Below are 115,343 nucleotides of genomic sequence, written 5' to 3' on the forward strand. Positions count from 1 at the left end.
GTCCTCCTTCACAAACGACGAGTGACGATTCTGTCGGTGCCGGCTGCGATGGTGGCGGCGTGGTCTACTTCGTCTACCGCAGCGTCTACGAGGGGCCGTCCGGCCGGCTCGTCCGGCACTTCCCCGACGCCACCGTGCTCGACTGGTTCCGCAGGGTGTGGGACGACGCCGCGTCGCAGGACGCGTACGAGTGGGTGGAGCGCGAACTCGGCGCGAACGTCTACGGTCTGCACACCATCTTCGAGACCGGGCTGCCGGCCCCCCGCACCCATGGCGAGTTGCGCCGGATGCTCAAGGAACATCTGTACGTCGAGAGAACGCTGCGGGTGGACCGGCACAGCGTGCGGGTGCTCACCGACGACGACGAGGTCGAGCTGGCGTACTTCTTCGTGGACGACCACGTGGTGGCGGACGAGCCCGACCGCTGGGACTACCTCGTGCACGAGAGCTGGGACCTGCCCGCGGACGCACCGCCGTCCGCGCGAACGTTGACGCCTCCGGTCCCGGTCGACGTCGTCAGCCCCGCACCGCCCGGCGGGGAGGGCGTGACGTGGGTCGTCATACTCACTCACCATGCGACCGTGAACAGCGTAGGAGGCAGATACCCGAAGGCGTTCCCGGGCGTACGGCTGCCGGGGCTCGCGGCGGCCCTGCGCGCGGCGGATACCCATGAGCTGTCCGGCGAGTTGCGTGCCCTGCGCGCACTGATCGCCCCCGGTGAGGAGGAGATCGCGTCCGCACTGGAGCGCTGCAACCGCTGGGGGCCTCTGGAGGAGTGGCTGCCCGAGATCAGTGCTCCGCACTTCCAGGCGCACGAACACGCGCTGCGGCTGCTGGAGGACTTCGTCCCGGCGGACGGACGTGACCCGGGTCGCACGCTCATCCGATGCGACGGTCACCTGGCCCAGATGGCGATCCACATGGACGATGGTTCCGGTTATCGGCAGTGGTTCCTCTTCGACGACGTCTGGGCCGCCGCACATCCCGAGATAGCCGCGTCACTGATGCGGTTCGGTGTGCACTGGGATCCGCGCTGCCGGCGCAGGCATGCCCGCCTGACCCACTGTGGCTGAACCGGCAGGTGTGGCAGACTGGCAACCGAATGTGGTTCTAGTCACTCGGAAGGGCCGGCCCCCACCATGACGACACAGCCGACGGAGCCCGCGGGGCGCACGCCCATCACCTCGGCGGCGGACATCGACCTGAACGACTGGGACTTCTGGGGCCGCCCGGACGAGGAGCGGGAGCACGCGTTCCGGCTGCTGCGCGACCTGGACAAGCCGGCCTTCTTCCCCGAGCCCGAGTTCAGCCTGGGCGGCGTCACCGGGCCGGGTTACCACGCGCTCGTCAGGCACGCCGACATCCTGGAGGCCAGCCGCAACCCCGAGGTCTTCTGCTCGGGCGACGGCGGGGCCACCAACATCCCCGACCTGCCGGCGGAGTTCGCCGAATACTTCGGCTCGATGATCAATATGGACGACCCGCGGCACGCGCGCCTGCGGCGGATCGTCTCGCGCGCCTTCACCCCGAGGATGATCAAGCAGTTCGAGTCCGACGTCGATGTCGCCGCCTCGCGCATCGTGGACGAGTTGCTGGAGACCGGCTCCGGTTGCGACTTCGTCACCGAGGTGGCCGCCAAGCTGCCCCTGAAGATCATCTGCGACATGATGGGCATCCCGGAGAAGGACTACCAGTTCGTCTTCGACCGCTCGAACATCGTCCTCGGCGCCACCGATCCCGAGTACGTCAGCGAGCGTGCGGACATCGCCCACGCACTGCTCACCGCGGGGATGGAGCTGCAGCAGCTCGTCCAGGACCTGGCCGCGCTGCGGATGCAGACGCCCACCGACGACCTCACCTCGTCCCTGGTCAACGCCAACATCGACGGGGAGCGGCTGACCGCACAGGAGCTCGGCTCGTTCTTCATCCTGCTCGTCGTGGCGGGCAACGAGACCACCCGCAACGCCATCTCTCACGGCATGCGGTTGCTCACGCTCAACCCGGAGCAGCGCCGGCTGTGGCTGGAGGACTTCGAGGGCCGGGCGCCGCGCGCGATCGAGGAGATCGTCCGGCTGGCCGCGCCGGTCAACTACATGCGCCGCAAGGTCACCCGCGACCACGAGATGAACGGCAATCTCTACCGCGAGGGCGAGAAGGTTCTGCTGTACTACTGGGCGGCCAACCGCGACGAGCGGGTGTTCGACGACCCGCTGCGCTTCGACATCCGGCGCGACCCGAACCCGCACGTCGGCTTCGGCGGCCCGGGTCCCCACTTCTGCCTCGGCGCCCACCTGGCCCGCCGCGAGATCACCGCGATGTTCCGCGAGCTGCTGCGGCGGGTCCCCCAGATCGAGGCGGGCGCGCCGGAGCGCCTGCTGTCCAGCTTCATCAACGGCATCAAGCACATGCCCTGCGAGTTCTGACCCGCCGGACCCGGGCCCGGCCGGTGGTCAGCCGAGGGGCTTGATCGACCGGAAGACCGTGTTGATGTCGGGGAGCAGCTCGTCCTTGAGCTCGGGCACGGCCATGTAGACGATCGTGGGAAGGTCGGCGCCGGTGTTCACGGCCGCGATCACGACCGTGGTGGTGGCGCCGTCGGCGGTCACCTTGTAGGCCGCCGCCAGCCCGGTGAGGTTGTTGCGCGTCAGGCGCTGCTGGGCGACCTTGGCGATCTTGTTGTCCTTGGGGAACTGCGTCTGCCGCGCCCGGTACATCACCGCGTTGATCACGGGTCCGAGGCTGCCGGGTGTGGTGTACTTCGCGGCCAGCGACTGCGACAGGGGGCCCGACATCACCGCGGCGAACTCGCGCTTGCCCTTGGTCGTCATGCCGGCCGGCACGTACTGCCTGCTGGTGAAGCCGTACGCCGCCTTGGTCTGAGCCGGGTCGGCGTCCGCCTGCCAGGGGCCGCCGAGCTTGGGCAGCGTGATGCGGCCGGCGGTGTCGGTGAGCACGCCGTTCACGGGGGAGGCCGTGCCCTTGTAGACGGGCAGCCGTGACGCGGTCTGTGTCTGCGGCTTGGTCGTGGCGCCGGTCTTGACGGGGGTCGGCTTCGCCGACGTCGCCGCCTCGGCCGCGTCGCCGGAGCTGAGCGGCCCGGCGGCGAACGCCCACACGAGCACCCCGACGAGCGCGGCGACGACCGATGCCACCAGCGCGTACAGCCAGACCGGCCGGCCGGGCTCGTCTTCGTACTCGTCGATGGCCTGGTAGTTCTCCCCGAACACCGTGTTCCACAGCTCCTGCTGCCGGTGCGCTGGAGGCGTCTTCGGCCCGCTGATCTGTCCCGCCGTCACGAACGGCCGGTACGGGTCCTCCGGCTGGGGCTGGGGCTGGGGCTGGGGCTGGGAGTGGTGGGGCTGGGGCGGCGCGGTGGCGGCGGAGGGCGGTGCGGTGGAGGCGAGCGGGGCGGACTCGGCGTACGAACGCACCGAAGGAGTGAACGGAGCCGAGGGCCGGGGGTGCTCCGGGCCGCCGGGGAACGGGCCCCCGTGCGGACCGGGCTGCCCCTGGCCGGGTCCCTGTCCGGGTCCGAATCCCTGCCCGGGTCCCTGCCCCTGCCCCTGGCCGGGCGCCTGCCCCTGGCCGGGGCCGAATCCCTGTCCCTGTCCGGGTCCGTATCCCTGCCCCTGACCCGGGTGCCGGTACTGCTCCTGACCGGGGCCCGCGGCGCCCGGCGCGCCGTACGCCGGCGCGGGGCCGCCGAAACTCTCCGCTCCGCCGAAGCCCTCGGAGCCGCTGTAGCCGTCCCGCGTGAAGGCGGGGAAGGACCGCTCCGGGGCCGTGCCGGGAGGCGGGCCCGCCATGGTCGCGGTCGCGTCCGCGGCCTGCTGTGGCTGCTGGTGGGGCGCCCCCTCGACGAAGGACCGGACGGTCGGGGTGAAGGACGAGGACGGAGGCGCCTCGGGCCATGCGGGCGGCATCTCCGGCCACGACGGCTCCCGCTGGTGTTCGCTGCGGTCCGTGGGCACGGTACCTCCCGAGATCATGCCCGAATTAGGGGTGCCTGGCATGATCTCATGCGAGCCGGGGGCTGCCGCAGCGAAACCGCGGAATGCCTCACGGAACTGCTCACCCGTGGGGTCGGTGGGCGGGTCCTGCATCGGCAAATCCGCGGGCGGAAAAGAGTTGGCCACGGCAGCACAGTAGGGGAATGGACATAAGAGCCCACAACGGAACTATCACCATCGTGTATCGCGCTCTGACACGCGAGGTCAGCCCGCAAGATCGATCGGCGACCCGGTTGCGGTCTGCGCTACGCTTGACACGCGTGCCGCCACCCTGCTGAGCGGGCAGCCACCTCGGAGCGCGAGAGCGCGGAGACGGGGCCGCCTCGACAGTGACGCGGGGACCTGCCCCCGGCGGGCGCCATCATCTGTGTGATTCCAGCCGCCTGGCGAGGAGTGGAAGTGGACGACCCGGTGTACGACCCGCAGGCGCTGCAGGCCAAGTGGCTGCCGCGGTGGGAGGAGCTGAACCCCTTCGCGGCGGTCGAGGACCTCGCGGACACCAGGCCGCGCAAGTACATGCTCGACATGTTCCCCTACCCCTCCGGCGACCTCCACATGGGGCACGGCGAGGTCTTCGCCATCGGCGACGTCGTCGCGCGCTACTGGTTCCAGAAGGGCTACAACGTCCTGCACCCGATCGGGTGGGACTCCTTCGGCCTGCCCGCCGAGAACGCGGCCATCAAGCGCAACGCCCACCCCGCCGAGTGGACGTACAAGAACATCGAGACCCAGGCGAACTCGTTCAAGCGGTACGCCATCTCCTTCGACTGGTCGCGGCGCCTGCACACCAGCGACCCGGAGTACTTCCACTGGAACCAGTGGCTGTTCACCCGCTTCTACGACCGGGGCCTGGCCTATCGCAAGGGCGGCCTGGTCAACTGGTGCCCGCAGGACCAGACCGTGCTCGCCAACGAGCAGGTCGTGGCGGGCAAGTGCGAGCGCTGCGGCGCCGACGTCATCCGCCGCGAGCTGACGCAGTGGTACTTCAAGATCACTGACTACGCCGACCGGCTGCTCGACGACATGGCGCAGATCGAGGGCGGCTGGCCCGATCGCATCCTCACCATGCAGCGCAACTGGATCGGCCGCTCCACCGGAGCCGACGTCCAGTTCCGCGTCGAGGGCCGCGACGAGCCGGTCACCGTCTACACCACCCGCCCCGACACGCTGTACGGCGCGACGTTCTTCGTCGTGGCCGCCGACGCCCCGCTGGCGGAGGAGATCGTCGCCCCCGAGCAGGCGGAGGCGCTGGCCGCCTACCGCGCCGAGGTCGCCAAGCTCTCCGACATCGAGCGGCTGTCCACGGAGAAGGAGAAGACCGGCGTCTTCCTGGGCACGTACGCGATCAACCCGGTCAACGGGGAGCGCATCCCGGTCTGGGCGGCCGACTACGTGCTGTCCGACTACGGCCATGGCGCGATCATGGCGGTGCCCGCGCACGACCAGCGCGACCTCGACTTCGCGCGCAAGTTCGGTCTGCCGGTGCAGGTCGTCGTGCACACCGGCCTGGCCGACCCGGGCGAGACCGGCGTCGCCACCCCCGGTGAGGGGAAGCTGGTCAACTCCGGCCCGCTGGACGGGCTGACGAAGGCCGAGGCGATCCAGAAGATCATCGAGGTCCTGGAGCAGCGTGGCACCGGCAAGGCCGCGGTGAACTACCGGCTGCGCGACTGGCTGCTGTCGCGGCAGCGGTTCTGGGGCACGCCCATCCCGATCATCCACTGCCTGGACTGCGGCGAAGTCCCGGTGCCGGACGACCAGCTCCCGGTCACGCTGCCCGACCTGCGCGGCGCGGCCCTGCAGCCCAAGGGCGTCTCGCCGCTGGCCGCGGCGACGGACTGGGTCAACGTCGCCTGCCCCAAGTGCGGCGGCCCCGCCCAGCGGGACACCGACACGATGGACACCTTCGTCGACTCGTCGTGGTACTACCTGCGTTACTGCGACCCGCACTTCGACGGTGGGCCGTTCGACGTCGAGAAGGTCCGCAAGTGGGGGCCGATCGACCAGTACGTGGGCGGCGTCGAGCACGCCGTGCTCCACCTGCTGTACGCGCGGTTCTTCACCAAGGTCCTCCACGACATGGGCCTGGTGCACTTCACTGAGCCGTTCCTGCGCCTGCTCAACCAGGGCCAGGTCATCAACCGGGGCAAGGCGATGTCGAAGTCGCTGGGCAACGGCGTCGACCTCGGTGAGCAGATCGACGCGTACGGCGTGGACGCCGTCCGGCTGACGATGATCTTCGCCGGGCCGCCGGAGGACGACATCGACTGGGCCGACGTCTCGCCGGCGGCGTCGCAGAAGTTCCTCGCCCGCGCGTTCCGCGTGATGGCCGAGGCCGGTGCGGCGTCCGCCCCGGGGGTCGACCTCTCCGGCGGCGACGTCGAGCTGCGCAAGGTCACCCATCGGACCATCGACGAGGTGACCAAGCTCGTCGAGAGCTACCGGTTCAACGTCGCGGTGGCCCGCATGATGGAGCTGACCACGGCCGCCCGCCGGGCGATCGACGGCGGGCCCGGCGCGGCCGACCCCGCCGTCCGCGAGGCCGCAGAGACCCTGGCGATCATGCTGTCGCTGGTCGCGCCGTACGTCGCGGAGGAGGGCTGGGAGCGACTCGGGCACGCGCCGTCGGTCGCGAAGGCCGGCTGGCCCGAGGCCGACCCGGCGCTGCTGGTCCAGGAGTCCGTCACGGCCGTGGTGCAGGTGGCGGGCAAGGTCCGCGACCGGCTGGAGGTCTCCCCGGGTATCTCCGAGGCGGACCTGCAGGCCCTGGCCCTGGCGTCGGACAAGGTCCGGCCCTACCTCGACGGCGAGCCGCGCAAGGTGATCGTGCGCGCGCCCAAGCTCGTCAACATCGTCCCCTAACGGGTGGCCCCGGCTCCGCCGTACCAGGAACGAACCTGTCCGGTACGGCGGAGCCGTCGCCGTTCGGCATAAGGTGCGGATGTGGCGAACGGTGCGTACCTGAGATTCCCCCATCTGAACGGCGACCTCCTCACCTTCGTGGCGGACGACGACGTCTGGCTGGCACCCACGGGCGGCGGCAGGGCCTGGCGGTTCACGGCCGACCGGGTCGAGGTCTCGCGCCCCCGGTTCTCCTCCGACGGCGCCCGCATCGCCTGGACGAGCACCCGCGAGGGCGAGCCCGAGGTGTTCGCCGCCGAGTTGGACGGCGGCGAGGGCGAGCGGCTCACACACTGGGGCAACGCCAAGACGGGCGTGTGCGGCTGGACCGAGGACGGGAACGTGCTGGCGGTCACTGCCGCCGGCCACGGCTCACGGTCCCGGCTGTGGGCCCACGCGGTTCCGCTGGACGGCGGCCCGGCGATGGCCCTGCCGTACGGCAGGGTCAGCGAGGCCGCGGTCAGCGGCGCCAGGGTGGCGACCGTGTCGGCCGTGTGGCGCGAGCCGTCGCAGTGGAAGCGATACCGGGGCGGCACCGCGGCCAAGATCTGGGTGGACGCCACGGGCGACGGCGAGTTCACCCGCCTGTTCGCCGGCAATCCCGCACAGCACTGGTCGGTCATGTGGGTGGGGGAGCGGCTGGCCTTCCTCGCCGACACCGACGGCGACGGCAACCTCTACTCCTGCCTGCCCGACGGCTCGGACCTGCGGCAGCACACCACGCACCGCGGCTTCTATGCGCGCCACGCCGCGACGGACGGCTCCCGCGTCGTCTACAGCCTCGCCGGCGACCTGTGGCTGCTGGAGAGCCTGGACGCGGAGCCGTACAAGCTGGACATCACCTTGAGCGGGCCGCGTCCGGCCAGGGCCAGGCGGCCCGCGCCGAACGACGTCGGCGGCTTCGCGCCGGACCGCACCGGGCGGGCGAGCGTGGTCGAGATCCGGGGCACCGCCCACTGGCTGACCCACCGTGACGGCCCCGCGGGCACGCTGCGCGCCGAGCCCGGCGTCCGGGTGCGGCTGCCGCGGCCTCTGAGCTCCTCTTCCCATCCGCAGGCCGGCCGGGCCGTCTGGGTGTCGGACGCCTCCGGCGAGGACGCGCTGGAGATCGGCACGCCCGGCGGTGAGATCCGCACGCTGGCCGCCGGGCAGCTCGGCCGGGTGCTCGACCTGGCCGCCGCGCCGAACGGCGAGCACGCCGCGGTCGCCACGCACGACGGGCGGCTGCTGGTGGTGGACCTCGACTCCGGGAACGTCCGCGAGGTGGACCGCACCACCCACGGCGACGTGCGGCACCTCACGTTCTCGCCGGACTCGGCCTGGCTCGCGTGGGCGCACGCCTACCAGCCCTGGCGCTGTCACCTGAAGCTCGCCCGGGTGGACGGCAGCACCGCGATCGAGGTCACCCCGCCACGCTTCAACGACTACTGTCCGTCCTTCACGATGGACGGCAACCACCTGGCCTTCCTGTCCGACCGCACGTTCAACCCGGTCTACGACAGTCACGTCTTCGACCTGTCGTTTCCCGCCAGTTGCCGGCCGTACCTGGTGCCGCTCAAGGCCACGACGCCCTCGCCGTTCGATCCCTCCCTGGCCGGCCGCGGCTTCGGCGGAGAGGACGACGCGGGCCCGGACCCCCAGAACGCGCAGCAGACAGAGAGCACCCAGAACGCCAAGAACGACGCCAAGTCCGACCCGCCGCCCGTGACCGAGGTGGACGCCGAGGGGCTGGCGGCCCGGATCGTGCCCGTGCCGGTGCCCGCCGGCATCTACTCCAACCTGCGCGCCGCCAAGGGCGGCCTGCTGTGGCTGCGTCACCCGCTCACCGGCGAGCTCGGCGACGGCACCGAGCCCGGCGATCCGGTCCTCGAACGCTACGACCTGGTCAAGCGCAAGGTCGTCGAGCTGAGCAGGGAGTTCGGGGCCTTCGGGGTCAGCGGTGACGGCACGCGGCTGGTGGCCACCGGGGAGCACGGCCTGCAGACCCGGGCCACCGGGGAGGACGACGAGGTCGTCACCGTCGACCTGGACCGCGTGGCCGTGACCGTCGACCCGGTCGCCGAGTGGCGGCAGGCCTACAACGAGGCCGGGCGGCTCATGCGCGACCACTTCTGGCGGGCGGACATGAACGGTGTGGACTGGCTGGGCACGCTCGGCCGCTACGCCCCCCTCGTCGAGCGGATCGGCGCCTACTCCGAGCTGATCGACCTGCTCTGGGAGGTCCAGGGCGAGCTGGGCACCTCCCACGCGTACGCGCGGCCCGTCGGCGCCGGCGGCGATCCCCGGCGCCGCCAGGGCCTGCTCGGCGCCGACCTCGCCCGGGACGAGAACGGGGTGTGGCGGATCGGCCGCATCCTGCCGGGGGAGTCCTCCGACCACGAGGCCCGCTCGCCGCTGCTCGCGCCCGGCGTCGCCGTCCGGGAGGGCGACGCGATCGTCGCCGTGGGCGGGCGCCCGGTGGATCCGGTCCGCGGGCCGCTGGCACTGTTGTCGGGGATGGCGGGGCGGCCCGTGGAGCTGACCGTCCGGCCCGGCTCCGGCGGCGAGACCCGCAGGGTCGTCGTCAGGCCCGTCGCCGACGAGACGGTGCTGCGCTACCACGACTGGGTGGCCGGACGGCGGGCGTTCGTGCGTGAGGCGTCGGGCGGGCGACTCGGCTACTTACACGTGCCGGACATGATGTCGACCGGGTGGGCGCAGTTCCACCGGGATCTGCGTGCCGAGATGGACTGCGACGCGCTCGTCGTGGACGTCCGCGACAACGGCGGCGGTCACGTGTCGGAGCTGGTGCTGGAGAAGCTGCAGCGGCGGGTGACCGGGTGGCAGCTCAGCCGGGGATATGAGCCGGCGCGCTACCCCGAGGACGCGCCACGCGGGCCCGTCGTGGCCGTCACCGACGAGTTCGCGGGGTCGGACGGGGACATCGTCAGCGCCGGGATCAAGAACCGCGGCATCGGGCCGCTCGTGGGCACGCGGACCTGGGGCGGCGTGATCGGCATCGACTCGCGCTACTGGCTCGTGGACGGGACCGTCGTCACGCAGCCGCGCTACTCGTTCTGGCTGGAGGGCGAGGGGTGGGGCGTCGAGAACCACGGCGTCGAGCCGGACGTCGAGGTCGTCGCGACGCCGCAGGATCTGGTCGCGGGGCGGGATCCGCAGCTGGCGCGGGCCGTGGAGCTGGCCCTGGCCGCGCTTGAGGAGCGGCCGCCGGCCGCCCCGCCGGAGTTGCCGCCGCTGCGGTGACCCGGGGGGCCGAAGCTCGTCGGCATCGTGCCGTGACGGGACGTTGACGATGGCCTGGCCTTCCGGACAAAATTACGCCCGAGCCACAAACTAGTCATATCGATGTAGGCGTGCGGTCAGGGCATGCCGCGACCACCACCGCTCCGGCGGTGGTCTGGGGTGCGCGCCTGACCGAATGGCTCGCCGTCGGCGTGCGCCCCGCGTGGGAGGCACGTCTTGTACAGACGAATTCTCGGCGGGCTGGCGACCGCCGCCGCCATGGCGGCGACCGTGCTCGTCGTCACCGGGTCGCCGGCGAACGCCGCCGGCACGGGCACCGGCTACCTGCACACCAGCGGGAACAAGATCGTCGACAGCACCGGCGCCACCGTCCGGCTGACCGGCATCAACTGGTTCGGCATGGAGACCGACAACAAGACCTTCCACGGGTTGTGGGCGAACAACCCGTGGAAGAGCCAGCTCGACCTCATGGCGAGCCTGGGCTACAACACCATCCGGGTGCCGTTCTCCGACGACGCGCTGAAGCCGGGTGCGCAGGCGACCAGCGTCAACACCTACTCCAACCCCGACCTGATCGGCCTGTCCCCGCTGCAGATCCTCGACAAGGTCGTGGACTACGCGGGCCAGAAGGGCATGCGGATCATCCTCGACCGGCACCGGCCGACCAGCGCGGGCCAGACGGCGCTGTGGTACACCTCGGGCGTTCCCGAGTCGACCTGGATCAACGACTGGAAGTCGCTGGCCCAGCACTACGCGGGCAACACCACCGTCATCGGGGCCGACCTGCACAACGAGCCGCACGCCGACGGCACCAACCCGAACGCGACCGGCTCCTGCTGGGGCTGCGGCGACGAGTCGCGCGACTGGCGCCTGGCGGCCGAGCGCGCCGGCAACGCCATCCTGTCCGTGCAGCCCAACTGGCTGATCTTCGTGGAGGGCGTGAGCTGCCCGAGCGGCGGCCTGTCCAACGTCTGGGACAACGACACCAGCAACGACGAGGACTGCGGCTGGTGGGGCGGCAACCTCACCAAGGCGGGGCAGTACCCGGTGCGGCTGAACGTGGCCAACCGGCTCGTCTACTCGCCGCACGAGTACGCCACGTCGGTCTACCACCAGGCGTGGTTCGACGACCCGTCGTACCCGGCGAACATGCCGGCCATCTGGGACAAGTACTTCGGCTACCTGTACAAGCAGAACATCGCGCCGATCATGGTGGGCGAGTTCGGCACCACGCTCGCCAGCAACATCGACAAGATCTGGCTCCAGGAGCTCATGAAGTACATGGGCAGCGGGGTGAACGGCATGTCGTTCACCTACTGGTCGTGGAACCCCAACTCGGGTGACACGGGCGGCATCCTGAAGGACGACTGGGCGACGGTCGACCAGGCCAAGCAGAGCATCATCTCGCCCTACCTGATCCCGCCGACGGGCGGCGGCAACCCCACGCCGCCGGTGTCGCCGTCGGCCTCGCCCTCGCCGAGGGTTTCCCCGTCGGTCTCACCGTCACCCTCTCCGTCGGCATCGCCGAGGGTGTCCCCGTCGCCCTCTCCCTCCGCGTCGCCGTCGGCGTCTCCTTCGGCGCCGGGCGGGAAGACCTGCACCGCCACCTACAAGGTCGCCAACCAGTACCCCGGCGGCTTCCAGGGTGAGGTCACGGTGAACGCGGGTTCCTCGGCCATCTCGGGCTGGACCGTGAAGTGGGCCTTCCCGAACGGCCAGAGCATCAGCCAGCTCTGGAACGGCACGCTCAGCGCGAGCGGGTCGAACGTCACGGTGACGAACATGTCCTACAACGGCACGCTGGCCGCCGGGGCCTCGACCATGTTCGGCTTCAACGGCAGCTGGTCCGGCAGCAACGGCGTTCCGTCCACGGTGACCTGCACGGCGAGCTGAGCGGGCGCCTCACATCAGTGCGGCGGCGATCCTGGACAGGATCTCCTCCAGGATCGCCGCCGAGGTCGCGAAGTTGAGGCGGGCGAAGGTGTCGCCGCCTCCGTAGTTCGGGCCCGGGTTGAGTTTGACCCGGGCCTCCCGCTCAAGGAAGTGCGCCGCGCCGGGCACGCCGAAGTCGAGCCACGCGAGATAGGTGGCTTCGGGCATGCGGTACCCCACCGAGGGGAGCCGCTCGGCGATGCGCCTGCGGTTGCGGTCCAGGATCGTCAGCACCTCCTCCAGCCACGCGTCGCCGTGCCGCCACGCCGCGACCGTGGCCTCCACACCGAGAACGCTGGGCGCCCCGTAGATGTGGGCGGGCTGGCGGCCGAGCGCGTCCCTGGCGTCCTTCGCGCCGATGTGGGCCACCGAGCAGTGCAGTCCGCCCATGTTGAAGGCCTTGCTGGCGGAGGTCAGCGTGACCGTGCGCTCCGGCAGGATCGTGGCGAACGGGATGTGCCGGGCAGGGGCGTACGTCAGGTCGGCGTGGATCTCGTCGGAGATCACCAGTGTGCCGTGCCGGTCGGCGTACGCCGCGACCGCCTCGAGCTCCTCACGGGTGAATGAGCGGCCCGACGGGTTCTGCGGGTTGACCAGCAGGAGCACCCGGACGGGCTCACCGGGCACCTCGAACCTGCCGTCGGCCGTCAGCGGCATGGGCACCAGGCGGCGGTTCATCGCGGTGATCGTGGTGAGGAAGGGGTCGTAGGCCGGAACGTGCAGCGCCACCGCGTCGCCGGGGTCGGTCATGACGTGCAGCAGCACCTGGAGGGCCTGGTTGAGGTCGGTGTAGGACCGCACGTGTGCCGGATCGGCTCGCCAGCCGTACCGCGCCTCCATGCGCTCGGCGAACGCCTCCGCCAGGGGCCCGGCGGTGGGCTCCTCCAGCCAGGCGGGATAGCCGAGGTCTGTGGCGGCACGTCTCGCGATCGCCTCCGTGACCGCCTCGGGCACGGGGAAGTCCATGTCGGCGACCCAGGCGGGGATGACGCCGGACGCGGCGCGGGCCCATTTGATTCCGTCACGACGGCGGGCCGCATCCAGAGACAGTGAGTCGAGTTTCACCCGACTCACCCTAATTGCCGGTAAGTGACCGCCTGGAAGGCGGCCGCCGCGCCCCGCGGTGCCTCGTGCCGCGGGGCGCCGGCGCGGCTACAGCTTGCGCAGGACCGCCGTGACCTTGCCGAGCACGGTGGCCTCGTCGCCCGGGATCGGCTCGTAGTTGGGGTTGTGCGGCACCAGCCACACGTGCCCGTCCTTGCGCTTGAACGTCTTCACGGTGGCCTCGCCGTCGATCATCGCGGCCACGATGTCGCCGTTGTCGGCGACCGGCTGCTGCCGCACCACGACCCAGTCGCCGTCGGCGATGGCGGCCTCGATCATCGAGTCGCCGGAGACCTGGAGCAGGAACAGCGTGCCCTCGCCCACGAGCTGCTTGGGCAGCGCGAACACGTCCTCGATGCTCTGCTCGGCGAGGATGGGGCCACCGGCGGCGATGCGGCCGACCAGCGGCACGTAGGCCGCGGTGGGCCGGTTGAATCCGGCCTCCTCCTCGGAGGTGGCGTCCGGGTCCACCCACAGCACCGGCTCGCCCGGCAGCCGGACCTCCAGGGCCCGGGGCCGATGGGGATCACGCCGGAGGTAGCCCTTACGCTGGAGCGCCGTGAGCTGGTGCGACACGCTGGAGGTGCTGGTCAGCTGGACCGCTTCCCCGATCTCCCGCATGGACGGCGGATAGCCGCGCTGCTGGACCGAGTCGCGGATGACCTCGAGGATCTTCCGCTGCCTGGGGGTGAGGCCAAGCGAGTCGCGCCTGCGAACCGCGAGGTCGCTGACGCCATCCGCTTGCTCACTTCGGTCACTCACGATGCCACCTCTCAATCCGTGTTCCTCATGTCGCACAGAGCGACCGTACCGCGATTCAAGATCACCGTCAAACAATTGTTCGATATCCAGCGAAATCGCCGATCTCGCCGTCCACCTCATCGTACGGGAGTTCGATCGATCCCGTGTTCGATTTACCCGATCTTCTCTGGCCGCCGTACGCCCAGGTCAGAAGCCGTACGGAAATCGGCCCGGGAAAGGCGCGCAAAGGGTCTATTCCGCCACGGCCGGGGCGGTTGATGCGGCCGTGACAGGAGGCGCGACACGCGCGCCGAGCAGGAACTTCCTCACCCGCGGCCGGTTCGACTTGCGTTCAAGGTCGGGCGCTCCTACGGTTGGACCACAACATCTAGTAGTCACATCGGTGTAAGTTCACCACACCTTGTGTTCCGGGATGTGCGTTCAGGGAGGCGATGAAGTGCACTGTCCGTTCTGTCGCCACCCGGACACCCGGGTCGTCGACAGCCGTGCGGCCGAGGACGGGGCGGCGATCCGCCGCCGGCGCACCTGTCCCGAGTGCGGGCGCAGATTCACCACGCAGGAGACCGTACTGCTGATGGTGAGCAAGCGCAGCGGGGTCACCGAGCCGTTCTCCCGGGAGAAGGTCATCGCCGGCGTACGGCGGGCCTGTCAGGGACGCCCGGTAAGCGAGGACTCCCTCGCCCAGCTCGGGCAGCGCGTCGAGGAGAGCATCCGGGGCACCGGCGCGGCCGAGATCGCCTCGCACGAGGTGGGCCTGGCCATCCTGGGCCCGCTCCGCGACCTCGACGAGGTGGCCTACCTGCGCTTCGCGTCGGTCTACCGCAGCTTCGAGACGCTGGCGGACTTCGAGGCGGAGATCGAGCGGCTCCGCGCGGCCCACAGCACGGTGGGCGAGGAGTAGGCGCCTTCCGGGGGACCGGGACGAGGCGGGCGGCGGCGCGCGACGGCGCGGCGCGACGATGTGGTTATAACGAGCGTGGTCGGAGAAGGGGCTCCATCGGGCCCTGGGAGGGGGAAGTCATGACGGAGACCGTGAGCGGCACCGTGTCGGGTGTGGGGGGCCGGCCGGGCAAGCGCCCGCGCAAGGGCCTGAAGATGAAGCGCATCTTCACCACCCCGGGTGTGCACCCGTACGACGAGGTCCGCTGGGAGCGGCGCGACGTCGTGATGACGAACTGGCGGGACGGCTCGGTCAATTTCGAGCAGCACGGCGTGGAGTTCCCCGACTTCTGGTCGGTCAACGCGGCCAACATCGTCACCACCAAGTACTTCCGCGGGGCGGTGGGCACCCCGCAGCGTGAGTCGAGCCTCAAGCAGCTCGTCGACCGGGTCGTGGGCGTCTACACCAGGACCGGCGTCGAGAACGGCTACTTCGCCTCCGAGGAGGACGCGGAGATCTTCGACCACGAGCTCAAGCACGCGCTGATCCACCAGACCTTCAGCTTCAACTCCCCGGTGTGGTTCAACGTCGGCACCCGCTCCCCCCAGCAGGTGAGCGCCTGCTTCATCCTGGCCGTGGACGACACGATGGAGTCGATCCTCGACTGGTACAAGGAAGAGGGTGTGATCTTCAAGGGCGGCTCCGGCTCCGGGGTCAACCTCTCCCGCATCCGCTCGTCCAAGGAGCTGCTGTCCAGCGGTGGCACGGCCAGCGGCCCGGTCTCCTTCATGCGCGGCGCCGACGCCTCCGCCGGCACCATCAAGTCGGGCGGCGCGACCCGCAGGGCGGCCAAGATGGTCGTCCTCGACGTGGACCACCCCGACATCGAGGAGTTCATCGAGACCAAGGCGCGCGAGGAGGACAAGATCCGCGCGCTGCGCGACGCCGGGTTCGACATGGACCTCGGCGGCAAGGACATCGTGTCCGTGCAGTACCAGAACGCCAACAACTCGGTGCGGGTCTCCGACGAGTTCATGCGGGCCGTCGAGGACGGCGGGCAGTTCGGCCTGCGGGGCCGGCTGACCGGCGAGGTCATCGAGGAGGTCGAGGCGCGGTCGCTGTTCCGCAAGATGGCCAAGGCCGCCTGGGAGTGCGCCGACCCCGGCCTGCAGTACGACGACACGATCAACGACTGGCACACCTGCCCCGAGACCGGGCGCATCACGGCCAGCAACCCCTGCTCGGAGTACGTCCACCTGGACAACTCCTCGTGCAACCTCGCGTCGATCAACCTGCTGAAGTTCCTGCGCGACGACGACTCCTTCGACGTCGCGACCTTCGTGAAGGTCACCGAGCTGATCATCACCGCGATGGACATCTCGATCACCTTCGCCGACTTCCCGACGCAGAAGATCGCCGAGACCACCCGGGCGTACCGCCAGCTCGGCATCGGCTACGCCAACCTGGGCGCGCTGCTCATGGCGACCGGGCACGCGTACGACTCCGACGGCGGCCGGGCCATCGCGGCCGGGATCACCTCGCTGATGACCGCCGTGTCCTACCGCCGCTCGGCCGAGATCGCCGGGATCGTCGGCCCGTACGACGGCTACCAGCGCAACGCCGAGCCGCACAAGCGGGTCATGCGCAAGCACGCCGCGGCCAACGACGACCTGCGCACGCTCGACGACATGGACAAGGCCCTGCACGGCGAGGCCACCCGGCAGTGGCAGGAGTGCCTCAGGCTCGGTGAGAAGAACGGCTACCGCAACGCCCAGGCGTCGCTGCTCGCCCCGACCGGCACCATCGGCCTGATGATGGACTGCGACACCACCGGCATCGAGCCCGACCTGGCGCTGGTGAAGTTCAAGAAGCTCGTCGGCGGCGGCTCGATGCAGATCGTCAACCAGACGATCCCGCGGGCGCTGCGCCGGCTCGGCTACCTGGAGGAGCAGGTCGAGGCCATCGTCGAGTACATCGCCGAGCACGGTCACGTCGTGGACGCCCCGGGCCTGCGGCCGGAGCACTACGAGGTGTTCGACTGCGCGATGGGCGAGCGGGCCATCGCCCCGATGGGCCACGTCCGGATGATGGCGGCCGTCCAGCCGTTCCTGTCCGGCGCGATCTCCAAGACCGTGAACCTGCCCGAGTCGGCCACGATCGACGACATCGAGCAGGTCTACCTGGAGGGCTGGAAGCTCGGCCTCAAGGCCCTGGCCGTCTACCGCGACAACTGCAAGGTCGGCCAGCCGCTGTCGGTCGCGAAGAAGACCCCCGAGGAGGTCCCCGCCGAGACGGCGGAGAAGGAGCCGATCGTCCAGGTCGTGGAGGTCGCGCGGCCGACCCGGCGGCGGATGCCGAACCAGCGGCCGAGCACCACCACCCGCTTCACCGTGGGCGGCGCCAAGGGCTACATGACCGCCTCGTCCTACCCCGACGACGGTCTGGGCGAGGTCTTCCTCAAGATGTCCAAGCAGGGCAGCACGCTCGCGGGCGTGATGGACGCCTTCTCCGTGGCGATCTCGATCGGCCTCCAGTACGGCGTGCCGCTCGACACGTACGTGCAGAAGTTCGTCAACATGCGCTTCGAGCCGGCGGGCATGACCGACGACCCCGACGTCCGGATGGCGCAGTCCGTGATGGACTACATCTTCCGGCGGCTCGCGCTCGACTACCTGCCGTACGAGGACCGGGCCGCCCTGGGGATCTTCTCCGCCTCGGAGCGGGCCGCGCAGCAGCGCGGCGAGGACCCGGCCGCGCTCCAGGACGTGGACACCGCGGCCCTGGCGCAGTCAGCGCCCATCGAGAGCGGCAAGGCCGTGCCCGTCGAGAAGGCGCAGCCGGCGCCGGTCGAGGCCAAGCCGGCCGAGGGGCCGTCCGCCGGGCAGGTCGCGCCGGTGGCGGTGCCGGAGCCGCGCCGGGTCGGCGCCTCGCTGGAGAGCCACCAGGGCCGCACGGCGGACGCGCCGCTGTGCATGACCTGCGGCACCAAGATGCGCCCGGCCGGTAGCTGCTACGTCTGCGAGGGCTGCGGCAGCACCAGCGGCTGCAGCTGACGCGTCAGCGAGAGCGCCCCGTGAGTGCAGGGGGCCGGCGAGTGCGCCGGCCCCCTGCGCATGTCTCAGACCATCGCGCCGCACCGCGCGGGCGGGTGGAGGGGCTCTGCTCGATGAGGCCGACCGGCCACCTGACCTCCCGAAACGGGCCGTGGTCGTCCTGGGCGACACGCCGGTGGGGGGAATGAGGCCAGATGTCGTCGTGTTGCCCCAACTATGGTCATTGGATTCATCGGCAGTGGGAAGATCGGCGGCACCCTTGCGAAGCTGGCGGTCGACGCCGGGCACTCGGTGGTGCTGAGCAACTCCCGCGGACCGGACACACTCTCCGAACTCGTGGCCGGGCTGGGTCCGAACGCGCGTGCCGCCACCGCGGCCGAGGCAGCGGCGGCGGGGGACATCGTGGTCGTCACGATCCCCTTCGGCAGATACCGGGAGGTGCCGGTCGAGCCGCTGGACGGCAAGGTCGTCATCGACACGAACAACTACTACTTCGAGCGGGACGGTCGCTTCCCCGAGATCGACGCGGGTGAGACCACCGACAGCGAGGTGCTCGCCGCGCATCTGCCGGGGTCGCGGGTCGTGAAGGCGTTCAACGCCATCAACTGGGTCCACCTCGCCGAGCAGGGGCAGCCCGCCGGCACGGAGAACCGGCGGGCGCTGCCGATCTCGGGCGACGACGACGAGGCCAAGAAGACGGTCACCGAGCTGATCGACTCCTTCGGCTTCGACGTGGTCGACGCGGGCCCGCTCGCGGAGGGACGGCGGTTCCAGCGGGACAAGCCCGCCTACGGCCCCCGCCTCACCGTCGCGGAGCTGCGCGACGCCCTCGCGCGAGGCTGACGGTCCGCAGGCCGGCGGCGAGCGCGGCGTAGAACTCAGCGTAGAGCTCGGCGACGAGCGCGCGTGCCGCCCGCCGCCCCTGGCCGGCAGGACGTGCCGTTCCTGCCGGCGGCCCCTGGCCAATCGATCCTGGCCAATCAATCCCGGCCAGCCGGTGTAGTCCAGTCGGTGCCGGCCAGCCGGTCCTGGTCAGTCGGCCTCAAAGGCGAGCCGGTCGGTGAGCCAGCGGTAGAACTTGATCGAGAACCTGACCCAGTGGGCCACCATCGTGGTCAGGTGCTCCCTGGTCACGCCGGCCCCGATGTAGACCTGGGAGTCGCCGACGACCCGGATCGTGCCGTTGTCCTGAGTGAACGCGTACACCTTCGGCCACATCGTGTCCGCGTTCCACTCGTTGAGCGCCGTGAGCAGCATCCGCTTGTCGTCCACCGAGTAGTTCCTTTCGTAAAAGGTCCGCACGGTGAACAGGTCTCCTTCCTTGCCGAACAGGAAGAAGATCGTGAGGTGGGCGGTGGAGATCGCCAGGTCGCCCTCTGTGTCTATCGTGTGCTCGATGTCCAGCTCGTCGAGGATCTCCTCAAGGAGGTCCCGGTCCGGCCGGACGACCGCTGGGGAAGGCGTCACCGCTCCATCCTGCCGCATGGCGCTGTCGCTGAAGTGGCAGACGTGACAGAGGATGCGGGGGACGAGTCCAGCTGCCATCGCGCCCGGCTTTTCAGGTTCGCCGCAACGCCCCGCCTCCGTACGGCGCCGACGTGAGCGCGCGGGTCCGCCTTCAGCGGTGAATCGCGCCGCGGTACCTCGCACTCCCCGAGGTCGTCGTCGGGCTCGCCGTCCTCCGAAGGCGCGTCAGCGCGGGAGCTCCCCATGGGGTCCCGGGCTTGCGGCGATCCTGGCCACGAGCGCCGTGACGTCTCCCGCCAGGGCGGCGTCGAGGGGGCCGTGCCGGTTGAGCAGCCGATACCACATGACACCGAAGATCATGTCGACCAGGAGGTCCAGGTCGGCGCCGGGGGGCGGCGGCATCCGCTCCAGCACCGCCCGCAGGGCGTCCCGCCGCGGGCCGATCAGCCGCTCCCGCAGGCGCTCGGCCAGGGCGGGGTCGCTCTGGGCCTCCGCCATGAGGCCTGCCACCACCCTGCCGACCACGCCCTCCGCCAGCGCGAAGGTCTCGCGCAGGAACGTCTCCAGGTCGGCCTGCGACGGCGCCCGGGAGCTTTCGACGAGGTCGGTCATGGCCTCAAGCAGCACGTCGGCCTTGGTGTCCCACCAGCGGTAGAGCGTCTGCCTGCCGGTTCCCGCCTCCTCGGCGATGCTCTTCAGCGTCACGTTCGGATAGCCGTCGCGCTCGCACAGCCGCAGCGCGGCCTCGAGTATCGCCCGGCGCGCCTGCTGGCTGCGTGGCCTCCCCACCATGCCGCCACTTTACAGGACATCGTGTCTCGTTTATAGTTTCGAGGCATCATGTCTCATATTGGGGGAAATCCATGAACGAGCGCGTAGTGATCGTCGGCGGCACGAGCGGAATCGGCCTGGCCGCCGCCGTACGGCTGGCCGCATCGGGGCGCGAGGTCGTCGTCACCGGCCGCACGCCCGAACGGCTGGAGCGGGCCGTCAAGGAGATCGGGGAGCGGGGCTCCGGCGTGGTGGCCGACGCCCGCGATCCTGAGGCGATGCGGACCCTGTTCGCCGAGGCGGCCCCGGTGGACCACGTGGTGATCAGCGTGTCGGGCCGCAAGGGGGCCGGTCCGTTCCTGTCGCTCTCGCCCGACGACCTGCGCCGGGCCCTGGACGACAAGCTGATCGCCCAGGTGGTCGCCGCCCAGGCGGCGCTCGCGGCGCTGCGCCGGGACGGGTCGCTGACGTTCGTCTCGGCGGCCAGCGCCAACAACGCGCTGGCCGGGGTGGCCGGGCTCGCGGCGGTGAACGGGGCGATCGAGTCGATGGTCCCGGGGCTCGCGGTGGAGCTCGCCCCGGTCCGGGTCAACGCGGTGTCGCCCGGCGTGATCGACACCGAGTGGTGGGACGAGCTGGGGGACGGCCGGCAGGGCGCGCTCGACGCGTTCGCCGCCGCCACCACGGTCGGCAGGATCGGCACTCCCGGCGAGGTGGCGAACGCGATCGCCTACCTGATCGAGACGGGCTACGCGACGGGCACCGTGCTGACCGTCGACGGCGGCGTCCGGCTCAAGCCGAGCGTCCAGTCGTAAGGGCCGCCCGCCGCGACCGGCCGTACGGCGCCGCGGTCAGTGGGGCGTGGTGCGGGCGAGGATATGCGGCGGGACGGGATGGGCGGCCGCCTGCGGGTCGGTCACGGGGGCCTGCCACGACCGGGTGAGCGGCAGGACCCCGGCCCAGACGTCGTGCGGGTCGTCGGCGTCGCCCGGATGGCCCTCGCGCACCTTCACCGACGCCTCGGCGAGCGGGACCGCGAGGATCGTCGTCGCGGCCAGCTCCTTGCGGTTCGGCTGCCGCGCGTAGTCCCACTGTCCGGGGGTGGCGTGCTCGGTCAGACACCGAAGGGCGGCGATCTTCTCGTCGCCTTCCAGCACGCGGGGCACGCCGTAGATCATCGCACTGCGGTAGTTCACGCCGTGCTCGAAGACCGATCGGGCCAGCACCAGGCCGTCGACGTGCGTGATCGTCACGCAGACCGTCGTGCCGCGGGTGAGGCTGCGGCTGGCCACCGAGCCGTGCACGTACAGATGGTCGTCGTCGAAGCCGTACACCGTCGGCACCACCATGGGGTCGCCGTCCACGACGACGCCGAGGTGGCAGACGAACCCGGCCCGGAGCACCTCGAACAGTGCCTCCCGGTCGGTGCGCCCCTGCTCCCGCAACCGGCGGTGCCGGGTCCGCGCGGTTGCGGACAGATCACTCATGAGGCGACATTCAACCAGTAAAGCCGTCGGCCCGCCCGGCGGGGACGCCGGGCGGGCCGTCTCGTGGATCGCTGCGGAAGAGCCGCTCAGGCGGCGGACGTCGGCCCGGACGTCCTCGGGAACCGGATGACGTTCCCGCCCGTGTAGGCCCTGAGATCGACGATCTTCCGGTCTCTCCTGTCCCGCGCGGGCCTGCGGCGCAGCGCGGTCCTGATGTCCCTGACCTTGGCGAGCGACGGCACCACCGTGACCATGTTCGTTTCCCCCCGACCGTGATGGTTCCGTGACCTTCCCGGGTATAGATATCGGACGCTTAGTAAAACGGGCGTAAAGCGTCCGGAGTCACACGACTTTCAGTACGGAAGCGGCCGGCCGGAGGGGGTGCGCAGGTCGAGGTCGGCGGCGGGACGACGGACGCGGCGAGGTCTGCGAATCGTGCTACGTCTCATGGCGTTCCTCCTTCCATGACGTTAGGCAGACTATTCGCCCCGCGTGCCGCCGTCCTCCCCTTTTCGCTCAGACAGAGCCGGGCGCCCTGCGGCTCACGACGCAGATCCGGTTCCAGGCGTTGATCTGCGCGATGGCGACGACCAGCGCGGCCAGCTGCTCCTCGGAGTAGTGCTTGGCCGCATCCGCCCAGATCTCGTCCGGCACGGGGTCGGGCCGGTCGGCGAGCCGGGTCGCGGCCTCGGTCAGCGCCAGCGCGGCCCGCTCGGCGTCGGTGTAGCAGGGCGCCTCCCGCCAGGCGGCGACCGACCACAGGCGCTCGTCGCTCTCCCCGGCCTTCTTGGCTTCCCGGAAGTGCAGGTCCAGGCAGAAGGCACAGCCGTTGATCTGGCTGGCCCGGATCTTGGCGAGCTCCAAAGTGGCGGGGGGCACGTCGCACTCGTGCAGGAAACGCTCCACCCCGCGCATGGCCCGGTACGCCTCGGGGGCCAGCTCGCGGACGTTGATCCTCTCGGTCACCGTCATCTCCTCGTCTCGTCGGCCCGTGTCACACGGGCGAGTTTCTCGGGGTTCAGGACCATGTCGACGGCGGTGACGCGGCCGTCGGCGACGGTCAGGCCGATCACCGCGACCAGCCGTCCGTCCCGGTAGCGCAGCAGGCCCGGCCAGCCGTTCACCACGGCGGGGACCAGCTCATACCGGCCGAACCTCTGGATGCCGGACAGCAGCCTGGCCACCTTGGCCGCTCCGGAGACGGGCCGCCTCCCGGCGCGCACCCGGCCGCCGCCGTCGCTGCGCAGCACGACGTCCGGGTCGAGCAGCGCGACCAGCGCGTCCATGTCTCCGCCGAGGCAGGCCCGGGCGAAGGCGTGGACCACCCGCCGGTGCTCGGCGGGGTCCACGTCGAACCGGGGCGCGCGCGACGCGACGTGCGCCCGGGCCCGGGCGGCGAGCTGTCGGCAGGCCGCGGGGCTGCGCCCGACGGCCTCGCCCACCTCGGCGAACGTCAGGCCGAACACGTCGTGCAGCACGAACGCGGTCCGCTCGGCCGGGCTGAGCGACTCCAGCACGACGAGCATCGCCATGCTCAGCGACTCGTCCAGGGTCACCCGCTCCGCCGGGTCGGGCCCGGTGAGAACGGAGCCGGTGAGAACGGGCCCAGAGAGAACCGGCCCGGTGGGAACAGGCCCGGTGGGAACCGGCCGGGTGAGAACCGGTTCCGGCAGCCACGGCCCCACGTACTCCTCTCTGCGGTGCCGCGCCGAGCGCAGCACGTCGAGAGCGAGCCGGGAGACCGTGACCACCAGCCAGCCGGTCACGTCCCTGATCTCCTCGCCGCCGCCCGCGGCCGTCGCGGACCGCAGCCGCAGCCAGGCGTCCTGCACGACGTCCTCGGCCTCGTCGAGGCTGCCGAGCAGGCCGTACGCGACGCCGAGCAGCCGGGGCCGCATCGCCTCGAACGTCGCCTCGAACGTCGCCTCGGACGTCACCTCGGACGTCGCCTGGAACTCGGTGTCGAGGACGGACGTGCCGTCGTCATGGTCGTTCACACAGTGAGGACGAGACACCACCTCAGTGTGTGACATCCCCCGACGGGGAAATCAGGCGGACTCCCTCACGATGAGGCGGGTGGGCAGGATCACGGGGTCCACCGGGCCTCCTCCGTCGATGAGCGCGAGCAGCAGCCGTACGGTCTCCTCCGCGACCTCGGCGAGCGGCTGGCGGATCGTGGTGAGGGGCGGGTGCGTGGTGGCGGCGACCGACGAGTCGTCGAAGCCGCCCACGGCCACGTCGTCGGGCACCCTGCGTCCGGCCGCGCGCAGCGTGGACAGCGCGCCGGCCGCCATGAGATCGGAGGCCACGAAGACCGCGTCGAGGTCGGGGGTGCGCTCCAGCAGCCGTGCCATGCCACTCTCGCCGCTGAGCTGGGTCCAGTCGCCGTGCTCGATCAGCCTTCTGGAGGCCTTCCTGCCGAGCACGTCGGCGAAGCCCTCCAGCCGCTGGATGCCGCCCGGCGTGTCCATCGGGCCGGTGATCGTGGCGATCTTCCTGCGGCCCTGCTCGACCAGATAGCGGGCCATCTGCCGGGCGCCCTCGCGGTCGTCGGCCGCCGCGTAGGGGATCACGTTCTCCTTCCCGATGACGGCGCCGCAGGCGACGGCGGGGATGCGCAGCGACTCCAGCTCGTCCACGAGCGGGTCGCCCGCGTGCGTGGACATCAGCAGCACCCCGTCGGCGTGGCCGCCGCGCACGTAGTGCACCACCCTGGCCCGGTCGCCGTCGTCCCCGGCCAGCATGATGACCAGGGAGACGTCCCGCTCGCCGAGCCGCCGGATCGCCGTGCGGATCGTGGTGCTGTAGTTGGGGTCCTCGAAGACCTTCTCGTGCGGCTCCGACAGCACCATGACCACCGACCCGGTCCGCTGGGTGACCAGGCTGCGGGCGTTGCGGTTGACGATGTAGCCGGTTTCGGCGATGGCGCGGCGGACGGCGGCATGGGCGGCGGGGCTCACATACCGGTCGTCGTTGAGCACCCGGGAGACGGTGCCCCGGGAGACGCCCGCCGCCGCGGCCACGTCGTGAATGGTCGGACGCTTCGCCATGGTCGTATTGTCCCCCCGCCGATCAGCGTGTTTCCCCGCGCCCATCAGCTTTTCACGGCCCCGCCGGACAGGTCCGTACGCCAATAACGCTGCATCGTGAGGAACAGCGCGATCAGCGGGATGAGCGACAGCATCGTCCCCGTGATGATCAGGTTGTAGAGCGACGGCTGGTTGGCGCCCGCGGCGAGCAGGGTGTAGAGGCCGACCGTCAGCGGGAACTTGTGGTCGTCGCCCAGCATGATGAACGGCAGCAGGAAGTTGTTCCAGATCGCGACGAACTGGAACAGGAAGATCGTCACCATGCCCGGCGTCAGCAGCGGCAGCGCCACCCGGCGGAACAGCCGCCACTCGCCCGCGCCGTCCAGCCGGCCCGCCTCGAGCAGCGAGCCGGGGACCGCCGCCTGAGAGTAGATCCTGGCCAGATAGATGCTGTAGGGGTGCAGGATCTGGGGCAGCAGCACCGACCAGTACGTGTCGGCCAGGCCGGCCTTGGAGAACAGCAGATACTGCGGAATCGCCAGCACGACCGACGGCACCAGGATGCCGCCGATGAGCAGGTTGAAGATCAGGCCGCGGCCGGGGAAGGAGTATTTCGCCAGCGCGTACCCCGAGATCGTGGACACCGCGGTCGACAGCACCGCGCCGCCGCCGGCGTACAGGGCCGTGTTGAGCAGCCAGAGCCAGAAGACGCCGTCGCGGTAGGCGAACAGGTCGGCCAGGTTGGACAGCAGACCGGCGCCGGGCGCGAAGGTCGAGGTGGAGAACAGCTCGGCCTTGGACTTGGTGGCCGCGACCACCACCCAGCTCACCGGGAACAGGGTGTAGATCGCGCCCAGCACGAGCACCCCGGTCGGCGCGATCCCCAGCGGGCGGTGCCGCGAGGGACGTGCCTGCCCGCGGCTCCCGCGCAGTGCGGTGGCGGCCATCAGCTCTCCCCGAACGCGCGGTTCTTCACGACCCGCAGGAAGCCGAACGACAACACGAGGGAGATCCCGGCGATCACCATGGACGTCGCGGCGGCCGAGTAGAGGTCGCCGGTGACGAACGCGTCGCGGTACACCTTCATCAAGGGGCTCCAGGTCGAGCTGATCGTGTTCGTCAGCGGCCGCAGGGTGGTCGGTTCCGTGAACACTTGGACGGTCGCGATGACGGAGAACACCGTCGTCAGGATGATCGACGGCACCAGGATCGGGATCTTGATGCGCAGCGCGATGCCCAGCTCGCTCGCACCGTCGATCCTGGCCGCCTCGTAGTACTCGCGCGGCACGGCCCGCAGGTTCGTGTAGAGCACCAGCATGTTGAAGCCGGTGCCGCCCCAGACCGCCACGTTCGCCATCGAGAACGTCACGAGGCCGGCGCTCAGGAACGGGTGCTCGCCGAACGGGCTGAGGCTGGGCAGGTAGAGGAAGCCCCACATCAGCGTCGCCGCCACGCCCGGCACGGCGTACGGCAGGAAGATCGAGATCCGGGTGAGGCGGGCGAGCCGCACGTGCGCCGCGTCGAGCATCAGCGCGAACACGAGGGCGAGCCCCAGCATCAGCACGAGCACGAGGGCTCCGTACGCGAGGACGCGCAGCCATCCGGCCCACAGCTCGCCGTCGCCCACGGCGGCGGCGTAGTTGGCGAGCCCGGCGAAGACCTCCCTGCGGGCCCCCTTGCCGAGGCCCAGGCCGGAGACCTTGGTGCGCCGCAGGCTCAGATAGATCGTGTAGCCGATGGGCAGGGCCATGAAGAGCGCGAACAGCGCCATCGCCGGGGCGAGGAACAGGTAGGGCGCGGCGCCCGCGCGGTGCACGCGGACGCCCTTCTTCCGCGACGTCATGATCACTGGGCCAGGGTGAAGCCGGACTTCTGCATGTCGGCGACGGTGGCGTCCTGCATCGTCTGCACGGCGCCGGCGAAGTCGGACTTGGCGGCGACGGCCTTGTCGAAGGCGTCCCTGTACGCGTTGTACGTCACGTTGACGTTCGGGCCGAAGGTGAAGCCGCGGGCCGTGGCGCCGATGGAGGCGGCCTGCTGCCAGAAGTCGGGCTGGCTGGAGAAGTAGTCCGGAGCCTCGGTCATGAGCGCGCCGCCCTTGACGGAGGCCGGGTAGATCGCGCCCTCCTTGATCAGCAGTCCGAGCGCCTGCGGGTCGGTGTTCAGCCAGGTGGCGAACTTCGCGGCGGCGGCCTTGTTGGGCGACTTGGCGGCGACGGCGGTGGAGGAGCCGCCCCAGAAGCCGCTGTGGTTCTCACCCGCGTTCCACTGCGGCAGCGGGGCGACGGCCCACTTGTCCTTGCCCTTCGGCGCGTTGGCGGACAGCACGCCCGGGCCCCACACGGCCGACGGCCAGGTGAGCAGCCTGCCGTCGTTGAGCGCCTTGTTCCACTCCGGGGTGAAGTAGGGCATGCCGTCGATGACGCCCTCCTTCACCAGGCCGCCCCAGTAGGAGGCGACCTTCTTGGTGGCCTCGTCGTTCACCGAGACCTTCCAGGCGTCGCCGCTGATGGACCACCACTGCGCCCCCGCCTGCTGGGAGAGCCCGGCGAACCAGCCCGGGTCCTTGCTGGAGAAGGTGCCGAGGAAGACCTTGGGGTCCTTCTTGTGCACCGTGCGGGCGGCCTCGGCGTACTCGTCCCACGTCTTCGGCACCTCGATGCCGTACTTCTCGAAGAGGTCCTTGCGGTAGTAGAGCATCATCGGCCCGCTGTCCTGGGGCACGGCGTAGACGGCGTCGGTGCCCAGCGTCACCAGGCCCCAGATGCCCTCGCCGAACTCGGCCTTCGCCTGTGCGGTCTCGGCCTTGAGGTCGGCCACGGCGTCGGCGGCGACGAAGGAGGGCAGCATCTGATACTCGGCCTGGACCAGGTCGGGCGGGTTGCCGGCCTTGGCGGCGGTGAGGAACTTGGCCGCCGCGTCGTCGCCCCCCGCCTGCTTGCTGACCGTGACCTGGATGTCGGGGTGGGCCTGGTTCCACGCTGTGGCGATCTTGTCCATGTTCGGGACCCAGGTCCAGTAGGTCAGTTTCACCGGGCCGGCCGGCGCCGCGCTCTGGCCGGCGGCGGGCGAGGACGGCTCGTCGGAGCCGCCCGAGCAGGCCGTCGAGAGCGTGGCGGTGAGGATCGCGACCGCCGCCACTGCTAACCGGTTCACGCGCATATGTTCCTCCAGGCGGGTGGGGAGGGGGACAGGAGGATGGAACGTCTGGGAGCGTTCACAGACTGAAAGGTGCCCCGTGTGCTGTCAATGGTCGTTACGCGGTTGTTAGCGCCCCTGGTTGATCAGGTCAGATCGATGGCACCTTCTCGGTGAGACGGTTCTGCGTTACTGTGCACGTTCACAGAAGCAGAATCGAGGGGGAGACGTGCCCGGATATCCCGTCCTGCCCGAGGGTCTCGCGTACGGCGGGGACTACAACCCGGAGCAGTGGCCGGAGGAGGTGTGGCGGGAGGATGTCCGCCTGATGCGCGAGGCCGGGGTCAACCTGGTGACCGTCGGCGTCTTCAACTGGGGGCTGATCGAGCCGCAGGAGGGCGAGTACGACTTCTCTCTGCTGGACCGGATCCTCGACCTGCTCCACTCGGCCGGGATATACGCCGACCTCGCCACCCCCACCTCCTCGCCGCCCACGTGGTTCCGCCGCCGCTATCCCGGCAGCCGCCTCGTGGACAGGGAGGGCCACGTGCTCGGCGGCGGCTCGCGGCACAGCTTCTGCCCGAGCTCGTCCGACTACGCCGCGGCGTCCGAGCGGGTCGTCGCCGCCCTGGCCGCGCGGTACGCCGGCCACCCCGCCCTGGCGATGTGGCACGTGCACAACGAGTACGGCTGGGCCAACGCCCACTGCTACTGCCCGACGTCGGCCGAGGCGTTCCGCGCCTGGCTGCGGGACAGGTACGGAGACGTGGGCGCGCTCAACGCCGCCTGGGGCACCACCTTCTGGGGGCTGACCTACGGCGCGTTCGAGGAGGTCGAGCCGCCTGTCGCCGCGCCGGTGGGCCTGCTCACCGGACTCCAGCTCGACTTCATGCGGTTCTCTGTCGACGCGCACCTCGCGTGCTTCCGCGCGGAACGCGAAACGATCCGGCGGTTCAGCGACCTGCCCGTCACGACCAACTTCATGATCCCCAACTGCAAGCCAATGGACTACTGGCGCTGGGCGGCGGAGGTCGACGTGGTGGCCAACGACCACTACCTCGACTCGGCCCGCGCCGACCCGCACATCGAGCTCGCCATGGCCGCCGACCTCACCCGGTCGGTGGCGGGGGGCCGCCCGTGGATGCTTATGGAACACTCGACGGGCGCGGTCAACTGGCAGCCGCGCAACCTGGCCAAACGGCCGGGGGAGATGCGCCGCAACACCCTCGCCCACGTGGCGCGCGGCTCGGACTCGGCGATGTTCTTCCAGTGGCGCGCCTCCCGATACGGCGCGGAGAAGTTCCACTCGGCGATGCTGCCGCACGCCGGCACCGACTCCCGGATCTGGCGCGACGTGGTCGCGCTCGGCGCGGACCTCGGGAGGCTCGCCGGGGTCAGGGGCGCGCGGGTGACGGCCGAGGTCGCCGTGGTGTGGGACTGGGAGTCCTACTGGGCGCTCGAATTCGAGTGGCGCCCCTCGGCCGACCTGCGCTTCCGAGAACGGATAGAGGCCTATTACGAGGCGCTGTGGCGCGAGCACGTCACCGTCGACTTCGTGCACCCGTCGGCCGACCTGTCGCCGTACCGGCTGGTCGTCGCGCCCAGCTCCTACCTGCTCGGCGAGGGGGCGGCGAAGAACCTGCACCGCCACGTGGAGGCGGGCGGCCACCTGCTCGTGTCGTACTTCTCCGGCATCGTGGACGAGAACGACACCATCCACCCGGGGGCCTATCCCGGGGCACTGCGCGAGGTGCTCGGTGTGGCCGTCGAGGAGTTCCACCCGCTCCGCGAGCACGAGACGGTCAGGCTGCGGCCGTCGAAGTCGTCCGGGCCCGAGTCGTCCGAACCCGAGTCATCTAAGCGGGGCGCGACCGGCCGGATCTGGTCCGAGCGCGTACGGCTCGCGGGGGCGCGGGCCGTGCACGAGTTCGCCGACGGGCCCGACGCCGGGCATCCCGCCGTCACCCGGCACGACCTGGGAGCGGGTAGTGCGTGGTACGTGTCCACCGCACTGGACGCCGGGTCCGGCCTGCGCGATCTCGTCGCGGGGGTGCTCGACCACGCGGGCGTGTCCCGGCCGCGCGGCCTGCCCGACACGCTGGAGCTGGTACAGAGAGGCGACCACCTGTTCCTCATCAACCACGCGGACGCGCCGGTGACGGTGGACGGAGTGACCGGCACCGGCGTGCTCGACGGCGCCGCGTACGACGGTGCGGCGACGGTGCCGGCCGGCGGCGTCGTGGTCGTCCGCACATGAACGCCCCGGCGTCGTGCCGCGGCACTGTTCGGCTCCGACGATCGGGCGCTGCCCGCACTGCGAAAACTCGCCCGCCGGTAGCGCGACGTGGTCTCCCTACCCGCGGCGGCGACCTGACCACGTCGCGGAGAGGGCCCGGGGGCGTCCTTCAGATCTTCTCCTGAGCGGAGAACCATGAGAAAGATCCTCGCGACGCTGGTCGTGACAGGCTGCACCGAGCGGGCCGTCTCGGGGGATGCGATCCCTCTCGGGCGGCCCGCTCGCCCACTCGCCCTTAATCGAACAGCTCGTCGACTGTGGTGATGACGGCGGCCTTACGGACCCACGCATCCAGCTGGTCCGGGTCATCGCACCGGCGGATGCGCTCACGGGCGTCGTCGGAGATCTTCAGGCCGCGGGCGTCCAGCACCGCGAAAATCGACTTGATCTCGCCCTTCCTCTCACCTTTCAGCTCGCCTTTGGCCAGCCAGTGGGAGAAGTACTTTTCGCCGAGATAGTCGAAGTCCTGAATGGTGGTCATCATCTCCTCCAGACGCTTGACCGTCACATCGCGTAGCGAGCTGATCACGTAGCTCAAATATACTCTGGCCCGGTCCTGATCCAGCGTCGCCAGTCCCGCCAGCATCGCCTGCAGCACCTGTTCGTCATCGGCCTCGACCGGGTGTGCCACGGCCGAGAGCACCGCGAGCTCCGGGCTGGCGCGGGCCTGGTCGGGGTCGGTGATCAGGGGTATGCGGCCGGGGTCGATCGCCAGCGGGGTGATGACGCCGCTCGGACCCAGGTTGATCGTCCTCTCGCACCATCGGGCCGTCGATCGATCCGGGCAGATGACCAGCAGTGCGGTGTCGCACTTGTGCTGAGATCGCAGCGTCGTGACGTAGACCGGCCAGCTGAACCGCTTGCCGGCGTCCCGGCCCTGCTGGACCTCTACGATCACGGCCATCACCGCGGTTCCGGTCTCGTCCCGTACGACCACCACCGAGTCGGCGCGGAACTCGATCGGCGAGGGCTGAGTGCTGTCGGCCGATTCCACACGTGCGGCAGCAAAGGGCGGCAGCTCGATCCTCTTCACATAGTGCAGCAGCTCCAGCGCGGTCTCCGGCCGGTTGCGGATGAGCTCGATCGGCATCTCGTGAGCAATACCAGGCATGGCCGGAAAGTTACCGAGAGTTGTTGACCAATTACGCCACGTTCATCGAAATGGCGGCTATTGACGGCTATTAAAAGCCCTCAGGACTCGGGGATCGCTTCCCACTCGTGGCAGGGGCTGAGCGGGTGGTGCTGGTAGATCACGCCGACGGCGGGGTGGGGCCAGCCGAGGATGACGGCGTCGCGCTCCGTGTGCGGAACCGGCTCGCCGAGGTCGGCGGCCGTGACGGGCTGTCCGCCCGGGCCGCAGACGCACTCCGGGCTGCCCTCGTGGTCGATCACGTCGTCGAGCGGCATTACGTGTACGAACCTGTCCATGTCACCTACCTAGCCGAGGATTGCGGTCACATTACCCCAACTAGACACAAACCGGAATAACTTGGACAAATCCGGAGCGGTACCAACCCATTGACCTTTGTTGGGATGGACGGCAAACTAACTCCACAATCGCCGGATGAGCCGATGGAGTGCCGCAATGCCGTACCGTCCCCCATTGATCGCGCGCGAGTTCTTCGTGGCGGATCCTCCAGAGCTTCCGGTGCGCGAGCCGGGCGAGGAGGGCCTGTCCGCGCTGACCAGCGCGGAGGTGGTGGCCTCCGACGGGCGGGGTGTGACGCTCAAGGGTTCCACCTCGGCGGAGGAGACGCTCGTCGTGCAGATCACGGTCGCGGGTGAGGGGGTGATCCGGGTGCGCCTGTCGGAGGACCCCGACGCGCGCACCCGGTCCTCCCGGGCGATCTCGATGGTCACCCCCGGCGAGTACGGCGCGGCCGTCGTGGAGGCGAGCCACAGCCGCGTGGTGATCGACGCCGGGTCGCTGCGGGCCGAGGTGCGGCTGAACCCCTGGAACCTGCGCTTCACCGACCGGGCCGGCCGGACGCTGGTGGAGCAGGACCCGGGCCACCCTGACATCAGCGGCCGGCTGCGCACGCTGCCGTTCGGCCGCTCCACGGTGGACGGCGCCCCCGTCGCCTACCACGACACGTTCGTGGCCCCGGCGGACGAGGCGTTCGGCGGCTTCGGCGAGTCGTTCACGCCGCTTGACAAGCGCGGCCAGCGCCCGCTCATGTGGAACTTCGACGCGTTCGGGGCCGAGTCGCAGCGCGCGTACAAGAACGTGCCCTTCTACCTGTCCAGCAGGGGGTACGGCATCTGCGTCGACAGCGGGACGCCGGTCGAGTTCGACGTGTGCCAGTCCACGCACAGCGCCGTGCAGATCATCGTGCCCGACGACCTCATCGACTACTACGTGATCGCGGGACCGACCCCCGCCGAGGTCCTGGACCGGTTCGACGGGCTGACCTGCCGGCCCGAGCTGCCGCCGAAGTGGGCGTTCGGCACCTGGATCTCCTCGGGCTTCTTCCGCGACAGCCAGGAGCGCGTGCTGGAGCGGGCCAGGAAGATCAGGGAGCGGGGCATCCCCTGCGACGTGCTCCACCTGGACTGCTACTGGCAGGCGGACGGGCACTGGTCGGATCTCCAGTGGGACCCCGAGACGTTCCCCGACCCGGCGGGCATGCTGGCCACGCTCAAGGAGCAGGGCTTCAAGGTCTGTCTCTGGATGAACTCCTACATCTCGCACCTCAGCCCGGCCTTCGCGGAGGCGGCGGAGAAGGGCTACTTCCTCAAGCGGCCCGACGGGGAGACGTACGTCGCCGACACCTGGCACGGCTCCTACCCCGCCTGCGGCATCGTGGACTTCACCAACCCGGAGGCGGTGGAGTGGTTCAAGGGGCTGCTGCGCGACCGCCTGCGCGAGGGCGTGGCGGCGTTCAAGACCGACTTCGCCGAGGGCGTCCCCGCCGACGCCGTGGCCTTCAACGGCATGACCGGCACCGAGCTGCACAACGTCTACGCGCTGCTGTTCAACGACATCGTCGCGGACGTCACCCGCGAGGTGAACGGGCACAGCCTGGTCTGGGCGCGCTCGTCCTACCTCGGCGGCCAGCGCCACTCGGCCCAGTGGAGCGGCGACGTCGACACCACCTACTCCGCGATGGGCAGCACGATCAGGGGCGGGCTGTCGCACGGCCTGTCCGGCATCCCCTTCTGGAGCCACGACGCGGGCGGATTCACCGGCACGCCCAGCCCGGACCTCTACATCCGCTGGTCGCAGTTCGCCGCGCTGTCCCCGCTCGTACGGTTCCACGGCACGACCACCCGGGAGCCCTGGGAGTTCCCGCCGCACGCCGAGCAGGCCGCCGTCGAGGCGCTGCGGCTGCGCTACCGGCTCATGCCGTACATCTATTCGGCGGCCGTCACCGCGGCCGAGACGGGCGCGCCGATCCTGCGCGCCCTGTGCGTCGACCACCCGGACGACCCGGTGGCCTGGCAGGCGGACCTGGAGTACCTTCTCGGCACCGACCTGCTCGTCGCTCCGATGACCTCCGCCGACGGCACCCGGAAGGTCTACCTGCCCTCGGGGGTGTGGGTGGACTACTGGACGGGTGAGGCCGTCGACGGCGGGCGTTACGTCACGGTGTCGCCGCCGCTCGACCAGATTCCCCTGTTCGTACGGCACGGCTCGCTGATCCCGGTCACCGAGCCGGGCGACACGGTGGCCGACGACCCCCGGGTCTCGCTGCTCGCCTTCGGCCTGCCGGAGCGCGAGAGCCGTACGACGATCAGGGACCTGGACGGCGACACGACGGTCACGGCGGTGCGGGACGGCGACAGGCTGGTCGTCACCGCCGAGGGCCCCAAGCAGATCGACGGCGTCGAGTTCGTCGGCCCCGGCGCCCCGGTCGTCATCAACTAGGCACACCCCCTGGAGAAAGACCATGTTCAGAGTAGGCAGGAGCGCGGCGGTGGCGGCACTGGCCGCGGCCGCACTGGCGCTCAGCGCGTGCGGTGGATCCTCTGGTGATTCCGATAGCGGCAGCGGCGGCTCCGCCGAGGGCAAGACCCTCACCCTCTGGCACTACGAGACCGGCAACAGCGCCATGGGCACCGCCTGGGCGCAGGCGATGAAGGACTTCGAGGCGAGCCACCCCGGCGTCAAGGTGAAGTTCGAGGAGAAGGGCTTCGAGCAGATCCAGAAGACCGCGGGCATGGTCCTCAACTCCGACGAGGCCCCGGACATCATGGAGTACAACAAGGGCAACGCCACCGCGGGCCTGCTGTCCAAGCAGGGCCTGCTCACCGACCTGACCGAGGAGGCCACCAAGCGCGGCTGGGACAAGCTGCTCAGCCCGTCGCTGCAGACCACCGCGAAGTACGACGAGCGGGGCATCATGGGCTCGGGCAAGTGGTTCGGCGTGCCGAACTACGGCGAGTACGTGATGGTCTACTACAACAAGGACATGTTCGATAAGGCGGGCGTCAAGGTGCCCACCACCTTCGACGAGTTCACCGCCGCGCTCGACGCGTTCGCGAAGAAGGGCACCACGCCGATCGCGATGGCGGGCGCCGAATACCCCGCCCAGCAGCTGTTCTACCTGCTCGCGCTGAACAAGGCCAACCGCGCCTGGATCGACTCCTTCGAGCTCTACAAGGGCAAGGTCGACTTCCACGGCCCCGAGTTCACCTACGCGGCCCAGACCTTCTCCGACTGGGTGAAGAAGGGCTACGTCAGCAAGGACTCGGCCGGCATGAAGGCCGAGGACATGGGCGTGGCGTTCATCGGCGGCAAGTTCCCGATCATGGTGTCGGGCAGCTGGTGGTTCGGCCGTCTCCAGGAGGAGATCAAGGACTTCACGTGGGGCTCGTTCCTGTGGCCGGGCCAGTTCGCCCCGGGATCCAGCGGCAACCTGTGGGTCGTGCCCGAGAAGTCCAAGAACAAGGACCTCGCCTACGACTTCATCGACATCACGATGAAGAAGGAGATCCAGAACCTGCTCGGCAACTCGGGCGGCGTCCCGGTCGCGGCCGACCCCACTGCGATCACCGACGCGCAGAACAAGGAGCTCATCGAGAACTTCAACAGGCTCTCGACGCAGGACGGCCTGGCCTTCTACCCTGACTGGCCGGCTCCCGGCTACTACGACGTGCTCGTCGCCGGCATCCAGGAACTGATCAACGGCAGCAAGAAGCCGGAGGAGGTCCTGGACGAGATCGCCCAGCCGTACAACGACAACCTGGCCGACATCGGCAACTAGAACGGGTCCCGCCGGCCTGAGCAGGGCGGGGCCCGATCTCCCTCCGACTCCGGCGGCGGGGCTGCCTGACCGGTCCCCGCCGCCGGGCCCCTTCTGGAAAGGTCTCCACACATGGCACCACCCGGCGCGGGCACGGCCCGCCCGCGCGGGAGGGGCGGCTACTGGCTCTACCTGGTTCCGAGCCTGGTGCTGTTCCTCGCGATCATCGTCGTCCCGCTCCTGATGAACGTGGCGACGAGCTTCACCCGCTGGTCCGGCGTCGGCACCCCCACCTGGATCGGGCTCGACAACTACACGAAGCTGTTCAAGGACGAGCGCTTCTGGGCGTCCTTCGAGCACAACGTCGCACTGATCATCGCGATGGCCGTGATGCCGACGATCATCGGCCTGGTGCTCGCCTCCGCGCTGTTCGACTACATCGCCAAGCGGTTCGGCGGGCGTACGGCCTCGGCCCTGCGCGCGGCCTTCTACCTGCCGCAGGTGCTGCCCGTCGCGGTGGCCGGCGTGGTGTGGGGCTGGATGCTCCACCCGTCGTACGGCGCGGTGAACCAGATCTTCGGGATCAAGGTCAACTGGCTGGGCGACCCCGACATCGCGCTGGCGACGGTCATGGCGATCATGGTGTGGTTCCAGCTCGGCTACCCGGTCGTCATCTTCATGGCCGGGCTCCAGCGGGTCGATCCCTCCCTGTACGAGGCGGCCGAGATCGACGGCGCCTCGTGGTGGCGCAGGTTCTGGCACATCACGATCCCGCAGATCCGGCCGGAGATCTTCGTGGTGCTGCTGACCTGCACGATCGCGGCGCTCAAGGTGTTCGGGCCGATCTTCGTGCTCACCAGGGGAGGACCCGGCTCCGCGACGATGGTGCCGTCGTACTTCTCCTATCTGAACTTCTTCGAGAAGGTCAACGTCGGATACGGCTCGGCCATCGCGACCGTGCTCGCCCTGATCATCGTCGTGGTGACCTTCCTCTTCCTGCGGGTCCAGGAGCGTGACCAGGAGAGTGAGTCGTGAACGCCGATCGCACCTTCCGCCAGCCGGGGCGGTGGGCCGTGCTCGCGGCGCTGGTCGTGCTCGCGGTCGTGATGCTCTTCCCCTTCGTCATCGTCACGCTCAACGCGTTCAAGTCCCCGGCCGAATACTCCTCCGGCGGCCCGCTGAGCCTGCCCCACGGGTTCTACCTCGACGGGATCGTCGCCTTCTGGGACCGCGTCGACTTCGGCCTGAAGCTCTGGAACAGCCTCCTGATCAGCGGCGTCGTCGCGGTCGCCGCGGTGGTGCTGTCGGTGCTCAACGCGTACGCGCTGGGCATCGGCAGGGTCCGCGGCCGGCTGTGGATCCTCGTGCTGTTCCTGGTCGCCAACACGCTGCCGCAGGAGGCGCTGGTCTACCCGCTCTACTACCTGTCGAAGGAGGTGGGGCTGTACGACTCGAAGCTCGCCGTCATCCTGATCTTCACGGTGATCCAGGCGGCCTTCGGGACCTACCTGCTCTCGTCGGTGCTCGGGCAGTTCCCCCGGGGGATCCTGGAGGCGGCCGAGATCGACGGCGCGAGCAGGCGGCGGATGCTGTGGGGCATCGTCGTGCCCATCAGCCGCCCGACCCTCTCGGTGCTGCTGATCTTCTTCTTCATCTGGACGTGGAACGAGTTCTTCCTGCCGATGGTGTTCCTCATCTCCAACGACAACCAGACCGTGCCGGTCGCCCTGGGCGTCCTGCAGGGCGAGAAGATGATGGACGCCACCATGTCCAGCGCGTCCGCACTGCTCGGCATCATCCCCGCCGTGGCCTTCTTCCTGATCTTCCAGCGCACGCTGACCCGTGGCGTCACGGTGGGCGCCATCAAGTAACACCCCCAAATAACACCCCCGAATAACGCGTCACTACCTGACCTGGAGGCGCAATGTCCCATCGCCGTTCGGCGATGCTGTCCGCGTCGGCCGCCCTGGCCCTGGCACTGAGCCTGGGCGCCGGCCCCGCGAGGGCGGCCGACGACTATCCGTTCCGCGACCCGTCGCTGCCGCTCGCCCAGCGCGTCGACGACCTGCTCAACCGGCTCACGCCGGACGAGAAGGTGGCGATGCTGCACCAGTACGCCCCCGCGATCGACCGCCTCGGCATCAAGCTGTTCAAGACGGGCACCGAGGCGCTGCACGGCGTCGCCTGGTCGACCGACTACACCGACAACGGCGCCGTGGTCACCGCCAAGGGCACCGTCTTCCCCCAGGCGGTCGGCCTGGCCAGCACCTGGGACACCGCCCTGATCAAGCGGGTCGGCTCGGCCGTCGGCGACGAGGCCCGCGGCCACCACGCCGAGAATCCCACCGTGTGGGGACTCAACCTCTGGGCCCCCGTGGTCAACCTGCTGCGCGACCCGCGCTGGGGGCGCAACGAGGAGGGCTACTCGGAGGACCCCACGCTGACCGGCGCCATCTCCACGGCGTACGGCTCCGGCCTGGAGGGCGACGATCCCGACCACCTGAAGACGGCGCCCACGCTGAAGCACTACCTGGCCAACAACAACGAGGTCACCCGCGACACCTCGTCGTCGGAGCTGCCCCCGCGGGTGAAGCACGAGTACGACGAGGCGGCCTTCAAGCCGGCCATCGAGGCCGACGCGGCGACCGGCGTGATGGCGTCGTACAACCTCGTGAACGGCCGGCCGAACACGGTCAACCCCGACCTCGACGACGTGGTCCGCTCCTGGACGAAGCGGACGCTGTTCAACGTGACCGACGCCGGGGCGCCGAACAACCTGGTCAACTCCGAGAAGTACTACGCCACCCAGGCCGAGGCCGACGCCGCGCTGATCAAGGCGGGGCTCGACAGCTTCACCGTGGACGACGCCAACGGCGCCCCGACCGTCGCGGCCGTCAAGGAGGCGCTGTCGAAGGGGCTGCTCACGCAGGCGGACGTCGACGACGCGGTCCGGCACCAGCTGAGCATCCGCTTCCGGCTCGGCGAGTTCGACCCCGACGGCGGGCCGTACGCGAAGATCACCAAGGACGTGATCGACAGCCCGGCACACCGGAAGCTGGCGCGCGAGACCGCGGCCAAGGCGATGGTGCTGCTGAAGAACTCCGGCGGCGCGCTGCCGCTGAAGCCCGGCAAGAAGGTCGCCGTGGTCGGCCCGCTGGCGAACGTGCTCTACACCGACTGGTATTCGGGCAGCCTGCCCTACAAGGTGACCCCGCTCGACGGTCTCAAGGAGCGGGCCGCGTCGGTGGCCTCCTCCGAGGGCGTCGACCGAATCGCGCTCAAGGACGTCGCCACCGGGAAGTACATCAGCGCCCCCGCGTCCGGCGGCGACCTCAAGGAGAGCGCGACGGCCCTCGGCGACACCGAGCAGTTCGACGCGTTCGACTGGGGTCAGGGCGTGCTGACGCTGCGCAGTGTGGCCAACGGCAAGTACGTCAGCCGGGCCAACTGGGCGACGCTGGCCAACACCGCCGACCAGCCGTCCGGCTGGTTCGTGCAGGAGCAGTTCACCCTGGAGCCGCAGTCCGACGGCACCTCTCTGCTGCGGTACGCCGGTTACGAAACGGCCTACGACTGGTTCGGGCAGGACAAGTACGTCAAGGCGGCGGCCGACGGCACGCTCAGCCTGACCACCGCCGACCAGGCCACGCACTACGCCAAGGAGGTCGTCTCCCGAGGCGTGGACGACGCCGTCGCCAAGGCCAAGGCCGCCGACGTGGCGGTCGTCGTGGTCGGCAGCATGCCGTTCATCAACGGGCGCGAGGACCACGACCGCACCGACATGAACCTCGCCGAGGGCCAGGAGGCGCTGGTCAAGGCCGTGAAGGCGGCCAACCCGAACACGGTGGTGGTGCTGGAGAACAGCTACCCGACCACGATCAACTGGGAGCAGGACAACGTCCCCGCCATCCTGTGGACCACCCACGCGGGCGCCGAGACCGGGCACGCCCTCGCCGACGTGCTGTACGGCGACGTCAACCCGGCGGGACGGCTCACCCAGACCTGGTACCGCTCGGCCGACGAGCTGCCGGGCATCCTCGACTACGACATCGTCAAGAAGGACCGGACGTACCTGTACTACCAGGGCAAGCCGCTCTACCCGTTCGGGTACGGCCTGTCGTACACGTCGTTCTCCTACCAGGGCCTCAAGGCGGTGCCGAAGGGCGACGCGTACGAGGTCTCGGTCAAGGTGACCAACACCGGCTCCCGGGCCGGCGACGAGGTCGTGCAGCTCTACACCCACCAGCACAAGTCGCGGGTGAAGCAGCCGGTCAAGCAGCTTCGCGCGTTCCAGCGGGTGACGCTGGCGCCGGGTCAGACGAAAACGATCGCCTTCACCGTCAAGAAGAGCGACCTGGCGCTCTGGGACGTCACGCGGAACAAGTGGACCGTCGAGAACGCGACCCACGACGTGCTCGTCGGGTCGTCCTCGGCGAACATCCGCCAGCGGGCGACGATCAACGTCAAGGGCGAGAACATCCCGCACCGCGACCTGTCGCAGACCACCCGCGCGGTCGACTTCGACGACTACTCGGGCATCCACCTGGTCGACGAGACCAAGGTGCGCGGCGACGCGGTGGCGGGCGCGGACGGCGGCTGGATCGCCTTCAAGGACGTCCAGCTCCGCAAGCCCCGCACGGTGACGGCCGGGGTGGCCTCCACGGGCGGCGGGACCATCGAGGTGCGCCTCGGCTCGCCGACCGGCGCCACGGTGGCCACGATCCCGGTTGCCGCGACCGGTGGGATCTACTCCTGGGCCCCCGCGACCGCCTCCGTGTCGGGTGCCAATGGCGTGAAGGACGTGTACCTGGTCTTCACCGGCGACGTCCGGATCAAGGACCTTGCCTTGCGCTGAGGCTCCTGCCGAGAACAACGGACGCCCCGCGCGCATACGTGCGCGGGGCGTTCCGCTCGTGCCGCGACCAGTGGGGCGTTCGGTCGTGCGGCGGCGAGCGGGGCGAGCGGACTGATCGCTTCTGGTTGTGCGTGGGGCATCGGGCGGGGGCGGTTGTGCGATTGAGCGTTTCTGGTTGTGTGTGACGCATCGGAGTGGGGTTAGGTGACGGGTCGTTTCTGGTTGTGCGTGTCGCCGCGGGGGCGGGCGGGTGCTCCGGCCGGCCGTGATAGTTGCGGTCCGGTGAGCCTCGGGAGCGGCCATCGCGGGCGCGGTGGTACAGGGCACGGTCTTACGCCGGCCTCCGCACCCGCCCACCCCCGAGTCCCGGACGGCGGCCCACCCCGAGTCCGGACGGCGTTGCAGACGTGGGGCAGCCCGTTCCGCCCCCTCTGATGACGTGGCCCCGATGGGCTGCACACCCTTGCCCGCCGCGTCTTTTCTGACGTACGGTGATCGTTCTGAGCCGATAACCGGCGCTTTGGCAGACAGGCCGGTTCTGTGCGCGGCGGGCGTATCGATCACGCTTTCGCTATTCTCCCCGATATGGCCGAATCGCTGAGGGGGACGCTGGCCTCGCGATACCACCTCCTGCGCCCGCTGGGCTCCGGCGGCATGGGCACGGTGTGGCTGGCCAGAGACTCCGTGCTCGACCGCGAGGTCGCGATCAAGGAACTCCGCCTCCCGGAGGGCCTCGGCGAGCGCGAGCGGGCCGAGCTGATCGCCAGGGTCATGCGCGAGGCGGAGGTCACCGCGCGCGTCCGGCATCCCGGGATCGTCGCACTCCACGACGTGCTCCTCCAGGACGGCAGGCCGTGGATCGTCATGGAGCTGCTGCACGGCCACGATCTCGCCCGGCAGATCACCGCGTACGGGCCGCTGGCGCACCGGCAGGTGGCGGACCTCGGCGCCCGCCTGCTCGACGCGTTGGGGGCCACGCACGCCGAGGGCGTGCAGCACCGGGACGTCAAGCCCGGCAATATCTTCCTCTCCGCCGACGGCCGGGTGCTCCTCACCGACTTCGGCATCGCCCGCCCGGCCGACCAGGCGTCGATCACCGAGGCCGGCCTGATGGTCGGCTCACCGGGGTTCATCGCCCCGGAACGGCTCGCGGGCGCGCCCGGCGGCCCGGCCGCCGACCTGTGGTCGCTCGCCGCCACCCTCTACACCGCCGTCGAGGGCGTCGCCCCCTACCAGGGCTCGCATTCCGAGGTGATCCGGGCGACCCTCACCCAGGATCCCCGTCCGCCGGTGCTCGCGGGCCCGCTCGGCCCGGTGCTGACGTGGATGATGGCGCGCGACCCGGCCGCCCGCCCCGACGCGGCGACCGCGCTCAGGCTGCTGCGGCAGGTGGCCGACGGCGGCGTTCCCGATCTCGGTCCCCGGCCCGGCCTGCGGATCGAGGCGCGGAAGCGGAGTCTCCGATGGTGGTACGCCGCCGTGGCAGGCGCCGTGGCAGGCGTCGCGGTCGCCGTGGCGGCGGTCGTGTTCTCCGTCAGGGCGGGCGATCCGCCCCGCGACCCCGTACGCCGGGTCTCGCCCACCTTCAACGGTGCCGTGGACCTGTGCCGCGCGCTGCCGGCCGAGGAGGCGCGGCGGATCCTGGGCGCCTCGGCGCAGCCCCGGCCGGGGAAGACGAGCTGCCAGTGGACCGTGAAGGGCAGCGGCGTCGAGCTGAGCGCCGAGACCGACTCCGACACCCCCGAGCCGTGGGGGCTCGACACGGCCTCCGCGCAGACGCTGATGGAAGGGCTGCGCAGGCAGTACGCGTCGGGGCCGCGCGACGTGAGCTGGCTCTGGTACGAGATCGGCCTCGACCGGAGGACCCAGGCCATCGAGACGGCAGGACGGGAGACGCCGGGCCTGGCCGACGAGGCGTTCGCCGTCGACCTCACCACCCCGGAGGGCAGGGCACAGGCCGTCTACGTGTACTTCAGGCTCGGCGACCTCGTCATCCGGCTCCAGTACGCCGACCTCGACGTGAGCTCCCCGGCCGACCTGCGAGACCGGGCCGTCGCGGCGTCGGCGTCGGCGGCCGAGGGACTGAGGGGGCTGGCCTAGCCGTGGACGTGCTCGCCGGGCGATACCGCCTCGCCGAACCGCTCGGCGAGGGCGGCGGCGGCACGGTCTGGCGCGCCCACGACCAGCTGCTGCGCCGGGAGGTGGCGATCAAGCAGCTGCACGTCCCGCCGGACCTGGACGACCGGCAGCGCGCCGACTTCCTCGGCAGAGCCGTCGAGGAGGCCCGGGCGGCCGGACGGCTCACCCACCCGTCCATCGTGACGGTCCACGATGTCGTCGGGCACGCCGGGCAGCCGTGGATCGTCATGGACCTGGTGCCAGGCCGCTCCCTCGACAAGATCATCCGAGAGGACGGGCCGCTGGCCTCCGAACGCGTCGCCGAGATCGGGCTGGCCGTGCTCGACGCGCTGGAGGCGGCCCACGCCCGGGGCATCCTGCACCGCGACGTCAAACCGGCCAACGTCCTCATCGGCCCGGACGGCCGCGCCCTGCTCACCGACTTCGGGATCGCGGCGCCGCTCGGCGGCGCCGGGCACTCCTGGCAGAGCTCGGCGGGCTCGCCCAACTACATGGCTCCGGAACGGTTCCGCGACGAGCCGGACGGGCCGCCCTCCGACCTGTGGTCCCTCGGGGCCACGCTCTACACCGCCGTCGAGGGGGAGCCGCCCTTCCACCGCAACATGGCGGCCGCGCTCGTCGCCGCCGTCCTGCTCCACGAGCCCCGGCCGATGACCCGGGCCTCGCGGGTGCTCGCGTGGATCGTGGTCGCCCTGCTCGACAAGGACCCGGCGCGCCGTCCGCCGCCCGAGGTCGTACGGCAGGCCCTGCACGCCGCCGCCGCGCAGCCCGCCCCCGCTCCCGCACCCGCCGGCCGGCCCGCCGGAACATTGCGTCTCGTCGTCGTGGCGGCCCTGGTGGTAGTGGTCGGCCTCGCGGCGGGCCTGGGCGCCTGGCTTCTCATGTCCGGGAAACAGGGCGGCTCGGGGCGCTTCGCCGGAGTCCCCGACGCCTGCCGGAGCCTGACAGACGCGCAGATCCGTGACCTCCTCGGCGTCACGCCGCGTGGGGAAGCCGCCGAGGGGCGATGCGAGTGGAAGGAGCACATCACCGGCCACGACGGAACGATCACGGTCGGATACCGGTTGCCGTCCGAGGGGGAGGGGGAGGCGGCGGCCTCCCGCGACCTCGCGGCGGAGCGGGCCTCGCGGGGCGCCGCCGCGCGCGACCGGCCCGGGATCGCCGACGAGGCCTTCACCTGTGACTCCTCCGACCCCGCCGCCGGGACCACCGGGGCAACGGTCTGGTTCCGCCGCAGCAATCTCATCGTCGAGGTCGCCTACCGGCGCGCCGGTGACCCCTCGGTCACCCCGGCCGACCGGCGCACGGCCGAGCGCGCAGCCGAACTCGTCGGCATCGGGCTCGGGTGACCTCCCGCTCAGCATCTGTAGGAGACCCCCATGACCAGCGGTGACGACGCCCCCGTCGAGCCCGGCGAGACGCCTCCCCGGGACGACCGCCCCCGGCAGGGCATGCCGCCGTACCCGCCTCAGGGCTACCCCCAACCGGGAGCGCCGGTCCAGCCGGGAGTGCCGCCCTACCCGCCCCCGTACGGTCCGCCGCCCGGGTCCCAGCCCGATCCGCAGCCCGGTCCGCCGTTCGGTTCGCAGCCCGGTGCACAGCCCGGGTCCCAGCCCGGCATGCCTGCGGCTCAACCGCCTCAACCGGGTGCGTATCCCGGTTCACCGCCGGGTTCCCAGCCGCAGCCGGGTGCCTACTCCGGTCCTCAGCCGCTGCCGGGTGCGTATCCCGGTCCACTGCCAATTTCCCAGCCGCAGCCGGGTGGGTACCCGGGTTCACCACCGGGTCCGCAGCCGCAGCAGGGCGCGTATCCCGGTTCACCGCCGGGTCCGCAATCGCAGCCGGGCGGGTACCCCGGTTCACCGCCGGGTTCCCAGCCGCAGCAGGGTGCCTACCCCGGTCCCCAGCCGCAGCAGGGTGCCTACCCCGGTCCGCAGCCGCAGCAGGGCGGGTATCCCGCCCCGGGGCCCTATCCCGGTCCTTCCGGGCCCCAGCCCGGTCCGCCGTTCGGTTCGCAGCCCAGTGCGCAGCCGTCCGGCGCACAGCCCGGCATGCCTGCGGCTCAATCGCCTCAGCCGGGCGGCTACCCCGGTCCACCGCCGGGTCCGCAATCGCAGCCGGGTGCGTACCCCGGTTCCCAGCCGCAGCAGGGCGGGTACTCGAGCCCATATCCAGGTCCGCCGCCAGGGCCGCAGCCCCAGCCCGGTGCCTACCCGGGTGCCGTGCCCGGGGGCGCCCCGCAGCCGTCTCAATCACCCCAGTCGAATCCCTATCCATCGCCGGGCGGGCAGGGTGGGCCGGGTGGTCCGCCGCTTGGGACGCCGGGGCAGGGGTGGCAGGCGGCGACGCCGCCTCCGCCCGAGTTGTGGCAGATGCCGACCCAGCCCTCCGTTCCGGCGCGGCGGGTGTGGGTGCTGCCGGTGGCGGCGGTCGTCGCCGTGCTGGTGGTGGCCGGGGGGACGTTCGCGTTCATGACGGTGCGCCAGACGGGGACGCCCGCCAAGGCGGGAGCGACGACGGCGGCGACGGCCGAGAAGTCGGCGTCGGCCGCGCCGGTGGCGGCGACCGCCGACGTGTGCTCGATGCTCGACCCGGACGAGGCCGAGCGACTCGTGCCGGGAGCCACGATCGACTCCTCGACGAACGACAACCGTGGCGACACCCTCGTCAGCTACGTCCGCTACACCTGCGGCTGGGTCAACCGGAACATCTCGTACAAGGACGTCACCCGCAGTCGTGAGATCACGGTGAACGTGTCGAAGTACGAGGCGATCGGGACGACCACGGCGGAGAAGGCGGCGCGGATCCAGTTCGACGGCGAGTTCAAGCAGTACAAGTACCAGTCGACCCATTCGGACGAGGAGCACTACTACTCGCCGGTCCGGGAGTACCAGGGCGTCGGAGACCAGGCGGCCGCGCAGTACCAATGGACGCGGGAGGGGGACAAGTACTGGTACTCCTTCGGCCAGGGAGTCGGCCGGGTGGGCGACGTGGTCTTCCAGGTGAAGTTCGAGGCGAGCCAGAAGAAGAAGGAAGCCGATTTCCTGTCGACGGAGAGCACGCAGTCGATCACCGAGGAGAACGCCCTGCGTGAGGTGAAGGGCCTGCTCGGGCAGCTCGCCAAGTCGGTGACCGCCTGGCGGGCCGGGCAGCCGCTGCCGTACCACGCGCGTCCCAAGCCGAGCCCGTCGCCGTCGCCCTCGCCCACCCGGATCCCCCTGCCCAAGGCCTGCGTGAGCCTCAAGACGCTGGCCGCGACCCTGGTGCCGGACACCGAGGGCGCGGCGGTGCGGAGCAAGGAGGGCCACTCGAACGTCTCCCAGTGCCAGTGGTGGAACGAGAAGCTGCCGCTCGGCGGAGGCAAGGTCCGGTGGCGCAACCTGCGTGTCGCCATCCACACCTTCTGGGACGCGGAATCCGCCCGTTACTACCTCATCGATCAGCGCTCGAAGACCAAGTTCACGGCGAGCAGCGAGATCGGCGGCATCAAGTGGGGCAAGGTCGAGAAGCTGACCGGCTTCGGGCAGGAGGCGTTCGGCCAGGCGATCCGGCAACGCACCGACACGGCCCAGGGCAACCGGTACGAGATCTACGCGCTGGACGGCAAGAACGTCATATGGGTGCTGCTGTCGGGCAGCGACCGTCCGGAGAACACACCGATCAACGCGCCCGACTCCGTCCTCATGGACCCGAAGGAGGCGGCCACCGGGGCGAAGTCCGTGGCCAAGGCCCTGCTCGGTGCCCTGTAAGCCGGTGTTCGTGCAGGTTCACGCGGGTATTTCCCCCCTCGACCGCGAGTCGACGGGGGGAAAACCATGGCTACCTGTGAGGTCTGCGGCAACGATTACGACATGGCCTTCGAAGTGCACACGCAGGGAGCGGTGCACGTCTTCGACAGTTTCGAATGCGCCATCAGCCGGATGGCGCCGGTATGCGAGCACTGCGGGTGCCGCATCGTGGGCCACGGCTCCGAGCTCGACGGCCGCTGGTTCTGCTGCGCGCACTGCGCCCGGGAGGCCGGCGCGACCAGGATTGTCGACAGAGAGGTCACCGGCGCCGTCGCACGCTAGTGCGCAGTCCGCCACCGTTCACCGGCTGGGGGAGCGGAGCGCGGCGCGGCTTGATTTGCCGGACACGCCCAAGGGCGGCGGGTCACCGTGACAGTCGTGAGGGCCTCCGAGCGGGATCGACTCCCGCGGGAGGCCCTCATGCCGTATGTCAGGGCTCGAACGCGACCAGCCGGATGATGAGGAATCCCTCGCCCTCGCGCTTCGGCGGCAGCGTGGTGCCCGGCACGGCCTCGAACACCTCCGGATGCTCGTCCCTGGTCACCACGCCGAACAGGTCGTCCGGCAGGGTCATGCCCAGCGCCATGGCACGCCTCGCCGCGGCGTAGAAACTGCCGCCCGCCTCCAGGTCGGCGGCGACCGTCTCGGCCGCGGGCCGGTCGGGCACTCGGATGCGGGCCACCCGGGCCCGCTCCGGCCGGGCCGATCGGGCACGGAGATAGTCCTCGATCTCCCACACGAGCAACTCGCCGAGGTAATGCGACATATCCCTCTTCACGGGGCTCAGACTCGCCTATGGCGGTTGATTCCCGTTTGCACTCCGTTTGCTCCGTGTTCGGCCTTCCGGCGCCCGTGTTTCCGGCGCCCGTGTTTCCGGCGCCCGTGTTTCCGGTGCCGGCCGAGGGCCCGCCGGGGCCCGCTCATCTCGCCCGGGTGCTTGCCCCTGGATTCACATGACGCTCCACGGTAGTCTTTTAGTTAGTTTCGTAGCCAAACAAATGACGGAGGAGCGAGTGCCACCAGGTTACCCGGGAGGCGCTGGGACCGGTGGCCGGTGCCAAGCCGGGCGCGGCGCTGCCCGTGCGTTCGCGAGTGCCACGACTCCGGCCGCTGCTGTCGTGTCAAATTGCTTGCAATTGCGGCATGATGAGCCCGAGCGGGAACGGGGCGGACATTGATCACATCGCACAACGGGCCACAGCCGGCCGACTTCACCGACGTGCGGGCGACCAACCTCGCGGTCGTGCTGCGGTTCGTCCGGGAGAACGCCCCCTGCTCGCGCGCCGACATCGCCGCCTCGACGGGCCTCAACAAGGCCACCGTGTCCAGCCTGGTCGCCGACCTCATCGACCGGCGACTGCTCCGGGAGACCGGCCTGACCGAGCACCGCGTGGGCCGGCCCGCCACCATGCTCGTCCTGGACGGCTCGCCGTACGCCGCGATCGGCATCGAGGTCAACGTCGACTACATCACGGCGGTCGCGGTGGACCTCAAGGGCGAGGAGCTCCTGAACTGGCGGCGGTCCTTTCCCGGCGGGACCTCCAGCGCGGCCCAGGCGGTCGTCGCCATGGCGGCGCTCGCCCGGCGGGTCGTCAGCCGGATGACCAAGGAGGCCCGGCAGGTGCTCGGCCTGACCGTGGCCGTGCCCGGGCTGGTCGACGTCAACGGGATCGTGCGGGTCGCCCCCAACCTGGGCTGGCGTGACGCGGACCTGGCGGGCGACCTCACCAAGGCGCTGCGCGACCCCGGCTTCCCCGTGCTCGTGGACAACGACGCCAACCTCGCCGCTCTGGCCGAGCACCGGTTCGGGCCCCACCGCAACGCCGCGAACCTCGTCTACGTGACCGGCGAGGTCGGCGTGGGCGCGGGCATCGTCATGGACGGCCGGCTCAGGCGGGGCGGGCAGGGCTTCAGCGGAGAGATCGGTCACATCGAGATCGCCCCCGCCGGGCCCACCTGCCGCTGCGGCCGGCGCGGCTGCCTGGAGGCCGTCGCCGGGATCGGCGCGATCCTCGCCCACACGGCGCCCGACGCCTCGCCGTCCGAGCTCGAACTCGAGATCGACGAGGTCGTACGGCGCGCCCGCGACGGCGAGCCGGACATCCTCGCGCTGCTGGAGGGCGTGGGACGCCACCTCGGCAGGGGAATGGCCGCCGTGGCCAACCTGCTCAACCCGGAGGTGGTGATCCTCGGGGGCTACTACGTGCCGCTGGCGCCCTGGCTCGTCGCGTGCGCGGAGGAGGAGATGTTCGGCAGGGTGCTCGCCCCCGGCGGGGGAGGCTGCCGCCTGGAGGTGTCCACGCTCGGGTACGGCGCGGCCGCGCTCGGGGCCGCCGCGCGGGTGCTCGACTCGGTCGACTCCGGGCGCCTGCCCGCGCAGCGCTGACCGTCGTCCCCTGGGGCCGGGCGGGCCGTTCCCCGCGGCAGCCGTACGAATATCGAGGGCGATGCGAACCCGGCCGGGGCGTGATGCGTCGAACAACGCACTGTCGACGAATTGGACCATCATGAACACTCGCCTGCTGCTCTGCACCGCGCTCACGGCCGCACTGGCCGCCCCCGCACTGGCCGCCCCCGCGTCCGCCGCTCCGGCCGGGGCCTCCGCCGCGCCCAAACCCCTCACCGGGGTCGCCGTCTACCTCTCGTACGGCAAGGGGTTCCCGGTCAGCCGTTACGAGCCAGGCAAGGGCTTCACGAAGCTGGGCGCCATGCCGATGACGGGCCAGTTCTCCGCCTCCCCGGACGGCAGGAAGCTCGCCTGGATCACCGCCGCCGGGTACGTGCGGGTCGGCGACGGCCGCAGGGTCACGACCGCGGCCAAGGGCGCCGCGGCCGGGTTCCCGTGCGCCACCCCGGTCTGGTCGCCCGACTCCAGGCAGGTCGCGTACGTGGGGAAGGGCAACTCCGACGCGGCCGCCGTCTCGGTCGTCGGCGCCGACGGCAGGGGCCGCAGGAAGGCGGGCACGACCCTCGGGGTGTGCCACCTGGCCTGGTCGGCGGGCGGCCGCTACCTCGCCGGGTACGCCGGGACGACCGAGGGCGTGTACCGCCTCGACGTGAAGACCGGCAAGGCGACCAAGGTCAGGGGCGTCGGCCTCGCCAACCACGTGCAGAGCCTGTCGCCCGACGGCTCGAAGGTCGTCGTGGCGCCGCTGTCGAGGAACGCGCCGGGGGGCGACGGCTCCTGGCCGGGAGGCTTCCGCCCGGCCGTGGTCGACGTGACCACGGGAAAGAAGATCGCCATCCCGGTGAAGGGCTCGCTCATCGGCGCCTTCTACCTGCGCGACGGCCGTCTGGTCGTCCGGGTCGCCGGGCGCACCGCCAATACCCTCGTCGTGCTCGACAAGAACGGCAGGCAGGTGCAGCGCCTGGCCGAGCCCGCCGCGGCCAGGCGGCAGGCGCTGCTGCAGATCGTCGGCTGACCTGAGGCTTCCGGCCGCGGCCGGAAGGGGGCGGGCGCGGACCGGCCGGGACTCCGGCCCGCGCCCGCCGACGCCGATGGGACATCGGGGTGAAAGCCGGTGCGACGGGGGTCTTGACCTGAGCCGAGGATGAGGGCACTCTTCCGGATAAGCCCGGATTTACACGACGGAAACTTCCGGTAACCCTTTCGAAGCGCTTCGACAGCGGCGCTTCTCCAACCGAACATGCGGATCCTCGCGACGCCCCCATGGGCGCGTTTTTCGGCAGGTCATCGAAGCGCTTCGACGCGAAGGGTGAGTCTCCAGATGAACGAACCGGCGAGACATGACCAGGACCCGGCATTCCGGAACCCCGCGCTGTCTCCCGCCGAACGGGTGGACGACCTGCTCGGCAGGCTCACACTCGACGAGAAGATCGGCCTGCTGCACCAATACCAGGCGCCGGTGGAACGGCTCGGCCTGCGGGGCTTCCGCACCGGCACCGAGGCCCTGCACGGCCTGGCCTGGCACGGCCCGGCCACCGTCTTCCCCCAGGCCGTCGGCCTGGCCAGCACCTGGAACCCGGACCTGGTCCGCCAGGTAGGCGAGGCGACCGGCGACGAGGTCATGGCCTTCCACCACAAGGACCCGCAGAGCGTGGGCCGCAACGTCTGGGCGCCGGTGGTCAACCCGCTGCGCGACCCGCGCTGGGGCCGCAACGAGGAAGGCTACTCCGAGGACCCCTGGCTGACCGGCGTCATGGGCACGGCCTACGCCCGCGGCCTGCGCGGCGGCCACGCCGTGCTGAAGACGGCGCCCACGCTGAAGCACTTCCTGGGCTACAACAACGAGACCGACCGGTGCGTGACCTCCAGCGGCCTGCCGCCGCGGGTGCTGCACGAATACGAGCTCAAGGCGTTCCGCCCGGCCGTCGAGTCGGGGGCCGCGGTGGCCGTCATGCCGTCGTACAACCTCGTCAACGGGCGGCCCGCGCACCTGTCGCCGCTGATCGGCAGTCACCTGCGGACGTGGGCGCCCGACGACGTCCTCGTGGTCAGCGACGCGTACGCGCCGGGGAACCTCGCCGGGCTGCAGGGCTACCACAAGGACCTGCCGGAGGCGTACGCGCACGCGATCAAGGCCGGGCTGGACAGCTTCACCCAGGACGACGCGGACGCCGCCGCCACCCTGGGCCACGTCAGGGCCGCGCTCGACCGCGGCCTGCTGACCGAGGCCGACGTCGACGCCGCCGCCCGGCACACGCTGTCGATCCGGGTGCGGCTCGGCGAGTTCGACCCCGCCACGCCGTACGACGACATCACCCACGACGTCGTCAACAGCCCCGAGCACCGGCGTCTCGCCCGGGAGGCGGCCCGCCAGTCGATCACCCTGCTGAAGAACGACGGTCTGCTCCCGCTGGCGAACCCGCGTACGGTCGCGGTGATCGGCCCGCTGGCCGACGCGTTGTTCGAGGACTGGTACAGCGGCACGCTGCCCTACCAGGTCACGGCCCTGGCGGGGCTCGCCGAGCGGTGCGAGACCGTCTACTGCGAGGGCGCCGACCGGGTGGCGCTGCGCACCGAGGGCGGGTACGTCGGCGCGTCCGCCGACCCCGACGGCGGGCCGCTGCACGTGGGGAGCGAGCGCTCCTGCTTCGACGTGTTCGACTGGGGCGGCGGCGCGTTCGCGTTCCGCTCCTGCGCCAACGGGCGGCACGTGTCGGCGGGCGAGGACGGCGTGCTGTCCAACGACCAGCCGGGACCGAACGGCTGGGAGGTGCGCCAGACCTTCCGGATCGAGGAGCGGCCGAGGGGCGTGGTGCTGCGCAACATCTCCTCGGGCCGGTACGTCACCGTGGCCGACGGCGTCGTGCGCACGACCGACGACCCCGACGCCGCGTCCGTGCTGTCCCTGGAGCCGGTGGAGAGCGGCGCGGCCCGCGCGGCGGAGGCGGCGGCCCGCGCCGACGTCGCGATCGTCGTGCTGGGCGACCACCCGCTGGTGAACGGCCGCGAGACCGAGGACCGCGCGACGCTGGCGCTGCCCGAGCGGCAGGAGGCCCTGTTGAAGGCCGTCCACGCGGCCAACCCGGCGACCGTGCTGGTGATCTCCAGCGGCTACCCCTTCGCCGTGACCTGGGCGCAGGAGCACCTGCCCGCGATCGTCTGGTCGGCCCACGGCGGCCAGGAGTACGGCCACGCGCTCGCGGGCGTGCTGCTCGGCGACGACGGACCGGGCGGCCGCCTCACCCAGACGTGGTACCGCTCGGCCGCCGACCTGCCCGACCTATTCGACTACGACATCATCGCCTCGGACGCCACCTACCTCTACTACCGTGGCCGGCCGCTCTACCCGTTCGGGCACGGCCTGAGCTACACCCGCTTCGCCTACTCCGATCTGGAGCTGTCGCCGGCCGACCTCGCCGCGGGCGGCACGCTGACCGCCCGGGTGACCGTGACGAACGCGGGCGAGCGCGAGGGGGAGGAGGTCGTGCAGTTCTACACCCACCAGCGGCGCTCCCGGGTGAAGCAGCCGCTGCGCCAGCTGCGCGGCTTCGTCAAGGTGCGGCTCGCGCCGGGCGAGAGCCGTACGGTGTCGGTGGACGTGCCGGTCGCCGAGCTGGCCTTCTGGGACGTGACGCGCGGCAGGTTCGTGGTCGAGGAGGCCACGCACAAGGTGCAGGTGGGTGCCTCGTCGGGGGACATCCGGCTGTGCGCGTCGTTCCGCGTGCGCGGCGAACGCATCCCGCCGCGTGATCTGACCTCGGGGCCACTGGACGCGGCCGATCACGACGAGTACGACGGTGTGGTGCTGTGCGACGCCGCTCTCGACTCCGGCGACGCGGTCCGCTCCACGGGACCGGGGGCGTGGATCGCCTTCAAGGACTGCGACCTCGGCGATCAGGGCTCGTCCGCCTGCGTGCTCGCGGTGTCGAGCGACGAGGGCGGCGTGGTCACGCTGCGGCTCGACGATCCTCTGATCGGCGAGGTCGCCGGCGCGGTCAGCGTCCCGCCCACGGCGACCAGGCATGATTTCGTGGAGGTGAGCACCCCTCTGGCGGGAGCCGCAGGAGTGCGCGATCTTTATGTGGTGTACGAGAGCGAGGGGGTCGCGGTGAGCGCGCTGGGGTTCTGCCCGTGAGGACCGTGACGATCGCCGACGTCGCCAAGCACGCGGGGGTGGCCGTCAGCACGGTCTCGTACGTGCTGAGCGGCAAGCGGGCGATCTCGGCGACCACCCGGCAGCGGGTCCTGGACAGCGTGCGGGTCCTCGGTTACCACCCCAACGCCGGCGCCCGCGCGCTGGCGAGCAAGCGAGCGAAGGTCATCGCCCTGGTGCTGCCGCTGCGGGCCGGCATGAACCTGCCGGTCCTGATGCAGTTCGCGACCTCGGTCGTCACCACGGCCCGCCAGTACGACCACGACGTGCTGCTCATGACGGCCGACGAGGGGGCGGACGGGCTGCATCGGGTGGCGGCCAGCGCGCTGGTCGACGGGCTGTTGCTGATGGACGTGGAGATCCACGACCCCCGCGTGCCGCTGCTACGCAAGCTCGCCGAGCCGAGCGTGCTGATCGGTTTCCCCGCCGACCCCGAGGGGCTGACCTGCGTCGACCTCGACTTCGCCCACGCCGGGGCGCTGTGCGCCGACCACCTGGCCGACCTCGGGCATCGCGAGATCGCGCTGCTCGGCGCGCCGCGCGTGGTCTACGAGCGCGGCACGGGTTTCGCGGAGCGGACGATGGCGGGTTTCGTCGAGGCGGCCCGGCGGCACGGCATCGAGGCCGACGCACGGCCCTGCGAGGAGTCGTTCGACGAGATCCACGCCGCCGTGAAGCTGCTCCTCGACGAGCGGCCGGGGCTGTCCGGGCTCGTCGTGCACAACGAGGCGGCCGCCGGCCATGTGCTGGGGGCGTTGCGGATCCTCGGGAGGCGGGTGCCCGAGGACGTCTCGGTGGTGGCGATCTGCCCGGACGACATCGCCGAGCGGGCCAGCCCCGCGCTGACCTCCGTGCTCATTCCCGCCGAGGACGTCGGCAGGCAGGCGGTCCGGCTGCTCATGGCGAAGCTGGAGGGCCAGGCCGTGCCGGAGTCGACGCTCCTCGAACCTCGGCTGACGATTCGCGAAAGTTCACGATGACCTCTTTTCCCGACGGCTTCCTTTGGGGGGCCGCGACCGCGTCGTACCAGATCGAAGGAGCGGTCCACGCCGACGGCCGCGTCCCCTCGATCTGGGACACCTTCTCCCACACCCCCGGGATGGTCGCCGACGGCCACACCGGCGACGTGGCCTGCGATCACTACCACCGCTATCTCGAGGACGTCGAGATCATGGCGTGGCTGGGGCTCAAGGCCTACCGGTTCTCGGTGGCCTGGCCGCGCCTGGCCGACCTGAGCTTCTACGACCGGCTCGTCGACGCCCTGCTCGCCAAGGGCATCACGCCCGTCGCGACGCTCTATCACTGGGACCTCCCGCAGACGCTGCAGGACACGGGCGGCTGGACCAACCGTGAGACGGCCTTCCGGTTCGCCGACTACGCCGCCGTCGTGCACCGGCGACTCGGCGACCGCGTCGGCCTCTGGACGACGCTCAACGAGCCCTGGGTGTCGGCGTTCGTCGGGCACGGTTCGGGCCGGCACGCGCCCGGGGTGACCGACCCGGCCGCCGCGTTCACCGCCGCCCACAACCTGATGCTCGGGCACGGCCTGGCCGTGCAGGCGCTGCGGGCGGGGGGCGTGGAGTCCGTCTCGCTGACGCTCAACCTGACGCCGGTCCTCGGCGACCCCGAGCCGGCCCGCCTGGTCGACGGGCTGGCGAACCGGCTGTTCCTCGACCCCGTACTGCGTGGCGAGTACCCCGCCGACGTCCTCGCCCACCTTGAGCGTTTCACCAAGGTCAACCTGGACGACCTGCCGACGATCGCGCAGCCGATCGACGTGCTCGGCGTCAACTACTACACGGTCAACCGGGTGGTCGCCGACCCCTCGTCCGAGGGGCATCTGGAGTATCCGGGCAGCGAGGGCATCGCCTGGGAGGACCCGCACGGTGAGGTCACCGAGATGGACTGGGAGATCAATCCCGCCGGTCTCGAGGACCTGCTCGTACGGCTGTCGCGCGACTACCCGGGCGTGCCCCTGATGATCACGGAGAACGGGGCCGCCGTTCCCGACGGGGTGTCCGACCCCGGCCGGATCTCCTATCTCGACGCCCACTTCCGCGCCGCCCGGTCGGCGATGGACCGGGGCGCCGACCTGCGCGGCTACTTCGTGTGGTCGCTGATGGACAACTTCGAGTGGGCCCGGGGCTACCAGAAGCGGTTCGGGCTCGTCCGCGTCGACTACGACACGCTGGAGCGCACGCCGCGCGACAGCGCCCGCTGGTATCGCGAGGTGATCGCCGGGAACGGCCTGGCGGACTGAGGCGGCCGGCCCCTAGAGGACGGTTTCCACGCAGGTCATCGCGACCAGCAGGACGACCAGCGCGCCGAGGTGGGCGGCCGACGACCACAGGCCGATCGGGACGGTCGCCGCGGCCAGCAGCGCCGCGGCGACCCGTACGGCGGTCCGCCCCATCCCGAGCACCCGGCGGAACCACAGGTCGCCGAGCAGGAACAGCGCGGTTCCCCCGGCCAGCGCGACGGCGGGGCCCAGGCCGAGGTGGTCGTGGCCGACGGCCTTCTTGATTCCGGCCGCCGTCGCGACGATCCCGAGCAGGATCGGGATGTGGGCGTAGAAGTACGCGCCCAGGATGAGCCGTGTCCGCTGGACGACGTCGGCCCGCATCAGCGCGTGCTCGGGCCCGCTCTCGCCGCGTCCGAAGTACACCCACCACAGCGACGCGGTGAGGGCGAGGCCCAGCAGGGCCGCGATGATCAGCGCCGCGCCCGGGTGGCCGTCGGTCGCCCCGATGCCGATCGCCACGATCGACTCGCCCAGCACGATGATGACGAGCAGGCCGTGCCGTTCGACGATGTGCGCGGGGTGCAGGGGGAAGCCCTTCTGCCCGATGAAGATCGGGCTCAGCCAGATCAGCACGAGGGCCGCCGTCCACAGCGCGTAGTTCCACGGCGAACCGGCGAAGGCGGCGACGAAGACGAGCGCGGTCGCGGCCAGGTTGAACGGCACGACCCGGGCGATGGCGGCCGTCGCCTGCAGATAGAGCCCGCCGTGAACGAGCACGATGACGAGGTAACCGACGGCGAACGCCACGCCGCTGCCCGAGAACGTGTGCGGGATGGCCAGGGCCATGATCAGGAATCCGGCCATGCCGCACAGGATCAGCACCCGCCGGGCCGCGCGCTCCGGCGGCACGGTGTTGGTGAGCCAGGCGTAGCCGGAGTACATCCACCAGAGCAGACCGAAGATCAGGACCGCCTGCACGGTGCCCTGGCCGGTGAACCCCGCTCCGTCCCGCCGGGTGAAGTCGTCCACCAGCAGCGACGTGAGCTGCGTGATCGTGAAGACGAAGACGAGGTCGAAGAAGAGCTCGATTGTGGAGACGCGCAGTTCTGCGTCCGGAGCGGTCGGCTCGACGCGCTCGGCGAACCAGCGGGGGAGAGGCATGGCGCTTATTGTGCCGGTTACACCGCTTTCTTGATTACATATTTTCACGTGCTCCGGAGGCCGGAGGCAGCACCCGGTCGCCGAGTCCCGGAAACACCCTGGCGACCTTCGCGGTCAGGTAGTCGCCGTACGTGCCGGTGAAGGCCCGCAGGTCCAGGCCGTCCCAGCGGGCGCGGCCCCCCTCGCGGGCGGGCAGGGAGGGCAACGGCGGCACCTCGCAGTCCCAGCCCGGGTCGAAGAAGAAGGGGAAGGAGAGCCTGCCGCGGCCCGTGGCGTTGCGCACGCGGTGCGGGGTCGACCGATACAGGCCGCCGGTCAGCTTGTCGAGCATGTCGCCGATGTTGCAGACCAGGGTGCCGGGGATGGGCGGCGCCTCGATCCAGCCACGGGAGGTGTGCACCTGGAGGCCGGGATTGTCGTCCTGGAGCAGCAGCGTCAGCAGACCGTAGTCGGTGTGCTCGCCGACCCCCCACTCCTCGGGGCCGGCGTACGTCGGCGGCGGATAGTGGAAGATCCGGAACAGGATCGTGGGCGTGGCCGTGTAACCGGCGGCGAAGTAGTCCTCGTCGAGTCCCAGGCTCAGCGCCACGCCCCGCATGACCGCCTGCCCCGCATGGGTGAGGGCGTCCATGTACGCGAGCACGGCCCGGCGCAGCTCGGGCACCTCCTCGGGGAAGAGGTTGCGTCCGTGCAGCGGCCGGGGGTCGTCGGGGTCGAGCTCGGCGCCGAAGTAGACGCCCTCCTTGAGGTCGGGCCGGCCGGAGGTGAGCTCGCCGCCGACGGGGAAGTATCCGCGCCAGGCGCGTCCGCCGCGTTCCATGGAGATGCGCGACTTGTGCTCCTCCGGCAGCCGGAAGAAGCGCGCCGCGGCGTCCCTGAGCTCCGCGATCAGGGCCTCGGGCACCCCGTGGCCGGTAATGTAGAAGAAACCGCTGTCCAAGCAGGCGGCCTCGATCCGGCGTGCGACCTCGGCGCGCTCGTGGCCCGCTGCGGGGCCGGTCCCGGGGCCCGTCCCGGGGCCGGTGAGGGCGGTGACGTCGATCACCGGCAGTGGTCCGGCGGCGTTCATACCCCATATCCCACCATCCGGGAGGGCAGTCCGGAAGGCTCCTTTACCCGCTTGCCGGTCGTGTGGCGCGTGTCAGCATTTCGACCCAACAGGACCATCTCGTCCGGTTTGTTCCGTTACCGATTAATAACGCCCTGAAGGGTAAATTTCTTACGCATGGGTAATTCGGCCACGTCGTGAGTGGGCGATCACGTGGGCTTCTGGGATCGTTGGTCGGTCAGGAATCGCATCGCGCTGTTCACCGGCACGGTGGTCGCCCTGCTGTGCACCGCGTTCTCGATCGTGCTGGTGTGGTCCCTGCACCTGGCGGCGCGGGACAGCCTTCTGCTGAGGGTGACGGCGGCGGGCGGGCGGGTCGCCTACCTCGTGGACCATGGGCTGGCGGGGAGCGTGCTGCCCCCCAGTGGGCCGGATCAATCCGTCCAGGTGGTGGACCCGCAGGGCAGGGTGCGTTCGGCCACGCCGGAGATCGCCGGAAAGCCGGCCATGGCGACCTTCCGTCCCACGGCGCCGAGCCGCAAGGCCACGCGCGAGGTCTGCGGTGGCGTCTTCGGCGCGGACCAGTGTCACGTCGTGGTCGCGCAGCAGGTCTACGCCAACGGCGGAGACTGGACCGTCTACAGCGCCGCGCCGGTCCAGGAACTCGATGTGCCGCCGGGCCTGGTGGCCGGTCTGGCCGCGGGATCCGTGCTCGTCACGGCCGCCGTCGCGTACGGCACCCGGCGCAGCGTGAAGCGGGCGCTGTCCCCGGTGCGGGCCATCAGAGCCGAGCTCGACGAGATCAACGCGTCGGACCTCGGGCGGCGGGTGCCGGTCCCCGAGGCGAAGGGGGAGATCCACGACCTCGCCCAGAGCGTCAACTACACGCTGGACCGGCTGGAGGAGACGCTCGAGCAGCAACGGCGCTTCACCTCCGACGCGTCCCACGAGCTGCGCAGCCCGATCACCGCCATCCGCGCGCAGGTGGAGGACGCGCTGCTCGCGCCGCAGGAGTCCGACCTGCGGGAGATCGGTCCGGCCGTGCTGAAGAGCCTCGAACGGCTCCAGGCGATCGCCTCCGACCTGCTGACGCTCGCCCGTCTCGACGCGGGCGCGCCCTGCGAGCGCGAGCCGCTGGACCTCGGCGGGCTCGTGGCCGCCGAACTGGACGTCCGCCGTCCGCTCAGGAGGATCGTCTCGCAGCTGACTCCCGGTGTGGTCGTCCGGGGAGACCGCATCCGGCTGGGCCGCCTGGTCACCAACCTCCTCGACAACGCCGAAAGGCACGCCGTCACCACCGTGCGGTTGGAGGTGCGCAGAGAGGAGCCGCCCGACGGCGACCCCCGGTTCCGTTCCGGCATGGCCGTGCTCGAAGTGCTCGACGACGGCGCGGGGATCTCACGTGACCAGCGGGAGTTCGTCTTCCAGCGGTTCACCCGGCTCGACACGGCTCGTAGCAGGAACGCCGGGGGAGCGGGTCTGGGCCTGCCGATCGCCCGGCAGATCGCCGAGAGTCACGGCGGCACGCTGACGATCATCGACAGCCCGGGCGGCGCGCGCTTCCTCCTGCGCCTGCCGCTCTCCCGGGAGCCCTGACCGGGGCGGCCGGCCCCTGCGCATTCCGCATACCTGAGTCCAGGGCCGCGCCCGTGGCCCGTACGCCTGACCCGGCGTCAGCGAGCCTCGGCCCGGCTCTCCGTGGTCGTCTCGTCCTCTCGCCGGGTGCGCCGCTGGCGAGGCGCGGCCTTGCGTACCGTCGTCGTGGCCTCCTCGCCGGGCCGCTCCGTCGCCCTCCCGGTTCCGGCCCCGGTTCCGGCCGCGGTGGAGCCCGCGCTCTCGCCGGAGCCGCCCGCCGGGGCCGGCTTCGGCGACGCGGGCGAGCCGGTGGAGGGGGCGGGCTTGGACTGCCGGTCCCCGGAAGCGGGCCCGGACGGGGCGGGGCGGGGCTGAGGTTCGCCCGCGCCCGGCTCGCCGGGCCGTGGCGGACGCAGCGCCGCGATGACGGCGTCGGCCTCCGCGTCGGCCGCGAACTCTCCGGCCGCCTCGGCCTCGCGCCGTTTGATGACCACCATGTGATCGACGGAGATCCGGCCCGCGCCGGTGACGGCCAGCAGCACGGAGGCGGCCCCGAGGGCCACGATCAGTTCGATGTCGCCTCCGGTGAGCGGCAGGCCGTTGTCTCCGGCCGTGACCACGAACACCGCGAGGGCCTCGGCGAACAGCAGCAGCCCGACGGCCGGCACGGCGAGGCCCGCGATCAGCAGCGTGCCGCCCACCAGCTCGGTCAGCATGGTCACCGGCGCCCACACGTGGGGCAGCGGGGCCTGGAGCGCGGTGAACTGGTCGGCGGTGGCGTTGAGGCCGGCTTCGAGCTTCTGCCAGCCGTTGGCGAAGAAGATCCCGCCGACGCCCATGCGGGCGGCCAGCGAGGCTAAGTCGTGCAAGGTTCTCTTCACGGCTTCTCACTCTGGGTGGGGGGTGACTTGCCCGGACACTTCCCCGACTGCGCCGCCGTCATGCGTCCGGCCCGCTCAGGTCCGTACGCCGTCGGACTCCTCGGCATCGGCGCTCGCGGGGGTGGGAACGTGGCGGGGGAGCAGCAGGGCCACGGCCAGCGCGGTGAGCGCGAGCAGCGCCAGGCTGACGACGATGGTGGAGTGCAGGGCGGTGACGAAGGCCGCGCGGGCGGCCTCGAGCAGCGCGGTTCCGGTCGTGCCGGTCTCGTCGGCCACGTGCGCGGCCGCGGCCAGCGACTCGCGCGCCTGCGCCATGAGCCCGGCCGGGATCCCCGGGACGCTGGTGAGGGAGGGGGCGTACACGATCGTGGTGATCGTCCCGAGCACGGCGATGCCGAGGCCCGCCCCGAGCTCGTAGGCCGTCTCCTCGATCGCGGCGGCGCCCCCGGCCCGCGACTCCGGCACGGTGGCCATGATCGTGTCCGACGCCGCCAGCAGGGCGACCTCGACGCCGAAGCCGATCCCCACGAAGCAGGCCGTCAGCATCACCGGATGCTGCTCGGTTCCCCAGGTCAGCACCGGGGTGAGGGACAGCGCGGTCAGGGCGAGGCCGCCGCCCACCGTCGCGCGCAGCCCGACGCGTCCCAGCACGTGCGCGGCGGCCAGGCCGCCCGCGATCGCCGCGACCATGAGCGGCAGCATCCGCACGGCGGCCTGCAGGGGCGACAGCCCCAGCACGAGCTGGAGATACTGCGCCAGCATCAGCTCCAGCCCGACCAGCGCGAAGATGGACAGCAACACGCAGCCGACGCCGGTCGCGAAGCCGCGCTGCGCGAACAGCCCGATGTCGAGCAGGGGGAACGGCAGCCGCCGCTGCCGCCGGACGAACCAGACGAGCAGCGCGACACCGGCCACGAGCACGGCGAGCGAGAGCCCGCGGCCCAGGGTGTGCCCCGACCCCGCCTCCTTCAGCCCGAACGCGACGGCCAGGATGCCCACGGTGGACAGCGCCGCGCTCAGCGCGTCCCACGGATGGTCGGCCCGCCGCGGCGACGCCGGCAGGATCCGTACGGCGAGCGGCAACGCGACCAGCAGCAGCGGCACGTTGATGAGGAAGACCGCGCCCCACCACAGGTGCTCGACGAGGACCCCGCCGATCAGCGGCCCCACGGCCGCTCCCGCGGCGGCGACGGCGCTCCAGACGCCGAGCGCGATCGCCCGCTCGCGCCGGTCGGTGAAGACCTGCCGGATGATCGAGAGCGTCGCCGGCATGATCATCGCGCCGCCGACGCCGAGGAAGGCCCGCGAGACGATGAGCGCGAGCGGCGTCGCGGCGAACGCGGCCGACAGCGAGGCCAGGCCGAACACCACGTAGCCGCCGAGCACGAAGGGCCGTCTGCCATATCTGTCGCCCAGCGTGCCGAACGTCACCAGCAGCGGCGCGACGACCAGCGAGTAGATGTCGATGATCCACAGGAGCTGCACGGACGACGGCTCCAGGGCCGCGGTGAGCGCCGGGACGGCGATGTGCAGCACGGTCGCGTCGACCGCGATCAGGAGCAGGCTGAAGCACAGGAGCACGAGCACCGACCACCGGCTCGCCCTGTGCTCCCGCAGGGCACCCGCGGCGCGGACGGTGGCGGACTCGACCGAAACCATGATCATAGTCCGCTCAGTGCTCCTGCTCCGAAATCCCGGCCGGCTGGAACATGCGTGGCAGCTTAGGCCATGGGAAGCGGATCTCTCAGCCCTTCGGGTGATGTCGGGAACAAATCGCCGGATCCGTATCACCCCAGGTGGTCACGCGGAGCAATCCGCCCGCATCCGGTAGTCGCGTACCACCCGGCTCGGGCGGGCGTCCCGCTCCGGCGACGTGCAGGGTTCACCGCGCCGCATGGGTCCACCCATTCCGTTCGCACGTGCGGTATAACCGGGGTCGAAGCGGGGAGGCGTCGATGCGGGACTCCGACAGGGCACGGGCGGCGAGCCTCTTAAGCCGGACTGCGGCACGTGATCTGTTCGAACAGGTGCGTTTCCGCTATTTCCAACTTCCGCCGTTCGCGCGACGCGCGTTGTTCGTCGTGCTGCTCGTCGCCACCATGGGACTGGCCGCGGCGCTCAACTGGTCGCTCGCGCCCACCTTCATCTACACGTTCCTGGCGCTGTGCTTCCTCGCGCTGGCGCTCAGCTACCCGCGCGCCGCCGCGACCGTGCTCGTGCTCGCCGGGTGGGGCCTGCTGCTGCCGCTGTTCATGGGCGTGTTCGGCGGGCAGTCGATCGTGCCCGGCGCGTTGATGCTGCTGGGCGCGCTGACCGGCGTCGCCGCCCACCTGATCCGCTGGGTCCCGCCGTGGCTGACGACGCTGATGGCCCTCGCGCCCGCCGGCGTCGTCGCGCTGTCGCTGTCGCCGCTGTCGTCGTCCGCCGCCCTGTGGGGCGCGTACGGCGTCGCCGCCGCCGTGCTCCTCTACCGCCTGGTGCTGGCCCGCAGGGTGCGCGCGGAGGCGGAGCGGGAGGCGGCGGGCGCGGAGACCCAGGTGCAGGTGCGCGGCAGGGCGGGCGGCCACCAGTCCGCCGCGGCCGAGACCGGCGCTCCGCCGCCCATCACGGTCGAGCAGGCGCTCGCGGAGCTGGAGTCCATGATCGGCCTCGAACCGGTCAAGGAGCAGGTGCGCGCCATCGCCGCGTCGATCGAGGCGGCCCGGCTGCGCAGGGAGGCCGGTTACGCCAACGAGCGGCCGATGCGCCACTTCGTGTTCGTCGGCCCTCCCGGGACCGGCAAGACCAGCGTCGCCAGGTCGCTCGCCAAGATTTTCTACGCGTTCGGGCTGCTGGAGACGCCGTTCGTGGTCGAGGCGCAGCGGGCCGACCTCGTGGGGGAGTACCTGGGGGCCACGGCGATCAAGACGAACGAGCTGATCGACCGCGCGCTCGGCGGCGTCCTGTTCGTGGACGAGGCGTACAGCCTCATCAACTCGGGCGACGGCCAGCCCGACCGGTTCGGCGCGGAGGCCGTGCAGACGCTGCTCAAGCGGGCCGAGGACGACCGTGACCGGCTCATCGTCATCCTGGCCGGCTACGAGCGGGAGATGAACGACTTCCTCGCGTCCAACCCGGGGCTGTCGAGCCGCTTCGCCACCCGGGTGCGCTTCCCCAGCTACAGCCCCGCGGAGCTGCTGGAGATCACCGAGGCGCTGCAGCAGCGCCGGGGCGACCGGCTCGCCCCCGAGGCCCGTCCCGTGCTGCGCCGGCTGTTCGAGGACGTGGAGCGCCGGGGGCTCGTCGACGACCTCGGCAACGCCCGTTTCGCCCGCAGCCTCGCCGAGGCCGCGGCGCAGGCCCGCGACGTCCGCGTGGTGAGCGCGGGCGGGGCGCCGCGCGGCGAGGACCTGGTCACCACCACCGCCGACGACGTGACCAAGGCGTTCAACGAGATCACCGCGCGATACCGCGGCTACCAGGTCACCCCGACCCTGGACGAGGCGCTCGCGGACCTCGACACGATGGCCGGCCTCGAACCGGTCAAGCGGCAGGTCCACGCGATCACCGCCCAGCTCAAGGTGGCCAGGATGCGCCAGGAGCAGGGCCTGCCGGTCCAGTCGCAGATGCGGCACTTCGTGTTCGTCGGCCCTCCCGGCACCGGCAAGACGACCGTCGCGCGCATCCTCGGCCGGATCTTCTCCGCGCTGGGCCTGCTGGCCCGGCCCGACGTGGTCGAGGCGTCGCGGGCCGACCTGGTCGGCCAGCATCTCGGCGCCACCGCGATCAAGACGAACGAGCTGGTCGACCGGGCGCTCGGCGGGGTGCTGTTCATCGACGAGGCCTACGGCCTGGTCAACACCGGCTACTCGGGGGGCGACGCCTTCGGGGCCGAGGCGGTGCAGACCCTGCTGAAGCGCGCCGAGGACGACCGCGACCGCGTGGTCATCATCCTGGCGGGCTACGAGCGCGAGATGGACGCTTTCCTGGCGACCAACCCCGGCCTGGCCTCCCGGTTCAACCAGCGCGTGTCGTTCCCCTCCTACAGGCCGTCGGAGCTGACCGAGATCGCGGAGCTGCTCGCCTCCGGGAGCGGGGACAGGTTCGACGCCTCGGCCGCCCGCGACCTCGCCGACGTCTTCGACTGGGTGTGCCGGGAGGGACTCATCGACGGGCTGGGCAACGGCCGCTTCGCACGGTCGCTGTACGAGCGGGCCGCGCTGCGGCGCGACGTCCGGCTCGCCGAGCAGGCGTCGGCGAACGCCGCCGAGCTGACGACGATCACCAGCGAGGACGTCCGCAGCGCGGTGGACGAGTTGTCCTGACGGCGTAGGGGACCCCCGGACGCGTGTCCCGATGGCCGCAGGCCGTCACTTCCTGCTACTAATCGACTGCGTATGGTAGCTGGAGGATCGGAGAAGCACGTGAGAGCACGATGGCCGGTTGTCCTGGCCACACTGGCCGCTCTGTGGGCCGCCGGTGCCTGCGGCGTGCAGCGGGGGCCGGGTGAACCGGACAGCGGGCTCGCTCCCTCCCCGGTCAAGGCGTACGACATCAATCCGCTGGCCCGTGACAAGGTGAAGGACGGCGGCACGCTCCGGTGGGGGCTCACCGACTTCCCGACCCAGTGGAACCGCAACCACATCGACGGCGACGGCACCGGCGTCAAGGCGGTGACGGACGCGCTGATGCCCCGCACGTTCCGGTCCGACGAGCGCGGGCGGCTGACCCTCGACACCGACTACGTGACCAACGCCAGGATCACCGCGACCTCCCCCCGGCAGGTCGTCACCTACTCCATCAACCCCAAGGCGAAGTGGTCGGACGGCAGGCCGATCACCTGGACGGACTTCGCCGCGCAGTGGAAGGCCATGAGCGGCCGCGACCGGGACTACCGGGTCGACTCGACCATCGCGTACGAGAACATCCAGAGCGTGGCCAGGGGGGCGAGCGACCGCGAGGTGGTGGTCACCCTCGCCCAGCCGTTCAACGAGTGGCAGTCCCTGTTCACGCCGCTGTATCCCAGCACCACCAACGCGACCGCGGCGGCGTTCAACGCGGACTGGATCAACCGCATCCCGGTGACCGCGGGGCCGTTCCGCGTGCAGCGCCTCGACGCCAAGGGCAGGACGGTCACGCTCACCCGCAACCCCGCCTGGTGGGGCAACCGCGCCAAGCTGGACGGCATCGAGTTCCGGACCGTGCGTCCCGACCAGATGGTCCACGCGTTCACCCGGGGAGATGTGGACCTCTTCGAGGTGGGCCCGTCCCCCGACGACTACGCGAGGGTCAGGGAGGCCTGGGACGCCGTGATCCGGCAGGCCGCGGGTACCCAGTATCGGCAGTTCACCTTCAACGGGGAGAGCCCGATCCTGGCCGACGCGCGGGTGCGCGAGGCCGTCGCGGCGGCGCTCGACCGCCGCGGTCTCATGCAGGTGGACCTCAAGGGCCTCGGCTGGCCGACCGTGACGCTGGACAACCACTTCCTCATGAACAGCCAGTACGGCTACCGCGCCAACGCCGGGGAGATCGGCGCGTACGACCCGAAGCGGGCCGGGCGGCTGCTCGACCAGGCGGGCTGGAAGCTGTCGGGCAAGACCCGCGTGAAGAACGGCAAACCGCTCACGCTGCGCTTCGTCGTCCCCGAGGGCATCGTCATGAGCGGCGTCGAGGCCGACGTCGCCCGGCAGATGCTCGATCGCGTGGGCATCCGGGTCGACGTGCGCAAGGTGTCGTTCGACGACTTCTTCGGCAAGCACCTCATCCCCGGCGACTTCGACATCACCGCCTTCGCCTATCCGAGCACGCCGTTCCCGGTGTCGAGCGCCTTCGACATCTACGCGAACGGTGAGACCGGCGGCCGGGGCGACGACGTCGAGTGGTACTCCAACCTCGGGCGCAGCGGGAGCAAGCAGATCGACGAGGCGATGTACCGCGCCGGCAGCACGCTCGACCCCGGCAAGGTGCCCGGCCTGCTGAACGAGGCCGACGGGCTGGTCTGGAAGAAGGTCAACGTGCTGCCGCTCTACCAGAGCCCGCAGGGCGTGGCCGTGCGGTCCGCGCTGGCCAACATCGGGGCCAACGGGTTCTTCGACCTCAGGTACGAGGACATCGGCTACGCCTCCTGAGCGGCCGCCCACGGGTCGCCTCCGGCGCGCCGGAGGCGACCCGTGGGGGCCCGTGGGGGCACGGACAGGCCCGGCGGTCACGTGAACGGCTCCACCGTCACGCCCGCCTCCACGAGCGCCTTGCGGACGGCGGTGGCGATCCGTACGGCGTCGGGCGTGTCCCCGTGCACGCAGACGGACCGGGCGCCGACGCGCACCTCGCCGCCCTCGATCGTCGTCACCACGCCCTCCGTGGCCATGCGCACGGCGCGGGCCGCGACCTCGTCCGGATCGTGCAGCACCGCCCCCGGCCGCCTCCGGGGGACCAGCGTCCCCTCGGGCGTGTACGCGCGGTCGGCGAAGCACTCGGCCACCGTCGGCACGCCGTGCCGGGCGGCCACCCGCGACAGGGCCGACCCGGGCAGCGTGAGGATCGGCAGCGCCGCGGCGGCGGTGAAGGCCGCGACGGCCGCCACCACGGCCTCCGCCTGCTCCTCGTCCCGGCAGGCGCGGTTGTACAGGGCGCCGTGCGGCTTCACGTACGACACCCGCCCGCCCATCGACCTGGCCATGCCGTCCAGGGCGCCGAGCTGATAGAGGACGTCGGAGCACAGCTCCTCGGGGTCGACCTCCATCTCCCGGCGGCCGAAGCCGGCCAGGTCCCGGTAGGAGACCTGGGCGCCGATCGCCACGCCGCGGTCCACCGCGGCCGCGCAGGTGCGGCGGATGATCAGCGGGTCGCCCGCGTGGAAGCCGCAGGCGACGTTGGCGCTCGTGACCAGGTCGAGCAGGGCCACGTCGTCCCCGAGCCGCCAGATCCCGTAACCCTCTCCGAGATCGGCGTTCAGGTCCATCACACCAGCGTTCATCGCCCTGCCTCCCGCAGCTCGGTGCGGTCTCCATCCTGCCGCAGGGAGAGGGGTCGCCACGGTTAGGTGGGAGGTTCGTCCGGGATGTCGGCGATGTCGTCCAGTGCGGCGGCCAGCTCGTCCGGATGGTCGCCGATGCGCTCGGCGATCTCGATGAGGACGTGCAGCACGTCGTGCCGGTCGTGCCCCAGGTCGATCAGGCGCTGGGCGGCCTCCCACAGCTGCGGCGGGTCGCCGACCCACAGCCGGCTCGCGATCTCCTCGTGCCAGGCGAGGTGCTCCTCCAGGTCCGTACGGCCGAGCTCGTCGGCGTGGTCGATCTCCAGCAGGATGCGCCGGTCGGCCTCGTCCGCCGGGTTCAGCAGGTCGAGGCTGGTCGAGCCGCGCATGCCCTGCAGCAGGGGGAACGCGAACGCCCGCCGGGCCAGGGCGGACAGGTCGCCGTCGGGCAGCAGCCGTTCCACGAGAGAGCGGTCCAGCCCGAAGGTGGTCGGGTCCCGGTAGGCCTCGGTGAAGCGGGCCGTCGCCTCCCAGACCGCGTCGAGCGTCGCCCGGACCCCCTCATCGGGCAGGCCGATCCGGGGGCCGGCGAAACGCACCCACGCCGACAGCACGTGCGGCATCGCGTCCTGCTCCGACGGGCTGAGCAGGACCTTGCGCGGCAGCCAGTCGAGCAGGAACGTCTCGCACTTGGTCGGGCTCACCCGCATCGGCCGGCCGAAGTCCTGGTCGCAGCCGTAGTCGATGATGTGGTCGGCGCACCGGGAGGCGGCCGACGGGTCCGACAGGTTCTCCGCCGCGTCCGAGGCGAGGAACTCGGCCGCCAGCATCGCGCGGCGGTCCCGGCTGTAGGGCGCCTCGGTGTGCGCGGGGGCGGGCCTCATCCGCCCGGGCGGCAGCGCCTTGATCCGGGCCCGGGCGAAGGCGTGGTAGGCGCTGTAGCTGTCGCTCACCAGCTTCCGCGCGGTGCGGCCGTGCGCGGCGGCCCTGGTGGCCTTCATGGCGAACTCCAGCAGCGCCCGCGCCTGCTGCGGCTCCAGCTCCTCGAACCGCAGCAGCGCGTTGCCCGCGGCCTCCAGCCTGGCCTGCTCAAGCAGCTTGTCGACCTGCGACGACACCCAGGCGTCGCGGGCCATGCCGCCCATGTTGTAGTCGACGACCACGACGAGCGCGTGCCTGTCCTCGCCGTTGTAGGCGAACGTGCACACCACGGTGTCCTGGTCGCCGTACACGTCCCGGGAGACGTAGCAGCCGGTCGGCTTGACCGCGCCGACGCGGTCCGCCCAGCGGGGCCTGGCGACGTCCGACTCCATCAGCGCGAGCGCCGCGCCCTCCGCCTTGGCCGCCTGGCGGGCGGTGCCGAGGTAGGCGACGGAGACGAGCAGGGTGAGCGCGGCAGGCGTGCCGGCCTTGGCCGCGTAGTCCACCAGCCCCTCGCCGAGGATCTGCTCGACGTCGCCGCCGCGCAGCCGCCTGCCCCACCACGCCCCGAGCATGTCGGAGACCATGAGCTCGGCGTCGAGCGGGCTGCGGACGGCGAGCAGCTCCCTGGCCGCCAGCAGCATCTCCGCGAACACGTCGTCCGGCGGCCGGGTCTCCCGGGGGTCACGTCGGCGCCGGCGACTCACGAGATCTCGCTCCGCTCGCTCACGGTGACCACCCTCTCGCATTCCCGCCGCGAAGGGCATCAGGAACACGGCCCGGTGACTTCCCCGTTATCTGCCGCCCCGGCCGTGCCCGCCGTACGGGCACGGGCCGGGACGCCCGCCGGGTGACTCCCGCGCGGCACCTCACCTCCGGGAAGGCGGCGCCGAGTTGACCATGCCCAGGAGGCGTTCCCGGGCGACCCGCTCGACGATCTCCGGTGTGACGTCGAGTCCCAGATGCTCGCCGCAGGCCCAGGTGTCGGCGACGCACCTGGCGACTGCGGACAGGGGGACGGTCAGGAATTCCGCGGCCAGCCGGTGGGTCACGAGCTCCGCCGGTTCACGAAGACCAGGCTCCGGTGATGGGCCGCCACTGATTCGTGCTGCGAGTACGGGCATGGACTGCATTCCTCGCTGAATGGGGACCTGCCGCCCCTTATTCCACCTCTTTCCCCGGCGGTGTCAAGCCTTGGCGGGCCGCCGCGTGGGAAGCTGATCCCATGCGCATCCGGCTCGCCCAGGATCCCGAGGCCGACGAGCTGCTCGGCCGCAGCCCCCTCGCACTGCTCATCGGCATGCTGCTCGACCAGCAGGTGCCGCTCGAGCGGGCCTTCGCGGGGCCCCGTACGATCGCCGACCGGCTCGGCCGCGACCTGGACGCGCGTGAGATCGCCTCTTATGATCCTGAGCAATTCGCGGCTCTGCTCGCGGCGACGCCTGCGGTCCACCGTTATCCGAAGGCCATGGCGGCCCGCGTCCAGGCGCTCGCGACCTATCTCGTCGAGCATTACGACGGCTCGGCCGAGAAGGTGTGGCAGGATGTCCGCGACGGTGCCGGGCTGCTGCGCCGGCTGCTGGCCCTCCCCGGATTCGGCCGGCAGAAGGCCCAGATCTTCCTGGCCCTGCTGGGCAAGCAGTGCGGCGTGCGCCCGGACGGCTGGCGTGAGGCGGCCGGGCCGTACGGCGAGGAGGGGGTGCACCGGTCGGTGGCCGACGTCGTCGACGCCGAGAGCCTGCAGTTGGTCCGCGCGACCAAGCAGGAAGCGAAGCGGGCGGCCAAGAAGTAGGCCGGATCCTCCTGCGCGAGACGCCGGTCTTTTGACAGGATGCGTTGACCGCATGGCGGGCGGGGCTTCCGTCCGCGCATGCCGATCGCCCATGATGTAGGGCAGATCTGCGCTACCAATCACAGTTATGGAGATGTGCCTCGTGGGAGACGCTGGCACGCGACGGAGGTGCCGACCATGAGCGCCGAAACCTCCGTGCCCCGGCCCCGGGAGCCCGGTTTGGACATATCAGACTCCGACCTCTTCAGAGGCCTGATGTCGGAGGCGCCGTTTGCCTTCGCATTTTTCAACCCGGATGGGCGTTTCGTCCGGGTCAACTCCACCTTTACCGAGCTGACCGGCCATCCTGTCGAGTTGCATCTTGACCGCCAACCGTCCGAGCTGCTGCCGGCCGACCTGACCACCATGATCGATGGGGCGCTGCGCCGGATCGCCGACGAGTCGCTGCCGGTCACCGACCAGCGGATCAGGACCCGCGCTGGGAACGGCGACACCCGTCACTGGACGGTGTCGTTCTACCCGATGCGCGGCGACGACGGCGTCGTCGGGACGGCGTTCTTCGGCGTGGACGTGACCGAGCGGCAGCTGAACGAGGAGGTGCTGGAGCGCAGCGAGGAGCGCTATCGCTCGCTGGTGGAGTCGCAGCAGCAGCTCGTGTGGATCACATCGCCCAGCGGCGCGGTCGCCGAGGACGCGCCCCAGTGGCGGGCCATCACCGGCCAGGGGCTGGAGGAGTACCTCGCGCACGGGTGGCTGGACGCGGTGCACCCGGACGACCGCCCCGGCACCGAGGAGGCGTGGCGCGAGGCGCTGCGCGGCCGGACGATGTTCGAGTGGAGCTACCGGGTGCGCACCCGGGCCAGCGGCTACCGGCACTTCGAGGTGCGGGCCGTGCCCATCATCAGGCACGGCCGCGTGGTGGAGTGGGTCGGGGCGAACACCGACGTCACGCCGCAGCGCGAGGCCGAGGAGATGCGCGGCCGCCTCACCGACCAGCTCGGCGCCGCCGCGCTGCGCACCGCCCGCCTCCAGGGCGCGACCGCCCAGCTCGCCGAGGCGCTCACCGTCGAGCAGGTGGTGCAGGTCATCATCGACGTCGGCCGTACGGCCCTCGCCGCCGACCACTCGTCCGTGGCCCTGCTCGACCTGGATCGGGCGACGCTGAAGCTGATCAGCAGCGGCGGCACCCCGGACAACCGGGGCGAGGAGATCGACCTCGCGAACCCCAACGTGATGACGATGGCGGTCAACAGCCGCCGCCCGGTCTTCGCCGAGTCGCCGGACAGCCTGCGCGCCCAGCTCGTGGACGCGGGCGCCGACGAGGCGCAGATCTCCGGCTTCCTCACCCAGACGGACGAGCGGGCCTGGGTGGGCCTGCCGCTGCTGGCGGCCGGGCGGGCGCTCGGCGCGCTGCGGTTCTCGTTCACGCGGACCCAGAAGATCTCGCAGGAAGACGGCGTCTTCCTGGAGGCTCTCGCCGGGCAGTGCGCCCTCGCGGTCGAGCGGGCCACGCTCTTCGAGCGCGAGCACAAGACGGCCGAGACGCTGCAGCGCAGCCTGCTGCCCGAGCGCCTGCCGGTGGTGCGGGGGATGACCCTCGCCTACCGCTTCCGCTCCGGCTCCCGTCACGTGCAGGTGGGCGGCGACTGGTACGACGCGTTCGTCCTGCAGGACGGCCGGGTGGCGGCCGTGGTGGGCGACGTCATGGGCAAGGGCGTCAAGGCCGCCGCCGGCATGGGCCGGATCCGCAACGCCATGCGCGCGCTCGCGCTGACCAACCCGCCCCCGGCCGCGGTGCTGACGGGGCTCGACCGCGTCTTCGAGGCGACCGAGGAGGAGGAGCAGGTCACCACCCTGGCGTACATGGTCGTCGAGCCCGGGACCGGGGAGGGCACGCTGGCCCTGGCCGGTCACCCGCCGCCGCTGCTGGTCTCGCCGCAGGGCGTCGGGCTGCTGCACGAGACCGAGCCGGGCACTCCGCTCGGCTGGGCCACGAGCCGCAAGCAGTTCCGGTTCTGCGTGCCGCCGGGTCACACCGCCGTTCTGTACTCGGACGGCCTGGTGGAGAACCGCAAGCGCGGGCTGGACGCCGGACTCAGGGAGCTTTCGTCCGTCGTGGCCGAAGCGCCCCCGGAGGTCCTGAGCAGCCCGAATATGCTGCTCGATTTCCTGGTGGACCACATGCTGTCCGGGTATGAACAGGACGATGATGTAACGGTACTCGCGGTCCACGTGCCACCGGCCACGAAGAGTGACTGAATGAATCAGGCATAACGGTTGCTTTCGGGTATCAGTGACCTCCTTCCGTACGCACTAGTGTCTCGGTCGGCCTAGGGTGGAGGAGCAACCGGCGGGACGCGGCCGTATCACGTACCGTGGCGTGCCACAATGGCATGTCGCGGTCTGCGCGACCTCACCACCGGAAAAGAAGAAGCACCTGGGTCCATTCTCGCCATGCGTTCGTTCGAGAGGTGTTCGTGTCGCCTGCAAGTTCGACTCGCTCGAAGCCGTCGGAGCTGAACGAGCCAGTGATTCAGCAGCTCCTCGAGCGTGGGCGCTCGCAGGGTTTCCTCGAGTCCGAGGATGTCCGCAAGGCCTTCGAGGAAGCGGACATCCCGATGTCGCAAGCCGCTGGATTCCTGCGCAGCCTCAGCAAGGAGGGTGTGACCGTCGTGGTGACGGCCGCCGACTCCGCGGCTCCCAAGCGTTCTCGAGGTCAAGCCAAGCGCCGCACCACCGCGCCCGTCAAGAAGACCACCAAATCCGCGGCGGCCAAGGAGTCGCAGCCGGAGACCGTGACCGCCGTGGTGACCGACTCCGCACCGGCCGCCAAGCCGGGGCCGAAGAAGCCCGCGCCGGCCAAGCCCGCGCCGCCCGCCGCCAAGGCCCCGGCCAAGCCCGCTCCGCCGAAGAAGGCCGCGCCCGCCAAGCCGGAGGCCCCCACCGCGGGTCCCGAGGGTAAGGCGCCCAAGGCCGACTCCAAGCCGAAGTCCGCCGACATCGCCGAGGACGACGAGGACATCGACCTCGAAGGTGACGTCGACATCGAGGACTTCGACATCGAGGTCGAGGACGTCGAGATCGACTCCGAGGCGGAGACCGAAGAGTCCGACACCGAGTCCGAGGGGGAGGCCGAGGGCGAAGAGCCCAAGGCCGAGGCGCTCGTCCAGTCCGAGGACGAGGTGCTGATCCTCACCGACGACGATGACGACGCGCCCGTCGCCCAGGTGGCGGCGGCCGGCGCCACCGCCGACCCGGTGAAGGACTACCTCAAGCAGATCGGCAAGGTGCCGCTGCTCAACGCCGAGCAGGAGGTCGAGCTCGCCAAGCGGATCGAGGCCGGCCTGTTCGCCGAGGAGCAGCTCGCCCAGGAGGTCGACAGCCTGCCCGTCGATGTCCGCGCCGAGCTGGAGTGGATTGCCGAGGACGGCCACCGCGCCAAGAACCACCTGCTGGAGGCCAACCTCCGGCTCGTGGTCTCGCTGGCCAAGCGGTACACCGGCCGCGGCATGCTGTTCCTGGACCTGATCCAGGAGGGCAACCTGGGCCTGATCCGCGCGGTCGAGAAGTTCGACTACACCAAGGGCTACAAGTTCTCCACGTACGCCACCTGGTGGATCCGGCAGGCGATCACTCGGGCCATGGCCGACCAGGCGCGGACCATCCGCATCCCGGTCCACATGGTCGAGGTGATCAACAAGCTGGCCCGCGTCCAGCGGCAGATGCTGCAGGACCTCGGCCGCGAGCCCACGCCGGAGGAGCTGGCCCGCGAGCTCGACATGACCCCTGAGAAGGTCATCGAGGTGCAGAAGTACGGCCGCGAGCCGATCTCCCTGCACACTCCGCTGGGTGAGGAGGGCGACAGCGAGTTCGGCGACCTCATCGAGGACTCCGAGGCCATCGTCCCGGCCGACGCCGTGAGCTTCACGCTGCTGCAGGAGCAGCTGCACTCCGTTCTCGACACGCTGTCGGAGCGGGAGGCGGGCGTGGTGTCGATGCGGTTCGGCCTCACCGACGGGCAGCCGAAGACCCTCGACGAGATCGGGAAGGTCTACGGCGTGACCCGCGAGCGGATCCGCCAGATCGAGTCCAAGACCATGTCGAAGCTGCGCCACCCGTCCCGTTCCCAGGTGCTGCGCGACTACCTGGACTGACGTCACCAGTCGATCGTCCCCCCGGCCACGCACCACCGGCCGGGGGGACGTTGACGTGTAGGAGCGTCCCGCAGTAGGCGGACGATCCAAGGGAGACGACTTAACACCGACGTAACCTCGCGGTAGCGCCACGAGCATGGCGACGCTCCTAGGCTCGCGCCTCATGGGAGTGATCGAAGTGGATCGGGCGCGTGCTCGGGGGCCACGAGTGATCCCGGACCGCCCTTGGGCGGACACCATGCTCGACGAGGCGGTCGAGGCCGCCTCCCGGGGCGACCTCAGACCGGCCGCGGCCGTCCTCGCGGACAGCAGGGGCGACCCGGAGACGCGGTCGCTGCGGGTGGAGGCGCTGTCGCGCACCGTCGCCGGAGCGAGCCGGTCGATAGAGGCGATGCTCGCCTACGACCAGGGCAATCCCGACCTCTGGCTGTGGCTCGGCCGGGCCCGCCTGGAGGAGGCCTGGGATCTGCGGCCCGACGTGCGGGCCAGGGCGGTGCAGGCGGACCGGCAGCACGCCTACCGGTCGGCGATGGAACAGGCCAGGCAGCCGCTGCTGACGGCGGCGGGGATCGCGCGGAGTGATCCGGTGCCGTGGGAGTGCCTGATGTGGCTGGCGATCGGGCTGGACCGGCCGCGCACCGACAAGGACGCGGTCTGGTACGAATGCTCCCGCCGGTGGCCGACGCTGTATTCGGGGGCCATGGCCCGCCTGATCACCCTGTCGCCCGGCTGGGGCGGAACCGCCGGGGAGATGCTCGGCTTCGCCCGCTCGGCCGCCGCGCACGCCCCGGAGGGCAGTCCGCTCCCGGCACTCGTGCCGCTGGCCCACTTCGAGATCGTCGCCGCCGCGCGCACCCCCATGTCGCGGGGCGGCTGGTTCTCCTTCGAGGCGCAGCGCGACATCGTCTCGGCCGCCGGCCACTGGGCGGAGCGGCGTCTCGGCGGGGCGCACCCGCGCTCGGTCGAGGCGCACAACATCTTCGGCGCCGCCTTCTACCTGTCCGACCTCCGGCGTCCGGCGCGCGGGCATCTCGCCAGGACGGGCGGCCGCTTCAGCCGGCTGCCCTGGTCGCATCTCGGCGATCCCGGGCAGCAGTATCGCCGGGCCTGCGCCCGGCTCAACCTCTGACTCACTCGTCCACGATCACGTCGAGGGTCCGCGGCCTTCCCCGGCCGGCCGGCGCGGCCAGTTCCACCCGATGCCCGAGGCCGGTCAGCAGGTCGGCCAGATCCCCGGCCGTGCGGGGCCGGTCGGGGGTCTCGACGAGCGCGCGGGCGACCACGCCCCGGGTGGCCTTCGCCATGTGGCTGACGACGGTCCGCTTTCCGGCCGCCTCCCGCAGCACCCGCACGGCCACGCCGCGTTCGCCGGGCTGCCAGGCGGCGGCGTACGTCGCGGAGCGCATGTCCACCACGAGCCCCTTCGTCGCGTCGAGCACCGCACTGATCGACGGCCGCCAGAACGCGGCCAGGCCGCCCATGGGCGGCAGCCGTACGCCCATGGACAACCGGTAGGGCGGCACGCGGTCGGACGGGCGCAGCAGGCCCCACAGCGCCGAGAACACGACGATTCTGCGGTCGGCCCGCCGCCGGGCCTCGGGGGAGAGGGTGGCCAGGCCCAGATTGTCGTACAGCACGCCCGTGTAGAGGGCGGCGACGGGCAGGGTGCGCGCCGTGGGAAGCGCCAGGTTGCGCTCGATCTCGCCGGCCTGCCCCTCCGACAGGCCGAGCACGTCGCGCGCCTCGGGCGTCCGGCAGAGCGAGACGAGGGCGTCGAGGACCTTCTCGCGCGGGGAGGCGAGTTCGGGGAAGCCGAGCCGGCGGACGGTGGAGGTGCCCCGCTCGGCCTTCCCCTCCGAGGGCGGAAGCAGGATGAGCACGGTTTCGCAGCCTACTGCGCCCCGACCGGGAAACTCTCCCGATCGGGGCGCAGCCCCTGAAGGGTGGCGTCGCTCACTCGCGGCCGGTGTCCACCGCCTTGAGCACGGCCTCCGCGATCGAGCGCGGGTCCACGCCGAAGTGCCTGCGGACCGCCTCGCGGGTGCCCGACAGCCCGAACCCGTCGGTGCCGAGCGAGGTCCAGGGCCGGTCGATCCACGGGCTGATCTGGTCCGGCACCGCGCGCATCCAGTCGCTGACCGCGATCACCGGTCCCTCGGTCCCGGCCAGGGCCTGCCGGATGTACGGCACGCCCGTGGTGGCCATGGCGTCGCGGCGCAGCTCGCTCCAGGAGGTGACCGACCACACGTCCACACCCAGGCCGTACTCCTCCCGGAGCAGCCGCTGCGCGTCCAGCGCCCAGTGGATCGCGGTGCCGCTGGCCAGCAGGTGGGCCTGGCCGCCACCGTCGGAGTACCGGTAGATCCCCCGGAGGATGCCCTCCTCCACGCCCTCGGGCATGGCGGGCTGCGGCATCGGCTCGTTGTAGACGGTCAGGTAGTAGAACACGTCCTCGCCGCCGGGGCCGTACATGCGCCGGAGCCCCTCACGCACGATCGTCCCCACCTCGTAGGCGAAGGCGGGATCGTAGGCCAGGCACGCCGGGTTGGCGGAGGCGAGCAGCTGCGAGTGGCCGTCGGCGTGCTGCAGGCCCTCCCCGGTCATCGTGGTCCGGCCGGCGGTGGCGCCGACGAGGAACCCGCGCCCGAGCTGGTCGGCCAGCGCCCACATCTGGTCGCCGGTGCGCTGCCAGCCGAACATCGAGTAGAAGATGTAGAAGGGGATCATGGCTTCGCCGTGGGTGGCGTAGCTGGAGGCCGCGGCCGTGAACGACGCCATCGATCCGGCCTCGGTGATGCCCTCAAGCAGGATCTGCCCCTCGGTCGCCTCCTTGTACGCCAGCAGCAGGTCCCGGTCGACGGACTCGTAGCGCTGGCCGAGGGGGGAGTAGATCTTGGCGGTGGGGAACAGCGACTCCATGCCGAACGTCCTGGCCTCGTCGGGCACGATCGGCACCCAGCGGCGTCCCGTCTCCGGCTCCTTCATCAGGTCCTTGACCAGGCGGACGAAGGCCATCGTCGTGGCGACCGGCTGCTTCGAGCCCTTCTCCAGGGCCTTGAACGGCGCCTCGCCCGGGGCGGGCAGCGGGGTGTGGGAGACCGTGCGGCGGGGGACGGGCCCGCCCAGGGCGCGGCGCCGCTCGGCGGCGTACCGTGCCTCCGGGGAGTCCGGGCCGGGATGGATGTACGGCGGGAGGCCGTCGTCGAACGCCTCGTCCGGCACCGGCAGGCCGAGCCGGTCGCGCAGCGCGCGGAACTCGTCCTGGGTGAGCTTCTTCATCTGGTGGTTGGCGTTGCGCGCCTCGATGCCCGCACCGAGGGTCCAGCCCTTCACGGTCTGCACGAGGATCACCGTGGGCGCGCCGCGGTTGTCGAGGGCCCTGCGGTAGGCCGCGTACACCTTCTGCGGCTCGTGGCCGGCCCGGGATCCGCCGACGATGCGCCGCAGGTCCTCGTCCGAGTGCGGCACGTCCAGGCCGTGGAACAGCCGCTCCCTGATGTAGTCGCCCGTCGACGCGGCGAACGTCTGGAACTGCCCGTCCGGCACCTCGCCCAGCCGGGCCACCAGTTCGTCCGAGCCGAGCAGCCCGTCCCACTCCCGGCCCCACAGCGCCTTGACGACGTGCCAGCCCGCGCCCCTGAAGACGCCCTCCAGCTCCTGCACGATGCGGGTGTTGCCGCGCACCGGTCCGTCGAGCCGCTGCAGGTTGCAGTTGATCACGAACGTGAGGTTGTCGAGCCCTTCGCGGGCGGCCAGGGTGATGGCGGCCGTGGACTCCGGCTCGTCCATCTCGCCGTCGCCGAGGAAGGCCCATACGTGGCTGCGCGAGGTGTCCTTGATGCCGCGATTGTGCAGATAGCGGTTGAACCTGGCCTGATAGATCGCGTTGAGCGGGCCGAGGCCCATGGAGACGGTGGGGAACTGCCAGAAGTCCGGCATGGACCGCGGATGCGGGTACGAGGGGAGCCCGCCCTCGGGCTCGCGCCTGAACAGGTCGAGCTGGGCTTCGCTCAGCCTGCCCTCGAGGAAGGCCCGCGCGTAGATGCCGGGGGAGGCATGGCCCTGGAAGTAGACCTGGTCGTGGCCGCCCTGGAAGAAGTGGTTGAAGCCCACCTCGTACAGCCAGGCGGCCGAGGCGTAGGTCGCCAGGTGGCCGCCGAGCCCCAGCCGGCTTCCCCTGGTTATCATCGCTGCGGCGTTCCACCTGTCGTACGCCGCGATGCGTTCCTCCAGCTCCAGGTCACCGGGGTAGCCGGGCTCCTCGGAGGTGGGGACGGTGTTGATGTAGCGGGTGGTCGTCGCCAGCCGCTTCAGCAGGTAGTCGGCCCGTTCTGGGCCTGCTGCACGGCGGACCGCCTCGAGGGATTCGAGCCATTCGGCGGTCTCCTGCGGGTCCAGGTCTTCTTCCATGAATCCATTAAACACCCTAATGATCGATCATAGGATGTATGGTGCCCCCTATCATCGGACCCGTGGAACCCGTCCTGCGATCGCCGCTTCGCGACCAGATCCGGCAAACGGTACTCGACGGCCTGATGCATGGTCGATGGAAGCCCGGGGACCGCATCGTGGAGCGGCGGATGGCGGCCGAACTCGGCGTCAGCCAGGCCCCGGTGCGCGAGGCGCTGCGCGAGTTGGACGCGCTCAGGCTCATCGAGTCGTCGCCCAACAAGGGCGCGCGGGTCCGCGGGCTCACCCGGAGCGACCTCCGCGAAGTGTACGAGGTGAGGGCGGGCCTGGAGGAGACGGCCGTCCGGCTGGGCAGGCCTCCCGTGGAGGCGTTGCGCACACACCTCGGCCGCCTGGGCGACGCGGTGGCCGGCGGTTCCCTGCACGATCAGGTGCGGCACGGCGTGGCCTTCCACCGGGAGATCGTCAAAGCCTCGGGCAACGAGGTGCTGCTGTCGGTGTGGGAGTCGCTCGGCATCGAGGTGTGGTCCCACCTGTCGATCCGCCTGTTCCGGCACCCGCACGAGAACGTCGCCGACCACGAACCCCTGCTGGAGGCCTTCGAGCGGGACGACCCCGAGGTGGGCGTCCTGCTCCGCGAGCACGTGCTCGGCTACGCCCCGGCCGAGCCCGGAGACGCGATCTAGCCCTTCCGCCCGGTCATGGCGATGCCCTGCACGAAGTGGCGAGGGCGTCCCAGCCGGAGGTGTCGATACCGGCAGGGGCCACCCCGGCGTCAACTGGACACGGGATCCAAACCCGCGCAGCGCAGGTCAACTAGGCTGCGGCGGATGAGCGAGGTGAATGCGGAAATCGCACGGTTCGACCTGCTGGTCGACGCGGCATGGCCGGCGCCGGGACGGGCCGAGGACGGCGGCTGGGTCTACCGGCACGCGGGCGGTGTGACGAAACGGGCCAACTCGGTGCTGCCGCTGGGAGAGCGCGCGGATCTGCCGGAGGCGGTCGACCGGGCCGAGCGCTTCTACGCGGGCATCGGGCAGCCCTGCGTGTTCTCGGTCGGCATGGGCGCCTCGCCGGGCCTCGACGACGAACTCGGCCGCCGGGGCTATCGCCTCGTGGACCCCACCCTGGTGATGACCAGTCCGATTTCCGGAGACGAGGCCGCCGTCGGCGCGGCGGTGGAGGACCGGCCGTCGGAACGGTGGCTGCGCACCTGGTGGAGCGTGGACGGCGGGCGCCATCGCGACACCGGGGAGGGCCCGGCGCGGACGTGGGGTGAGCGCATCCTCGGCGGGGTGCCCGCCGGGTACGTCCTCCTCGAGGAGGGCGCGGTGGGAAGGGGCGTGCCGCAGGGGCGATGGCTCGGGATCTACTGCATGGCGGTCGAGCCGCACGCCAGGCGGCGCGGGCTGGGCGCGGCCGTGCTGCGCACCCTGCTCGCGTGGGGGTGGCAGTGTGGCGCGGACAGCGCGTACCTGGTGGTGACGGAGGCCAACGGCGGCGCCCGCGCGCTCTACGAGCGTGAGGGGTTCGCCGTCGCCGGCCGCTATCACTACCGGGTGCGGTCCTGACCCGCCGGCGCCACCGCCGCGGACCCCGGGGGAAACGGGGAACGGCGGTCGCGCCGGGCGGGCGGCCCGGGTCGGCGGCTTATGCCGATGGCCTATATGGCGACGGCGCGCGGAGCCGACGTCGTCGTCTGCGCTCCGGCACGCCGTCTATGGGGTCAGCGCTCGCCGTCAGGGGCGATCGCGGGGGATTCACTGAGTCGGGCCGACTCGTCCTGGATCTCAGCACCTTTGTCGCGCAGCACAGTCACGTGCTGACGCCCGTGGTGGGCGCAGAACAGCAACTCCCCACCCACGGGCAGGGTCGCGCGGATGTAGGCCTGAGCACCGCACCGGTCGCACCGGTCCAGGGCCGTCAGCGGCTTGATGGGGGCGAGAGCTCCAGTCACGTATCGCCTTTCGGGTCGCCCCACGCTGTGGGGACGTTGGCGTCAGTCACTTGGGACAACATCTAACCGGATACGGGCCTTCCCAATCATGCTGCGACTACGCCGAGAGCAGAATGATCCGTAAAGTGACGGGGATCACAGCGAAAGTGCCGGTCATTGTGCTGCGCCTGGCAAGCTTGTGCGCGTACAAACATGAGTGGCGTTAAGCTGCGTACGCGTGTTCGATTGATAAGTAGGAGTTGGGTGTGACTGCGGTTCGCGCGGAGACGGGGTACACCGCCCGTCACCTCTCTGTGCTGGAAGGCCTGGAGGCCGTCCGCAAGCGCCCGGGGATGTATATCGGCTCCACGGACACGCGCGGCCTCATGCACTGCCTGTGGGAGATCGTGGACAACGCGGTCGACGAGGCGCTCGGAGGCTACTGCACCCGGATCGAGGTCGAGCTGCACGCCGACGGCTCGGTCGAGGTGCGTGACAACGGGCGCGGCATTCCCGTCGACGTCGAGCCCAAGAGCGGCCTGGCCGGCGTAGAGCTCGTCTACACGAAGCTCCACGCGGGCGGCAAGTTCGGCGGCGGATCCTACGGCGCATCCGGCGGTCTGCACGGCGTGGGCGCCTCGGTGGTCAACGCGCTGTCCTCGCGTGTCGACGTGGAGGTCGACCGCGACGGCAAGGTCCACCAGATCAGCTTCCGCCGGGGCGTGCCCGGCGTGTTCGACGGCGACGGCCCGACCGCCAAGTTCCGCAAGAAGTCCGGCCTGCGCGACGGCGGCCCGGCCCCGCGCAACACCACCGGCACCCGCGTGCGCTTCTGGGCCGACCGGCAGATCTTCCTGCCCGAGGCGGAGGTCTCGCTCGACGAGATCCATGTGCGGTTGCGCCAGACGGCCTTCCTGGTGCCGGGGCTCACGCTCGTGGTGCGCGACGTCCGCGGCGAGGAGCCGGTCGAGGAGACGTTCCGCTTCGACGGCGGCATCAGCGAGTTCACCGAGTTCCTGTCCAGGGACGAGGCCGTGTGCGACGTGCTGCGACTGCAGGGCGAGGGCCACTTCCACGAGACGGTCCCCGTGCTCGACGACCAGGGCCACATGACGCCGACGGAGATCGAGCGGGAGCTCACGGCCGACGTCGCGATCCGCTGGGGGAAGGGCTACGAGACGACCGTTCGCTCGTTCGTGAACGTGATCGCCACGCCGAAGGGCGGCACCCACGTCGCGGGCTTCGAACGGGCGCTGGTCCGCACGATCAACGAGCAGCTCAGGGAGACCCGGCTGCTGAAGAACGGCGACGAGCCGGTGACCAAGGAGGACATCCTCGAAGGGCTGACCGCGGTCGTCACCGTGCGGGTGCCCGAGCCGCAGTTCGAGGGCCAGACCAAGGAGGTGCTCGGCACCTCCGCGGCCAGCCGCATCGTCGCCCATGTGGTCACCCGTGAGCTCAAGGCGCTGTTCGCCAACCCCAAGCGGGGGCAGAAGCAGCAACTGCGCGCGGTGCTCGAAAAGGTCGTGGCCGCGGCCAAGGCCCGCATCGCCGCCCGCGAGCACCGCGACAACCAGCGGCGCAAGTCGGCCCTGGAGAACTCGGCGCTGCCCGCCAAGCTGGTCGACTGCCGCAGTGACGACGTCGACCGCAGCGAGCTGTTCATCGTCGAGGGCGATTCCGCACTGGGCACGGCCAAGCTCGCCCGCGACTCGGAGTTCCAGGCGCTGCTGCCGATCCGGGGCAAGATCCTGAACGTGCAGAAGGCGTCGGTCGCCGACATGCTCAAGAACGCCGAGTGCGCCGCGATCATCCAGGTGGTGGGCGCCGGGTCCGGCCGTTCGTTCGACATCGAGTCGGCCCGCTACGGCAAGATCATCCTGATGGCCGACGCGGACGTGGACGGCGCGCACATCCGCTGCCTGCTGCTCACGCTCTTCCACCGCTACATGAAGCCGATGGTCGAGGCCGGGCGGGTGTTCGCCGCGGTGCCGCCGCTGCACCGCATCGAGGTCACCAACCCCGGGCGGGGCCAGGACAAGTACATCTACACCTACAGCGACGCGGAGCTGCACAAGGTCCTGCGCGACCTGGAGCGGCGCGGCAAGCGCTGGAAGGACCCCGTGCAGCGTTACAAGGGCCTCGGTGAGATGGACGCCGACCAGCTCGCCGAGACGACCATGGACCCCCGCCACCGCGTCCTGCGCCGCGTGCGGATCGAGGACGTGGAGGATGCCGAGCACATCTTCAGCCTCCTCATGGGCAGCGACGTGGGTCCGCGCCGCGAGTTCATCATCGGCAGCGCCGCCGAGGTGGACCGCGACCACATCGACGCCTGACGACCGCCGGGCACCGAGGGGACGCCCTTCCCTGGGGGAGGAGGTGCGGACGCATGCATCCCTACCCGAGTCGGCTCAGGCCGATCTGACGGGTGGTGTCCGCAATCGGCCAGTATCCGCACACGGTCGCGCTGCCGCAGACCTTGGCGTCGCCTGGGAAAGGCGGTGAACCCCCTTCCGGCCGGGCCCCTGCCCCGACCGGGCTCTCTGGTGTGCTCCGGACCTTTCCGGGCTGCGTGAGGTGTGATAGCCGGAGGTCGCGTCAGGGCTTGACCTCGCGCAGGCGCCCGGTCTCGACCTCGTAGACGAACCCCCGCACCGAGTCCTTGTGCGGGATGAACGGGTCGGCCGTGATTCTGTTGATCGACTGGATGACGTCCGCGTCGAGGTCGGAGAACGCCTCGGCGGCCCAGTCAGGCTTGATCCCGACCTCGGCCTGGATGCCCCGGCGGAAGTCGTCGTCGGTGAAGGTCAGCATGCCGCAGTCCGTGTGATGGATGAGGATGATCTCCCGCGTGCCGAGCAGGCGCTGGCTGATGGCGAGGCTGCGCCGCTCGTCCGCGGTCACCACGCCGCCGGCGTTGCGGATGACGTGAGCGTCGCCCTCGGTCAGCCCGAGCAGGCCGTACACGTTCAGCCGTGCGTCCATGCAGGCGAGGACGGCCACTCCGCGTGCCGGGGGCAGCGGCAGGTGTCCCTTGTCGAAGCCCGCGGCGTACCGCTCGGCCTTGGCGAGGAGTTCGTCGGTGACGCTCATGAGGTGTCCCTTCTGGTCGCGCGAGTCGCTGGCCCCACTTTTGCCGGTTATCCCTACCAAGTCAATAGGAATAATGACCGTCTGTGATACGAGAGTGCCCGACGGTCATCTGTGATCATGGATCTCATGACATCACTCGATCACGACCGGAAGAGCCATGCGACCGTGCGGCCGCTCACCGCTGAGGACATCCCCTGGACGCGAGAGTTGTTCACCGAGCGGTGGGGAGGAGTCGTATCGGTCAGCCGGGGCGTCGCCCACGACACGACGGCGCTGCCCGGATTCGTCGCGCTGCTCGACGGGGAGCGCGCGGGCGTCGCCACCTACAGAATCGCCGGCGGGGAGTGCGAACTCGTCACGCTCGACTCCGTACGCGAAGGCGCCGGAGCGGGCACCGCCCTCGTCGACGCCGTGGCCGGAGCGGCGCGCGCCGGGGGCGCGGCTCGGCTGTGGCTGGTGACGACGAACGACAACCTCCGCGCGCTGCGCTTCTACCAGCGGTATGGCTTCGACCTCGTCGCCGTGCACCGCGACGCCGTCGCACGCTCGCGCGAACTCAAGCCGTCGATCCCCGAGATCGGTCTCGACGGCATCCCCCTCCGCCACGAGCTCGAACTCGAACTGCCTTCGCGTCTGCTCCGGCTCAGCCCGACTCGATCTCCAGAGTGCTGACCCGGTTGCGGGCCTCCAGCATGCCCTCCCGGTAGAGGTCGTCCCACGCGGGGTCGTCGTCGCGGATGGCCTTGACCGTCTGCCTGGTCAGCTCCACCGGCCCGTTGGGGCCGGGAGCCACCTTGCGTACGACGATCAAAGTCCACCCGTTCTCCATGACCGTGTCGGTCTCCCAGCGGGCCGAGCCGGCCGCCTCGCGCCGGGACGCCGGTTTACCGCCGCGGGCGAGCGTCACGAGCAGATACACGAGCACGGCGATGACGATGAGTGTCACCGGAAGGGCGAGCAGGCGCATCGGGGGTCCGGCTCCCTACTTGGTGGGCAGAGCGACCCCTCCAGTATTGCCCGGCGCGTACACCGTGATGCCCTGGGGCAGGGCCTTCAGCTTCTCGATCTCCGCGCATGTGGGGCACTTGTTATAGCCGTCCTGCCGGGCCTTGTTGGCGTCCGCCTCCGCGCGCGCCTGGGCGACCTTCGCCTGCGCCTCGGTGACCTTCGCGAACGCGGCCTGCGCCTGGTTGACCGCCTCCTGGACCTCGGTCGGCAGGGTCACCCGGGAGAGGTTGAAGTGGATGCCGGTGAGGAAGTCGGCGCCGAGGGTCGCCTTGAGGTCCTCGGCCAGGCTCGTGTTCACCGCTTCCTGGATCTTGGCGATGTTCGCGTTGTTGCCCTGCTGCGGCACGCCTCCGGTCTGCTGGCCGCCGCTGTTGTTCTGCACGAGCGCGCAGGAGGAGACCAGTTGAGCGCAGCGGAAGTTGTTGATCTGGGTGCGCAGGTCGTTGTCGATCACCGGCCGGATGATCTGGTCGAGGAAGGCCGACCAGCCCTCGTCGCCCTCCCAGGGGTAGTAGGTCCCGCCGTTGGTGCTGCGGAACTTGCGCGTGCCGAACTTGTCGTCGAACGACTTCAGCGTCTGGTGGTCGAGGTTGAGGCCGAAGTAGAGCGTGCCCTCGATGCCCATGTTGACGCCGTCGCCGCTCGGCACGTTGACCACGTCGACGCCGGACCTCTCGCCGTGGCCGGCGTCGGAGGTGATCGTGTAGAACCGCTGCTGCGCCGGATAGCGGTGCATCTGGGACCACCAGCCGATCCAGGTCACGCCAGAGCCCGGGTCGATGACCTGGCGAACCTTGTTGTCGTCGAGCGGCCCGCCGTCGCGCACGACCGCCACCTCGCCGCCGCTGGTGCGCTCGAACCCGCTGAACGCGCCGATCAGAGACGGCGCTCCGACCACGATGAGCGCGAGGATCACCAGGATGGCGATGCGGCGGAAGGACCGGCGTGACGTGCCGCCGGAGGCGGAGGGAGTGCGGCTGGGCATATGGGCTCCTTGGGGGGCGCCTCGGGACCGGTTGCGGTACCGGGGAAAAGCTCACGTGTCGTCGGCCAGGACAACGTAGCAGTCTGGTGCTCCGGTTCCGGGACGGCCGATGGTCGGGAGAAGGCGCCCAACCGCCCCCGTACGGCAGACCGGGCGGCCCGCCGTACGGGGTGGGGTTCAGAACTCGACGGGCTGGAGCCGTCCCGTGTGCACGTCGTACAGCGCGCCGCCCACAACGAGGTCATCGGGCAGGTAGGGGCTGGACTTGATGCGGGTGATGTCGTGCCACAGCGCGGCCCGCTGGTCGGGGACGGTCTGGAAGTCGAGGCTGCGGGTGTCGACGCCGTAGTCGGCGGCGATGAGGTTGTGCACGTCCTCGTCGGTCGACTTGGACATCCGGCAGTCGGTGTGCGGCATCACCAGCACACGGTCGACGCCGAGCAGGTAGACGGCGAGGACCAGGGTCCGCAGCACGTCGTCGGTCACCCGCGCGCCCGCGTTGCGCAGGATCTTCGCGTCGCCCGCGGTCAGGCCGAGCAGCCCGAGCGGGTCGATGCGTGAGTCCATGCACGTCACGACCGCGAGCCCACGCGCCGCGCGGCCAGTGAGCCCGGAGTGGGTGAAGGTGCTGGCGTACTTCTCGTTGGCGTCCAGCAGATCGTCGAAAGCTCCGCTCATGTCACAGATGTTGCCCGATGCCCTCCAGCCGGTCATGCAGGGGGGCGGGCTTTTGGGCGTTCCCGGCGGCTGGCGATTACCCGCGACACCAGTATAAGGTTTTCACCGGTGTTCAACCGCGGAGGAGAAGAGGTCACCATGAGCGCTGTCGCACGTGTGCACTCGGTCGTGCTCGACTGCCCGGAGCCGAAGGCACTGGCCGGCTTCTACGCCGGGCTGCTCGGCTGGGACGTCGCCGACGAGGAGGAGGACTGGGTCACGCTCGCCGGCGACCAGACCCGGATCGCCTTCCAGCGGGTCCCCGAGTACGTGCCCCCGGTCTGGCCGTCCGCCGAGCACCCGCAGCAGTTCCACCTCGACCTGAGCGTGGAGGACATCGCCGAGGCGGAGAAGCGGGTGCTCGCCCTGGGGGCCGTCAGGCACGAGCACCAGCCGGGCGAGGGCGGCTGGACGGTCTTCCTCGACCCGGCGGGGCATCCGTTCTGCCTGGTCACCGAGTGAGCTGACGCCTCAGCCCAGGGGGCCGGCGGCGGCCTTCGCCCGCGGCGTGCGCGCGAGGCGCCGCAGGACGAGAAGGCCGCCGATTCCCGGTAGCCAGGCCAGCGCCTTGCCGGTCAAGTCGCATCCGGCGTCGCGGACGGCGGCCACGACGACGACCAGGTATGCGCAGCCGTGCAGGGGGCCGACGAGCGAGGAGACGGCCGGCAGGTGCACGGTGGCCAGATTGGCCAGGAGGACCGCCAGGGACCCCAGCTCGACGGCGGCGGCGACGCGCAGGGCGGAATGAGGGCGTGGCATGGTCAGACTCCCGTGGTCGAGCCGGGGCGGACGATCATCAGCACCGTGACGGCCGCCCACAGCAGGTTGAAGACGCCGGTCAGCATGGCGAGACTCGCCACCCCGCCGCCGGCGTCGGCGGGCGTGGAGTCCCCGGCGGCGAGCCGGGCGAGGACGGCGTCCTGGCGCGGCAGGACCGCCAGGGTAAGGACTCCGGCCGCCGCGGCGGTGAGCAGGATGGACGCGATCACCCACGCGTCGCGCAGCACGCCGAGGCTGCTCGCCGTGGCGAACCCGAAAACCGGTACGGCCAGGCCCGCGACGGCGTAGACGCGGCAGATGCGATGCAGGACGCGGAGCGCGGCCACGCCGCCGGTCTGTGTGCCCTGCTCCGCCGCGTCCTGGTCCGCAGTGCCCCGATCCGTCGCGCCCCGATCCGTCGCGCCCCGATCCGGCAAGCGACGTGCGGCGGCGGGAAACATGCTCGCCGCCACGGCGACCGGGCCGACCGCGAGGATCGCGGCGAGGACGTGAACGGTCAGGAGGAATTTCGTCATCGTGCCCGATCCCCGATCAGCGGGCGGCGGGCGCGTCCCATGAGCCCGGGCAGGCCGGTCGCGAGAGCGCACCCGGGGGTCCGCGCGAACATCGCGGCCGCCCCCAGGGCCTCGCACGGCGTGAGAACACCCAGGGGATCGCACCCGTCGAACAGCACGAACTGGCCCGGCATCGCATTCTCTCCTTGTCATCGGCGGTGCGGTCACCAACCGTAGGAGTACGGCCCGGGCCGATCCCAGAGGCGAGAACGACAAAGACCAACGGATTCTCGCCAACTATCCTCGCCTGGGGATTTGCGAATCAGCACTGGATATATCGCTGGCGGGATCCCGTCTATCGTGGCGATCGTGCACACCGTGGCGATCCTGGCACTGGACCATGTCGTGCCGTTCGATCTGGCGACCCCCATCGAGGTGTTCGGGCGCACCCGTCTGCCGGACGGCCGGAGCCCCTACAGGGTGCGGGTGTGCGGGCCCGCCCCCGAAGTGGAGACAGACGCGTTCGCCCTGCGCGTGCCGTACGGCGTGGACGCGCTGGCCGAGGCCGACACGGTCATCGTCCCCGGCCGCTCGGAGCGGGCGGGGCCGCCCCCGCCCGAGGCGCTGGAGGCGCTGCGCGACGCGGCCTCGCGGGGCACCCGCCTCGCCTCGATCTGCGTGGGCGCGTTCACACTCGCGGAGGCCGGGCTGCTGGACGGCCTGCGGGCGACCACGCACTGGGCGGCGGCGCCCGTGCTGGCCCGGCGGTTCCCGCTCGTGGACGTGCGGCCTGACGTGCTCTACATCGACAACGGGCAGGTGCTGACCTCCGCGGGCGCGGCCGCCGGGCTCGACCTGTGCCTGCACATGATCAGGCGCGACCACGGCTCGGCCGTCGCGGCCGACGCCGCCCGCCTGTCGGTGATGCCGCTGGAGCGGGAGGGCGGTCAGGCCCAGTTCATCGTCCACGAGCACCCGCCGGTGCCCAGCGGTTCGGAGCTGGAGCCGGTGCTGGCGTGGATCGAGGACAACCTCGGCCGCGACCTGACCCTGCGGGAGATGGCGGCCCGCGGCGGGATGAGCGAGCGGACGTTCAGCAGGCGCTTCCGCCAGCAGACCGGCACCACGCCGCTGCAGTGGCTGCTGCGCGCCCGGGTCCGGCGGGCGCAGTATCTGCTGGAGAACACCGGCCACGGCATCGAGCGCATCGCCGCACAGGCTGGTTTCGGGTCGCCGACCGCGTTCAGGGAACGGTTCAAGCGGGTCGTGGGGACCACGCCGCAGGCGTACCGCTCCTCGTTCCACTCCTCGTCTCGGGAGAGCCCCGCCGCCACCTGAGCGCCACGCAAGGGCGCCGGGGCGGCGGCGGGAAGCTACGAGACTACGAGACCGGCTCTTCGCCTCCGGTGTCGCCCGTGGTGGCCATGCCGCCCTCCGTCGCGGCGGCCTCCTCGTCGCCGTCAGCGCCGAGCGCGCCGCCGATCGCGGCGATGGCGTGCACGAGGCGCAGCCCCGAGCCGTCGCGGCGGCCGAGCTCCTCGGGCAGCGGCACCGGCTTGCCGGTCGAGGACACGGCCTTGACCGGCGCAGGGCCGGCGTAGGCGAGCAGCAGGACGTCCTCGCCCTTCAGGAAGCGCTGGGCGCGCACGCCGCCGGTCGCCCGCCCCTTGGGCGGGAATTCGGCGTAGTCGGAGACCTTGCCCGCGCCCATCTGCGTGCCGGGCAGGGCGGTGGAGGAACCGGCGATCGTCACCACACGCGCCTCCCGCGTGGGATCGACCGCGCCGAAGAAGACCACCTTCGCGCCGCCGTCGAGGCGCACGCCCGCCATGCCGCCCGCGGGACGTCCCTGGGGCCGCACGACGGAGGCGGGGAAGCGCAGGAGTTGCGCGTCGCTGGTGATGAACACCAGGTCGTGGTCGGCGGAGGTCAGCTCGACCGCGCCGACCACCACGTCGCCGTCCCGCAGTCCGATCACCTCGAACTCGTCGCGGTTGACGGGATATTCGGGCGCGACCCGCTTGACCACGCCCTGGCTGGTGCCGAGCGCGAGCCCCGGGCCGTCCGGGTCGAGCGAGCCCAGCCCGACGACCCTCTCGTCCGATTCGAGGGCGACGTACTCCGACACCGGATGCCCGCCGGCGAGCGAGGGCGGATTGGCCGAGGGCGGCAGCGCGGGCAGGTCGAGCACCGAGACCCGGATCATCCGGCCCTGGGAGGTCACCACGCCCACCTCGCCGCGCACGGTCGAGCGGACCACCGAGACCAGCACGTCGTGCGCCGTCCGGTCGCCCTCGCCGGAGACCGGCGAGGCGTCGGTCGTACGGGCGAGCAGGCCTGTGGACGACAGCAGCACCAGGCAGGGATCGTCGGCCACCTCCAGCGGCACGACGGCGGCCCTGGCGGCCTCCGACGACTCCAGCAGGACCGTGCGGCGCGGCGTGCCGTACGTCTTGGCCACCTCGGCCAGCTCGGACGACACGACCTTGCGCAGCCGGTCCTCCGAGCCGAGGATCTCGTTCAGCTCGGCGATGTCGGCCTGGAGCTGCTCCTTCTCGCGGTCGAGCTCCAGCTTGTCGTAGCGGGTGAGGCGGCGCAGCGGGGTGTCGAGGATGTAGTTGGCCTGGATCTCGCTCAGCTCGAAGGTCTCCATGAGCCCCGCGCGGGCCTGCGCGGTGTCGTCCGAGTTGCGGATGACCCGGATGACCTGGTCGATGTTGAGCAGCGCGATGATGAGGCCGTCGACGAGGTGGAGCCGTTCCTCGCGCTTGCGCAGCCGATAGAGCGACCGCCTGCGCACCACGTCGAGCCGGTGGTCCACGTAGACCGACAGCAGCTCGCGCAGGCCGAGCGTGCGCGGCTGGCCGTCGACGAGGGCGACGTTGTTGATGCCGAAGGTCTCCTCCATCGGCGTCAGCCGGTAGAGCTCCTCCAGCACGGCCTCGGGGTTGAAGCCGTTCTTGACCTCGATGACCAGGCGCAGGCCCTTGTGCCGGTCGGTCAGGTCCTTGAGATCGGCGATGCCGGTGAGCCTCTTCGCGTTCACCAGCTCTTTGATCTTGGTGATCACCCGCTCGGGGCCCACGTTGAACGGCAGCTCGGTGACGACGATGCCCTTGCGGCGCGGCGTGACCTGCTCGATCGTCGCCTTGGCCCGCATCTTGAAGGTGCCGCGGCCGGTCTCGTAGGCGTCCCTGACGCCGTTCAGGCCGATGATCGTGCCGCCGGTCGGCAGGTCGGGGCCCGGGACGAAGCGCATGAGCTCGTCGAGCGTCGCGTCCGGCTTCCTGATCAGGTAGCGGGCCGCCGCGACGACCTCGCCGAGGTTGTGCGGGGCCATGTTGGTGGCCATGCCGACCGCGATGCCGGAGGCACCGTTGACCAGCAGGTTGGGGAACGCCGACGGCATGACCGACGGCTCGGTCTCCTGGCCGTCGTAGTTGGGCTTGAAGTCGACGGTGTCCTCGTCGATCGACTGCACCATGAGCATGGCGGCCGGGGCGAGGCGGGCCTCGGTGTACCGCATCGCCGCGGGCAGGTCGTCGAGAGAGCCGAAGTTGCCGTGCCCGTCGACCAGCGGCAGACGCATCGAGAACGGCTGCGCGAGCCGTACGAGCGCGTCGTAGATCGCCGAGTCGCCGTGCGGGTGGAGCTTGCCCATCACCTCGCCGACGACGCGGGAGGACTTGACGTGCCCGCGGTCGGGCCGCAGGCCCATCTCGCTCATGGAGTAGAGGATGCGGCGCTGGACGGGCTTGAGTCCGTCGCGCGCGTCGGGCAGCGCGCGCTGGTAGATCACCGAATAGGCGTACTCAAGGAAGCTCGTCCGCATCTCCGCGGAGACGTCGATGTCGACGATCCGCTCCTCGAAGTCCTCGTCCGGCGGGGGTGTCGTCGTGCGTCGGGCCATGTCGTGGTTTCCTGCGTGTCGAGGAGCCGGGCCCCGGCCCGTCGGAGCCGGGGAAGGTCAACGTCGGTGGTGTGTCTCGAACATTCTGCCGAGAGTTCACCCTGTTCGCGACTCACCACCATACTGCCGGGCTCGTGCCCGCCGTCCGGCTTCCCCGACGGGACAGCCCTTCGCGGCCCGGGGACGGTCAGTCGCGGGGGCCGGAGCCGGGCCAGGGACCGGGCGTCTCGCCCTCGTCCTCGTCACCCGGCGCGTTCAGCTTCTCGTCGTAGATCTGGAAGCCCCGGGCCTTGTAGTTCGCCAGCGCCGCCGGGCCGTCGAGGGAGCAGGTGTGCACCCACACCCGCCGGGTGGCCTCCCGCCCCGGCCAGCGCTCGGCGAGGTCCCAGGCGCGGGCCGTGGCCTCGCCCAGCAGCCACCCGCCGAGGCCCTGCCCGATCGCGTACGGCAGCAGTCCGAAGTTGGTGATCTCGACCGTGCCGCCGTCCTGGGCCACCAGCTCGGCGTACCCGGCGGGGGTGCCGCGCACCCAGGCCACCCAGGTCTCGACGCCCGGCCGGTCGAGCCAGTCCCTCCACTGCTTCCAGGTCCACGGCAGCCGGTTGGTCCACTGCCAGTCGCCGCCCACTGCCGTGTAGAGGAAGCGGCTGAACTCGGGGCTGGGGACCTCGGCGCGGACGACCTGCGCGGGGATCGCGGGGGTCCGTCCCGGCCGCAGGCCGGCGGGGCTGGTCTGTTCGAGATACCAGGTGGTCACGTCCATAGCGGGACTCATCCAACCACGACGCCCGTCCGGGTCGGTCCGGCCGTGGCCGCCGGCGCCTCACGTGCGCGCTTCCATCGGCGCCACCTGTGAGGAGAATCGGCATGTGTGTCCCATTTGTCCGGTTAAAGTCGTTCTTCGATACCCTCCTCCCGGGAAAGGGAGGTGCTTCCGGGGTGTACGACGTCGTGAACCGGATGCTCAGGGCGATGAACGCGCACGATCTGGACGCGGTGTTGCGGTGCTACGCGCCGGGCGCGGTGGTGATCGGACCGGAGATGGAGGCGGGGGAGCCCGGGGAGATCGCTTCCTACATGCTGCAGATGTGGGACGGCTTTCCCGATCTGCGCTTCACCCTCTGGGAGACGGTCACCCTCGCGGACGCGGTCGCGACCGAGATGACGGCGGCGGGCACGCACACCGGGCCCTACCTGGTCGCCGGGGGCGACATCCTCGCCCCGACCGGCCGGGGCATCAACGTGCGCGTCTCCTGGTTCTGGCACCTGGAGGACGGCCTCATCCAGAGTCAGCGCTTCTACTACGACCAGCTCGAGATCTACGCGCAGCTCGGCCTGCGGTTGCCCCTGTGTTTCGGGGACGAGGGCGCCGGAAGCGGCGCGCCCGCAGACCGCGGCTAGTTTCCGCCCCGCCTCTCCCGGTCGCGGCGGAAACGGTCGGCAGGACCTGGTACCAATGGGCGGGTGGGCGAAGAAGAGGTGACGCTGCGGGAAGAGGCGGAGGCCCGGCTGCGGGCGCTCGCCGGCGATGGGGCGCGGCTGCGCGACGACCAGTGGGCCGCCATCAAGGCCCTGGTCATGGACCGCAGGCGGGCGCTGGTCGTGCAGCGCACCGGCTGGGGGAAGTCGGCCGTCTACTTCATCGCGACCGCGCTGCTGCGCGAGCTCGGCGAGGGACCCACGGTCATCGTCTCCCCGCTCCTGGCGCTGATGCGCAACCAGATCGCCGCGGCCGAGCGGGCCGGCATCCACGCCGAGACGATCAACTCGGCCAACCCCGAGGAGTGGGAGAAGGTCTACGGCCAGGTCGCCGAGGGCGCGGTCGACGTGCTGCTGGTCAGCCCCGAGCGGCTGAACAACCCCGACTTCCGCGACAACGTGCTGCCCGAGCTGGCCGGCAGCGCGGGTCTCCTGGTGATCGACGAGGCTCACTGCATCTCCGACTGGGGCCACGACTTCCGGCCCGACTACCGCAGGCTCCGCACCCTGCTGGCCGAGCTGCCGCCGGGCATCCCCGTGCTGGCCACGACGGCCACGGCGAACGCGCGGGTCACCCGCGACGTCGCCGAGCAGCTCGCCGTCATCCAGGAGTGGGACGAACTGCCCGGTGGCGAGGTGTTCGTCCTGCGCGGCCCCCTGGAGCGAGAGAGCCTCCACCTGAGCGTCGTACGGCTGGGCGGGGCGGACCAGCGGCTCGCCTGGCTGGCCAGGACGCTGCACGAGCTACCGGGCTCCGGCATCGTCTACACGCTGACCGTCGCCGCGGCCCAGGAGATCGCCGCGTACCTGCGCGAGCAGGGCCACACCGTGGCCTCGTACACCGGGCAGACCGAGCCGGCCGACCGGCTGGCGGCCGAGGAGGACCTGCTCGGCAACCGGGTCAAGGCGCTGGTGGCGACCTCGGCGCTGGGGATGGGCTTCGACAAGCCCGACCTGGGCTTCGTCGTCCATGTGGGCGCGCCCGCATCGCCCGTGGCCTACTACCAGCAGGTCGGCCGGGCCGGGCGCGGCGTGGAGCGGGCCGAGGTCATCCTGCTGCCCGGCCCCGAGGACCGGGAGATCTGGGCCTACTTCGCCTCGCTCGCCTTCCCTCCGGAGGGCGTGGTCAGGACGACGCTTGAGGCGCTGTCCGAGGGGGGAGTGCTGTCCACCGCCGCGCTGGAGACGAGGGTCGACCTCAGCCGGAGCCGCCTGGAGATGATGCTCAAGGTGCTCGACGTGGACGGCGCCGTACGCCGGGTCAAGGGCGGCTGGGAGGCCACCGGCGAGCCGTGGAACTACGACGCCGAGCGCTACGCCCGGGTGGCCGCCGAGCGCCGCGCGGAGCAGGAGGCCATGCTCGGCTACCTCGCGACCACCGAGTGCCGGGAGCAGTACCTGCGCCGCCACCTCGACGACGAGACCGCGACGCCGTGCGGCAGGTGTGACAACTGCACCGGCGCCCACCGGTCCGCCGAGGTGCCGGACGAGGCGGTCCGGGCCGCCCAGCAGCGGCTCGCGCGTCCCGGCGTCGAGATCGAGCCGCGCCGCCAGTGGCCCACCGGCCTGCCGGACCTGAAGGGGCGGATCAAGGCCGAGCTGTGCGCCGAGCCGGGCCGTGTGCTCGGCCGCCTGACCGACATCGGCTGGGGCACCCGGCTGCGCGACCTGTTCGCGGCGGGCGACGGGCCCGTTCCCGACGACGTGTTCGCGGCCGTGATCGAGGTGCTGAAGTCGTGGGAGTGGGAGCGGCGTCCGGTCGCGGTGGTCGCGATGCCGTCGGCCACGCGGCCCGCGCTGGTCGCTTCGCTCGCCGAGCGGCTCGCCCAGGTGGGCCGGCTGGAGTATCTCGGGACCCTCGGTTACCGCGAGGGGTCGCCCGCCGCCAGGCACAACAGCGCCCAGCGGGTGACGGCCATCCGGGGGACGCTCGCGATGCCGCGTGACGTGGCCGCGAGGATCGCGGCGGCGGGCGGGCCGGTGCTGCTGGTGGACGACCGGGTGGACAGCGGATGGACGATGGCGCTGGCCGCCGCCCAGGTCCGTCACGCCGGGGCGCCCGCAGTGCTGCCTCTGGCCCTGGCCGTCACCAACTGACCGCCTTCCCGCCCCGGGCACTCGGCCCACGACCGGGGCCGCGTCCCTGACCGGCGGGGGCGGCGCGCCCGGGCCGGGCTCGGGGACGGATCAGGGTGAGGTCAGGGTGGTCACCCCATCCCGGGGCCGGGCCTGATCGCCAAGCTTGTCGCCATGAAATCACTTGTTGTGGCTCCGGTCCTGGTCGGCGCGTACGGCGTCGCCCGGATCGCCGACGGATTCGACGGCAGCCGGGGGCCGGGCCTGGCCTGGACCCTGGGGCACCTGTGCTTCCTGGCCGCGTTGGTTCTCTTCGTGCAGATCTTCGGGCGGCTCCGGACGATGGCCGGCGGTGGCGTGACGGCCACGGCGGGGTACGCCGCCGGCCTCGCCGGGGCGCTGGCGCTGGCCGCGCAGTTCACGATCGACATCGTGGTCGGCTTCCTGTCCGCCGACCACGACGCGATGGGTCCGCGCTTCGACGCCGTCAAGGCGATCCCGGGCGTCGAGCCGGTCGTGTACACCGTCGTGCCGTTGCTGTTCTACGTCGGCATGGTCGTGCTGGTGGCCCGGCTCGCCGCAGGGCGGCGGGTGCCGTGGTGGAGCGCGGTGCTGGTGCTCGCGCAGGCCGTGCTCCCGCTGGTGAGCAAGGACCTGATCCCGCTGGGAGCGGCCCTGCTCCTGCTGGCCTTCGTGCCGCTGCTGCGGCTGCGGCCCGCGGAGCCGGCCGTGCTCGCCAGAAGCCCGTTCTGAGCCCTGCCTGTTGTGAGCCCTGCCTGTTGTGAGCCCTGCCTGTTGTGAGCCCTGCCCGTTCTGAGCGCTGCCGGTTCCGGGCCCCGCCGTTCCCAGCTGGGCCCTTCCGTTCCAAGCCGGGCCCTGCCGAGCCTCGGGGTCAGAGACGGGGGCGGGCGCCGAGGTTGGAGATGCACTTGGCGGCGAGGGCGTTGCCCGCCGCCAGTGCCTCGGCGGCCGGCTTGCCGTCCAGCCAGACCGGCAGGAAACCGGCGGTGAAGGCGTCACCGGCGCCGGTGCCGTCCACGATCCGGTCGACGACCTCGCCGGGCGCCCTGACCGGGTCAGGACGGTTGTTGGAGTACCAGAGCGAGCCCTCGGCGTTGAGTTTGATCACGACCTGGGGGAACCAGGCGGTCAGCACCTTGGCCGCGGCGGCGGGGTCATCCCTGCCGGTGAGCACCTTGGCCTGGTCGGCGTTGGCGAACAGCAGCTTCGCGCCGTCGGTCCATTCGAGGAACGGCTCGGCGCCGGTCCGCTCCAGGGGAGCGGAGGAGGCGCAGTCCACGGAGATGGACATGCCGGCGCGCCGGGCCATGTCGAGCGCGGCGAGGCCGGCGTCGCGCGACCCCTCGTTGATCAGCGTGTAGCCCGACATGTGCAGGTGGCCCCCGCCGCCGCCGAACAGGTCGCGCGGCAGGTCCTCGGGGGACAGCGCGGCGTTGGCGCCGGGGTCGGACAGCATGGTCCGCTCGCCCTTGTGGGTGACGAGCACGACGCAGGTGCCGGTCGGCCGCTCGGGGTCCATGACGAGCCGGGCGTCCACGCCGTATCCCATGAGCTCCATGTCGCGGTTGCGGCCGGTGATGTCGGCGCCGCGCCGGCCGATGAAGGCGACCTCCGAGCCCTCCACGGCGAGCCAGGAGGCGATGTTGGCGCCGGAGCCGCCACCGTGCATGGTCACGACGGCCGGGGTGTCGCTCGCCCTAGCAAGAGGGAATTTCGCGCGGGCGACCGCGTCCGTCATGAGATCGCCCACCACGACGACCCGCGTCATGATGTCACCACCTTGCCAACTGCTTGTGGAGGTGAGCCATGCCCAAGGAGGGGCGGCGTCCTCTCCGTGCTATGAGGCTGACGTCCAGAAACCTAACAGCTTCCAGGGGCGTCGTGGGGTGGAGAGCGGACAGACGGGCACAGTCGATGCACAAGCGTTGCCCAGCTTGCCACGTCAGGGCTGGTAGATCCCCTATAAGCGGATCCGGAATGCGGATCCGTCAGTCGTAAGAAATGTCTCAATACAGGCCAAGCCGGACGCCGCTAGCCTCGACTGTGTGCACCCTCAGTACCCCGCCCACTGGGAGGCGGACGTCGTGCTGTCCGACGGCGGCACCGCCCACGTGCGCCCGATCAGGCCGGACGACGCCGACATGCTGCGCTCGTTCTATTCGCGGCTGTCCGCGGAGTCCATCTACTTCCGGTACTTCGGGCCGCGTCCCCGCCTGACCGACAAGGACGTGGTCTGGTTCACCAACGTCGACTACGACAACCGGGTCGCCCTCATCGCCACGATCGGCACCGAGATGGTCGCAGTCGTGCGGTACGACCGGGTGCAGCCGCGCGACCACGCCGAGGTGGCCTTCCTGGTCGAGGACGCCCACCAGGGCAGGGGCGTGGCCGCGGTGCTGATGGAGCACCTGCGGGCCGCCGCGCGCGAGCGCGGGATCAAGACCTTCATCGCGGACGTGCTGCCGGGCAACCACCGGATGATGGGCCTGTTCCGCCAGGCCGGCTACACGGCGCAGAGCCAGTTCGAGGACGGCGTCGTGCGCATGACGCTCGACCTGTCCAGCACCGAGACCGCGCTGGAGGTCCGGCTCGCCCGCGAGCACCGCGCCGAGGCGCGCTCGATCGCCCGCCTGCTGACGCCGGAGTCGGTCGCGGTCATCGGCGCGAGCCGCGAACCGGGCGGGATCGGCCAGACGGTCCTGCGCAACCTGCTCGCCGCCGACTTCACCGGCCCCGTCTACCCCGTCCACCGGCACGTACGGGCCGTGGCCGGCGTCCGGGCGCACCGCAGCGTGTCGGCCATCGACGGCGAGGTGGACCTCGCCGTGCTGGCGGTCCCCGCGGAAGGTGTGCTCGAACTGGTCGAGGAGTGCGCGGAGAAGGGCGTGAAGGGCCTGGTCGTGGTCTCGTCCGGGTTCGGCGAGACCGGGCCGGAGGGCCGGGCCCGCCAGGAGGAGCTGGTCCGCATCGCCCGGGCGTACGGCATCCGCGTGGTGGGGCCCAACTGCCTGGGCATCGCCAACACCGACCCCGCGGTACGGCTCAACGCGACGCTCGCGGCGACCCTGCCGGGGCGGGGGAGGGTCGGGTTCTTCAGCCAGTCGGGCGCGCTCGGCACCGCCCTGCTGCAGCGGGTGGCGCAGCGCGGCATGGGCATCTCGACGTTCGTCTCGGCGGGCAACCGGGCCGACGTGTCCGGCAACGACCTCCTCCAATACTGGGAGGAGGACCCGGCGACCGACGTGATCCTGCTCTACCTGGAGTCCATCGGGAACCCGCGCAAGTTCACCCGGCTGGCCCGGCGGATCTCCCGGTCCAAGCCGATCGTGGTGGTCAAGTCGCGCGGCGTCCCCGGCGGGCACCGCGCGCCCGTGCTCGCGCTGCCCGACACCGCGCTGAGCTCGCTGTTCGCGCAGGCCGGGGTCATCCGGGTGGACGACCTGGTCCAGCTCTTCGACGTCGCCCAGCTCCTGGCGCACCAGCCGCTGCCGGCCGGGCCCCGGGTGGGCGTGGTCGGCAACTCCGACGCGCTCACGCTGCTCGCGGAGGAGGCGTGCGCCGGCGCCGGTCTGCAGCCGAGCGCGCCGGTGAACCTCGGCGCCCGCGCCGGCGCCGCCGAGTTCGCCGAGGCCCTGCGGAGCGTCCTGCCCGAGGTGGACGCCGCAGTCGCGATCTACATGCCGCCGATCCCCGGAGACTGCCGCGAGGTGGCCGAGGCGCTGCTGGAGGTCGCGCGGGAGTCGGGCAAGCCGGTGCTGGCCACCTTCCAGGGCGCCCTGGGCATGCCCGCCGACCTGCGCGTGACGGACGGCCCCGGCGACGACTCCCCCCAGCGTGGGTCGATCCCGTCGTACCCCGCCCCGGAGGAGGCGGTCCGCGCGCTTGCCCATGTCGTCCGGTACGCCCAGTGGCGCAGGCAGCCGCCCGGCACGGTCCCGTCCGTCGAGGGGATCGACACCGCCGCGGCACGGGAGATCGTCGCCGCGGCTCTGGCCGGCGAGGGAACGGCCGGCGAGGGCGCGGACGGCGAGGGGGCGGTCGGCGAGGGGGCGGTCGGCGAGGAGCGGGAGATCGACGCGACCGCGCTGCTGGCCTGCTACGGCATCCAGGTCTGGCCGGCGCACGTCGCGGCCGACGCCGAGGAGGCCGTCGTCGCCGCCGAGCGGATCGGCTGGCCCGTCGTGGTCAAGTCGGCCGACCCGGAGGACGCCCGCCGCGCCGGCACCGTCCGCATCGGCCTCACCGAGCCCGCCGGGGTCCGGCAGGCGTACGCCGATCTCGCCGCGCTCCTCGGGCCCGGCACGCCGCTCGCGGTGCAGCGCATGGCGCCGCAGCCCTCGGTGCCGACCGTCGTCGGCGTGACCCAGGACCGCTATTTCGGCGGGGTCGTCACCTTCGGGCTCGGCGAGGTCACCGCCCGGCTGCTCGGCGACCAGGCCTACCGCCTCGCGCCGCTCACCGCCGAGGACGCGGCGGGGCTGGTGCGGTCGGTCCGCGCCGCGCCGTTGCTGTTCGGCGAGTACGGCTACCAGGCGGTGGCCGTCGAGGCGCTGGAGGACCTGCTGGTGCGGGTCGGTCTGCTCGCCGACGCCCTGCCCGAGGTCGCGAGGATGGACCTCGACCAGGTCCTTGCGGGCGCGTCCGGCGTGGCCGTGCTGGGTGCGCGGGCCGTCCTGCGGCCCGTCACCGCGCTGCGCCCCGACGTCGGGCCCCGCCGCCTGAGCTGATCGACGCCGTCCGGGCTGATCGGGGAGGCCTGAGCTGATGGGCGCCGTCCGGGCTGATCGGGGCGGCGTCACGCCGTGGGCGGAAAACCCGTCCCGTCGCGGTGTGAAACAGGTGTCCCTTACAGGGCAGGATGGACCCCATGAGGGAAACCCGAGTCTCCGCCGCGGGCTTGCGCGAGGCCATAGATCGCAGCGGCTACTACCCGGATCTGGTGGCCGACGCCGTCGACTCCGCGCTCGGCAACGAGGCGGTCACGGCGTACGTCGTGCATCACGAGGCCACGTTCGACCCGGCGATGGAGGTACGCAGGCACGTCACGGTCCTGGTCCTTTCACCCACCCGGCTGCTGGTCTGCCACACCGACGAGCACCCGCCCGCCGAGGGCATGCCCGCCTCGCACGCCTCCACCACCACCGAGGCGGTGAGGCTCAGCCGCATCCAGTCGGTCGCCGTGACCAGGGTCGTGCCCGACCCCGCGGCGTACGCGCCGGGCGTCCCCCCGACGGAGGTCACGCTGACGATCGGGTGGGGCGCGATCTCCCACGTCGATCTCGAACCGGCGACCTGCGGCGACGAGAACTGCGAGGCCGACCACGGCTACACCGGCGCGATCACGGCCGACGACCTGTCCCTGCGGGTCAGCGAGGCCGCCGACGGTCCCGAGGCCGTCACCCACGTGCTGGCGTTCGCGAAGGCGCTGTCGGAGGCCACCGCCAAGGCGGCGACGACCTGACCGTCCCCCCTTGAGCCGACGGGAGGCGACGTGACCGATCCCCAGCCCTCGGGGGTTCCGCCCGGGGAGCCGTCCGTGGCGTCGCCGCGCGAGCCCGTGCCGTACGTGCCCGCGTACGGCACGGCCTCGCTGGCCGACCTGCCGGGCTCGCTCCTCGCCTCCCTCGGACTGCCGACCGGCAACACGCTGGCGCTTGAGCCGGCCCCCCGGGTGTGCCTGTTCCTCGTGGACGGCCTCGGAGCCGAGCTCCTGGCCGCACACCCCGGCGCCGCGCTGTTCCTCTCGGCCCATCTGCGCGGGACGCTCACGGCAGGCTTCCCCTCCTCGACCCCGACCAGCCTGGCGACCCTGGGCACCGGCGCCCCTCCCGGAGAGCACGGCATGGTCGGCATCCAGATGGCCGTCCCGGGGGAGGGGCGGCTGTTCAACTGCCTGCGCTGGACGGCTCCCGGCCTGTCGATCGACCCGGACGTCTGGCAGCCCGCGCCGACCGTCTACGAACGCATGGCGGCGGCGGGGATCGAGCCCGTCTACGTGGCGCCCGCCTGTTTCGACGGCACAGGACTGACCCGCGCCGTCTACCGGGGCATGCGCTACCGGGCGGCCGAGAGCCCCGGCGAGCGCGTCGAGGCCGTGCGGCAGGCGCTGCGCGAGACCGAGTTCGTCACCGTCTACTACGGCGAGGTCGACCGTACGGGGCACTTCAGCGGGTGGGGCGGCGGCGAGTGGCTCGAACAGCTCGCCGTCGCGGACCGCATGGCCGAGCGCATCGCCGAGACGCTGCCGCCGGGCGCGGTGCTGTACGTCACGGCCGACCACGGCATGATCAACGCCACGGACAAGGTGGACGTGGACCACCGCCCCGATCTGCGGGAGGGCGTGCTCATGCTGAGCGGCGAGCCCCGCGCCCGCCACGTCCACACCTCTCCCGGCGCGGCTTCCGCGGTCCTGGAGACCTGGCGGGAGGCCCTGCGCGGGCGGGCCTGGGTGGTCACCCGCGAGGAGGCCGTCGCGGCGGGCTGGTTCGGCCGCCGCGTCCGGCGCGAGTGGCTCGGCCGCGTCGGTGACGTGGTGGCCGTGCCGTACGGCGAGTGCGTGATCGTGGCCTCGGCCGGGGAGCCGGTGGAGTCTTCCATGATCGGCTACCACGGCTCGCTGACCCCCGCCGAGCAGAACGTCCCGCTTGTGGAGATTCGCCGCTGACACCGGTGCGAGCTCGCCGCCGACGCTCGTGCGGCGTTCGCCGCCGATCCGCTTGCCCTCCGATCGCCAGTCTGGACTGCTCAGTTTTGGGTGTACAGTCCGGACTGTCCTTTTTGGGGGAGGTGCGCCATGAGCGACGCCGTCTCGGAGACGGCCGCGCAGGCGGCCGGCGACGCCTGGGTGGCGGTCAGCCGCCTCGTTCGCAGACTGAGAGAGCTGGACGCGGCGGGCGACCTCAGCTCCGGCCAGGTCTCGGTGCTGGTGCGGCTCGCCAAGCACGGCCCGGCGTCGGCCAGTGAGTTGGCCGCGGCCGAGCGGGTCAGACCGCAGTCCATGGCGGCGATCGTCCAGGCGCTGGAACGGGCCGGGCTGGTCGAACGCCACCGCGATCCCGAGGACGGCCGGCGTCAGCTCGTCACGCTGACCGAACTGGGGCGCGAGCGCCGTCTGGACGACCGGAGGGCGCGTGAGGCGTGGCTGGCACGGGCGCTGCAGGACCACTGCACCGAGGCACAGCTGCGCACGATCATCGAGGCGATGGCGCTGCTGGACGCCGTGGCGCAGTCGTGACCGTGGCGCAGTCGTGACCGTGGCGCAGTCGTGAACGGAGCGCAGTCGTCACCGGGGTTCAGCGTGATCGGGGTTCAGCGTGATCGGGGCGCAATTTTGATCGGGGCGCAGTCGTGCTCGGGGTGCAGTCTGATCGGAGTTCAGTAGTGATCGGGCTCCGGGCATGACCCGGGTTCCGGCAGCCTTCCGGGCCGGGCGCCGATCGGATGCCGGCGGCTTCGACCGCCGGCTGATCGCCCCGATGATCCTGGGCTCGATCCTGAACCCGATCAACTCCTCGATGCTGGCGGTGGCACTCGTGCCGATCGGCCGCTGGTTCCACGCCTCGCCCGCGCACACCGCGTGGCTGGTGACGGGGCTCTACCTCGCCACCGCCGTCGGGCAGCCGGTCATCGGGCGGCTGGTGGACACCTTCGGCCCGCGGCCGCTCTACCTGACGGGCACGGCGCTCGTCGGCGCCGCCGGGCTGCTGGGCGTGCTCGCGCCCAGCCTCGGCGTCCTGATCGTGTCGCGGGTCCTCCTCGGGATCGGCACCTCCGCCGCCTACCCCGCGTCGATGTTCCTGCTGCGCGCCGAGGCCGACCGCACAGGCATGCGCAGTCCCAGCGGCATCCTGGCGGCGCTGTCGATCTCCAACCAGGTCATCGCGGTCATCGGGCCGACCCTGGGCGGCCTGCTCATCGGAGCGGGCGGCTGGCATCTCATCTTCGCCGTCAACGTGCCGCTCTCGGCCGCCTGCCTCGTCCTCGGCGCGCGGCGACTGCCCCGCGGTTCCGCTGCCGCGCGGCCCGGCGGGGGACTGGACGTGATCGGCATGGCGCTGTTCGCCGGCACGCTCACGGCGTTCATGACGTTCCTGATGAACCCGGCGTGGGAGCTCTGGTGGCTGCTGGTGGTCGTCGCGCTCGCCGGAGCCTGCTTCGCCGTACGGGAACTGCGGACGGCGCAGCCGTTCCTCGACCTGCGGGTGCTGGGCGGCAACCCGCCGTTGCTGGCCACCTACGGCAGGCAGTGGCTGGCCTACACGACCTCCTACGCCTTCATGTACGGGTTCCCCCAGTGGCTGCAGGACGGCAGGTCGCTCGGCCCCTCGGCCGCCGGGCTGCTGCTTCTGCCCATGTCGGCGACGGCCATCGCCGTGACCGCCCTCACCGGCCGCCGCGCCGAGGTGCGCGGCAAGCTCGCCGTGGGCGCCGCGGCGCAGATCGCCGGCTGCGCCACGATGCTGACGGCCGGCTCCGGGAGCCCGATGTGGCTGCTGGCGCTGATCGGCGCGTTCGTCGGCGTCGCGCAGGGCCTCAACGGGCTGGCCAACCAGAACGCGCTGTACGCGCAGGCCGACCCGGCCCGCATGGGCTCCTCGGCCGGGCTGCTGCGCACGTTCGGATATCTCGGCGCGCTGAGCGCCTCGGCCGCCAACGCGACGTTCTACCGGCACGGCGCCACCACCGCCGGGCTGCACGACCTGAGCCTGCTCCTGCTGGGCGCCTCGGTGCTGCTGCTGGCCGGCACCCTCGCCGACCGGTCGCTGCGCCGCGTCGGCCGAACCTGACCCGGCCAGATCGTCGGCGACCTGGCCGGGCGCCCGCGCGACGTCGTCACCAGGCGCAACCGGTCGGCCTTCGCCCACACCGACCTCTACCTGTGCATGCGCCGCCGCGTCCCGAGGCGCGTTGGACTCGGCAGGCTTGGCACAATGGCTGCGGCACCGTCCGGCAGGGACGCGAAGGCGAGGGGGATGGCATGAGCCCGCTGATCAGTCCTGAGGAGCTCGCCGCGATCGGCGACGCCGCGATCCTCGACGTCCGCTGGCGGCTGGGCGGGCCGCCCGGCGCCGAGGCGTACCGCGAGGGCCACATCCCCGGCGCGGTCTTCTGCGACCTCAACGCCGACCTCGCCGCCCCCGCCGGGCCCGCCGGACGGCATCCGCTGCCCGCGCCCGAGGCGTTCCAGGAGGCGATGCGCCGTCTGGGAGTGTCCGAAGGCCGGCCGGTGGTCGTCTACGACGAGGCCGACTCGACGGCGGCGGCCAGGGCCTGGTGGACGCTGCGCTACTTCGGCCACGGCGACGTGCGCGTGCTCGACGGCGGGCTGCGGGCCTGGACCCGGGCCGGGCTTGCGTTGACCAAGGACGAGGGTGCCGTCCCGCCGGGCGACTTCACCGCGCGGCCGGGCGGGATGCCGGTGCTCGACGCCGATCAGGCCGCCGCGCTGGCCTCCGACGGCGTGCTGCTCGACGCCAGGGCGGCCGAGCGCTACCGGGGCGAGGTGGAGCCGCTCGACCCGGTCGCCGGGCACGTCCCCGGTGCGATCAGCGCCCCGACCTTCGAGAACGTCGAACCCGGCGGCCGGTTCCACGCCAGGGAGTTCCTGCGCGAGCGCTTCAACAGCCTCGGGGCGGTCGAGGGTGTGCCCGTCGGCGCGTACTGCGGGTCGGGGGTCACGGCCGCCCACGAGGTGCTCGCACTGGAGATCGCCGGGCTGCCGGCGGCCCTGTACGTCGGCTCGTGGTCCAACTGGGTCGCCGACCCCGGCAGGCCGGTCGCGACCGGCTGACCCCGGCGCTCGGTCCGCGTTCGGTGCCGGCGTTCGGTCCGTGCTCGGTCCCGGCGGTGGGCTCGGGCGGTGGACTCGGGCGGTGGGCTCGGGTGTTAGGCCGTCAGCCCGCGGCGAAGGGCTCGTCGCCGGCGCCGAAGCAGACGAAGCCCGGCACGGCCGTCTTCTCGGCGGCCCGGGCCAGCGCCTCGGCGGGGGAGCGGCCCTCGGCCAGCAGGGTGTGGAAGAGCGTCATGAGCGCCGGCGCCTCGTCGTCGCGCACCGGCACCACACCGGCCACCACGCACGCGGCGTCCCCGTTGCGGGCGGCGCTGTCGAGGAAGGCCCCGGCGAGGCCCAGCGCCGCGCCGTCCACCGGGGCGTGGGCCATCCCGGCGTCGCAGGCCGACAGCACGACGAGCCGGGGGATCCGCCGCGCGGCCAGCAGGTCGTAGGCCATGAGCGGCCCGTCATCGAGCGTGATCTGCGACAGCATGGGCCCGCGGGGGCTGAACATCCCGTGGGCGGCGACGTGGAGCACGTCGGCCCGCTCGATCGCGCGGAGCACTTCCGTCCTGGTGGCGCCGACGCGCCGCCCCCGCGCGTGCGCGGCGGCGACCATGTCGGCCTCGGCCGCGGCGTGGTCGAGACCCGGCCCGGCGAGCGACAGCACCAGTGGGGCGCCGGCCGAGCCCCGGCGCGGGGCGAGCCACGCGGTGGCGTCGGCCGCCACCGACACGGGCCGGCCGCGCAGCGAGGGAAGCAGCGGCCAGGGCAGCGTGCACAACGCTCCGGTGGGCACGACCGTCACCGGGCCGCCGGGCGTGCTCCCCGCCGACGTCAAGGTGCCGGGACCGGACAGGAGAACATGGTCGAGCGCGCACAGTTCGCGGGCGATCCCCTCGTCCACCGCCCCGGAAAGGGCGTCCGCGCCGGGCGAAGTGTCGCGCAGGGTTTCGGGCGCTGTGACGTGTCCAGGGTCTCGCAGGGTGTCGCGCGAGGTGTCTCGCAGTGTGTCGAGCATGGCGCGGCGGCGCAGGCCGTACCTGATCCGCACGGTCGCCTCCACCGCCGCCTGGTAGCTGCCGAGGGACCGCAGCGCGCATCCCCTAGCCCCGGCCGTGACGGCGAACAGATCGTCGCCGCGCCGCACGAACTCTACGAGCAGCCCGGAACCGGCGGGCGGGACACCGGGCGGCGCCGACGCGGGAGCCGGGGCGCCGCGCACGACCGCCCGCCACCGCTCGGCCCAGTCGAGCACCGTTCGCGCGTCGCCCGTCCGCCGGGCCCGGTCGAGGGCGATCTCCAGGCCGAGCGCGGCGAGATCTTCGGCCGGCCGTGCCGCGTGCACCCGCAGCTCCGCGTCCTGTGCCGCGTCTCGTGCCGTGTCCTGTGCCATGTCGCGTGCCGCGCCGCGCTCGCGTGGACCGGCGTCGCCGTCGCGCCGATTGGCGTCGCCGCCGGGGGCGTGCACGGCCTCGATCCCCCGGGCCGCGGCCTCCAAGGCCCGATCGAGGTCTCCGTCCAACCGGTGCCGCATCGCTACCGCGTGCCACCGTACGAGCGGGCGGGTGGCGGCGGCGGCGCGGTCGAGCTGCGTGCGGGCGTGCGTGATCGCGCCCAGCCGTACGGCCGCCGCCGCGGCGGTGAGCCGCAGCGCGGCCGAGGCCCCTGGCCACCCGCACGTCGCGAGCGCGTCGGCGCAGGTGATCAAATCCGTGACCAGGCTCTCGGCGCCCGCCGCCTCGTGCGCGGGTGCGGCCGGTGGAGTGGAGGCCTCCGCGAGGCGGGCGCGCAGTACGACCTCCCTGGCCAGGGGAAGCCAGGCCGTCCTGCCCTGCGCGTCCAGCTCCGCGAGCGCGGTGCGTGCCGTCGAGGCGGCCAGCGCGGCGTCCCCGGCGAGGAGCGCGGCCTGGGCGAGCAGCAGTCGCGCGCCGGGGACCGCTGCCTGCGCCCCGGCCGCCGCCAGTTCGGGGACGGCCTGTTCGAGCAGCGTGCGCGCCTCGCCGGTAAGGCGCGCGGCCAACAGCGCCTCGGCGAAGTCCGTGCGCATCACCGCGAGCCGTTCAGGGAAGCCGAACAGGGTGGTCTCGGCCGCCCGGTATCGCGCGAAGGCGGCGGCGATGTCACCGCGCCGGGCGGCCAGGAACGGCAGATTGCCCTCCGCCAGCATCGCGACGTGGTCCAGGCCGGCCGACCTCGCGACCCGGGCGCACTCCGCGAGATCGGCCTCGGCCTCGCCGTACCGCTCAAGGTAGGTGTGCGCGAGGCCACGGTTGAGCAGCCCGCCCGCCCGGAAGCGGGGGTCGTCGTCCAGCAGGCCGATCGCCCGGTCGCAGTGCCGTACGGCCTCCTCGTGCCGTCCCAGCAGGATCAGGGCGACCGACCGCTGCACGCCGAGCCTCGCGAGGTCCGCTCCCGAGAGATCCCGCTCGGCGAGCTCGGCGAGGCGCAGCCCACCCTCGGGGTCGCCGAGCTGGGCCCGCACCGTGACGAGCGACATCCGGGCCTGCGCCACCCGGCGCGGAAACTCGCGTCCCGCCGCGATCGCCTCCTCCAGCCGCTCCCCGGCGAGTTCGAGGTCGCCCAGCTCACGGGCCGCCAGCGCCGTGGCGCGCAACGCCACCGACGCCGCCTCGCCGTACGCGCCCGCGGGCCCCGGCCACCCGGCCAGGTCCAGTACGGCTCTCGCCTCCGCGAGGGCCAGCCGGGGGTCGGTCGCGGAGAGCCGCACGGCGGCCTCGGCCCTGTCGAGCAGATCCATGTCCAGCGGGTCCCCGGGAGAGGTCATAGGTGCACGTGGATCCAGCGGGTGAAGACCGGCGGATGGCCGGGCCGGTGGCAGACGACGCTCAGCCACCCGGGCGGCAGGCCGGCCACCGCGAAGTGGCCGCTGCCGGAGGGGATGCGGACCTTGGCGATGTGCGGGGTCCGCACCTCGATCCTGGCGTCGGGTCCGGGGACGGGGGACACCTGACCGGCCACCTCCATGCGCCCGCCGATGACGGCCGTCTCGACGTCGATGACCAGGCCGTCCGCGCTGAAGCGGCGGACGCCGGCCTGCGCGGCTCCGGTCTGCGCCGCTCTGGTCTGCGCTGTCTCGGTCTGCGCTGTCCCGGCCTCAACCGCCTCAGTCTGCGCCGCCCCAGTCTGCGCCGCCCCGGCCTCGGCGGAGGAGCGGGTCCCCGGTGGCACGGGCAGGTCGACCGGCCCGGCGGGCACGCCTCCGGGCACCCGCAGGCCGAAGACCGCCCGGGCGGCGGCCGACACGCCCTCCGGCACCGGATCGGCGCCCGCTCCCATGCGCAGGGCCGCCAGCAGGTATTCCTCCCTCAACGGGTCTCCTCCTCCTCGACGAGAGCGCGCAGGCGGGCCATGCAGCGGGCCCGGGTGGGGCCGATGCTGCCGATCGGAAGGTTGAGACGGACCGCTATCTGGGTGTAGCGCGCCTCGGGGTGGAGCACGTACAGGCGGATGAGCGACCGGCACGGCTCACCGAGCAGGTCGAGCCTGCGCCACACCTGCCTGCCGAAGTCCGCGTCCACCACCGCGGCCGTCGGGTCGGGCAGCGCCGTGTCCGGCACGTCCAGGTCGGAGACCACCTCCCCGCGTGCCCTGCGGCTGAGCCGGGCCGCCTCGTGCCGGGTCGTGGTGACGAGCCACGCGCCGATCCGTTCGGGGTCGCGGATCGTGCCCGCGCTCTCCACGAGCCGGAGCCACGCGCCCTGCACGGCGTCGGCCGCGTCGGCGGCGCTCAGCCCGAACGCCCGGGCGACCGCCCACATCCTGCCGTCGAATCGGGCGACCAGGTCCTCCCAGGTGGCCTGGTCGATGGTGGCGAAGGAGTTGTCTGTCGGCATCCGTCACTCTGCGCGCTCGGGGGGAAGCGTATGGTGACAAGAACCTTACCGATCCCCGCTCGTCACGACCACCCCGAGATCCGCTACCCGCCGGCCGCCGTCGAGCAGGCGCCGTACGGCCTCCGCCGGCGGAACCTCCCGGCACAGGCGGGCGAGCGCGCCGGTGACGACGGCGGCGGCGAACGAGGTGCCGCTCCAGGTGGCGTAGCCGCGGAAGTCGCCGTAACTGAGGAAGCTGCTGGTGAGCCCGACACCCGGGGCCCAGACGTCCACCCATGGGCCGTACGCGGAGAATCCGGCCCTGCCGTCGCCGTCGAGCGCGCCGACCGCGACCACACCGGGCAGGGCCGCGGGCCAGAAGGGACGCGACGACGCGGTGTTGCCCGCGCACGCGACGACGGCGGGGAAGCCCGCGAGCGCCTCGGCCAGCCCGAGGGGCGGCGCGTCGTCGAAGGTGGGGCCGCCGAAGGAGAGGTTCACCACGTCGGTCCTGCCGCCGCGCAGCACGGCGAGCGCGCGCAGCAGCGCCGCCTCGTCGCTCACGCCGTCGCTGTCGAGGAGGCGGAGGACGCGCAGCCGGACGCCGGGCGCGTGCCGCAGGATCAGTCCGGCCACGAACGTGCCGTGCCCCGCTTGCCGGTCGCGCACGCCGTCGCCGTCCGCGTCGGGCGTCTCGGCGATGTCGTCGTCGTACCACCGCGCCACCCACGGATGTGGCGCCAGGCCGGTGTCGAGGACCGCCGCGACGACCTCTCCCGGCTCGCCCGGCTCGTACGGCGGGGCCGCCGCGGGCGCGGGTGGCCCGCCGGGCCCGCCGAAGAACAGCGGCTGGCCGGACAGGACGTGGTTGGGGGAGGCGGCGTGCCCGCGGTCGCGGAGCGTGGCCGTCAGGTCGATCACGTCGGTGCCCGGCGGCAGCCGTACGCGGTGGACGCGGCCGGCGCCCGGAAGGGGCTCGGAGGCCAGGGCCCACCGGGCGACGGCGGTGGGAGAGGAGGTCAGGAGTTCGTCGGGCCGGATCAGAACGGGCCGTCCCGGAAGGGGTTCGACGAGCCGGCTGCGCATCGGGGGCCTTTCCGTGATGGTTACGGAACGTGTCCTTCCCGAATTGGTTGGTCGCCAAGCACCAATCGGTATGACCCCCCTCTGGTGCCAGACTGCGACGGACGGTAGTCTCTCCTACAGTCATTCAACCGTGATCATTCCAAGTGTGAGGCCGTTGGGGAAGGCGCACCTCATGCGAATTGGGAGGTCCGGTGGCTGCTGCTCGTGGCGTCCTGTACGTCCACTCGGCTCAGCCTGCGCTGTGCCCGCACATCGAGTGGGCCGTCGCAGGCGTTCTTGGCGTTCCCGTCGACCTGACGTGGACCGCCCAGCCCGCCGCGCCCGGGACCTTGCGGGCCCAGGCCGAGTGGGAGGGGCGTCCCGGCACGGCCGCGGCGATCACGTCCTCACTCATGGGCTGGCAGCGCATCCGGTTCGAGATAACCGAGGACGCCTCGCCGGGTGTCGACGGCTCCCGGCACGCCTACACGCCGACGCTGGGTGCCTTCACGGCGGTCGTCGGCGCGAACGGGGACATCCTGGTCCCCGAGGACCGGCTACGCAACGTGATGCTGATGGCCGCCCAGGGCCGGGTCGTCCTTGAGGACGAGCTCGACCGTCTGCTCGGCAAGCAGTGGGACGAGGAGCTGGAGTCGTTCCGGTACGCGGGCGAGGGCGCGCCCGTGCGCTGGCTGCACGCGGCCGTCTGATCCTGCGCCACGGCGGCCTGTTTCGCCCCGCCCGGCCCCGCATGGAGGCCGGGCGACGCCGGCTCAGGCGAGCCCGTCCAGCAGGGCGATGTCCTCGGGAGACAGTCGCAGCCGGGCCGCGGCCATGTTCTCCTCCAGGTGCGCGAGCGAGGACGTGCCGGGAATGGCCAGGGTGACGGGGGAACTGCCGAGCAGCCAGGCGAGCGCCACCTGGGCGCGGGTCGCGCCGTATCGTCCGGCGACCTCGTCGAGCGCGGCGAACTGCCCGGCCGAGGGGGCCATGCCGGGCGGGGCCTGCGACAGGTCGAGCCCGGGCCGGAGCATGCCGGCGGCGAGCGGGAAGTAGGAGGTGAACGCGATGCCCGCCTCCTCGCACGCGGCCAGGACCTCCGCGCCCGACCGGTCGAACAGGTGGAACCGGTTCTGCACCGCGGCCACGGGCGCGATCGCGCGCGCCTCGGCCAGTTGCCCCGTCGTCACGCCGCTGAGTCCGAGCGCCCGGATCAGCCCGCGTTCGCGGAGCTCGGCGAGGGCCCCGAAGGACTCGGCGAAGGGCGCCTCGCCGGGGAACAGCAGCCCGTCGCCGCCCACCCGCAGATAGACGAGGTCGAGCCGGGCCCGGCCGAGCCGCGTCAGGTTCTCCTCGACCTGCTCGCGCAGCCGCTCCGGCTCCGCGGCGGCCTCGAAGCCGTGCCACTCGTCGCGGACCACGCCGACCTTGGTGGCGATGACCAGGCCGTCCGGATAGGGGTGCAGAGCCTCCTTGATCAGGTCGTTGGCCACATGCGGGCCGTAGAAGTCGCTGGTGTCGATATGGGTGACGCCGAATTCCACGGCCCGGCGCAGCACGGCGAGCGCGGCGGCGTGGTCCCGCGGCGGGCCCCACACCCCCGGACCCGGCAGTTGCATCGCCCCATACCCCAGCCTCCCGACGGCCAGGCCGTCCGCGAGTCGAAGGACATCGCCGGTGGAACCGATGGGAACAGTCATTCACGCCTCCTCATGCCCGCCGCGGCCTGGTCGCCGCGACTGCGGGAGAGGCGAGCCTGGATCGACGCCGTGGTGATCGCACCCTCGGGATCGCGGTCGAGCTTGCGCCGGCGCACCAGATCGTGCACGCCCTGACGGGTGATGCCGAGCATCGCCGCGGCGACCGAGACCGGCACCGCGGTCGCGGCGGGGTGCCCCGCGCGCCGGGCGACCGCCCGGCCCAGGGGCGTGGCCCACCACGCGGCCGGTGGGTCTAAGGGTGCGTCGCCCGGATACAGCGCGCTCACCAGCCGGATCGCGAGAAAGGCGGCGGCGCGGTCGTCCTCGCCGCACAGCACCTCCGCCCAGGCCCGGCTCTTCACCGTCAGGAGCTCGCGCAGTCGCGTGTCCTCGCCGGACAGCTCGTCCGGCTCGAAGAGGATCTCCAGCGCGCCGAGCACTCTGCCGCCGACGACCCGGCACAGATCCTCGGCCAGTTCGCGGCGCTCGTCCATGCCCGCCTCCCTTCTACTTGACGACAAGCATCAAGTACTTGTCGGTACACGTCAAGTAGTTAGCATCCGCTCTGGGAGAACGCGAAAGCGCCGGCCCCCGAACGCGGGGACCGGCGCTTGTCGTGTGTCGTCAGAGCGGGATGTTGCCGTGGGCACCCCGGGCCGGGGTGGCCTGGGCGAGCACCCGGGCGATCACGCCGCGCGTCTTGGCCGGCTCGATCACCTCGTCGATCACGCCGAGGTCGAGGGCGCGCTGGAGGCCGCCCGCCGTCTTCTCGTGCTCCTCGGCCAGCCGGGCCTCGAGGTCGGAGCGCTCCTCCTCCGGGGCGGCGGCCAGCTCGCGTCGCTTGAGGATGCGTACGGCGGCGACCGCGCCCATGACCGCCACCTGGATGTCCGGCCAGGCGAACACCCGGGTCGCGCCGAGCGAGCGGGAGTTCATCGCGATGTAGGCACCGCCGTACGCCTTGCGGGTGATCAGTGTGACGCGGGGCACGGACGCCTCGGCGAACGCGTGCAGCAGCTTCGCGCCGCGCCGTACGATCCCGTCGTGCTCCTGGCCGACGCCGGGGAGGTAGCCGGGCACGTCCACGAGCACCACCAGCGGCACCCCGAAGGCATCGCACATCCGGACAAACCGGGCGGCCTTCTCCGCGGAGGCGGAGTCGAGGCAGCCGCCGAGCCGCATGGGGTTGTTGGCGATGACGCCGACCGTGCGGCCGCCGAGCCGGCCCAGGGTGGTGACGATGTTCGGCGCCCACTTGGGGTGCAGCTCCACGCCGGGCTCGTCGAGCAGCCCGTTGACCAGCGGGTGCACGTCGTAGGCACGGCGGGGGTTGTCGGGGAGCAGGCTGCCGAACTCGACCTCGTCCACCTCGCCGCGCACCCGGCCCTGGTGGCCGAGCAGGCAGGCGAGCTGGCGGGCCCGCAGCATGGCCTCGGGCTCGTCCTTGGTGACGACGTGGACGACGCCGCTGCGCTTGCTGTGCGGCTCCGGACCGCCGAGCGAGGCCATGTCGGTCTCCTCGCCGGTCACGCTGCGCACGACGTCCGGCCCGGTCACGAAGATGCGGCCGTTGTCGGCGAGGATCACGATGTCGGTCAGGGCGGGGCCGTACGCGCCGCCGCCGGCCACCGGGCCGACCACGACGGAAATCTGGGGGACCAGGCCCGACGCCTTGGTCATGGCGGCGAACACCCGGCCGACCGCGTGCAGGGACTCCGCGCCCTCGGCGAGCCGCGCGCCGCCGGAGTGCCAGAGGCCGATGATCGGCACCCGCTCCCGCACGGCGACGTCGTAGGCGTGGACGATGTGCTCACAGCCCTCAGCGCCCATGGCGCCGCCCTGGACCCGGGCGTCGCTGCAGAACGCCACGACCGGCACGCCTTCGATGCGCCCGGCCACCGCCCGCACGCCGCTCTTGTCCTCGGGGGTGATCGGCCGGATCGAGCCCTCGTCCAGCAGGTGGCCCAGGCGCACCAGGGGGTCACGGGGGTCGACGGCGGCGGCGTCGGCGGCGTCGGCCACCGTCCTGCTGTCCAGCACTGTCATTCGAGACTCCCTTGTCAAACCGTCGTGAAGGCCACGGCGACGTTGTGTCCGCCGAACCCGAAGGAGTTGTTGATCGCGGCGAGCTGATCGCCCTCGAGCTTGCGGGGTTCGCCGCGTACGAGGTCGATTTCGATGCCGTCGGCCGGGTCGTCCAGGTTCGCGATGGCCGGCACGATCCGCTCGTGCAGGGCGAGAATGGTGAAGATCGACTCGATGCCGCCGGCGCCGCCGAGGAGGTGGCCGGTCATCGACTTGGTGGCGGTGACGATCGCGTGGTCGCCGATGGCGTCCTTGATCGCACGGGCCTCGATCTCGTCGCCGAGCGGGGTCGACGTGGCGTGGGCGTTGACGTGGACGACGTCCGACGGAGCGAGGTCCGCGTTCTTGAGGGCCCGGAGCATGGCCTCCGTGCCGCCCTTGCCGTCCGGGTCCAGCCCGGTGATGTGGTAGGCGTCGCTGGTGTAACCGGCTCCGGCGGCCACGGCGTAGATGCGGGCGCCGCGAGCCAGGGCGTGCTCCTCCGACTCCAGCACCACGATGCCCGCACCCTCGCCGAGCACGAAGCCGTCGCGGCCCTTGTCGAACGGGCGGGAGGCGCGCTCGGGCTCGTCGTTGCGGGTCGACATGGCCCGCGCCGCGGCGAACGACGCCACGTTCAGACCGTGGATCGCCGCCTCGGTGCCGCCGGCGACCACCATGTCGGCCCGGCCGGAGCGGATCATGTCGATGCCGTAGCCGATGGACTCGGCGCCGGTGGCGCAGGCGCTGACCGTGGCGTGCGCGCCGGCCTTGGCGCCCAACTCGATGCTGATCCAACCGGCCGAGCCGTTGGGCATGAGCATGGGCACGGTGAACGGCGACAGCCGGTTCCAGCCCTTCTCCCGGTAGAGGTCGTAGGCGGACAGGATCGTTCCGATGCCGCCGATGCCGCTGCCGACCACCACGCCCAGACGGTCGCCGTCCACTTCGGGGGCGCCCGCGTCCTGCCAGGCCTGCCTGGCGGCGATCAGGGCGAACTGCTCGGCGCGGTCGAGCCTCCTGGCCTCGGGCCGGGGAAGCACCTCGCCGGGGTCGACGGCCGCCACACCGGCGAACTTCACCGGCACGGTGTCGACCCAGTCCTCGGTGAGCGTGCGGATGCCCGACCGCCCCTCGAGGAGCGCCGACCAGGTCGATGCGACGTCTCCACCGAGGGGCGTCGTCGCGCCGAGCCCGGTGACTACGACACGTACCCGGTCCTTACTCACTTGTCTGCACTCCTCTTGGTATCGGGGCGTGAAAGGGGGCCGGACGCGCCCTGTCGCCTCGCCGGAGGCGGGACGGGCACGTCCGTGCGGCCGTCGAACTAGGCCTGGATGAAGCTGATGACGTCCTTGACGGTCTTGAGGTTCTTGAGCTGGTCGTCGGGGATCTCGACGCCGAACTCGTCCTGGGCCGCGACGGCGATCTCGACCATGGAGAGCGAGTCGATGTCCAGGTCGTCCACGAAGCTCTTCTCCGGGGTGACCTCGTCGGCCGAAATGCCGGTGATCTCGTTGATGATCTTGCCGAGGCCCGCGAGGATCTCCTGCTCGGTCAGTGCCATGTCGCGAATACTCCTTGGATTTACTGTCTTCCGGGTTTCCTGGGTTGCCCCAGCTCTGTACGGCAGGCCGTACAAGTTCCTCAGGGGATCTCGATCACCTGGGAGGCGTAGGTGAGGCCGGCGCCGAAGCCCAGCAGCAGCGCCAGGCCGCCCGACTGGACCTCGCCGCGCTCGATCATGCGCGAGAGCGCGAGCGGGATCGACGCGGCGGAGGTGTTGCCGGCGAGCACGATGTCCCTGGCGACGACCGCGTTGTCGGCGCCCAGCTTGCGCGCGATGGCCTCGACGATGCGCAGGTTCGCCTGGTGGGGGACGAAGGCGGCCAGGTCGGCGGGGTCCACGCCCGCACGCTCGCAGGCGAGCTTGGCCACCGGGTGAAGCGCGGTGGTGGCCCAGCGGAACACCGTCTGGCCTTCCTGATGGAGGAAGGACTGGCGGTCCTTGATCTGGATCGCCTCGGCCTTGTCGCCGGCGCTGCCCCATGCCACCGGGCCGATGCCGGGCTGGTCGGAGGGGCCCACGACCGCGGCGCCCGCGCCGTCGGCGAAGATCACGACGGTCGACCGGTCTTCGGGGTCGACCCACTGGGTGAGCTTCTCGCTGCCGACGACCAGCACGTTGGTCGCCGAACCCGACCGCACGGCGTCGGACGCGGCGGCCAGCGCGTAGCAGAAGCCGGCGCAGGCGGCGTTGAGGTCGAAGGCGCCGGGGGCGGTGATGCCGAGCCGGTGGGCGACGCGGCCCGCGGCGTTGGGGATGGGCGCCTCGATCGTGCAGGTCGCCACGATCACCAGGTCGATGTCGTCGCTGGACAGGCCGCTGGCCGCCAGGGCCTTGCCGCCCGCCTGCACCGCGAGGTCGATCTCCGACTCCTGCGGGCCCGCCACGCGGCGTTCCTTGATGCCGACGCGGCTCTGGATCCACTCGTCGTTGGTGTCGATCCGGGCGGCGAGGTCGTCGTTGGTCACGACCTGGGCGGGCTGGTATCCGCCGAACGCGAGAATCCTCGCCGCGGGGGCGCCTTGGCCGAGCCTCACTGCAGCACCTCCCGGGCGGTGTCCAGGTCGTCAGGGGTCTTGAGCGCGACGGTCTTCACT

Annotated in this window: 95 protein-coding genes (2 of these 95 cut by a window edge); 48 read left to right on the forward strand and 47 right to left on the reverse strand. The window is 71.5% G+C overall.

Translation table 11 applies throughout. The annotated features are described in order from the left end of the window. The 3 genes from BXA11_RS10970 to BXA11_RS10980 all read left to right on the forward strand — a co-directional run. On the forward strand, positions 1 to 25 hold the 3' end of the coding sequence (locus tag BXA11_RS10970; RefSeq protein WP_076434412.1) for a GlxA family transcriptional regulator. It extends 965 nt beyond the left edge of the window; the window shows 25 of its 990 coding nt (coding positions 966–990); its start codon lies off the left edge, out of view; the stop codon is at positions 23 to 25. A gap of 34 nt (positions 26 to 59) precedes the next feature. Further along, positions 60 to 1,073 carry a hypothetical protein gene (locus BXA11_RS43890; protein ID WP_076434413.1) on the forward strand — a complete coding sequence of 338 codons (1,014 nt, stop codon included), beginning with the start codon at positions 60 to 62 and terminating at the stop codon, positions 1,071 to 1,073. 66 nt (positions 1,074 to 1,139) lie between these two features. Continuing rightward, on the forward strand, positions 1,140 to 2,423 hold the full coding sequence (locus BXA11_RS10980; protein WP_076434414.1) for a cytochrome P450: 1,284 nt from the start codon (positions 1,140 to 1,142) through the stop codon (positions 2,421 to 2,423). A 27-nt stretch (positions 2,424 to 2,450) separates the two neighbouring features. Here the strand turns inward: BXA11_RS10980 and BXA11_RS42015 are convergent, their stop codons facing one another. Beyond that, positions 2,451 to 3,971: a hypothetical protein gene (locus BXA11_RS42015; RefSeq protein ID WP_159454760.1), complete on the reverse strand. Its 1,521-nt coding sequence runs from the start codon at positions 3,969 to 3,971 to the stop codon at positions 2,451 to 2,453. Between the two features lie 438 nt (positions 3,972 to 4,409). Here BXA11_RS42015 and leuS point away from each other — a divergent pair, with 438 nt between their 5' ends. The 3 genes from leuS (at position 4,410) to BXA11_RS44470 (ending at position 12,047) form a co-directional block, all read left to right on the forward strand. After that, positions 4,410 to 6,872 carry a leucine--tRNA ligase gene (gene leuS / locus BXA11_RS10990; protein ID WP_076434416.1) on the forward strand — a complete coding sequence of 821 codons (2,463 nt, stop codon included), beginning with the start codon at positions 4,410 to 4,412 and terminating at the stop codon, positions 6,870 to 6,872. An 81-nt stretch (positions 6,873 to 6,953) separates the two neighbouring features. Further along, positions 6,954 to 10,154, forward strand: a complete 3,201-nt coding sequence (locus BXA11_RS10995; protein ID WP_076434417.1) for a S41 family peptidase — start codon at positions 6,954 to 6,956, stop codon at positions 10,152 to 10,154. Between the two features lie 216 nt (positions 10,155 to 10,370). After that, a complete protein-coding gene (locus BXA11_RS44470) occupies positions 10,371 to 12,047 on the forward strand; it encodes a cellulase family glycosylhydrolase (protein ID WP_076434418.1) in 1,677 nt (558 codons plus the stop codon). A 9-nt stretch (positions 12,048 to 12,056) separates the two neighbouring features. Here BXA11_RS44470 and BXA11_RS11005 read toward each other — a convergent pair whose 3' ends face one another. Together BXA11_RS11005 and lexA are read right to left on the reverse strand one after the other, a co-directional pair. Further along, on the reverse strand, positions 12,057 to 13,151 hold the full coding sequence (locus BXA11_RS11005; protein ID WP_076434419.1) for a MalY/PatB family protein: 1,095 nt from the start codon (positions 13,149 to 13,151) through the stop codon (positions 12,057 to 12,059). 87 nt (positions 13,152 to 13,238) lie between these two features. Then, the gene (gene lexA, locus BXA11_RS11010) at positions 13,239 to 13,955 is read right to left on the reverse strand and encodes a transcriptional repressor LexA (RefSeq protein WP_167538760.1); all 717 of its coding nucleotides are present in this window, start codon (positions 13,953 to 13,955) and stop codon (positions 13,239 to 13,241) included. Positions 13,956 to 14,388: 433 nt separating this feature from the next. Here lexA and nrdR point away from each other — a divergent pair, with 433 nt between their 5' ends. The 3 genes from nrdR to BXA11_RS11025 all read left to right on the forward strand — a co-directional run bounded on the left by nrdR (position 14,389) and on the right by BXA11_RS11025 (position 18,728). Then, entirely contained in the window at positions 14,389 to 14,853 is a 465-nt protein-coding gene (gene nrdR, locus BXA11_RS11015; RefSeq protein ID WP_076434421.1) for a transcriptional regulator NrdR, read from the forward strand. Positions 14,854 to 14,972: 119 nt separating this feature from the next. After that, positions 14,973 to 17,885, forward strand: a complete 2,913-nt coding sequence (locus BXA11_RS11020) for a vitamin B12-dependent ribonucleotide reductase (protein WP_030505759.1) — start codon at positions 14,973 to 14,975, stop codon at positions 17,883 to 17,885. Positions 17,886 to 18,101: 216 nt separating this feature from the next. After that, complete coding sequence (locus BXA11_RS11025) at positions 18,102 to 18,728, forward strand: NADPH-dependent F420 reductase (RefSeq protein ID WP_076434422.1); 627 nt, start codon at positions 18,102 to 18,104, stop codon at positions 18,726 to 18,728. Positions 18,729 to 18,917: 189 nt separating this feature from the next. Here the strand turns inward: BXA11_RS11025 and BXA11_RS11030 are convergent, their stop codons facing one another. Beyond that, a complete protein-coding gene (locus BXA11_RS11030; RefSeq protein WP_159454761.1) occupies positions 18,918 to 19,352 on the reverse strand; it encodes a type III secretion system chaperone family protein in 435 nt (144 codons plus the stop codon). 225 nt (positions 19,353 to 19,577) lie between these two features. Beyond that, positions 19,578 to 20,144: a TetR/AcrR family transcriptional regulator gene (locus BXA11_RS11035; protein ID WP_076434423.1), complete on the reverse strand. Its 567-nt coding sequence runs from the start codon at positions 20,142 to 20,144 to the stop codon at positions 19,578 to 19,580. Positions 20,145 to 20,215: 71 nt separating this feature from the next. Here BXA11_RS11035 and BXA11_RS11040 point away from each other — a divergent pair, with 71 nt between their 5' ends. Beyond that, complete coding sequence (locus BXA11_RS11040; protein ID WP_076434424.1) at positions 20,216 to 20,938, forward strand: SDR family oxidoreductase; 723 nt, start codon at positions 20,216 to 20,218, stop codon at positions 20,936 to 20,938. Positions 20,939 to 20,974: 36 nt separating this feature from the next. Here the strand turns inward: BXA11_RS11040 and BXA11_RS11045 are convergent, their stop codons facing one another. The 8 genes from BXA11_RS11045 to BXA11_RS11075 form a co-directional block, all read right to left on the reverse strand. Beyond that, on the reverse strand, positions 20,975 to 21,610 hold the full coding sequence (locus BXA11_RS11045; protein WP_076434425.1) for a pyridoxamine 5'-phosphate oxidase family protein: 636 nt from the start codon (positions 21,608 to 21,610) through the stop codon (positions 20,975 to 20,977). 86 nt (positions 21,611 to 21,696) lie between these two features. Next, complete coding sequence (locus BXA11_RS43645; RefSeq protein WP_167769254.1) at positions 21,697 to 21,864, reverse strand: hypothetical protein; 168 nt, start codon at positions 21,862 to 21,864, stop codon at positions 21,697 to 21,699. 262 nt (positions 21,865 to 22,126) lie between these two features. Next, a complete protein-coding gene (locus BXA11_RS11050; protein WP_076434426.1) occupies positions 22,127 to 22,582 on the reverse strand; it encodes a carboxymuconolactone decarboxylase family protein in 456 nt (151 codons plus the stop codon). After that, positions 22,579 to 23,607 (reverse strand): RNA polymerase sigma factor SigJ, encoded by a 1,029-nt coding sequence (sigJ, locus tag BXA11_RS11055; protein ID WP_239104933.1) that lies wholly within the window; start codon positions 23,605 to 23,607, stop codon positions 22,579 to 22,581. The genes BXA11_RS11050 and sigJ overlap by 4 nt, the downstream gene beginning before the upstream one ends. 51 nt (positions 23,608 to 23,658) lie before the next feature. After that, positions 23,659 to 24,660 carry a LacI family DNA-binding transcriptional regulator gene (locus tag BXA11_RS11060; protein WP_030505746.1) on the reverse strand — a complete coding sequence of 334 codons (1,002 nt, stop codon included), beginning with the start codon at positions 24,658 to 24,660 and terminating at the stop codon, positions 23,659 to 23,661. 44 nt (positions 24,661 to 24,704) lie between these two features. After that, positions 24,705 to 25,586 carry a carbohydrate ABC transporter permease gene (locus BXA11_RS11065; protein ID WP_076434428.1) on the reverse strand — a complete coding sequence of 294 codons (882 nt, stop codon included), beginning with the start codon at positions 25,584 to 25,586 and terminating at the stop codon, positions 24,705 to 24,707. Continuing rightward, positions 25,586 to 26,482 carry a carbohydrate ABC transporter permease gene (locus BXA11_RS11070; RefSeq protein ID WP_076434429.1) on the reverse strand — a complete coding sequence of 299 codons (897 nt, stop codon included), beginning with the start codon at positions 26,480 to 26,482 and terminating at the stop codon, positions 25,586 to 25,588. The genes BXA11_RS11065 and BXA11_RS11070 overlap by 1 nt, the downstream gene beginning before the upstream one ends. Positions 26,483 to 26,484: 2 nt before the next feature. Beyond that, positions 26,485 to 27,801, reverse strand: a complete 1,317-nt coding sequence (locus BXA11_RS11075; protein ID WP_076434430.1) for an ABC transporter substrate-binding protein — start codon at positions 27,799 to 27,801, stop codon at positions 26,485 to 26,487. A gap of 205 nt (positions 27,802 to 28,006) precedes the next feature. Between BXA11_RS11075 and BXA11_RS11080 the strand changes: the two genes are divergently transcribed. Next, positions 28,007 to 30,034, forward strand: a complete 2,028-nt coding sequence (locus BXA11_RS11080; RefSeq protein ID WP_076434431.1) for a beta-galactosidase — start codon at positions 28,007 to 28,009, stop codon at positions 30,032 to 30,034. A 274-nt stretch (positions 30,035 to 30,308) separates the two neighbouring features. Here the strand turns inward: BXA11_RS11080 and BXA11_RS11085 are convergent, their stop codons facing one another. Together BXA11_RS11085 and BXA11_RS11090 are read right to left on the reverse strand one after the other, a co-directional pair. Then, positions 30,309 to 31,163 (reverse strand): hypothetical protein, encoded by an 855-nt coding sequence (locus BXA11_RS11085; protein WP_083744141.1) that lies wholly within the window; start codon positions 31,161 to 31,163, stop codon positions 30,309 to 30,311. 101 nt (positions 31,164 to 31,264) lie between these two features. Next, the gene (locus tag BXA11_RS11090) at positions 31,265 to 31,501 is read right to left on the reverse strand and encodes a hypothetical protein (protein ID WP_036404540.1); all 237 of its coding nucleotides are present in this window, start codon (positions 31,499 to 31,501) and stop codon (positions 31,265 to 31,267) included. 175 nt (positions 31,502 to 31,676) lie between these two features. Between BXA11_RS11090 and BXA11_RS11095 the strand changes: the two genes are divergently transcribed. The 9 genes from BXA11_RS11095 to BXA11_RS11135 all read left to right on the forward strand — a co-directional run bounded on the left by BXA11_RS11095 (position 31,677) and on the right by BXA11_RS11135 (position 46,323). Then, positions 31,677 to 33,941, forward strand: a complete 2,265-nt coding sequence (locus BXA11_RS11095; RefSeq protein WP_244303581.1) for a TIM-barrel domain-containing protein — start codon at positions 31,677 to 31,679, stop codon at positions 33,939 to 33,941. 22 nt (positions 33,942 to 33,963) lie between these two features. Next, on the forward strand, positions 33,964 to 35,280 hold the full coding sequence (locus BXA11_RS11100) for an ABC transporter substrate-binding protein (RefSeq protein ID WP_076434434.1): 1,317 nt from the start codon (positions 33,964 to 33,966) through the stop codon (positions 35,278 to 35,280). 111 nt (positions 35,281 to 35,391) lie between these two features. Then, positions 35,392 to 36,294, forward strand: a complete 903-nt coding sequence (locus BXA11_RS11105; RefSeq protein WP_076434435.1) for a carbohydrate ABC transporter permease — start codon at positions 35,392 to 35,394, stop codon at positions 36,292 to 36,294. Further along, positions 36,291 to 37,130 (forward strand): carbohydrate ABC transporter permease, encoded by an 840-nt coding sequence (locus BXA11_RS11110; protein ID WP_030505737.1) that lies wholly within the window; start codon positions 36,291 to 36,293, stop codon positions 37,128 to 37,130. The genes BXA11_RS11105 and BXA11_RS11110 overlap by 4 nt, the downstream gene beginning before the upstream one ends. A 53-nt stretch (positions 37,131 to 37,183) precedes the next feature. Next, positions 37,184 to 40,114, forward strand: coding sequence for a glycoside hydrolase family 3 protein (locus BXA11_RS11115; RefSeq protein WP_076434436.1), 2,931 nt, complete (start codon positions 37,184 to 37,186; stop codon positions 40,112 to 40,114). A gap of 585 nt (positions 40,115 to 40,699) precedes the next feature. Further along, positions 40,700 to 42,214: a serine/threonine-protein kinase gene (locus BXA11_RS11120; RefSeq protein ID WP_076434437.1), complete on the forward strand. Its 1,515-nt coding sequence runs from the start codon at positions 40,700 to 40,702 to the stop codon at positions 42,212 to 42,214. Between the two features lie 2 nt (positions 42,215 to 42,216). Beyond that, entirely contained in the window at positions 42,217 to 43,602 is a 1,386-nt protein-coding gene (locus BXA11_RS41275) for a serine/threonine-protein kinase (protein ID WP_076434438.1), read from the forward strand. A 1,023-nt stretch (positions 43,603 to 44,625) separates the two neighbouring features. Continuing rightward, positions 44,626 to 46,002: a hypothetical protein gene (locus tag BXA11_RS11130; protein WP_076434439.1), complete on the forward strand. Its 1,377-nt coding sequence runs from the start codon at positions 44,626 to 44,628 to the stop codon at positions 46,000 to 46,002. 66 nt (positions 46,003 to 46,068) lie between these two features. Further along, positions 46,069 to 46,323: a hypothetical protein gene (locus BXA11_RS11135; protein ID WP_030505732.1), complete on the forward strand. Its 255-nt coding sequence runs from the start codon at positions 46,069 to 46,071 to the stop codon at positions 46,321 to 46,323. A 148-nt stretch (positions 46,324 to 46,471) separates the two neighbouring features. Here BXA11_RS11135 and BXA11_RS11140 read toward each other — a convergent pair whose 3' ends face one another. Then, positions 46,472 to 46,807 (reverse strand): peptidylprolyl isomerase, encoded by a 336-nt coding sequence (locus BXA11_RS11140; protein WP_030505731.1) that lies wholly within the window; start codon positions 46,805 to 46,807, stop codon positions 46,472 to 46,474. 408 nt (positions 46,808 to 47,215) lie between these two features. On the opposite strand from BXA11_RS11140, the gene BXA11_RS11145 reads away from it, so the two are divergent. The 5 genes from BXA11_RS11145 (at position 47,216) to BXA11_RS11165 (ending at position 54,861) form a co-directional block, all read left to right on the forward strand. Continuing rightward, positions 47,216 to 48,427, forward strand: a complete 1,212-nt coding sequence (locus BXA11_RS11145; RefSeq protein ID WP_143734195.1) for an ROK family transcriptional regulator — start codon at positions 47,216 to 47,218, stop codon at positions 48,425 to 48,427. Positions 48,428 to 48,548: 121 nt separating this feature from the next. Then, positions 48,549 to 49,463, forward strand: a complete 915-nt coding sequence (locus BXA11_RS11150) for a TolB family protein (protein WP_076434440.1) — start codon at positions 48,549 to 48,551, stop codon at positions 49,461 to 49,463. A 306-nt stretch (positions 49,464 to 49,769) separates the two neighbouring features. Next, positions 49,770 to 52,583 (forward strand): glycoside hydrolase family 3 protein, encoded by a 2,814-nt coding sequence (locus BXA11_RS11155; RefSeq protein ID WP_076434441.1) that lies wholly within the window; start codon positions 49,770 to 49,772, stop codon positions 52,581 to 52,583. After that, positions 52,574 to 53,581, forward strand: a complete 1,008-nt coding sequence (locus tag BXA11_RS11160) for a LacI family DNA-binding transcriptional regulator (protein ID WP_076434442.1) — start codon at positions 52,574 to 52,576, stop codon at positions 53,579 to 53,581. The genes BXA11_RS11155 and BXA11_RS11160 overlap by 10 nt, the downstream gene beginning before the upstream one ends. Further along, positions 53,578 to 54,861 carry a GH1 family beta-glucosidase gene (locus BXA11_RS11165; protein WP_076434443.1) on the forward strand — a complete coding sequence of 428 codons (1,284 nt, stop codon included), beginning with the start codon at positions 53,578 to 53,580 and terminating at the stop codon, positions 54,859 to 54,861. The genes BXA11_RS11160 and BXA11_RS11165 overlap by 4 nt, the downstream gene beginning before the upstream one ends. A gap of 12 nt (positions 54,862 to 54,873) precedes the next feature. On the opposite strand, the gene BXA11_RS11170 is transcribed toward BXA11_RS11165, so the two are convergent. Beyond that, positions 54,874 to 56,004 carry a low temperature requirement protein A gene (locus BXA11_RS11170; protein WP_076434444.1) on the reverse strand — a complete coding sequence of 377 codons (1,131 nt, stop codon included), beginning with the start codon at positions 56,002 to 56,004 and terminating at the stop codon, positions 54,874 to 54,876. A gap of 34 nt (positions 56,005 to 56,038) precedes the next feature. After that, a complete protein-coding gene (locus BXA11_RS11175) occupies positions 56,039 to 57,073 on the reverse strand; it encodes an isopenicillin N synthase family dioxygenase (protein WP_076434445.1) in 1,035 nt (344 codons plus the stop codon). A 180-nt stretch (positions 57,074 to 57,253) separates the two neighbouring features. On the opposite strand from BXA11_RS11175, the gene BXA11_RS11180 reads away from it, so the two are divergent. Then, entirely contained in the window at positions 57,254 to 58,648 is a 1,395-nt protein-coding gene (locus BXA11_RS11180; protein ID WP_143734196.1) for a sensor histidine kinase, read from the forward strand. 77 nt (positions 58,649 to 58,725) lie between these two features. Here BXA11_RS11180 and BXA11_RS11185 read toward each other — a convergent pair whose 3' ends face one another. Continuing rightward, positions 58,726 to 59,508: a DoxX family protein gene (locus BXA11_RS11185; RefSeq protein ID WP_143734197.1), complete on the reverse strand. Its 783-nt coding sequence runs from the start codon at positions 59,506 to 59,508 to the stop codon at positions 58,726 to 58,728. A gap of 75 nt (positions 59,509 to 59,583) precedes the next feature. Next, a complete protein-coding gene (locus BXA11_RS11190) occupies positions 59,584 to 61,173 on the reverse strand; it encodes an MFS transporter (protein ID WP_204053579.1) in 1,590 nt (529 codons plus the stop codon). A gap of 290 nt (positions 61,174 to 61,463) precedes the next feature. Here BXA11_RS11190 and BXA11_RS11195 point away from each other — a divergent pair, with 290 nt between their 5' ends. Both BXA11_RS11195 and BXA11_RS11200 read left to right on the forward strand, forming a co-directional pair. Then, positions 61,464 to 63,812: an AAA family ATPase gene (locus tag BXA11_RS11195; RefSeq protein WP_083744142.1), complete on the forward strand. Its 2,349-nt coding sequence runs from the start codon at positions 61,464 to 61,466 to the stop codon at positions 63,810 to 63,812. Between the two features lie 99 nt (positions 63,813 to 63,911). Then, on the forward strand, positions 63,912 to 65,615 hold the full coding sequence (locus BXA11_RS11200; protein ID WP_083744143.1) for an ABC transporter family substrate-binding protein: 1,704 nt from the start codon (positions 63,912 to 63,914) through the stop codon (positions 65,613 to 65,615). Between the two features lie 77 nt (positions 65,616 to 65,692). Here BXA11_RS11200 and BXA11_RS11205 read toward each other — a convergent pair whose 3' ends face one another. The 3 genes from BXA11_RS11205 to BXA11_RS11215 all read right to left on the reverse strand — a co-directional run bounded on the left by BXA11_RS11205 (position 65,693) and on the right by BXA11_RS11215 (position 68,436). Then, the gene (locus BXA11_RS11205) at positions 65,693 to 66,463 is read right to left on the reverse strand and encodes a LamB/YcsF family protein (RefSeq protein ID WP_030505718.1); all 771 of its coding nucleotides are present in this window, start codon (positions 66,461 to 66,463) and stop codon (positions 65,693 to 65,695) included. A 62-nt stretch (positions 66,464 to 66,525) separates the two neighbouring features. After that, on the reverse strand, positions 66,526 to 68,028 hold the full coding sequence (locus BXA11_RS11210; protein WP_076434554.1) for a hypothetical protein: 1,503 nt from the start codon (positions 68,026 to 68,028) through the stop codon (positions 66,526 to 66,528). Between the two features lie 225 nt (positions 68,029 to 68,253). After that, positions 68,254 to 68,436 (reverse strand): hypothetical protein, encoded by a 183-nt coding sequence (locus BXA11_RS11215; protein WP_373320547.1) that lies wholly within the window; start codon positions 68,434 to 68,436, stop codon positions 68,254 to 68,256. Between the two features lie 173 nt (positions 68,437 to 68,609). Between BXA11_RS11215 and BXA11_RS11220 the strand changes: the two genes are divergently transcribed. The 4 genes from BXA11_RS11220 to BXA11_RS11235 all read left to right on the forward strand — a co-directional run bounded on the left by BXA11_RS11220 (position 68,610) and on the right by BXA11_RS11235 (position 74,459). After that, complete coding sequence (locus tag BXA11_RS11220; RefSeq protein WP_030505715.1) at positions 68,610 to 69,176, forward strand: HhH-GPD-type base excision DNA repair protein; 567 nt, start codon at positions 68,610 to 68,612, stop codon at positions 69,174 to 69,176. Positions 69,177 to 69,353: 177 nt separating this feature from the next. After that, positions 69,354 to 71,435: a SpoIIE family protein phosphatase gene (locus tag BXA11_RS11225; RefSeq protein WP_076434448.1), complete on the forward strand. Its 2,082-nt coding sequence runs from the start codon at positions 69,354 to 69,356 to the stop codon at positions 71,433 to 71,435. Positions 71,436 to 71,653: 218 nt separating this feature from the next. Continuing rightward, a complete protein-coding gene (locus BXA11_RS11230) occupies positions 71,654 to 73,330 on the forward strand; it encodes an RNA polymerase sigma factor (RefSeq protein ID WP_076434555.1) in 1,677 nt (558 codons plus the stop codon). A 163-nt stretch (positions 73,331 to 73,493) separates the two neighbouring features. Continuing rightward, positions 73,494 to 74,459 carry a hypothetical protein gene (locus BXA11_RS11235; protein WP_076434449.1) on the forward strand — a complete coding sequence of 322 codons (966 nt, stop codon included), beginning with the start codon at positions 73,494 to 73,496 and terminating at the stop codon, positions 74,457 to 74,459. Position 74,460: 1 nt separating this feature from the next. Here BXA11_RS11235 and BXA11_RS11240 read toward each other — a convergent pair whose 3' ends face one another. Both BXA11_RS11240 and aceE read right to left on the reverse strand, forming a co-directional pair. Further along, on the reverse strand, positions 74,461 to 75,210 hold the full coding sequence (locus BXA11_RS11240) for a YaaA family protein (protein ID WP_030505711.1): 750 nt from the start codon (positions 75,208 to 75,210) through the stop codon (positions 74,461 to 74,463). A gap of 73 nt (positions 75,211 to 75,283) precedes the next feature. After that, positions 75,284 to 77,740, reverse strand: coding sequence for a pyruvate dehydrogenase (acetyl-transferring), homodimeric type (aceE, locus tag BXA11_RS11245; protein WP_030505710.1), 2,457 nt, complete (start codon positions 77,738 to 77,740; stop codon positions 75,284 to 75,286). A gap of 38 nt (positions 77,741 to 77,778) precedes the next feature. Here aceE and BXA11_RS11250 point away from each other — a divergent pair, with 38 nt between their 5' ends. Both BXA11_RS11250 and BXA11_RS11255 read left to right on the forward strand, forming a co-directional pair. Next, complete coding sequence (locus BXA11_RS11250) at positions 77,779 to 78,426, forward strand: GntR family transcriptional regulator (RefSeq protein ID WP_076434450.1); 648 nt, start codon at positions 77,779 to 77,781, stop codon at positions 78,424 to 78,426. 144 nt (positions 78,427 to 78,570) lie between these two features. After that, complete coding sequence (locus BXA11_RS11255) at positions 78,571 to 79,311, forward strand: GNAT family N-acetyltransferase (protein WP_239104932.1); 741 nt, start codon at positions 78,571 to 78,573, stop codon at positions 79,309 to 79,311. A 155-nt stretch (positions 79,312 to 79,466) separates the two neighbouring features. Here the strand turns inward: BXA11_RS11255 and BXA11_RS11260 are convergent, their stop codons facing one another. Then, a complete protein-coding gene (locus BXA11_RS11260) occupies positions 79,467 to 79,697 on the reverse strand; it encodes a DUF7455 domain-containing protein (RefSeq protein WP_030505707.1) in 231 nt (76 codons plus the stop codon). A gap of 245 nt (positions 79,698 to 79,942) precedes the next feature. On the opposite strand from BXA11_RS11260, the gene BXA11_RS11265 reads away from it, so the two are divergent. Beyond that, on the forward strand, positions 79,943 to 82,015 hold the full coding sequence (locus BXA11_RS11265) for a DNA gyrase/topoisomerase IV subunit B (protein ID WP_083744146.1): 2,073 nt from the start codon (positions 79,943 to 79,945) through the stop codon (positions 82,013 to 82,015). A gap of 262 nt (positions 82,016 to 82,277) precedes the next feature. Here the strand turns inward: BXA11_RS11265 and BXA11_RS11270 are convergent, their stop codons facing one another. Beyond that, complete coding sequence (locus tag BXA11_RS11270) at positions 82,278 to 82,772, reverse strand: beta-class carbonic anhydrase (RefSeq protein ID WP_076434453.1); 495 nt, start codon at positions 82,770 to 82,772, stop codon at positions 82,278 to 82,280. A gap of 126 nt (positions 82,773 to 82,898) precedes the next feature. Here BXA11_RS11270 and BXA11_RS11275 point away from each other — a divergent pair, with 126 nt between their 5' ends. Beyond that, the gene (locus BXA11_RS11275; protein ID WP_076434556.1) at positions 82,899 to 83,444 is read left to right on the forward strand and encodes a GNAT family N-acetyltransferase; all 546 of its coding nucleotides are present in this window, start codon (positions 82,899 to 82,901) and stop codon (positions 83,442 to 83,444) included. Here BXA11_RS11275 and BXA11_RS11280 read toward each other — a convergent pair. The 3 genes from BXA11_RS11280 to BXA11_RS11290 all read right to left on the reverse strand — a co-directional run bounded on the left by BXA11_RS11280 (position 83,416) and on the right by BXA11_RS11290 (position 85,443). Beyond that, positions 83,416 to 83,739: a hypothetical protein gene (locus BXA11_RS11280; RefSeq protein ID WP_076434454.1), complete on the reverse strand. Its 324-nt coding sequence runs from the start codon at positions 83,737 to 83,739 to the stop codon at positions 83,416 to 83,418. The two genes, BXA11_RS11275 and BXA11_RS11280, sit on opposite strands and share 29 nt — an antisense overlap. Before the next feature lie 15 nt (positions 83,740 to 83,754). After that, positions 83,755 to 84,765 carry an SPFH domain-containing protein gene (locus tag BXA11_RS11285; RefSeq protein ID WP_076434455.1) on the reverse strand — a complete coding sequence of 337 codons (1,011 nt, stop codon included), beginning with the start codon at positions 84,763 to 84,765 and terminating at the stop codon, positions 83,755 to 83,757. 177 nt (positions 84,766 to 84,942) lie between these two features. Beyond that, positions 84,943 to 85,443 carry a beta-class carbonic anhydrase gene (locus BXA11_RS11290; protein WP_030505702.1) on the reverse strand — a complete coding sequence of 167 codons (501 nt, stop codon included), beginning with the start codon at positions 85,441 to 85,443 and terminating at the stop codon, positions 84,943 to 84,945. Positions 85,444 to 85,581: 138 nt separating this feature from the next. Here BXA11_RS11290 and BXA11_RS11295 point away from each other — a divergent pair, with 138 nt between their 5' ends. Beyond that, positions 85,582 to 85,944, forward strand: a complete 363-nt coding sequence (locus BXA11_RS11295) for a VOC family protein (RefSeq protein WP_076434557.1) — start codon at positions 85,582 to 85,584, stop codon at positions 85,942 to 85,944. 9 nt (positions 85,945 to 85,953) lie between these two features. Here BXA11_RS11295 and BXA11_RS11300 read toward each other — a convergent pair whose 3' ends face one another. Genes BXA11_RS11300 through BXA11_RS43050 form a run of 3 tightly spaced genes read right to left on the reverse strand, consistent with a single transcriptional unit; the run spans position 85,954 to position 86,950 of the window. Continuing rightward, positions 85,954 to 86,241 (reverse strand): DUF3817 domain-containing protein, encoded by a 288-nt coding sequence (locus BXA11_RS11300; RefSeq protein ID WP_076434456.1) that lies wholly within the window; start codon positions 86,239 to 86,241, stop codon positions 85,954 to 85,956. A gap of 2 nt (positions 86,242 to 86,243) precedes the next feature. Continuing rightward, the gene (locus BXA11_RS11305) at positions 86,244 to 86,777 is read right to left on the reverse strand and encodes a hypothetical protein (RefSeq protein WP_076434457.1); all 534 of its coding nucleotides are present in this window, start codon (positions 86,775 to 86,777) and stop codon (positions 86,244 to 86,246) included. Beyond that, positions 86,774 to 86,950, reverse strand: coding sequence for a hypothetical protein (locus BXA11_RS43050; RefSeq protein WP_159454762.1), 177 nt, complete (start codon positions 86,948 to 86,950; stop codon positions 86,774 to 86,776). The genes BXA11_RS11305 and BXA11_RS43050 overlap by 4 nt, the downstream gene beginning before the upstream one ends. A 175-nt stretch (positions 86,951 to 87,125) precedes the next feature. Here BXA11_RS43050 and BXA11_RS11310 point away from each other — a divergent pair, with 175 nt between their 5' ends. Then, positions 87,126 to 88,094 carry a GlxA family transcriptional regulator gene (locus BXA11_RS11310; RefSeq protein ID WP_076434558.1) on the forward strand — a complete coding sequence of 323 codons (969 nt, stop codon included), beginning with the start codon at positions 87,126 to 87,128 and terminating at the stop codon, positions 88,092 to 88,094. A gap of 43 nt (positions 88,095 to 88,137) precedes the next feature. On the opposite strand, the gene BXA11_RS11315 is transcribed toward BXA11_RS11310, so the two are convergent. Continuing rightward, positions 88,138 to 90,666, reverse strand: a complete 2,529-nt coding sequence (locus BXA11_RS11315; protein WP_076434458.1) for a DNA gyrase/topoisomerase IV subunit A — start codon at positions 90,664 to 90,666, stop codon at positions 88,138 to 88,140. Between the two features lie 187 nt (positions 90,667 to 90,853). Beyond that, positions 90,854 to 91,429, reverse strand: coding sequence for a GNAT family N-acetyltransferase (locus BXA11_RS11320; protein ID WP_076434459.1), 576 nt, complete (start codon positions 91,427 to 91,429; stop codon positions 90,854 to 90,856). 176 nt (positions 91,430 to 91,605) lie between these two features. Here BXA11_RS11320 and BXA11_RS11325 point away from each other — a divergent pair, with 176 nt between their 5' ends. The 3 genes from BXA11_RS11325 (at position 91,606) to BXA11_RS11335 (ending at position 94,974) form a co-directional block, all read left to right on the forward strand. Further along, a complete protein-coding gene (locus BXA11_RS11325) occupies positions 91,606 to 92,067 on the forward strand; it encodes an ester cyclase (RefSeq protein WP_076434460.1) in 462 nt (153 codons plus the stop codon). A 63-nt stretch (positions 92,068 to 92,130) separates the two neighbouring features. Next, the gene (locus BXA11_RS11330) at positions 92,131 to 94,242 is read left to right on the forward strand and encodes a RecQ family ATP-dependent DNA helicase (protein ID WP_076434461.1); all 2,112 of its coding nucleotides are present in this window, start codon (positions 92,131 to 92,133) and stop codon (positions 94,240 to 94,242) included. 153 nt (positions 94,243 to 94,395) lie between these two features. Next, on the forward strand, positions 94,396 to 94,974 hold the full coding sequence (locus BXA11_RS11335) for a hypothetical protein (protein ID WP_076434462.1): 579 nt from the start codon (positions 94,396 to 94,398) through the stop codon (positions 94,972 to 94,974). 139 nt (positions 94,975 to 95,113) lie between these two features. Here BXA11_RS11335 and BXA11_RS11340 read toward each other — a convergent pair whose 3' ends face one another. Beyond that, the gene (locus BXA11_RS11340; RefSeq protein ID WP_030505692.1) at positions 95,114 to 96,010 is read right to left on the reverse strand and encodes a carbohydrate kinase family protein; all 897 of its coding nucleotides are present in this window, start codon (positions 96,008 to 96,010) and stop codon (positions 95,114 to 95,116) included. A 277-nt stretch (positions 96,011 to 96,287) separates the two neighbouring features. On the opposite strand from BXA11_RS11340, the gene BXA11_RS11345 reads away from it, so the two are divergent. The 6 genes from BXA11_RS11345 (at position 96,288) to BXA11_RS11370 (ending at position 104,032) form a co-directional block, all read left to right on the forward strand. After that, on the forward strand, positions 96,288 to 98,969 hold the full coding sequence (locus BXA11_RS11345; RefSeq protein ID WP_076434463.1) for a bifunctional acetate--CoA ligase family protein/GNAT family N-acetyltransferase: 2,682 nt from the start codon (positions 96,288 to 96,290) through the stop codon (positions 98,967 to 98,969). 140 nt (positions 98,970 to 99,109) lie between these two features. Beyond that, positions 99,110 to 99,703: a DUF5998 family protein gene (locus tag BXA11_RS11350; RefSeq protein WP_030505690.1), complete on the forward strand. Its 594-nt coding sequence runs from the start codon at positions 99,110 to 99,112 to the stop codon at positions 99,701 to 99,703. Between the two features lie 30 nt (positions 99,704 to 99,733). Next, positions 99,734 to 100,906 carry an alkaline phosphatase family protein gene (locus BXA11_RS11355; protein WP_308441032.1) on the forward strand — a complete coding sequence of 391 codons (1,173 nt, stop codon included), beginning with the start codon at positions 99,734 to 99,736 and terminating at the stop codon, positions 100,904 to 100,906. A 129-nt stretch (positions 100,907 to 101,035) separates the two neighbouring features. Continuing rightward, a complete protein-coding gene (locus tag BXA11_RS11360) occupies positions 101,036 to 101,476 on the forward strand; it encodes a MarR family winged helix-turn-helix transcriptional regulator (RefSeq protein ID WP_030505688.1) in 441 nt (146 codons plus the stop codon). A 163-nt stretch (positions 101,477 to 101,639) separates the two neighbouring features. Then, positions 101,640 to 103,028, forward strand: coding sequence for an MFS transporter (locus BXA11_RS11365; protein WP_076434464.1), 1,389 nt, complete (start codon positions 101,640 to 101,642; stop codon positions 103,026 to 103,028). A 191-nt stretch (positions 103,029 to 103,219) separates the two neighbouring features. Continuing rightward, positions 103,220 to 104,032, forward strand: a complete 813-nt coding sequence (locus BXA11_RS11370) for a sulfurtransferase (RefSeq protein WP_076434465.1) — start codon at positions 103,220 to 103,222, stop codon at positions 104,030 to 104,032. A gap of 103 nt (positions 104,033 to 104,135) precedes the next feature. Here the strand turns inward: BXA11_RS11370 and BXA11_RS11375 are convergent, their stop codons facing one another. From BXA11_RS11375 to BXA11_RS11390, 4 genes are read right to left on the reverse strand one after another with little or no spacing between them, the layout of a single operon-like run. Then, positions 104,136 to 106,802, reverse strand: coding sequence for a CHAT domain-containing protein (locus BXA11_RS11375; protein ID WP_076434466.1), 2,667 nt, complete (start codon positions 106,800 to 106,802; stop codon positions 104,136 to 104,138). Next, positions 106,799 to 107,347: a hypothetical protein gene (locus BXA11_RS11380; RefSeq protein WP_083744149.1), complete on the reverse strand. Its 549-nt coding sequence runs from the start codon at positions 107,345 to 107,347 to the stop codon at positions 106,799 to 106,801. Before BXA11_RS11380 ends, BXA11_RS11375 begins: the two co-directional genes overlap by 4 nt. Then, positions 107,344 to 107,871 (reverse strand): RNA polymerase sigma factor, encoded by a 528-nt coding sequence (locus tag BXA11_RS11385; RefSeq protein ID WP_030505683.1) that lies wholly within the window; start codon positions 107,869 to 107,871, stop codon positions 107,344 to 107,346. Before BXA11_RS11385 ends, BXA11_RS11380 begins: the two co-directional genes overlap by 4 nt. A 45-nt stretch (positions 107,872 to 107,916) precedes the next feature. Continuing rightward, a complete protein-coding gene (locus BXA11_RS11390; protein ID WP_076434467.1) occupies positions 107,917 to 108,936 on the reverse strand; it encodes a S8 family peptidase in 1,020 nt (339 codons plus the stop codon). Positions 108,937 to 109,127: 191 nt separating this feature from the next. Here BXA11_RS11390 and BXA11_RS11395 point away from each other — a divergent pair, with 191 nt between their 5' ends. Continuing rightward, entirely contained in the window at positions 109,128 to 109,625 is a 498-nt protein-coding gene (locus BXA11_RS11395) for a DUF3145 domain-containing protein (protein WP_036404524.1), read from the forward strand. 63 nt (positions 109,626 to 109,688) lie between these two features. Here BXA11_RS11395 and BXA11_RS11400 read toward each other — a convergent pair whose 3' ends face one another. The 7 genes from BXA11_RS11400 to BXA11_RS11430 all read right to left on the reverse strand — a co-directional run. After that, positions 109,689 to 110,615, reverse strand: a complete 927-nt coding sequence (locus tag BXA11_RS11400) for an oxidoreductase (protein WP_076434468.1) — start codon at positions 110,613 to 110,615, stop codon at positions 109,689 to 109,691. Further along, a complete protein-coding gene (locus BXA11_RS11405; protein ID WP_076434469.1) occupies positions 110,612 to 111,109 on the reverse strand; it encodes a hypothetical protein in 498 nt (165 codons plus the stop codon). Before BXA11_RS11405 ends, BXA11_RS11400 begins: the two co-directional genes overlap by 4 nt. Before the next feature lie 130 nt (positions 111,110 to 111,239). After that, a complete protein-coding gene (locus BXA11_RS11410) occupies positions 111,240 to 112,661 on the reverse strand; it encodes an acyl-CoA carboxylase subunit beta (protein WP_076434470.1) in 1,422 nt (473 codons plus the stop codon). A gap of 14 nt (positions 112,662 to 112,675) precedes the next feature. Then, positions 112,676 to 113,908: a beta-ketoacyl-ACP synthase II gene (fabF, locus tag BXA11_RS11415; RefSeq protein WP_076434471.1), complete on the reverse strand. Its 1,233-nt coding sequence runs from the start codon at positions 113,906 to 113,908 to the stop codon at positions 112,676 to 112,678. Between the two features lie 98 nt (positions 113,909 to 114,006). Next, on the reverse strand, positions 114,007 to 114,246 hold the full coding sequence (locus tag BXA11_RS11420; protein ID WP_030505676.1) for an acyl carrier protein: 240 nt from the start codon (positions 114,244 to 114,246) through the stop codon (positions 114,007 to 114,009). 80 nt (positions 114,247 to 114,326) lie between these two features. After that, positions 114,327 to 115,283 (reverse strand): beta-ketoacyl-ACP synthase III, encoded by a 957-nt coding sequence (locus tag BXA11_RS11425; protein ID WP_076434472.1) that lies wholly within the window; start codon positions 115,281 to 115,283, stop codon positions 114,327 to 114,329. Continuing rightward, positions 115,280 to 115,343: the final stretch of an ACP S-malonyltransferase gene (locus BXA11_RS11430; protein ID WP_076434473.1), read on the reverse strand. The gene runs 833 nt beyond the window's last position; the window shows 64 of its 897 coding nt (coding positions 834–897); its start codon lies off the right edge, out of view — the gene reads right to left on this strand; the stop codon is at positions 115,280 to 115,282. Before BXA11_RS11430 ends, BXA11_RS11425 begins: the two co-directional genes overlap by 4 nt.

This window comes from Microbispora rosea (genome assembly GCF_900156315.1).
Taxonomy (GTDB): Bacteria; Actinomycetota; Actinomycetes; order Streptosporangiales; family Streptosporangiaceae; genus Microbispora; species Microbispora rosea.

Coding starts and splice junctions, on each gene's coding strand:
- BXA11_RS11365 (WP_076434464.1), top strand. CDS start 101,640: ATGACCCGGGTTCCGGCAGCCTTCCGGGCCGGGCGCCGATCGGATGCC.
- BXA11_RS11155 (WP_076434441.1), top strand. CDS start 49,770: ATGAACGAACCGGCGAGACATGACCAGGACCCGGCATTCCGGAACCCC.
- BXA11_RS11130 (WP_076434439.1), top strand. CDS start 44,626: ATGCCGACCCAGCCCTCCGTTCCGGCGCGGCGGGTGTGGGTGCTGCCG.
- BXA11_RS11170 (WP_076434444.1), bottom strand. CDS start 56,004: ATGCCTCTCCCCCGCTGGTTCGCCGAGCGCGTCGAGCCGACCGCTCCG.
- BXA11_RS11020 (WP_030505759.1), top strand. CDS start 14,973: ATGACGGAGACCGTGAGCGGCACCGTGTCGGGTGTGGGGGGCCGGCCG.
- BXA11_RS11225 (WP_076434448.1), top strand. CDS start 69,354: ATGAGCGCCGAAACCTCCGTGCCCCGGCCCCGGGAGCCCGGTTTGGAC.
- BXA11_RS11420 (WP_030505676.1), bottom strand. CDS start 114,246: ATGGCACTGACCGAGCAGGAGATCCTCGCGGGCCTCGGCAAGATCATC.
- BXA11_RS11210 (WP_076434554.1), bottom strand. CDS start 68,028: ATGCTGCTGGCGGCCAGGGAGCTGCTCGCCGTCCGCAGCCCGCTCGAC.
- BXA11_RS11070 (WP_076434429.1), bottom strand. CDS start 26,482: ATGACGTCGCGGAAGAAGGGCGTCCGCGTGCACCGCGCGGGCGCCGCG.
- BXA11_RS11390 (WP_076434467.1), bottom strand. CDS start 108,936: ATGCGCAGCCGGCTCGTCGAACCCCTTCCGGGACGGCCCGTTCTGATC.
- BXA11_RS11340 (WP_030505692.1), bottom strand. CDS start 96,010: ATGACGCGGGTCGTCGTGGTGGGCGATCTCATGACGGACGCGGTCGCC.
- BXA11_RS11035 (WP_076434423.1), bottom strand. CDS start 20,144: ATGGTGGGGAGGCCACGCAGCCAGCAGGCGCGCCGGGCGATACTCGAG.
- BXA11_RS11280 (WP_076434454.1), bottom strand. CDS start 83,739: ATGCGCCTGCTCGCCCTTCCGGTGACACTCATCGTCATCGCCGTGCTC.
- BXA11_RS11335 (WP_076434462.1), top strand. CDS start 94,396: ATGAAATCACTTGTTGTGGCTCCGGTCCTGGTCGGCGCGTACGGCGTC.
- BXA11_RS11235 (WP_076434449.1), top strand. CDS start 73,494: ATGGGAGTGATCGAAGTGGATCGGGCGCGTGCTCGGGGGCCACGAGTG.
- BXA11_RS11400 (WP_076434468.1), bottom strand. CDS start 110,615: ATGACTGTTCCCATCGGTTCCACCGGCGATGTCCTTCGACTCGCGGAC.
- BXA11_RS11150 (WP_076434440.1), top strand. CDS start 48,549: ATGAACACTCGCCTGCTGCTCTGCACCGCGCTCACGGCCGCACTGGCC.
- BXA11_RS11175 (WP_076434445.1), bottom strand. CDS start 57,073: ATGAACGCCGCCGGACCACTGCCGGTGATCGACGTCACCGCCCTCACC.
- BXA11_RS11285 (WP_076434455.1), bottom strand. CDS start 84,765: ATGCCCAGCCGCACTCCCTCCGCCTCCGGCGGCACGTCACGCCGGTCC.
- BXA11_RS11360 (WP_030505688.1), top strand. CDS start 101,036: ATGAGCGACGCCGTCTCGGAGACGGCCGCGCAGGCGGCCGGCGACGCC.
- BXA11_RS11140 (WP_030505731.1), bottom strand. CDS start 46,807: ATGTCGCATTACCTCGGCGAGTTGCTCGTGTGGGAGATCGAGGACTAT.
- BXA11_RS11105 (WP_076434435.1), top strand. CDS start 35,392: ATGGCACCACCCGGCGCGGGCACGGCCCGCCCGCGCGGGAGGGGCGGC.
- BXA11_RS11065 (WP_076434428.1), bottom strand. CDS start 25,586: ATGGCCGCCACCGCACTGCGCGGGAGCCGCGGGCAGGCACGTCCCTCG.
- BXA11_RS11290 (WP_030505702.1), bottom strand. CDS start 85,443: ATGAGCGGAGCTTTCGACGATCTGCTGGACGCCAACGAGAAGTACGCC.
- BXA11_RS11115 (WP_076434436.1), top strand. CDS start 37,184: ATGTCCCATCGCCGTTCGGCGATGCTGTCCGCGTCGGCCGCCCTGGCC.
- BXA11_RS11255 (WP_239104932.1), top strand. CDS start 78,571: ATGAGCGAGGTGAATGCGGAAATCGCACGGTTCGACCTGCTGGTCGAC.
- BXA11_RS43645 (WP_167769254.1), bottom strand. CDS start 21,864: ATGGTCACGGTGGTGCCGTCGCTCGCCAAGGTCAGGGACATCAGGACC.
- BXA11_RS11100 (WP_076434434.1), top strand. CDS start 33,964: ATGTTCAGAGTAGGCAGGAGCGCGGCGGTGGCGGCACTGGCCGCGGCC.
- BXA11_RS11075 (WP_076434430.1), bottom strand. CDS start 27,801: ATGCGCGTGAACCGGTTAGCAGTGGCGGCGGTCGCGATCCTCACCGCC.
- BXA11_RS11320 (WP_076434459.1), bottom strand. CDS start 91,429: ATGGACGTGACCACCTGGTATCTCGAACAGACCAGCCCCGCCGGCCTG.
- BXA11_RS11270 (WP_076434453.1), bottom strand. CDS start 82,772: ATGAGCGTCACCGACGAACTCCTCGCCAAGGCCGAGCGGTACGCCGCG.
- BXA11_RS43050 (WP_159454762.1), bottom strand. CDS start 86,950: ATGCCGGGCCAGTTCGTGCTGTTCGACGGGTGCGATCCCCTGGGTGTT.
- BXA11_RS11315 (WP_076434458.1), bottom strand. CDS start 90,666: ATGGCCCGACGCACGACGACACCCCCGCCGGACGAGGACTTCGAGGAG.
- BXA11_RS11050 (WP_076434426.1), bottom strand. CDS start 22,582: ATGACGGTGACCGAGAGGATCAACGTCCGCGAGCTGGCCCCCGAGGCG.
- BXA11_RS11370 (WP_076434465.1), top strand. CDS start 103,220: ATGAGCCCGCTGATCAGTCCTGAGGAGCTCGCCGCGATCGGCGACGCC.
- aceE (WP_030505710.1), bottom strand. CDS start 77,740: ATGGAAGAAGACCTGGACCCGCAGGAGACCGCCGAATGGCTCGAATCC.
- BXA11_RS10980 (WP_076434414.1), top strand. CDS start 1,140: ATGACGACACAGCCGACGGAGCCCGCGGGGCGCACGCCCATCACCTCG.
- BXA11_RS11405 (WP_076434469.1), bottom strand. CDS start 111,109: ATGGACGAGCGCCGCGAACTGGCCGAGGATCTGTGCCGGGTCGTCGGC.
- BXA11_RS11025 (WP_076434422.1), top strand. CDS start 18,102: ATGGTCATTGGATTCATCGGCAGTGGGAAGATCGGCGGCACCCTTGCG.
- BXA11_RS11385 (WP_030505683.1), bottom strand. CDS start 107,871: ATGCCGACAGACAACTCCTTCGCCACCATCGACCAGGCCACCTGGGAG.
- BXA11_RS11300 (WP_076434456.1), bottom strand. CDS start 86,241: ATGCCACGCCCTCATTCCGCCCTGCGCGTCGCCGCCGCCGTCGAGCTG.
- BXA11_RS11135 (WP_030505732.1), top strand. CDS start 46,069: ATGGCTACCTGTGAGGTCTGCGGCAACGATTACGACATGGCCTTCGAA.
- BXA11_RS11410 (WP_076434470.1), bottom strand. CDS start 112,661: ATGACAGTGCTGGACAGCAGGACGGTGGCCGACGCCGCCGACGCCGCC.
- BXA11_RS11350 (WP_030505690.1), top strand. CDS start 99,110: ATGAGGGAAACCCGAGTCTCCGCCGCGGGCTTGCGCGAGGCCATAGAT.
- BXA11_RS11375 (WP_076434466.1), bottom strand. CDS start 106,802: ATGACCTCTCCCGGGGACCCGCTGGACATGGATCTGCTCGACAGGGCC.
- BXA11_RS11250 (WP_076434450.1), top strand. CDS start 77,779: ATGGTGCCCCCTATCATCGGACCCGTGGAACCCGTCCTGCGATCGCCG.
- BXA11_RS11045 (WP_076434425.1), bottom strand. CDS start 21,610: ATGAGTGATCTGTCCGCAACCGCGCGGACCCGGCACCGCCGGTTGCGG.
- BXA11_RS11060 (WP_030505746.1), bottom strand. CDS start 24,660: ATGGCGAAGCGTCCGACCATTCACGACGTGGCCGCGGCGGCGGGCGTC.
- BXA11_RS11220 (WP_030505715.1), top strand. CDS start 68,610: ATGCGCATCCGGCTCGCCCAGGATCCCGAGGCCGACGAGCTGCTCGGC.
- BXA11_RS11090 (WP_036404540.1), bottom strand. CDS start 31,501: ATGGACAGGTTCGTACACGTAATGCCGCTCGACGACGTGATCGACCAC.
- BXA11_RS11120 (WP_076434437.1), top strand. CDS start 40,700: ATGGCCGAATCGCTGAGGGGGACGCTGGCCTCGCGATACCACCTCCTG.
- BXA11_RS11040 (WP_076434424.1), top strand. CDS start 20,216: ATGAACGAGCGCGTAGTGATCGTCGGCGGCACGAGCGGAATCGGCCTG.
- BXA11_RS11305 (WP_076434457.1), bottom strand. CDS start 86,777: ATGACGAAATTCCTCCTGACCGTTCACGTCCTCGCCGCGATCCTCGCG.
- BXA11_RS11085 (WP_083744141.1), bottom strand. CDS start 31,163: ATGCCGATCGAGCTCATCCGCAACCGGCCGGAGACCGCGCTGGAGCTG.
- BXA11_RS11195 (WP_083744142.1), top strand. CDS start 61,464: ATGCGGGACTCCGACAGGGCACGGGCGGCGAGCCTCTTAAGCCGGACT.
- BXA11_RS11205 (WP_030505718.1), bottom strand. CDS start 66,463: ATGAACGCTGGTGTGATGGACCTGAACGCCGATCTCGGAGAGGGTTAC.
- BXA11_RS11275 (WP_076434556.1), top strand. CDS start 82,899: ATGACATCACTCGATCACGACCGGAAGAGCCATGCGACCGTGCGGCCG.
- BXA11_RS11165 (WP_076434443.1), top strand. CDS start 53,578: ATGACCTCTTTTCCCGACGGCTTCCTTTGGGGGGCCGCGACCGCGTCG.
- BXA11_RS11190 (WP_204053579.1), bottom strand. CDS start 61,173: ATGATCATGGTTTCGGTCGAGTCCGCCACCGTCCGCGCCGCGGGTGCC.
- BXA11_RS11295 (WP_076434557.1), top strand. CDS start 85,582: ATGAGCGCTGTCGCACGTGTGCACTCGGTCGTGCTCGACTGCCCGGAG.